This window comes from Planococcus dechangensis, assembly GCF_042654465.1.
Lineage (GTDB): Bacteria > Bacillota > Bacilli > Bacillales_A > Planococcaceae > Planococcus > Planococcus dechangensis.
In genome coordinates this window covers 1,092,085-1,207,427 of the sequence record NZ_JBHSGL010000005.1, presented here as the reverse complement: position 1 = coordinate 1,207,427, position 115,343 = coordinate 1,092,085, and the positions used below count along the sequence as shown (strand labels likewise).

Genomic DNA, 115,343 nt, shown 5'->3' with positions numbered 1-115,343 from the left:
GGAAGTGACGGGGCAGGAACTTTTGGATGCGCTAGAGCATAGCGTGCGCCTATTCCCGTCTGAAAATGGCGGATTCCTTCACGTCTCTGGTATGTTCTTCAATTATGACGGAAAAGCGCCAGCGGGCGACCGCGTTCTTTCCGCTTTTGTTGACAACGGTGAAGAATATGTAGAAATTGATCTAGAAGAAACGTATACAGTTGCGACAAACTCATTCACAGCTAAAGGCGGCGACGGCTACGATATGTTCGGTGCAGCTTATGAAGATGGGCGCGTCTCAGAACCAGGATTTACAGACTGGGAAATGTTTGTAGAGCATGCAGAAAAATTCGCTGACGAAGGCATCGAGCCTTACGAAGAGCGCCGCATCAATCAAGTGCGCTTGTCCGGTGCGAACCGTTACGAAACAGCGATCGCTGTTTCGAAACAAGGCTGGGAGTCTGCTGACACGGTTGTCATCGCTCGCGGCGACCAATACGCAGATGCTTTGACAGCTGCACCTCTTGCAGACCAAAACGATGCTCCGATCCTCTTGACACGTTCTGGCGGCCTTGCTGCTGGAGTAGCAGAAGAAATCGAGCGCCTTGGCGCTGAAAACGCAATTGTTCTCGGCGGAACATTGGCTGTATCGAACGATGTTGTTGCACAACTTGAAACTTTAGGCCTTGATGTCGAACGTATCGGTGGGCAGACGCGCTATGACACGTCAGTTGCCATCGCCGCTGAACTTGAAACAGATGCAACGGATGCAGTGGTCGTAAGCGGCTTGAACTTCCCGGATGCTTTGTCTGCTGGATCTTACGCAGCAGTCAACGACAAGCCGATCCTCTTGACTCGCCCAGACCGCATTCCTGCTGTTGTTGCCAATGAATTAGAGTCGTATACATCGACAACGATCATCGGCGGAACACAAGCCGTATCGAATAATGTAGCATCAGACTTGCCGAACGCAACACGCGTAAGCGGCGCTGACCGTTACTTGACTTCAGCTGCAGTTGCTGAACTACTCTTTGAAGACGCTGTCGAAGGCTTGGCTTCAAACGGCCAGAACTTCCCGGATGCTTTGACAGGAAACGTTCTCGCAGCAGCTTATGAAGCACCGATGCTTCTTGTTAGACAAAACAGCGTGAACCCAACCGTCAAAACGCGTGCCAACTACTATGGCACAGTGTTTACAACTGGTGGTACACTCGCCGTTTCTCCTGAAGTTGTAAAAGCATTGCACGAATAAGAAAAAAGAAACCAACTGCTTTGGCGGTTGGTTTCTTTTTTATGATTTTGTACAGAATTTTACTATTTTTTTGGTAAAGTTTATAAGGAAATGGTTAAAGTTTGGTTAAGAATCTATGAGAACGCTCACTATTCTGCTGTTTTATAGTAGACTAATGATGAAGATTCTTATAGAAATGGACGTGACACGGATGAAAAAAGTACTAATCCCCTTCACTACACTTTTGATTGCCTTGGCAGCCTTTCTTGTATGGCCGGACAATGATGAAAGTGCGGGGTTTGGAGATGCGGAAGCACCGGACGAAACCGAATCCGCAGCCTCTAATAATCAAGAAGCAGATGAAAGTGCAGTTAGCGATGCTGCAATTACAGAACCAGAACATTTCGAACTGACGTTGATTCATACAAACGACACACATACGGTATTGGACAATATTACACGCCGTGCGTCATTGATTGATAATATTCGCGAATCGACAGAAAACAATTTGTTATTGTCTGCGGGAGACGTTACTTCCTGGGACATCGGCAGAAAAGCGCAGGATTCACTCGCCAATGCCATTTTTATGAACCATCTTGGTTATGACGGCATGGTACTCGGCAACCATGAATTCGATATCGGTGAAGGCGTCGTCGATCACGGGCCGCTCAGTATTTATGTAGAAAATGCGGCGCATCCAGTACTCGGCTCAAACGTCGACTTTACCGGCAATGAACACTTAGAGCCGCTCGCGGATTACAGCTTTACGGATGAGCCGGTAGACGGCCGCATCAACAAAGGATTTGTGCAAACAGTCGGCGGCGAACAGATCGGCATATTTGGCATTACGCATTACAATGAAGTCGTCACAGTACCAGGGGATGTTACCTTCTCCGACTACACAGAATCCGCAAGAGAAGCTGTCGCGCATTTTGAAGCGCAAGGCATTAATAAAATCATTGCGTTGACGCATATCGGCATCGGACATGACCGCACACTTGCTGAAGAAGTGCCGGGCATCGATGTCATCATCGGTGGGCACTCTCACGTAACGACTGTGCCGACAAATGAGATCGGCGACACCTTAGTTGTCCAAACCGGTGAGTATGATACGTTTTTAGGTGAGCTGAATGTCGTGTTTGATGAAGACGGCCAAATTGTCGACCATACAGGCAAGTTGCATGCGACTGCAGAAGCCGATGTTAAACCCGAAACAGAACGAGTGCAAGAGCTGTTCACCGAAGCCCTGTCGCTCGGCATTATCAGTTATGAAGACTTCATCGGCCATGTAATTGAAGCCGGTGAATTGGAAACATACGAAGCGTTTATCGAGTAATGACAAACAAGCATGCATCCGCAAAGGGGCATGCTTGTTTTTGTGTTCGAGACTAGGTGAAAAGATATATTAGCTGACATATATTTTAAATGGAGGTTGCGCTTCAATCGGACGCTTTCCGGAGGGCTCGCATTGAGCCGCTTCGTCGCTACGCTCCTGCAGGGTCTCAATTGTCTCGCTATTCCTCTCGGAGTCGCCGATTTTCGCTCCACCTCTACATTTATTGTGGAAATAAATTGCTTCAATCTTTCAAACCATCAACAGAAAAGTAGATTATAGCTATCTCGAAATGCAATTTCACTGTACTAATACCATTTCATATTTGTGGATGAATCCTATAGAATTAGAAGCATTTCACATTCGGGAATATATGAAATCTAAAAGCGGCATCGCGCCCACGGGTGAAGCGTTGCCGCGGATTCATAGCAGATGCTAATTTCGAACAACTGAACAGTGTTACACACGAATCCCAGAGTTTTTTCTCTACTCCAAATAAGCTATTTCATCTGCGGTTGAATCAACACAAAGCAGATGCGTTTTACATTCAAGAAACAATGAAATCCAAAAGCGGCCTTGCGCTCACGGGTGAAGCGAAGCGGGGAGACAGGCGTTTTTCCTGGCTCATCGCGAAAGCTCAACCCCAAGCGAGGCTGCGATTACAAAATGTTGTCAACTTCAAACAACAAAACAACATCACAGGCAGAATCTAAATGTAAGCATTCATTAGCAACACCTACATCATTTAACAAGAAAAAAACATAAAAAACCCCTTCCGCTCAAAAGAAACGGAAGGGGCTTGCTATTAATAGGAATCAACATCCGACTGGGACAAATGCCAGTTGGTAAGCTGATCATAATCGCCGCTGCCGGTAAAGTCTTTAATAACAAACGGCATCGGGCTATTGATGTGGAAAAATCCAGCTTTCTTCAAAGCCCGGTAGCGTGCACTATCCGGCACTGCCCAGCAATTGAGCGCATCCGCTTGTGTAAAGCGGCGGATCGCTTTCAATTGGCTGACAATAGCCGCTTCATCATTTGCACCGAACAAATCGACAATCGTCGTGAACATCACGCCATTATCTTGTGTCTCATCATGCAGCACGCAATAAGCTTCTGCATATCCGTTAAGTTCGAGCGCATACACTCGGTAGTCTTTCGAAGGATGGGCTAAATACCGGCGGCGGACATACTCGCTGCCTCGCTTTGCATGGAGCGGATACTGCTTTTCAAAGCGGCTGTAAATCACATCAGCCAATTCAAGGCGCTCATTCATCTCGCGCAATTGATAAGGGCTTTTTTTCGGAATCGACACCGAGAACAAACGGTCAACCGGCATTTGAATAGCCTTTAATGGCCCAAGCTTGGAAGCGAGCAATGCACCGGGTTTATTGACAGCGAGAAAGCGCGGCACGTTGCCGAGTTCGCTGCCGCCTGCAACTTTCAAAAACACTTGCTTGGCGGTCTCAGCTGGAAATCCATAAAGAATATCAATTTGTTCAGCAACACATTCTTCCATCATGCGCTCAACGATTTGCTTGTAGATGCCGCGGCCTTGAGCGTCGGGGTCGACCATAATGTCGACCCGTTCGCCGAGTGCGATATCCTTGCCGTTATGACGTGCATGGATTTTCAAGAAAGCAGCATGGCCATTAATATATCCGTCTTCTTCAGAGACGACAATCACTGCGCTTTCCGGGAAAGTTTCAAACTTCCATTGCCATTCTTGCAAAGAGCGTTTTTTGCCGAATACTTTTTCATACAGAGTGTTAATGCCGATTTCATCGCCTGCTTGGTATATGCGGATCATAAGGCTTTACCGTCGTCGCTGAGGCCGAAATCTTCACGGCGTGACGCCGCAGCAAGCAAGGCGAAGAACGCCAAGCCGAAGATGTCGGATTCCCACAAATTATAAACAAGGCCCATGAAATATGCGCCGAGCAAGATACTCACAGTTAGGGAATAGAGATAGCTTTCTTTGTGCTTTTTCCCGAAACGCCACAGCATCGTGAGTAGGAACGTTGCAAAAGCGATAACGCCGAGAACGCCGGTTTGGACGATGATCTGGATGTATTGGTTGTCCGAATAGAAATTATGGCCAATGCCGTAGCGCTTATAAAGTGGCGAGCCGTTCGAAAGAGTCGTCGAGTCGCCGAAGGTTGCGAAGCCTGTGCCGATAATCGGGTGGTCTTTGAATACTTCAAAGCCGGTTTTAACAATGAACAAGCGGCCTGAACTTTGGCTGCCGGTGACGGTGTCTTCGCTGAATGTGCTGCCGATGCGGTCGCGGAATCCAGACTCGCCACCAACATCAAACTGCTGGATATTGGTGACCTTTTCAGATCCAATATCGGTTTTTTCAATGAAATTCGTCATCAAGTTGAGCGGAAGGACGACGAGTATCATCGCAAGAGCCGTATATTTAACGAAGTCGATCAAGATGCTGAGCTTGCGCGTCATGATCAAAAAGGCGATGGCAGCGACCAAAAAGCCGCCCCATGTGCCGCGGGAATATGTCAAGACGAGTATGCCGACAAGCAACACGTTCAAAATATCCATATAGCGCGGATTGAATTCAGGCAATTTGTTTTTCGCATAATAGAAGGCGATGAACGCAAACATCAAGAAAATACCGAGCACGTTCGGATTGCCGAGCATGCCGTAGATGCGCACGCGGTTTTTGGCTGACAAGGCCATTTGTTGCCACTCCAGCGGCAAGAAGAAGTTGCGGATCGATAGTTTTTCCGCCATTGCTTGGATGATGACCAAAATGGAAGTCCAAACGAAAATCCACACCAAGTTGATCAAGTCTTTGCGGGTGATACCTAGGCGGTAGACGATATAATACACCAAGTAAAACACCACGAACTGGCGCAATTGCATGGCGATCAAGATTGGGCTGATGCCCATAATGAGTGCTGAAATCGAACCGATTGCCAAAAACGCGAAATAGGCATATTCAAAATTCTTGAACTTGAATAGTTTGCCAATCGAGCTACGGTTTGCCCATACAACGTGGAACAATGCACCGAACACCAGCGCTTCAGTCAGATAGCTGAGCCCTGGGTTGTAGGCCGTCACAAATTCCCGTATCGGAATATAGACGAATAACAGCAAGATGGCGTATTTTGGATTAAATAATGCATAGGCGAACAGTGCAGCCGTCAAGACATAGGCGATGATCGGCAATTGTGAATAGCCGATCAGCATAAGGATGATCAAGGCGATAAGCCAAAACCATTTTTCATTGTTGTCTCTAAAGAAATTCATAATACCCTCCAAGTGCATTTATATTAGCGGCTTTTGTAAATAGCCTTTTTCAATTTCAAGTTTTTAAAGATGGCCCACCATAACGTAACGGTCCGGTTCGCTTGTTTGAAATGCTGCTCATAATGGCGGTCACCTTGTGCGAGTTGTTGTGCCGCTTGGATAAAGCCTGGAGCTGTGTTTTCAATGAAAGTCTCTACGTAACGAACATTCGGTTGTTTTGTCTGTGATGATTTAATCTCAGCGAGTGCTAAAAATCCATCGAATGCGATGACTTGGCTTTTGAACGCTTCGGTTGCTTGTTTCTTCACCAAAAATTGGTCGGTAATGTCTATAATACAATTAATGTAAGCCGGAGGTACAGGGCAATTAATCTCATATTCACGGACAATGTTCGGCTGATACGCTGACTGCTTCAAAGCAGATGCCACTAAATGTGCACTGTAGACATGATCTGGATGTGCATCGATCAAACTTGTCACATACACCGTGTCGGGGCGGACGTCTTCGATCAATTGCTGGAACCGCTCGCTCGATTCGACTTCGTTGATTTGGCTGTCTGGATAATCGAGATAGCGGACGTCGGTGAATCCGAGCAATGGCTGGATCGACCGGAGCTCTTGTTTGCGCGTTTCCGCAAGTTTGTCGGCGTCAACCGGTGCGGCATTGCTGTTTTTGCCGTCGGTGATGATGGCGATCGTGACCTGTGCCCCCATATCGGCATAGCGGCGGATCGTTCCGCCAAGACCGATCGTTTCGTCATCGATATGCGGTGCGAACACCAGCACACGCTCTGCCGTTTCAAGCGCAGTGACGGGCTTGTCCGCCGAGTAAAAGCGTTTCAAGGAAGCTTTGATCGCCGGCTTCAAGAGCGGCGTCACGTTTTTCATTAATGCTTGTTTCATAGTATGAAAAAACTCCTTATGATTTTCTAAGTTTGCTGATGAGGAAGCGGGCGATTTCGGTTTTCAATGCGAGTGCAGCTAAAACATAGACAATCGCGCCGATTACAGCGGTCAAGCCAAAGCGTATATACAAGTTCAAGTTCTCAAGGAGACCCGATGCAGCCCATAATGACAGCAGCATAAGCGCGGTCGCTGCAAGAATTTTCGCCCCGTCTTTAACGATAAAGCGTGTATCGAGCTTGCCCTGCGTGCGGTTGAAAACGACCCAGTTGAGCGCAAAGTAAACAAGCGCCATGACAGATGAAGCGAGTGGTATCGCCAAATACGAATCGAGCAATGCAATGAACAGGAAGTTCAATGCGACATTGAGCGCGATCGAGAACAAGGAAATACGCAAAATGACATGGCCTTTCTTTTTCGCATAGAACGCTTTGTTTAAGATGTTCTGCAAACTAAAGAACAACACCGAACCCATATAGAGATAACCGACAGTCGCTGTCGCTGCGGTCGCGTCTGCCGTAAAGGCGCCGCGTTCATAGACAATCTTGATAAGATCTTCCATCAGCCACATCATTCCCGCCACGGCAGGCAGCAAAACCAATAGCGTCAGCATCAAGCCGTACTCAATGCCTTGCTTGAAGCTTTTTTCATTCGTATTCGCGATCGCTTTCGACAAGATCGGGAAAATGATCGTCCCGATCGTTACACCGATGATAGCCTGCGGAAAGTGAACGATATTCTTTGCGTAGTTGAGGTAGTTGATCGCTGAGTCGCTGAACGAGCCGGCAAAAATATTGTCGATCGTCAAATTGACTTGGCCGACCATGACCGTGATGGCTACTGGAACGAAAATGATCGAAAACGGTTTGATTTCTTGCCAGTCGAGCTTCCCGATCACTTTATGGCTGCTTTTCGGAACAAACCATAGACGCTTGATGATGTAAGACAACACAGCACCGATCAGATATCCAAATGCTAGCGAGTAAGCGCCAATTTGGTCCGCGAACAACACGGCACCAAGGATGGTGCTGCCGATGACGATAATCTGCGAGATGACGGACAATGAGAATTTGCTTTCTGCGTCAAGATAGGCTTCATAAACCGAATTCAACGACACGATGAACACGGCGATAAAGAAGATGACTGCTAAGGCAACGCTCAGTTCAATCGCCTCAGCTTGAACATCGGGCTGAAGGTTGGGGAACCGGAACATCAGCGGCAATAGCAGAGGCGAAGCCAGTACACCAACGACAGAGACAATCAATCCGAGCACCATTGTGCCGCGAATGATTTGCGAGAAGTGGTGATGGCCGTTTCCATCTGCCTGTGCATGGATGAAACTTGGCACGAAAGCATTCTTCATGCCGGTGGCGAAAAATAAAATGAACATATTCGGCAAAGTAAATGCCGCAAAATATGCGGCTGCCTGGTAGGAATCCCCGAACTGAAATGCAATGACCATGTCCCGGAGTAGTCCTGAAACTTTCAAAAACAGTGAAGCGATGACAAACAAAATACCGGTAATAGCGAGTTTTCTGCCCAAAACAAAATCCTACTTTCTGCAAGTTTCCACTAAAACAAAAGTGGAACACATTCTTTCCTTATATAAGAAACTAAAAGCTTCAAATTCCATTTCCCTATCTTATCACGAAACTATAGTAATGGACGCCTCTCGGGCCAATATGTTGCGGAAAAGTTCACAACTGTTAAGGGTTTAGGTCTAATAGATTACATTTATATAAAAAATAGATAATGCTGTTTCGTAAATCCTGTTTTGCAGGATAAAAAAGGGAATATTATAAATAAATTGGGTAAAAATAAATGAAATTTACAAATATTTAATAAAGCGCTTACAAATTTTTAGTATACTAAGTTAGTATGACAATAATTTATCAGAGGAGTGAAGGTTTGTGACAAAAGGCGCGTTCAGCAAGGTCTTCTTAAGTCTCATTTTAGCTATATCAGCCGGGTTGCCATACATGGCAACAGCCGCCGCAGCTGAAACCATCTCGGTGGCAGAAGCCATCGAAAACAATACAGGAACGGCAACGGTAAAAGGATTTGTCGTCGGAACTGCTTCTAGCGGGACTAGCTATAACCAAACCCCGCCATTTAGTGTAGCGACAAATATCGGCATCGCAGATTCTCCGGATGAAACGAACCCGGCGAAGATTTTGCCGGTTCAATTGCCGACAGGCGCTCTCCGCGCAGGATTGAACCTTGTCGACAATCCTGGAAATTTCAAAGCGGAAGTGACCATTACTGGTTCGCTTTCAGCTTACTTCTCAGTCCCAGGTTTACGCTCACCGACTGCATTCACGATTGTCTCTGAAGGCGAAGCACCGCCAGAAGCGACTCCTGTAGCGAATGTACAGGAAGCACGCAACTCGGGCGGAGAATTGATTTCCGTTGAAGCGATCGTGACGACGGGCACTGGTTTCTGGGGCGGCAACGCCTTTTACGTGCAAGACGACACAGCAGGAATTTATGTCTACACGACAAACGCTGCAGTGTCACCAGGCGACCGCGTTCGCTTAGAAGGCAAGACTTCTACATTCGGCGGTGAACTTCAACTGCAGCCGAGCGGGATTGAAGTTCTGTCTTCAGGCAACGAATTGCCGGAAACACAAACCATCGAGCCATCTGGTGTTAATGAAGAGACTCAAGGAGAACGCATTACTTTAGAACGCGTCACAATCACCAACCTGAAATCCGTTAATTCGTTCGGAACGTTTGAATTTCAAGCAGTTGCGGAAAACGGCGAGCAAATCGCTATCCGCAACGATAACCGCAACGGCTTGACCTTCGATCAGTTCACGGCACAATACAAAGAAGGCGACCTGATCCACGTATCGGGCATCGCTTCGAAATTCAACTCGACATACCAAGTCAAAACACTCGGCTTTGAAAGCTTTGATCTCGTCAACAAGCCGGCTGTTTATGTAGACGTCTTCCCAGGCGTTGTTTCGGAAGGCACGGCCATCACGCTTGCGAGCGGAATGGACAATGCAACAATCTATTACACATTGGATGGTTCAACTCCTACAGCTAACAGTTCGGTGTACGCTGAGCCGATCGTCTTGACGAAAGACACTGTCATCAAAGCGATCGCAGTCAACGGCGAAACCTCTGAAGTGTTCACATTCGATTACACAGTATTGAAAACAACGGACCTGAGAATCCGTGATATTCAAGGACAAGATCATTATTCGGATTATGAAGGCGCAGTCGTCAAAGATGTAACGGGCGTCGTTACACATATCCATAATTCAGCAAACTTCGTCATCCAAGACACTGAAGATGACGGCGACTGGACGACTTCTGAAGCAATCATGGTCAACAGAGCGTCGAATGGCGTCAAAGTCGGCGATTTGGTGACGGTTGCCGGAACAGTCCAAGAACATTTCTATAGCGGCTATTCCGATATGCGCCAAAACGATTTGCCATTGACACGCATCGCCGCAACTGAAGTAGTAAAAGACGGCACAGCGGAACTTCCAGAGCCGATCATCATCGGTGAAGACGTATTCCCGCCGACACAAAACATCGATAACGACGGTTTGACTGTATTTGAGCCGGAAGAAGACGGCATTGATTTCTGGGAAGCGCTTGAATGGATGCGTGTCGGCGTAGCCGATGCACAAATCCTCGGGCCACAGAAATACGAGGAAGTCATTGTCGTCTCAAAAAATGCTACAAACAACGAGTTTCACAATCAAGGCGGAATTTTGCTCGCTGAAGATGATTTCAATCCGGAACGCATCACGATCAAAGTAGACGGTAAAACAATCGCCAAAGCAGGCGATACATTCGCTGATACTCCAGTGGGCGTCCTCGCTTACGGTTTTGGTAACTACCAAATCTGGACAGATACGGCAGCTGTGCCGGCAATCGTCGATGGTGGCACAGAACCTGAAACAACATGGATCGAAAATGCAGAAGACAAATTGACGGTTTCTACGTATAACGTTGAAAACTTCTCTGCAGACCCGAGCCACACATCCAACGAAAAAGCACAGCGTATCGCTGAGTCGTTCGTTAAAGACTTGAACTCACCAGACATCATCGCGATGGTCGAAGTGCAGGACAATGACGGCCCGATCGATTCAGGCAATTCGGATGCTTCCGCATCATATGAACGCATCATTGCAGACATCCAAACAGCAGGCGGACCTGTTTACGCATGGACGGACATCGCACCGGAATACAATAAAGATGGCGGACAGCCAGGCGGTAACATTCGCGTCGGTTATTTGTACAACCCGGAACGCGTCTCCTTGTCTGAAGGCGAAAAAGGAACAGCGACACAAGACAACTCCTGGACTGAATCCGGCGACCTCGCCTTGAACCCAGGACGCATCCAGCCGATCGCAATGCCAAGCACGCGCAAGCCGCTTGCAGCGCAATTTGAATTCCAAGGGGAAGAAGTCGTTGTCATCGCAGCGCATTTGAACTCTAAAGGCGGCGACCAAGGCCTCATGGGCCAACATCAACCACCAGTCTTTAGCTCTGAAGTACAGCGCAAAAACTTGGCAGATGCCATCAACGGTTTTATCGCGGACGGATTGGAGAAAAATCCGGACTTAAATGTCGTCGTTACTGGCGATATGAACGATTTCGAATTCACTCCAGCACTAGAAGCACTTAAAGGGGACATCTTAACGAACAAAGTTGAAGATGTACCGCTTGAAGACCGCTACTCTTATTTCTACCAAGGCAACTCACAAGTACTCGACCACTTACTCGTGACGAACAACTTGGCGGACCGCACGGAACTGGATATGGTTCACATCAACTCGATGTTCATGGAAGAGCATGGACGCGCATCTGACCATGATCCACTGCTAGCACAAATTTCATTCGATAAAGAAGAAGAGCCTGAAGAGCCAGTAGAAGAACCGCAAGTTCCTGGCAAACAGCAAGCAGATCCAGACCTATCTGGCGATCAAGCAACAATCGAAGCCGGTGAATTTGACGCCGATGGTACACTCGACATCATATTCACACAAGGCACAATCGATGAATTGCTCGAAAGCGGAAAAGATTTGACTGTAAACTTAGAATCAGCGAACTTCACGTTCACTGCAGGCAACTTGAAGCAATTGGCACAAGCAGCAGGCACAGAAATGACACTCGCTCTAGCTGTTGAGGATGCAGAACAAGTCGACAACCGCCCGGCACTATCGCAGCAGCTCAACATCGCTGTACTTGGTGCTGACGGCGCTGAACTCGACATCACATTCATCGAAGCATTGACCTTGAACTTCCTGACCAACCCGGACGTCAAAGTCCAGTTCGGTGCACGCCAGGACGATAAAGGCAAATGGAAAATCATCGAAGGTGACTTGAACGGCGAAACCTTCACGTTCGAAGTGAACGAACTCGGCAACTACACAGTGATCACGAACAAAGGGCAATTGAATAAGAGCAAGAAATAATGGGGAAACTGCCAGGGAGCGAACGACTGCTTCCCGGCAGTTTTTTGTGCATTTTACATCTAGAGAATATCAGTGATATGGGATTGAAAAGCTCGATGTAAAGCTTGTGTTAAGATTGTGAATAATTGTCAGAAAATGATACTCGAAAGGGTAAATATGCTAATATAGAAAGGGTGTTTTTTGATTAATTGGCAAGGAGCTGCAGGAAAAATGATGAAATCCGAAAGATGTATCCGCCCCGAATTGGAAGGCTTGCGAACAATCGCTGCCCTTTTGGTCGCAATTTATCATATATGGTTTAACCGGGTATCCGGAGGAGTGGATGTATTTTTTGTCGTATCGGGCTTTTTGATTACGACTTCACTATTGTCCATGTACCGGAAAAACGGCAAAATTTTGTATTTCTCTTATATCGTCAAGCTGCTCAAGCGCCTATTGCCGACCGCTTGGCTGATCGGCATCACGACTTTAGTCGTCAGCCTATACATATTGCCGGCGTTCACGAAAAGCCAAAACATCAATGAGTTTTTGGCGTCGGTGTTTTATTTCCAGAACTGGCGGCTCGCTGCGGATTCGGTCGATTATTTGGCGCAAAACAATAGCGCTTCGCCGTTCCAGCATTTTTGGGCACTTAGTATCCAGTTCCAGTTTTACTTGATCTGGCTCGTCGTGTTCTTTATCGCGATTACCATATTGCGCCTCATTTCAGGCAACCATATGAAGCGCATGCTGCTCGTGTTGATTTCCTTTATTGTCATCGTGTCGCTTGGCTATTCGATTTATTTGACGGCAGTTAACCAGCCAGTGGCCTATTACCACACCTTCACACGTGTGTGGGAATTCGGCATTGGCGGTATTTTAGCCTTGACCATCCACCAGCTGGTCGTCTCAAGCCGCGTCGCTTGGCTGTTCGGTTGGGTAGGTTTGATCGGTTTGATCAGCTGCGGCATTGTGCTGCAAGTGTCGCAATTATTCCCCGGCATCGCAGCGCTATGGCCTGTATTGTCAGCCGTGTTGATCATCATTGCCGGCAATTATTCCACCAACTGGAGCGCATTCCGTGTGCTCAGCTGGAAGCCGCTCGTCAAATTCGGCAGCATTTCCTACGCGTTCTATTTATGGCATTGGCCATTACTTATTTTTTATTACGCTTTGTTCGGTGTCGAAGCGGTATCATTTGCCGGCGGTTTGCTGATTATAGCGGTCTCTGCGGCATTTGCGTATTTCACGATTTACGGATTTGAACTGCCGATTCGCAACATCAATTTTCCGGTATGGAAAACAGCCACCATCATCGCGGTGTCCTCCGCTGCCATCTGGTTTTCGACGGTTGCCTATCAGGACACTTACCTAGCAGGCCCGGCCATCAGCTCGGAGTTGTTGAGCGATAATTTTGAAACGCATCCCGGTGCTATTACTTATGTAGAAGACGGCCAGTTGACGCCGCCGTCGGAATTCCCGGAACCTTATTTGCCGAATATGGACGTAGCGGTACAAGATAAATCGGAAGTATACGTCGACGGCTGCTTAGCCGGCACTGGAAATACAGAGGCGGAACTTTGTGAATACGGGGAACTCGAAAACTTCGAACGTACGATAGCACTGGTCGGGGGTTCGCATTCCGCCCATTGGCAGCCGATGCTTGTCGAGTTGGCCAAAGCACATGATTTGAAAATCATCACCTACTTGAAAGGCAATTGCCGCTTTACAGAAGAAAGCCGCGGTGCGTATTCGGAATGTGATGAATGGTTTGAGAACGTCAAACAAGAGTTGGTCGCAGATAAACCCGACCTGATTTTCACCGTTGCCAACGTCGGCAGCCCAAAAGAAGAATTCGACGAAATTACCGAGGGCTTCACCAATGCATGGAGATATTTCGAAGAGCAGGACATCCCATTGTTCCTTGTGCGTGATACGCCTTGGTACGGCGAAAATGTGTTAAGCTGCGTCAGCGAAAACGCAGATGCGCCGGAAAACTGCAAAGCGAAACAACAAGACATCATCCGTGATCCGAGCCCGTTAAGCACGGTCGACTATATCCCGGAAACGGCTACGACGATTGACTTGACAGAGTATTTCTGTGACGGTGAGTATTGCCATTACGTTATTGGAAACATCGTCACCCATTTCGACAGCAATCATCTGACGGCCACGTTCTCGAGAACATTTGCACCGATCTTTGAGAGGCCGATTCTAAAAGCTTTGGACCAATAATCAAAAACTGTCTTGCATATCCGTTATTGCGGTATCCAAGACAGTTTTTTTCGGTTTGGAATTTCATTAGGGAAAATCCGGAGAATTCTGTTTGAAACTGCCGTTACAGCGCTACAACGGTTAATGTAAGCGTTCCTTTTTCTGTTAGTAGTTGCTATAATGAACACACATTAACGGAAACGGGTTGAGTCTATGGAAAAATGGATGAAGCAGTGGTTCCTGGTCTTGTTGGCCGCATTGTTCCTCGCAGCTTGCGGAACGACGGTCACGGAGACGGAATCCGAGCAAGCCGAATCGCCTGTCGACACGGCAGCGCAGGAAAAAGCGGTCATGATCGCCAGTGCCAAAACCCATGTGTATACGATTTATACTGATTTTGAGCAGGGCTCAGGCTTTTTGTTCAACGACCAAGGGGACATTCTGACAAACGCCCATGTCGTGAAGGATGCCACATTTATCTCGCTCGTCAATAGCGATGGGCAAGAGTTCGCGGGCAAGGTCATCGGCATCTCGGTCGAAAAAGACCTCGCCCTTGTACGAGTGGAAGATCTTGCAGGTAAAGAGCCGCTCGAACAAGAACAGGGCCCGGTCGAGGCGGGTACGCCGGTCATCGCGATCGGCAGCCCGGAAAATGAGGCGAACACGGCGACCGAAGGGGAAATCACCCAGACCGGCGTCGATTTCTCGGAAGTGTTTGTTTATGAGGATCTGTATGAAATGAACGCACTTATCAAACGCGGATCAAGCGGTGGCCCATTGATTGATGCGACGACAGGCAAAGTGCTCGGTGTCAATTCGGTCATGCTCGAAGACAACCCCGAGATCGGATACGCCATTCCGTTGTATACAAAAATGGAACTATTGGAAGGCTGGGCGGCGAATCCACAGCCTTTCCCAGAAGAACAATTGGTCGAGCCTTCAGTGCGCGATGCGTATTTCGACGAGGCGCTGCTGTCGAGTTTCGTGGAAGCGTATTATGATTTGTTGCCGTATTCGATGAATGATCCGGAGCTCAATTATTATTCCTCATATTTGGTTCCAGAAAGCGATGCGGTCGGGGCGGTGGACAGCGTCATTGAGGAATATAGTGAAGTCGGCCGCGTCTTCGATTCAGTCGTGCCGGAGATCACCTCGGTGGAAATAGCGGGAGATGCAGCGTATGTCGAGGCAGGCGCCGTGTTTCATTATCATGAGGCAGACGGAGAGACCGGCACTTTCGACCATCGCCGCCGCTACACGATTATCATTGACGAGTACGGGGATTACCAGATCGAGGATGTGGAAGTACAGTAGAGGGCCTTCATTTATGGAGGTTCTTTTTTTGTGTGTTTTTTAAACCGGCTTGTGCTAATAGACTGTGCTGCAGAGGCATGCTTCTGTGGGGGATAGCTTTTTTCTACAGCTAATGAAATAAGCAAACAAGCAAAAACGTCTTAGTTTTTTTATCTTAAAATAGCTAGCGCTATTAGACTACGCTGCACGGGCACGCTTGCCGGGGGGCGGGTGTTGAGCCAATGTGCGGCAAAGAGCGCCGCACATTTGTCTCGCCAGTCCGCGCGGTCCCCCAGGCGTCGGCCACTTTCGCTCCGTCTCTAGGTTTAGACAGGTAAAGAATTTTTCTGTTCGCTGAAATTAGCATGTGTAGAAGCATCACCTCTCAGATCGGGAACGATCCGAAGAGTTTGCATGTGTCCTTTCTCTGCTTTTAAAAACGAAGTATCTTTAGGGAAGCGATTCCCCAATTAGCGGATGAAACTTACAAAGAAAGCTCAGCATTAACTGACTAGTGTCAAAGAAAAAGCAAAGCCGCCTAGCGCTCACGGGTGAGCCAATGCAATAAGACAGGCGCTCTTGCTGGCTTCCTGCAAGAGGCCATCCCAAAGCAAGGCGGCGAATCTCTATGCGATGCCGGAACGAACCATATTCAAATTTTTACATGTTAATTCCAGCTCATCAGACTTCGATAAGATTCCAAGGAAGTGATCCCCTGCGAAATGCAATCTCCAAGCACGGCGGCGGAACCAAATGTGATATCCGAAAAAACACCATCCAAAGATCCGAACGAAAGTTCTGACTCGTGGCATCGCGATTATGATCTTCGGAAAAGATTTCCCCATTATCAGATAGGTTTTATTTTAAAGGGGTTTTATGCGTTAAAGTATAACTAGTAATAGAGAAAGAATTTAGCTAACCAATCTCTTTTTCTAGCAAAGAGAAATAGAACTCAATATGGATGGAACAAAGACATTGAGTTAGTTGAAAGGAGTATGGAAATGCCAAAGACGAAATGGTTTCGTTTTCTTATGTATGTTCTTGTGATTTTTGCCATCATCAATCTGGCCGTACGTGTGCCATTTGTGTTTTATCCGATTGGCGTGGCTTTCTCCACACTTATGCCGATCATCATCATTGGCGGGATCTTGTTTTATATTTTCCGGCCATTGGTCAAGCTTTTATCCAGAAAAATGCCGCGGGTCGTCTCGATTCTCATCATTTTTGCAGCTTTCATCGGATTATTGGTCGGTTTTTCATTATGGATTGGCCCGCTGATTTTCCGCCAGATTCAAGCTTTAATAGAGAATTTCCCAACGATTGTTAGGGAAGTTCAGAACCAAGCAAATGCAGCGCTATCCAGTCAATGGTGGAGCTATATTCAGGAACAGGATTTTTTGCCTGACGTGAATCCGGACGTGATAGCTGGGAATTTCAGAAATACACTGACTGGCATCGGTTCTAACATCCTTAGCTTTACAGGTGTGCTGATCAGTGCGCTCACTTCATTGATCGTTGTCCCATTTGTGCTGTTCTTTTTACTGAAAGACGGCGACAGATTGCCAGCTAGCTTCCTCCGCCTGCTGCCGCAAGATTCAAGAGAAGAAGGAGCCAAAATCCTGCACGACATGGACGAGAACCTCAGCGCCTATATCCAAGGCCAAGCGATCGTCAGTTTGTTTGTCGGCGTGTTTTGTTTTATCGCTTATCTGATACTCGGCGTCGACTACGCCATCATCTTGGCACTTGTAGCGACCGTCACGAACGTCATCCCGTTCTTAGGCCCAGTGATCGGGGCAATTCCGGCTGTGGTTGTGGCGTTTTTCCAAGATCCGATTCTTGCCTTGTGGGTGCTGATCGCCATCGTGATCATCCAACAAGTGGAAAGCAATTTGATCTCGCCAAACGTCATGGGAAAGAAGCTCTCGGTTCATCCCGTCACCATCATTTTCCTATTGTATATAGGGGGCAATTTGGCCGGACTCGTCGGCATGATCCTGGTCATCCCAACATACGCAGTAGGCAAAGCCATCGTTCAAAACCTATACCGCCTAGTGCGCCTGCGTTATCCCGCGATGCGGTGAACAACGAAACAAAAGCCCTGTCAAAAGCAGGGCTTTTTTTGTGGCCATAATTAACACCCACACAACTTCTATAGGGAAGTGATTCCCCAATCAGTAGACGAAATCTACAAAGAAAGCACAGCTTTAACTATCTAGCATCAAAGAAAAAGAAAAGCCGCCTAGCGTAAACGGGTGAGCCGATGCCATAAGACAGGCGTATTTTCTGGCTTATGGCAAGAGGCCATCCCAAAGCCAGGCGGCGATACACTATGTGACACCATAAAAATCAGCAACACATATACACATGCAAGTTCTAACTCACTGCCTCCTGATCCTATTCTAGGGAAGCGATTCCCCAACCGGTGGACGAAACCTTTAAAGAAAGCTCGACCTTAACTGGCTAGTCTCAAAGAAAACGAAAAGCCGACTAGCGATAAGGGTGAGCCGAAGCAATGAGACAAGTGGTTTTCTTGGCTCATTGCGAAAGGCCATCCCAAAGCCAGGCGGCGACACTAAATATGACGTCAGTAAAACCAGCGACACATGTACACATACATCTTCTAACACATTGCATTCTAATCCTAGTCCAGAGAAGCGATTCCCCAACCAGTGCAAGAAAACTATAGAAGCATTACGTCCATCAAATTCACAAAGTTTTGAATTCGTCCGCCAGCTATGATATAGTAATCCCGACAACAACTAAATATCGCTACCACTAGGGGAGCCATTACTGGCTGAGACGAGCATCGCTCGGACCCTTTGAACCTGATCTGGATTATACCAGCGTAGGGAAGTGGGCGAGTCGTGAGCTTTCTCAAATTTCCAGCTGACCTCTACCGCCGCTTCCCTACCTAGGGAAGCGGTGTTTTATTTTGCCCCAAAAAGGAGAGAGCGACATGACATTTTGTGAAGAACTACGCTTGGAATGTGCAGATTTATGGAACGCAAGCTTTGAACACCCTTTCGTCAAAGGCATTGCCAAAGGGGACTTGCCGCTCGACGTTTTCAAATTTTACGTCATGCAAGACGCTTATTACCTGACCCATTTCGCCAAAGTGCAGGCGCTCGGCGCAGTCAAGGCGACAGACCTCGCCACGACCCAATCATTCGCGCACCACGCCGAACAAACCTGTGCTGCGGAGATGGCGCTTCACGAATCATTCATGGAATTGCTCGGCGTCACCGACGAAGACTGGGCAGTATTCGAACCATCTCCTCACGCTTATGCGTACGTCTCCCATATGTACCGCTCCGCTGAAGGCGATCTGGCTGACGTGCTCGCGGCGATACTGCCATGCTACTGGCTGTATTATGAAATCGGCGAACGCTTGAAAGACGCCACACCGGAAGAGCCGATTTTCCAGCGTTGGATCGGCACTTACGGCTCGGAATGGTTCGGCGAACTCGTGAATGAACAAATCGAGCGCATGAACCAATTGGCTGAAGGCTTGCCCGAAGCGCGCCGCAAAGAATTGAAGACGCGCTTTATGAGAAGCAGCTATTACGAATGGCAGTTCTGGCAACAAGCGTGGACGATGGAAAGCTGGGAGCTGCCATCAAGAGAGGAGAGTGTGCGCCATGCTTAGGGAATTACGCATCCAAAAACCGTTGATCCACTGCATCACCAATCACGTCGTCTCCAACTTTCAGGCAAACGGGCTGCTCGCATTCGGCGTGTCTCCCGTGATGGGCGACGAGGAACTGGAAGTCGCAGAACTGACCGGTCACGCGGATGCCTTGTCACTCAATATCGGCACGATCACGGAGCGCTCCTTGAAAAGCATGCTCATCGCTGGAAATGCCGCCATGGAAAAAGGTATTCCGATCGTTTTGGACCCGGTCGGCGCGGGCGCGACCAGCTACCGATTGGAAGCGGTGAAACATTTACTCGAACAATTGGACATTACTCTTTTACGTTGCAACGCTGGCGAACTGGCGGCCATAGCAGGAGCGGACTGGCAAGCGCGAGGCGTCGATGCTGGCGAGGGCGAAGGGGATATTGCAGAACTCGCTAAACATGTGGCGTTTACGTACAACACGCTCGTCGCCGTGACCGGAAGAGTCGATATCGTGACAGACGGCGAAAGGATGGAATGGATCACCGCTGGGCATTCCTTGATGGCGTCGGTCACCGGCATGGGTTGTCTGCTGAGTGCAGTGCTCGCGGCCTTTCTGACCGACCGTGAAGAACAGCCGGTGGAAGCTGTCGCCAAAGGCTTGCAGTATTACGGAAATGCAGGTGAACGCGCTGCGAAAATAGCCCTATCGCCTGGCACTTTTCAGATGACGTTTTTGGATGAACTGTCAAAACAACAGGAGGCGGCTTTACATGAACGCTAAACCACAAGTATTGACCATCGCCGGATCGGATTCTGGCGGCGGTGCCGGCATTCAGGCAGATTTGAAAACCTTCCAAGAGCTCGGTACATTCGGTTGTTCGGTCTTGACGGCGGTCACAGCGCAAAACACGACCGGCGTTCACGGCATTTACCCGATGGACCAGCAGGCAGTCAAACAACAAATCGATGCCATCGGAACTGATTTCGATATTCGTGCCGTAAAAACCGGCATGCTATTCGACGCAAATCTCATAGAAGAAGTGACACAAGGAATCAAGCGCTATCATTGGGGAAATCTCGTCATCGATCCCGTCATGATCGCCAAAGGCGGCGCTTCCTTGCTCCAACAAGAAGCGGTCGAGGCCATCAAACATTCGCTCATCCCGCTAGCCGCACTCATCACACCGAACATTCCGGAAGCGGAAGTCTTGAGCGGCATCCAAATCATAGACACGGAGTCACGCAAGCAGGCGGCCGAAGCGATTTTACAGCTCGGCGCGGGAGCGGTCATCATTAAAGGCGGCCATAGCACCGACCCTGACGTTGCAGAAGACTTTTATTTGGACCAAGACGGCATGATGCTGTTCCTGCGCTCGGAACGGCTGGCGACAAAAGAGACTCACGGCACAGGCTGTACGTTTTCCGCCGCACTGACTGCGGAACTCGGAAAAGGCCGGACGATGGAAGAGGCGCTATTTACCGCCAAGGAATTTATCCAAGCGGCGCTCGCCCATCCGCTCGGGATCGGCAGCGGCCACGGCCCGACCCATCATGCCGCTTATCGTGAATCTAAGGAAAAGGAGGTAGTTCACCTTGTTCGACAATCCAGCGATTTATTTTCTAATGGGTACGCCCAACGCCGGTACTAAAGATCCACTCGCGTTGCTTGAACAAGCACTCGAAGGCGGCATCACGCATTTTCAGCTGCGTGAAAAAGGCGAAGGCGCTTTATCCGGCTCAGCACTCGAAGATTTCGCGGCAGCGTGCAAAAAATTATGCAAAGCTTATGACGTGCCGTTTTTCGTCAACGATGATGTAGATCTCGCGTGCACCGTCGAGGCAGACGGCATTCATATCGGCCAGGAAGACATGGACTGCGGCGCGGTGAGAAAACGCATCGGCTATTCGATGGCACTCGGCGTGTCGGTTCATTCCGTCAAGGAAGCGAACCAGGCGCTCTCTTGCGGTGCGACTTACCTCGGCATGGGGCCGGTATACGGCACCCGTTCCAAAGCGGACGCCAAACCGGCAGCGGGCGTCAGTGAAATCCGCAAAGTAAAAGCGCAATATCCACATGTGCCGATCATCGGAATCGGCGGCATCGAACCGCATAATGCAGACGCCGTCTGGCAAGCTGGCGCATCCGGCATCGCGGTCATTTCGTCGATCGCGGAAGCGGATGATGTCATGGGGCAAATTCAACGTTTTCAAGGCTCAATCCCCGGGAGGCGTGTCGGATGAATACAAAAAAATTGGTCCTGATGGCGATGTTCGTCGCAATCGCTGTCGCCGGTTCCGCCTTTATTTGGTTTCCGGCGGGCATTGCCCGTGCGTATCCTGTACAGCACGCCATCAACGTCATCGCTGCCGTCGCGTTCGGCCCGGGCCCGGCAGTTGTCATCGCCATGTTGACCGGTTTGGTGCGCGTGCTGACCGGTACCGGTTCTTTGCTGGCATTTCCGGGAGGCATGATCGGAGCTTTGCTTGCTGGTTTGCTGTATCAATATAGCGGGCGCATCGGCTTCGCCGCAGCCGGTGAAATCATCGGCACCGGCATCATCGCTTCACTCGTCGCCGTCCCATATGCGCGCATTTTGATGGGCACGGAAGTCGGCGCATTGTTCTTCATGCCGCCGTTTCTCGTCTCGAGCATCAGCGGCGCGATACTGGGCGTCGTGTTGATGTACCGTTTGGAGAAAACTAGGGCAGGAAAACTAGTAGCATAGCGCAAAAAAAGTCCGGCTCATAGAGTCGGCTTTTTTTGTTTTGTATTTGGTGCATGAGACGGGGCAAGGAGAATAGTGTATCGGTCTAACCACTTATAACTTGAACCGAGAAAACTATTATAGTATTATTAGTTTTCGTAGAGGGGGTTTATTTATGAAATCGAGAATTATGCAAGCATTTATCGAAGAAACCCGAAATAACGGCATAAAATTTACAATGGATGACTTGGCAAGGCGGCTGGGCATCAGCAAGCGCACTTTATATGAAAACTTTTCCTCCAAATTGGAGATACTGGAATCGATCATCGATATGACTTTTCAGGAGCATAGCGAACGCTCGCGAGTGATTAGGGAAGATGAAACCTTAAACTTGCAAGAGAAAATCCGCCAAACGATATTAATCATTCCTAATCACAGCGAATTCTATGATTTACGTGTATTGGAGCAGTTGAAACGCTATTATCCGGAACAATGGGAGCGTGTTGACCGCGAGTTGAACCAATGGGATGAGCTAAAGCATTTGCTTGAAGAAGGTATGAAATCCGGCCTCATCAAAGAGCAAAACATCGACTTATTAGTCAAAATGATTTTAAGCGTCGTCAATATTTCACTGGATCAACAGTTTTTTGCAGAACAAAGCATTTCTGTTACAGAAGCTGTCGACTTGATGAGTGAATTAGTGATGAACGGTTTTATCAAAGGAGCATAAAGCAGTGCTGGCTGTCGCAAGCCAGTATTTTTTTGGGAGTTAGAAAACTTTTAAAACAAAAAAAGTTTTTAGTGTTTTTCGGAATAGAGGAGGATGATTCACCATGACACAACAGACCGTGCACCGGCTCGATACAGATTCGGTCAGCAAATCATTTATCCGTTATTTAGTGCCATCGACTATCGGCATGCTGCTGATGGCGGTCAATATAGTCGCCGATGGCATTATGGTCGGCAACCGGCTCGGCCCGATCGCACTCGGCGGGATAGGTATCGCGGTACCTGTCTATACTTTGTTTGTGGCGATGTCGCTGTGGATCGGAATCGGTGGCGCTACGCGCTTTTCGGCATTGATGGGCGCCAAGCGGGTAGATGAGGCGCGTGTCGTGTTCTCGCATGCCATCGTCTCGATTTTTGCGGTCACGCTGCTTATCGGCTTGCTGGCATTTCCGTTCCGGACCGAACTTGCCTATTTGCTTGGCGCCAACGCCGAGACTTATCCATACGTCGCGGATTATTTGTATTTGATGTTACTGTTCGGATTTGTCTTTACGCTGGAGAACGCGCTCAGCATATTGGTCCGCAATGACGGCAGCCCCAATTTAGCAATGGTGTCGCTTGTGACGACTTCCTTGCTGAACATCATGCTGAACTATATTTTCTTATTCATTTTGGATTTTGGCGTCATGGGAGCAGCCGCTGCCACTTTAATTGCTGCCTTTATCGGCATGCTCGTTCTCTGTACGCATTTCTTCAAAAAAACCAATAATTTGCGCTTTGTCCGTTTTAGAGTGAACCGTAAGCTAATGTTGTTGATTTTAGTGATCGGTTTCCCGAGCTTTCTCGCGGAAGTCGGCATGTCGGTGTTCACAATTGCACATAATAATGTGTTCGAGCGCCTAGCTGGCACATCCGGCGTATCTGCCTTTGCGATTCTCAACTATGTACACAGTGTCATGCTGCTCATGTTTCTCGGCATGGGCTCGGCGATCCAGCCGTTGGTCAGTTATTACAGCGGTGCGAAAGACCACGCAAAAATCAAAAAGACGCTTCAATTGGCCATCGGGACGGCCATCGCAGCAGGCACTTTATTCTTTGTCATCGGCCAGTTGTTTGCCGAGTCGATTGCCGGCGCTTTTGGAGATTTCCCAGACTCCGTTCTGGACTTGGCTGTTCCCGGCATTCAACTGTTCTTTATCGCCTATCTGTTCATGGGCACGAACTTCGTCATGATGACGTATTACCAGTCGACCGGGAAAATCCGCATGGCGACGTGGATTACTGCAGCACGCGAAATTGTGGTGCTACTCATTTTACTCAGCATTCTTCCGGTATTCTTCGGTGTCACAGGAGCATGGCTTGCGATTCCAATTTCGGAATTCATCGTGCTGCTGACGATTCTTTATTATCAGCGGAGATGGAAGGGGAAGTGAGTCAGTGATTCGGTAGTGTTAGGGTTCTCACTGCATTTCCGCCTATCTGTTATGCCCTTCTCGAAAAAGCCAGAATTCCTTTGCCGAAAGCGAGCAGTCTTGGACTAAAGAAGGCGGGCGACGGGTAAATAAAGGTAAGAGTTCTGCTGGAAATGAACATCAGCTTTTGAACACAAGAAAAGAGGTGCACGCGATGCCGGACATTCACCACGAAACGTTTATCGAAGCCCCGATCGAACGCATTTTTGATTTGGCGAGAAGCATCGATGTGCATAAAGAAACATTGGCTAAGACCAACGAACAGGCGATTGCCGGGACGACGAGCGGTTTAATGGAACTCGGCGATTGGGTGACGTGGAGGGCGACTCATCTCGGTGTCCGCCAGAAACTCACCTCGAAAATCACTGAGATGGAGCGGCCGCACCGTTTCAGCGATGAAATGGTCAAGGGCGCTTTCCATTCGTTCGTTCATACTCATGAGTTCATAGAGCTTGAAGGCGGGACCCTCATGAAAGAACGCTTTTCCTACCGCTCGCCTTTTGGCATCATCGGCAAGCTCGCCGACAAACTATTTCTTGAACGCTATATGACGCGTTTTGTCGTGAACCGTGCACACGAATTGAAACGGATTGCAGAAGCGCCGAGCGGGACAAACCAGTCTAGCTAATCTATATGCATAACAAAAAGAACACCCTTCAGCTGAAAGGTGTTCTTTTTGTTATGCTAGTCTAGTTTTTTGTGATGGTCAGGTTGGAGTATTTCAAGGCTTGTTCAAGCTTGTTGTAGACATCGATTTCGCCGAAGTTGACGCCTAACTGGATGGCGGTTTGGGCAATCTCTGGGCTGATGCCGGCGATAGCGGTACGGACGCCGATAATGTTCAAGCCGTCGATCAGCTGGAAGATTTGATGGGCGACCATCGTATCGATGATCGGGACGCCAGATAGATCGATGAACAAACGCTCAAGTGAATTTTCGTAACATTGCTGGAGCACTTTCTCGAAAACGATTTTGGCACGGTATGTATTGATTTCGCCGACCAATGGCAGCAAGCCGCTGTCTTTCGTCAGCATGATGACCGGTGCGCTCATTTCGACGATCATTTCCTGTTGAGCATTTAAGCGACGCTCAGCTGCTTTTGTGTTCTGATCGATAAACTCAAGGATGACATTGTTCAAGGTGTCGACAACTGCTTGATTCCACATGTTCAATTGTTCATGGGAGATATGCTCTTCTTGAATCGAAGCAAACTCTTCAATCAGCTGCAAATACTGCTTTTGTGTTCTGAAAAACTCTTTGATGACCGCATTGAAAGGCGTGGATAAATGGGCTTCGTCGTTGGCAACGCGCGATACCCATTCGCTGAACGCTTCGATGCCTTGTGCGTCGCTTTTGCTGAAGATAGAGCAGAAAATTTCATGGAACTCCTGATTCTGCCGGCGCAGCTTTTCAATCGCTTGCGGCTCGCTTTCGCCGTAGACACCGCCTACGCTTTTATCGAGTGTGGCGTACCATTCATCGGTCAATTGGCTTGATTTTTCACATAAAAAGTCTTGTAATTCCTTATCCTTAAACATATTTTATCTCCTCGGTGTGTAAATAGTCATAAGCTAAAGTCAGTTCGTGAAACTAGTGTGTGGAAATAACATTATACATTCATAATCTATGAGATGAAACAATTATGCACGAACAGTTACAAGAACATACTATTCAAGTATGTCGCAAACAATGCCGAGTGTCCGTAATACAAACCGTAAAACGAAACCCCGGACACAGTCAGCGCTTAAGAACTGAATGTGTCCAGGGACAAGATAGAGACAGTAGGCTTACTAAACTAAGCTTAAAGGTTTTTACTTAGACGATTTCAACAGCGAGTTCTTGGCTTTCGAAAAAGTGCATTACCGCTTTTGTCGAAACGAATGACGGGATTGTAAATTTGCGCTTCGTGCCATCTTCGAGGTGAAGCACCAATGTGCCGCGGTCTGTGCCATTTGTATGGAACGTTGATTTCGTGTTCATTTCGATTTTTTGAATGGCAGTCAAGTCGAGGTTGAAGTTGTTTTTCTTGCTTAACAATTCCTGGGGATTTTCACTCACTAGGCGATCGACACTGGCTTCATGCTGTTCTTTGCGTTTATTGAAAAACAGTTTGCGTAACACCATCATCGCGATGCCAAGGACAAAGGGTGCTTCGTCGTCGGTTTTCTCGTCATAAAACTGTCCCCCGATTTTAACGAAAAGCAAGGAAGGGTCTGTCGAGTACACCTTATAGTATTTGTCTGGTGTCAATTTGCCGGGCGCTAGTAAGTGGATTGCTGATTGCATGTTGTTTATTCTCCTTTTCAGACCCTCGATAATATTGAGAATCTGATGATTTTTCTTTTATTATGATTCAAAAGGGAAGGAAAATAAAGGTTTATTTTGTAAAAAATCAACAATTATCATAAATTTCCTCAAACCTCATCTACTGCCTCATCAGTCGGGCCATTAACTGCCCAAAACATTCCTTTCAGCAGGTAGTCAAGAACTTTTTTGTGCAGCGTCAGCTAGTTTCACAAAACGCTTGTGTTCCAGCGCCGGCCCTAGCTGAAACAACAGGACGCCGCCGCTAATCAATAACACACCGAAAAGAGACTGCCACGTGAACGGCACTTGCTCAAGCCCGAACCAGCCGGCCGTATCCCACATCAAGCCGAAGAAAATTTGCGACACCATGACGATGGAAATCGCGCGACTTGGCCCGAGCGTCTGTACGCCTTGCGTGACGCACACGACAACTCCAACACCGATCACGCCGCTAAACCAAAACCACGGCTCTGCCTGAAAAGAGAATAACCCTGTCCCTTCAAATGCGAGGCCGGCTGCGAAAGAGCCGAAAAACCCGAGAAACAATACCAGTGCAGTCGTTGTCCAGACACTGACATGCTGTTTGACATTGGCATTGAATATATTTTGCAGGCAGACAAAAACGCCGCCCGCAATCGCCAGCATGATGCCGATCGCCATAGCCATTCCTCCTATTCGTAAATATTATGCCCTGCCAGTTCGAGCAAGGATTCCCGCTCCAATAAATCAATTTTGCCATTATTTCGTTTGATCCAGCCGGCTTGTTCAAACTGCTGAAGCACACGGTTTAAGTGCCGGTAGCTCGTGCCGATCAAATCCGCCATATCCACAAGCGACGGCGAATCGAGCATCGGCTTGTCCGGTGTCATCGCCAGCAAATAACTTGCCACCCGCACATCGACCGCATACAGCAAATTAAAATTCATCGCTTGTGCTTTCGTAACAAACTTATGGGTGATCGTCTCCAGCAAAAACTGGAGAAAAGCCATGTTATTGGCCATTTCAGTTTCTAAAACAGCATGCGGAATACGCAGCAGCACCAAGTCCGTGACAGCTTCCACCGTATTGATGAACGGGCATTTCTGCACGTATTCAACATCGCCGACCATATCGAACGGGGTCTTGAATGCGATGATCAAGCGCTTGCCTTCAGGGGTGAGCATAGAAATCTTCAATTTTCCTTCAACAAGCAAATACAGCGTATCCGCCTCATCCCCTTGTGAAAACAGACGGCTTCCGCCCGCGCGACGTTCGATTTTCATCGATTCGATCACAGTTGGTGTAAACAAATCCGTCAACCCATAATGCTCGAGATAGTGTTTAATCGTCTGCACCGGTTTTCCTCCTCACCATTTCAACACAAGTATGCCCGTGATCATCAACAGCACGCCTAGGATCTGCGTTTTTCCGACATGTTTCTTCGTCATATCGAGCCAGCCTTTGCCATCGATGACGATCGCTGCGATTAGCTGTGCAATCAGGAAAACACTGATCGTCAAGGTGACTCCCATGCGGTGAACCGCTGTAATATTGCTGAATAGAATAAAAGCGGCTAACAAGCCACCGGATGCATAGAGCGGCGTAACTTGCGTTAATTGCTTATAGGAACGGTCTCTAAGTGCGAAGACGAGGAAAATCGCCAGCACAAAGCCGGTCCATTGCGTCATCGCCGCCGCTTGCCACGTGCCGATCTGGCTGCTGATCGTCGCATTCGCTACACTTTGGAAGGTCAGAAAAAATCCGCCCGCAAGCGCAAACAACATTCCCTTCATCATCTCCACCACCTTTTCTTAGTTATACATTAAAAGGAAGTGGTGGAGAATGGAAGGACATATGTCCTTATGTTTGAAATGATCACCATTTTATTTGGTTGGTTTGAAAGGTTGACTTGAATACGTATGCTGTTATAATTTCCAAAATTATGTAGATATTCGATTCCCTACTTAGTATATTAAAGTTAACGATTGACGAAACAGGATTACTTGAGGAGGGTTATCGAATGAAAATTCATAATACGGCAACCTATTTTCTGGATCACTACATTCCGGTAGAAGCATTTTTAAGAAGCTACTATGAAAAGCTTCCTGATAGTTTTAAAGAGTACTTCTTATACCATTGCCGCAACCTCGATCAAAAAATCCCAACAGCGATTAAAAAATATCCAGTGAAATTCGAGGACATGAGACAATCCAGTCAAAATATCGAGCGGTTGATCCATCAAACGGTTGATGCCTATCGCCAAAAATACGGCATCACATTTACTGAGGATGTACATATTATCATAGGGGCTTTCGGATCGAACGCCTTTACACATCGGCAAATCATTCCTGAAATTACGTTTTGTCTAGAACAGCTTTCATCGAAAGAAGCGAACCTTCAAGTCATTATTGCTCATGAGTTTGGCCATGCGCTTCATAATGCAATATCTGCTCAAAAGGGAATGGACTGGGAAAAGCTTGATTGGGGCCATCCTTATACATGGTTATTGCAAGAAGGATGCGCGACCTATTTCTCCCGGCAAATTGTAAAGACTGATGAAGCTGTTTACTTTTCCTATGATGAAAACGGTGAGAATTGGCTACAGTTTGTAAAAGACAATAAACAGGCTGTGTTGTCTGCTTTTATTCAAGACATGGAAATGAGTTCGGACATAGAGATCTTTCATGAATGGTTTTCTATTAACGGTGGGCAAAGGTTTGGTTATACACGCCTAGCTTATTTTATTGCTTATGTAGTCTTCGAAAACCTCGCGAGGAAATATGGAGATGTAAAAGCAGTCACCTTATGGAACAGGGGGGACTTTCATGCTTGCGTAGAGCATGAGCTTTTAGAACTTCAGCACGCCAATCTAGATTGAGTAGGAGCAGAATATATGGACTATATTCATTTTAATGTAAAACAATCCTTACTAGAGCAAGTGCCCGATTATCATTCGGCGGCGTTTCTCTTGCATCCGTTCGTTCAAATGCCGACAGGCTGGGAAAATAATAAGATAAGAACAAATCCTTATGCACACGTATATCCGAGTGATGAAGAAATATTGGCTCTAGGAAAGCCGGTTAGTTGGGAACAAGTGCGAATTGCATGTGGTTTTGGAAGCTTAAAAGATGTCTCAATTGCACTAGCAACAAATAGCCTGGTAGAAAAATATCAGCGACGAGACTTGGTAGATAAACTATCGAATGCTTATCCAACCGATTTCTTTTGGCCGATGGAAGACCGCGTTTCAGTTTTTCTCTGCGAAGGGGTATTGAAAAACTTTTCCTCGAATGGTTCTCGGAGCTTTTATTTTTCCGAGCCAGTGGATGACACCGCTGGACACATCAATATTGAAACTTGCAGCTTAGCCACTATTCCGGAATTGGCGCCAGCTGAAATAATGCTAGCTGACGACAGTCTGCAATCGGTCTTTTTAAGCCAGTACGATCTTTGTTTTACCGTCTTTCTTTCTAAAGAACAGGACATCCGCAAGCTCATAGCGAATTTTAAATGGGAAGCGATCGTTTGCGAAGCGGAGACTAAAAGCTATTGGTTCATGGAAGAGGAGGAATAAGCATGAAGAAAGTATGGGTTTCATGTTTGTTGGTGCTATCTCTATTGCTGACGGCGGGGTGTTCGAACTTCATTTTGTATGAAGATTCACCGGAGCCTGTGGATTCGTTTGACGGAACGAGTATGGTACAGGAACCTCCCGCTTTAACGATTGTGGTTGAAGAAAAAACGATCGACAGGGCACCGGTCAATTACGATTGGTGTTATTCGGAGAGTCCGGGGGAGAAGATGTGTGTCGAAACAGAATCGCTTCCGCCAAATGAATTGGCCAATACGGAATACGGCGATATAGCGACAAGCCAGGAAGCGACAATTGAATTGTCCTTTGAAGAAGAACCCGACAGCTATATCATCAATGTATGGGATGCCCAAAACGAGCTTATTGAAAGTTTTAATGACATTCACCTGAGTATGAAACCTGGACTTCACATTTATGAAATCAATGCTGATTGGGAACAAGGGGAAGCAAGCTACTTTTTTTCTGTGAATATACAAGAGCAGTAAGTCTGCTTGAATCGTCGATGTGCTTACAGAATAGAAATTGCTAATCCAGTTAAAGACTATCGGTTTGATGCTTTAATTTAGAGAAAAAGGACAGTTAGAAATCCCGTTTCATCACGAAAGGAGAATGGCATGAACTTCAAAAACATCATCTATTTGATTGGCGCGTTCATGTTGCTGGCTTTTTCCACATTAGCGAGCTGGTATGAAGGGGCGCAATTGCGCGACATCCCGTGGGAATGGAAATACACGGCCGTTTTCTCCAACTGGATCAACGGCGGAGTTGGAAGTGAAAACGACATACTGGCAATCGATCATTTCGTGTACGCAGCAAAATTTGAGCCCTTGTATCCGCTATTGATGACAATCTCGTTGCTGTTCATTGTGCTGCAAGTGGCGGCCGTGCTATTGAAAAACCGAACAACCGCACACACCGTATTTCTGATCGCAGCGGCTCTTATGTTATTCGTGCTCAGCGGCGTATTGATGAATTCACCAACGACGGGGCTTGCTCTATTTTCTATTTTCTTTGGAGTGGCGGGGATTGCGATCGTTGCGGGAGTCTTCTTTCTGCATAGCACTATGTGGAAGCAAAGAATCTCTATACACAAGATGAGTGGTTGATTGTTGCAGTGCCAGGGGCTGCAGTCGCAGTGTGGTGTCCGGAAGAATTTCAGTAAACGAAAAGAGGGAATATCATGAAAGAACTCATTGAACTATTCGAGACGCATCAACAAGGTGTAGGCGAACCTGCCATCAGGCAAGCCGAGCAAAACCTGAATGCCCGTTTTCCGCAACAATACGTCGAGCTGTTTCAATTGGCAAATGGCCCTCAAATCGGGGAGTGGCAATTGTTTCCCGTCAAAGACCCAGACAATGAGAAAAAAACATGGGACGATGTAGTGCGGCAAAATAGTGAAGCTGCGGAACTGCCGGAAGAACTCCTGATCATCGGCCATGACGGAACCGGAGATTATGTCTGTTTCACAGTAGAAGATGGCCAAGCACAAGGGGCAGTTTTCTTGTGGGATCATGAAACCCGACAAGTGGAAAAGCTGGCGCCGTCCTTGAAGCAGTTTATTCTTTACACGACCGAAGAGGAAGATGAAGAATAATTGAACCAGTTTGCCGATTAAAATGGGGAAATTTCGGAAATGAAAGCGTGTCTGATTAAGCCTACCTAAACCGCTTTTTAAAAGCATTCCTTTTGGAACATATCAACTAATGTCCCTTCATAGGTTAAAGTATCTATTTTGTAATTATTGAAAAAATTGTTAATTAACTTCCTTATATTTCCGATATAATTAAGAGAATTATTATGCGTAGATGGCATAAGCCTCTTAAAAAACCGGGATAGGTGAAGCAATGAAATCAAACCGTTCAAGAAAAAAAGACAATCAAAAACTTTATATGTATTATACGATATTCTTTATCGTATTTTGGCTGTTTGCCTATCTCAATATTTTCCCAGGAGCGGTCAGTTTTGAGCATGTGGATGAAGGGGTTGCCATCACCCAAGGAAGCATCGAGAAAAACACAATGACAGTGAACGTTGGAGAGTACGAAACGAGTGATTGGCAGCGCTTGATTCTCATGGAGACCGATATCAACAAGCTCCAGCAATACTTGGCTTTCATTTCTTTGCTCATCCCAATCAGCTTATTTTTTCTTATCGAACATAAGCGCATCGAGATATTTCAGCTAAGTGCGAAAGCCAAATTGGTCAGCTTCTCCTTGATGTTCTTACTATTATATTTGGGAATAGCCTTCGGATACATCGAGTTGCTGAAACGAATTGATGAAAATCTGGCGTTCATTTTAATGGACAAGTAGGAGAGCTGTTTTGTGAAGAAGTATCAAACAGGAATCATCATCTCTATCGCGATTTTGGCACTGTTATTATTCATCAACTCGCAGATTTACAGCAATGTCATGCCGCTTTCTGTCGTCATTCCCTTACTAACTGTGCATGTGTTTTTCTTCTACGCGCTGCAAGAAAAACAGCGCTACAAAACATATGCTGCGTTTGTAGTGGTGTTTGCGGTCGCGCTGTTTGTCTCTTTGCCGAACTATACACAGCAGCAAGCACTCGAGCTGGCGACAGCCGAATACCCGATGGACGTCTCGGAAATGTCGAATGTCTCGGTGACAGGAAGCAGCGAGTGGAATCCATTAAGCCTGAATTGGACGTATGTATTCAGAGGGGATTTAGACGGTGAAGTCATTTCTGTCATGGTCGTCGCCGATTCCGGAAAAGTGTTCAAAATACAAGAGTAAGAACGAATATGAATAGACATAATAAAGGGGAGAATCAGACTTGCCGCTATGGGCTTCTGCCGCAATCACGATCCTGCTCGCGAGTGTCGTGGTTCAAAATTTGTATATAGCATTCAAACCAATTAAAAATGACGAAGAGCGTGAGTTGGAAGAAGTCTTCTCATATGGAGACGGCCCTTTAGCTGTGTTCGGCTTGTTTTTCGCCTTTGCGTTTTGGTTCAGCGGGAAACTTTTCTCGGACAAATACCAGTTGGTTTCTTTTCGCGTGATTACTCTGTTGATGGCGGCTTTGATGGTCGGGTTGATTGGGGTGGTGTGGAACCTTGACGCTGTGGCAAATTTTATAATGAATGAATAACAAAGACTTTTCAAATTCTCTTAGGAATTTGAAAGAATATGCAAAATAGACAAACAGCGGAGTTTCCAACACGCTGTTTTTTTGTCTTGATTGGCATTTGCATGTTAAAAACGATATCATGAAGTCAACTGATCCAAACCACATGAGGCAGTTCGTTTTCATGGGAAGCAGTCAGCTAGTCAGTTTAAAAAATCAAATGTGCTGAAAGGGGAGCTGAAACATGCCTTATCAATTAAGAAAAAACTTCAAGCTTTTTTCGTTGAATTCCAACCCGGAATTGGCCGAGGAAATCGCCAGTATACTCGGCTGTCAACTAGGTAAGAATTCCATTACCCACTTTAGCGATGGGGAAATTCAAATCAACATCGAAGAAAGCGTACGAGGTGCAGAAGTGTACGTCATTCAGTCGACATCCCAACCGGGGACTGAACATGTCATGGAATTATTGATCATGATCGATGCCTTGAAGCGCGCATCCGCCGACAGCATCACGGTCGTCATGCCTTATTACGGCTATGCACGCCAAGACAGAAAAGCAAGTTCCCGTGAACCGATCACGGCCAAACTGGTGGCGAATATGCTCGTAAAAGCAGGCGCTAACCACATCATCACGATGGATTTCCACGCTCCCCAAGTGCAAGGTTTCTTCAATATCCCGGTTGATCAACTCCTCGGCATCACCGTCTTATCCGAGCACTTCACAAACAAGAAATTGGAAGATGCGATCGTCGTAGCGCCGGATAACGGCGGCTTGAGCAGGGCGCGGAGACTCGCGGACTACTTGGACGTACCAATCGGCTTTATCGACAAACGCCGCATGCAGCCAGGCGAGCCGGAAACGGTCAATATCGTCGGCGACATTCAAGGCAAGAACGCCATCATCATCGTCGATATCGTCGATACGGCAACGACAATCTCGGCTGCGGCCAATGAATTGGTAGAAAACGGCGCGAAGGCAGTTTATGCTTGCTGCACACACGCCGTCCTCTCAGGAGATGCCATCCAACGAATCGAAAATTCCGCATTGACGGAACTCGTCGTCACCAACACCATCCGCGTCCCTCAAGAAAAGCGCAGTCCGAAAATCACCATTCTTTCCGTCGCGCCTTTGTTGGCGGAAGCAATTGAACATGTTCACAACGAAAAACCGGTCAGCCCATTATTTGAATAATTACCATAGGCTTTAGACGAGGTATGGATCACTCTCCAATTGAAAGTTAATCTTGTGTAAGGAAAGAAGGCATCGCTTATCAGCGATGCTTTTTTTGTTATAAATATTCTTGAAACAATGAAACGCTTTCCAGTTTTTGGCGTATATACTAATAATAATTAAATCAAATATTCGAATCAGAGGGGGAGAGGGCATGAAAAGATTTTTGTATTATCTTGCGTGGAGTATCGGCATTGGGGTGATCGTCTATGCCGGATTGCAGTTTCAACAAAGCTTGGTCGTCAGGTCACAGGAGACATTTAATCCGGTTCCGCTATGGGTTTACATCGCCATTTTCCCAATCGCAATCGGCTTGCTCATGAGACTGCCGAAGTTTCTTCAAGAAAGAAGAGAGCGGCGCATCATTGGTTTTGACTGGAGCAAGTTTTTGGCTATTGGACTGCCGTCTTTTATCATACTAATATTGGCGGTTTCGCCGTTTCTGCAGCTTGGCGATATGGGGATGCCGCAATTGCTGAGCTCCTTGCACCTCATTCTTTTCAGCGGCACCACTGCCCAGACCATTGCAGGGCTTGTGTTTGGCTATGTGCTATTGGATAGCTTCAAGCGAGAAGACGCCGGAGGCTCCGGCAGCCATTACTACCGAGCTTCGTAAAAAACGGACGATCAAACTGCCAAAAGGGGTGTGTAGATGAAGATCAGGAAAGCTCTTCCCTCAGATGCAAAAGCGATCGCCAAGGTGCATGTGGACAGCTGGATGACGACGTACCGCAATATCGTTCCGGATAGCTATCTGGATGGGCTCACATATGGGGCCAGAGAGCAGCTCTGGAACGAGAACTTGAAGCAATGCACGGTCTTTGTCGCAGAAACTGAGGCTGGGGAAGTAATCGGTTTCGCAGACTGCGGCAACGAACGATCCGGCGCTTACCCAGGTATAGAGGGGGAACTCTATGCCATCTATATACTCGAAAGCTACCAAGGGCAAAACATCGGTAAAAGGCTGATGCAGGCAGTAAGCAAAGAGCTGTTGGATAAGGGTATTCAGTCCATGCTCGTGTGGGTGTTGAAAGACAATTCATTCAGCGGCTTTTATGAAAAATTAGGCGGCAAAGTCATCAATGAAAAATACATAACAATAGCCGGCAAACAAATACCAGAACTCGCTTATGAATGGCGAGATGTCAGACGGATACTGAAATAGCGACGAACCAGATTATTCATCGCCGTCATGAAACTCGCACGGAGATATTCTATAAGCAACTTCAAAATAAGTGTTTCTCCTAAATACCCCTACAAAGCGTTCGAAAAAGTATGAGGAGTTTCGTGGACGTTCGTAAAGTCTTTTGACACCTTTACGAACGTTCTTTTTTGCATATCTTGCTCTTTTGAGACCGTTCGAAAACGTGTACTTTTACGAACACTTTCTATACTTATAGAATCTATTTATTTCGAGCTATAAAATGTAATTTTTTAGTACAATGATTCTAATACAGTGTTGGATAGTGGTAATATTTTCAAGGAGTTGAATGTATCAAAAGTGTAGTTAAGTTACATTCAGGAATATTTATTATTCCAAAGCTAGAAGTCTAAAAGTGCAGTAAGTAAAAAAAAGAAGGGGTGAATTACATGGAAAGTACTTTTGCTTTTATTGGTGTATACCTCGTCCCAATTTTCAGCATTATTTTTTGCCTTAACCTTGTTACTATAATCAAAAAGGCGAAAAGGGATGAAAAAACAATAGTTAATACAATTTGGCTCACAACATCATTTGTACTAATGACATGGAGTATCGCCATTATGGCTTCTGTAGGAGTCTAATAAAATAACTAGAACTGAATGTAACTTATTGTGAATTAAGTTAGATTCAAAAGATTGCAAAAGCCAATTATGTATCGAATTGTTGAGAAACCATTAGGAGGCAAAAGCTTGGACATATTAACTGTTCTAGGATTCGTTTGGATTTCATTTTTTGTTTATAAATGGTATTTCAAGCCTGTGGAAACATTTGGAGATGTTATTTCCCGAGGATTCTATCTGAGTCTGATCGGAATGAAAAAAAAGGAAAGGGATCTCTATCTGCGGTCTTTAAATGAAATGGAATTGACTCCAGGAGAAAAAACGGACCTCCGTTTCATTTTAGGGATATCGTTTGTCAAAAATGGGGAATGTGTTAAAGCCATTTCGTTTTTTGACCTGGCTTTTCGTAATTATGAAGAAGTCTTTTATTACAAAAAAGAGTTTAATCTCGTGCTAGATTCCTATTTGACGTGCAAGAAAACAGACGAAGCAAGAGAGTTGTTTTACTTTTTTTTAGAACGAAAAAAGTTTGATCAGAAATTTGCAAAACTTGAAAAGAAGTACTCCTTTTTACTTTAAAAATGTCCTTCATTTCAGTTTGCCCAAAGGAAAGTATCGTATTGTAAAATATTTTCGTACTTAAATTTGAATGTAACTTATTAGCAATTAAGTTACATTCAAAAATGATGAAAATGAGAGTGAAGCTATGGGACGTTTTAAAAAAAATTTTCACAAACTGTTCTTTGAAAAATATGATCAATTCGCAGAGGAATTAGGTTACTCGGATTGGAACATTGCTTCGGAAAATACTTGTGGCATTTATGAAATGGAAGGCGACACTTGGTACCATACTACTCAGCTTCCTGATAAAAAATGGGCTGTCTGGAATGATGACGAGGAAGAACCACCATACGTTTTTGAAGTATTTTCAACTTGGGATGAAGCCATTAGAAAGTTACGGAAATTGTTTGAGGAGAGTGGATTGCCGGAAGATCATTGGAGGCCTGAAGGTTTTGATGAAGGTGAAGATGCTTTTTTGAAAGAACCTGATAGAGAGAAAATGTTGTAACCGACCGAGATTTTGAATGTAACTTAATGCTAATTAAGTTACATTCAGTTTCCCTATTTCATGCGCTTTGTTAAAAAATCCATCAAAACCAATTTCAAAAGAAATATGATGTATTTAAAAGTCGGCGCCATGAAGTTTGAAAGATCGAATTTTAATAGGATTGGGGTTTAGCTATCAAGCATTATGGAAAGAAAAAAGCTTGTAAATTCGGTATTAGAATTATTTAAATCTTTATTAACCAGCTTCGTATTTGCAGCGAAACGATTGCTGCATATGAGGTGATTCAACTGACACTACATGGTTGAGGCAGGATTGTGATACTAGATATCACTCATGGCCATAAGGAGGAAATTATTGAATGTTATTTAGAGGCTTTAATTTTCAAGATCGTTCACCACAACACCACAAACCCAAACAAGGTCAATTTTATTTTGAAACCAACTGCATTGTTTATCTCTTTGAACAGTTTTTACCTAAACTTCATTTTGATGATGTCAGTAGTGTCCAATTTGAATGTTATCCAAATGCAGAATTTGCTTGTCAACCTGTCATCATGGATGGGTTATTACCTGTAACGATCCCCTATGATGTAAGTGATTTTTACCATCTATCTGATTTAGAGAAAAAGAAAAAGACACTTGACCTGATGATGGATGGACTGCAGGTTATTTGTAAAGACAAGGGTTGGGATGAAGAGCCATTTTTATATGCGTATCAAAAGGTAGTCGAAAAAAATTATACATTCAAAAAAACGTATAAAAACCCAAAATCAAGTCCCAATCGTAAATTGAAAGCAAAAATTGAAATAGAGATTGGGTTATACGATTGTACGGCTTTATTAGTAGTTGAAGATAAAGAACAAAAGCACATCTATTCAGAAGTCCTTTATCAAGAAAAGCCAAGATTCGACTTGCTCTATCCATTATTGGGAGATATTAAATGGATTGGTAATGATGAAGTCAGGGTTCATGAAAGAAAACCAAGCGAACATCAGTTTAAAACAGTTTTTTTACAGTGAAGTAAAAATAAAGGGGCAATCCATATGTCGGAACTTCGAGAACAATAGTTTACCGATGACCGATAGAGTACTTAATCGCCCAAAGGCAAAGTGTACTTTTACGAACGGTTCTTACCCCAAAGTGACACAACCTTCTCCACGCAGTTGGTAAGACTTTTTAAAAAGTAGCTGAGGCTGCTCTATTTAAATACCTTTATCAATTATTACCTTGGTTGTTGTGTACGAAACTTAATGCTGCAAATAATATCGGGGAAACAGAGGTATATCTTTCATTTATATCGAGATTTATTTGTGGACTGCCTATACTTATGTTTCTTTTACCAATTCCGATTTGTATTTCTTGATCTGCATCTATTTGAAAGAACTTGATTTCCCTAAGTGCTGTAATTTCCGATGTAGCTTTAATTTGCTCATTCAAGAGATCAATGATTAAAGTTCTTCCTACACCTTTTTCTTTGATAGAACCAATTAACTGATCATTTTTCTCAATAGTCCACTCTGCCGTTGAAACAAATGCCTTAAACTGATTTTTTAATTGAATCGTATAGACAACATTTGAAGTTGAATCTCGTGCTCTTACATTTGAGACAAAAGTAGAGGATAGATGACGTACTACTTTTTCTGACATTTGGTTATGACTAAAGCGCTGGAGTGTTCCGATACCAACTTGTTCATTATCGTAAACAATAATCTCGCTTATATTTGATTGGTATTTAGGTAACTGATAGTAAATTTCCATTTTCACACTCCTTTTATAATTCAATAAGCTATTTCCCTTAAAATTGGAAGTTTAACCTTTTATAAACTTGTTTAAATAAACGATACTCTCTCCAGCTCTTCATTCAAAGAGAAGTGACTGTTTCTCGTTTATCAAATAAATTTTTGGCTAGTAGGATTGAGAAGATGCTTCCAAGAAATGATTAGAGATATTTTGCGTTTTGGATTAGTTAACATATCATGAGGTTATCGGAAGAAGCTCAAGCTTCTTCTTTTTTTATTCTATAAAGTTTACTTTTACGAATGTTCTATTTTCCAAAATTAGCTAGCTATCTTTTTGTTGAATAAGTATATTTGAAGAAACAATTATTAGATTCCTAATTTTTAAATTGAAGAACTTATACAGCAACTTGTATACAGAACAAAAGGAGACGACCGAGTGATTGATAAGATAAAGCAAGCTATTGAATGCGGTAAATATAGAACGGATGTTTATTTGCAATTCACTCAATTTCAGCAACAAGAAAACTGTTTGACTCTTACGTGTTCAATTTATGTAGACGAAGATGACAAAGAAAAGTTAATGGATCAATGGCTAATCAAGTGCCTTGATTGGGAAGAATATAGAGTCGAGTCTTTCCTGTCTTACGAGCATCAGGAGTTTGAGGTTACAGATGAGCATCCTTATCTGTGGGATTATCAAAAACCGTTGACTGAGTTGTATTTTAGAGGAAAAGCCATGAATGTAAAAGCGCTTATAGGAGCTTTATATTTAAAGCATCACAGCCTTACTAATGATTTAATTCCCTTTAATCAATATTTAAATACACATATCGGAACTGGTGATTTGGAATGGTTGCTAAGTAGCAGCCAAGGATTGTTCTCAACAGCACCGAAGATTTTAACCGAATCTTATCAAGAGATACTAGAGGAATATGGATTTTCGACTTCTCAACTGCTGCCAAGAGAAATTTTTACTTGTAAGGACTTCCATCTTTTGCGATTAGGACCAAGCTATATTATTGCGAAAGAGTTTAGAGCCTTCAGGGTTGATAAAGAAAACTGGCTTTTATAAAAAGGAAAGCAATCAACTTTCTAGTATTTTGTTTTATTCTTTCATTTTGAATATAAAATATAAGTGAAATAAATTCTCATGTAAAATCGTATATTCCGTAGAAAAGTAAAGCACAAGCGACCACTGAGGCGATTTTATATGTCCTGGAAATGCTGCACGTCGAATGTACGGAAGTTGGAAATCGTAGTAAACAGAGGCTTATAGGCCGCTAAGGTGAGGAGGTACAAGAGTGAGGTTTCTTATAGAATTTAAGGATTTTAAAACCAGAGAAACAGAGGATAGGTCCCTGGATGTACTGCAGACCTTTCTGAATGAACACTTAATCGGTCAAAACCACGGGAATCGGTTTGAGTGTATCATCATTCGTTTTATCTCCAATCCATCGGCATCCAGGAAATTGCAGCTAAAAACCTTGTACCACACGTATGCAGTCATAGAGGTTGACCTCACAATCGAAGCCAGCCGTAAGGTTCAGTTGGCCAATTTCATGCATGGTCTCATGCTAGTGGAAAGTGCAATCAGAAAGGCTGCGTTCATTGAAACAAGAGGCGATAATATGGAATATCAGGAAGAGGAATTAGTGAAAGAGTATCGGAAGGCGTTGGCGTTTGCGCCAAAAACGATAGAAGACCTAAAACGTTATGCCAAGAGCCAAAAAGAAGTAGAATTTGAAAACCAAGTGAAACGAACGGATTGCGCTATCCGCACACGATTGATGAATCCATCACCTTTAAATAAGAGATTTAATGACATTGTGGTATCGCAATATTTTGACGAGCCTATCGTTACATCCTATGCGTACCGGTTTACAGAGGTGCTCAGTAATCTTCTCTTCCGTGCTGAAGTCATGCTCCCAGGATACGATCGTATTGTAATTAAAGTTGACCAAACGATGGAAGAGGTGAAACAAGAGGTGGCGCTAGAGGACTGGTATAGTCTAACTTTCACTGCACTGGATATTAATAAATTCCTGGCGGGAACAGATGCTGAGAAGTTTCAGATGTTATTTGAAAGCATCAAAGAAGGCATGAGGCTAATCGCAGATTTTGATCATTTAGAAAAGGAAAAGATTGAAGAAGTGATGAACGAAGTGGCAAAGAAGGGCCTCGATATGGAATTGGTTTATGTATCAAAAGAAAATGAAAAGTACTTAGCCCAACTCATCTACCAAGTGCCTAAGACACCTGCAGAAAAAGCTGACTTTAAATTAAAGCTAACAGACCTTGTATCTGGTCAAACAGGTACGGTGACAGTCTCTTCCGCCGGTACGTTTCAGACTGCACATTGTTTTAACAGCATCTCCATCAAGAAAAAGGAAATCGTCATAAAGGGAGGGCAGAGCCACCAAGCAGAGTATACGAGGAAAATGGAGAAGTTGCCTGAAAAGTTTACTTTCGAAATAGCAGAAGTACTTAAATAAAAGAGGGGATACAGCAACGGTATTTGATATCAATGTAATTTTACATACCTTGAATCAGCGATAGTCTGATGTTTCCAGCGATCTCAATAAATAAAGTACCCTAATTTAACCGAAAAGAATGCGACTTATGTGCAGGTAATTTACATTCAGTTAGAACAATTGGAAGTGACTATATAGGGCATTTTAAAAAGGGGTTAGCAGATTGGATGAATATTTATATGATCTAACGAATCAATTAAAGGACAAAAATATTAACTTTACAATAGTACCAAACACAGGAAATGAGCTAGAGCAGAAATGGGAAGAAGCTTTCACCAAGGATATCAGCCAATCCCAAAAGAGAAAGATGACTTTTAAGCAGTGCATGTGGAATGTCTTTAGTTGGGAGAAAATCTTGTGTTTAAAAGAGCAAAAGGCAATAGCAGCATTTGATTTGCAGAAAAAAGAAGGGTGTTATCTTATTTGCACGCCTGGCGAAGAATCCATATACATTCCAAAGGCTACTCGGCTCAAAGCGAAAGATATCATTCATGTAGACAATGATCTCTATATCGTCGATGAACATTTCACCTGGACTTATGTTCTAACTCATGAAGAAGACTGTGGTCCTTATTTTTATAACCCTCAAGATTCCCCTGTTCTTTAGTTAAGTTAGAGAACAGGAATGAGGTAAATGAACGTCCTGAAAGATAGGAAGCTATAAGGTTATTTTTCAATATCTGAATGTAACTGAAGTGCAGTTAAGTTATATTCACAATTTAAAAGGGGGATAACTATGAAGTACTTGGACAAAGACCCGCAATATCTATTTAGGATCGATGCACGACCTGCCGAGATTGAAGATCTTAACGACATAGATCAGGATTCTGAAGAAATATGGATTTATGGAAAAACAAAAGGAATAGAATTGTTGGCTTCTTTTTCAAACTTAAAAAAGTTGTGGATTTATTCCGTTAATCAGCAAGAATTTGATCAGATTTTGAGCCAAGTCAACCCAGAGATGTTGTATATCTACAATATGCGAGTTGAAAATCTGTCTCTTCTCAGCAATTTAACGAATCTGCAAACGCTGAGTCTAGAATGGAACACGAAAGCCTTGAGTTTATGGAATATATCGAAAAACACACGCCTCAACGCATTATCCATTGAAGGGTTCTCTAAAATAAGAGATATTGAGCCTCTGATGCAAGCTAAGAAAGTGGAATATCTGAATTTACAAGGAGACCACAATAACAAACTTAGAATAAAAACACTTGAGCCGTTAAAACACTTGGATAAGCTAAGATATTTGGGATTATCATTTATAAGGGTGGAAGATGAGTCATTAAAACCAATCTCAAATTTAAAGGGACTCAAAGTACTTGCTATTTCAAATCAGTTTCCAACCGAAGAGTATGCAAAACTGTCAGTGGATTTGCCTGAGACAAAGTGTAGTAAATTCTTTGCTTACGAGCGATTGTATCAGGCTATAAGTGGCATGAATATAATGGTAGTAGGAAAACGAAAGCCTTACTTAAACTTACAGAAAGACGCTGAAAAAGTTAAGAAGTATGAAAATCAATTCAAAGAGATGCAAGAAGCTTACAAAAAAGCGAATAAGGTTTGATAGTCAAGTCTGTGTGTTTTTGTTTACTATAAGTAATTCTTTCAAAGAAGTGAATGTAACATAATGTGAATTTAGATACATTCAAACCTGCAATGATCCTAGCTTGTCAAACTATTCACATGGGGGTCTTATCGCAAGTCATATTAGTATAATTTCTTCCTGCTAAAATGGGCTTTTAAGAATGGTCTACTCAAAAATTAAGATTTTTTTATATTCTTTTTATCGCTGTTCAATTGGATAACTTTTTTACAATCTCTCTAGGCCATATACAAAGTCTTAGACACTATGTAACTAAAAACAAGAGCATCTTTAACAGAGGTTCTGCTGAGATTTGAACGACGTGGAACGCTAAAAGTGTCTATTCAATTTGAAAAGAATGTTATGCACCTTGGGCAGTTAGAAAATCATTACTAAAATTGATGCATAATAAATTAATATGACAGTTAAAGCAGGTGAAAGAAAAATTGATGGAACTACTCGGTGCATTTTTATTAACGATTGTATGTTTTATATTATGTGTGATAGGTTTTCTGCATATGAGAAAGACCCAAAAAAAGAAACCTTTACCGCCTATTAAATACTATGGATTCCAGCTTATTCTCATGTTACTTGGTCTGTTATTTCTCAACGTGTTTTGGGATGCCCTAACAGTGATGCCTAAGGTTATAAAGGGAGATCACGACACAGTAATCGGTTCCTGCTCAGTTGAATATTGGACCACTCCAAAAGATTCTTTTTTGGATATTCATTTTTCAGAAGATGTATTTTTTAGTGTAGCTCCAAATTATTGGGACAAAGGTTCATTGGCAAAGGCGTATTGCGAAGTTACCTATTATGAAGGTTCTGATTTTGGTATACATTATAAAATTTATGATCAAAAGAAGGGTACATTATTACAGCAACATTAGTCATTTTCGTTAAATGTGTCGTTAAAACATTAAGAGCCGACCTATGACAGGAAACGATGCCTGTTATCAAAGAGAGAGCTGTTTTTATACCAATACTATTTACCATCAGTCTTCTAACATCTAAAGAATTAACTTCAGAGTTTACCAACGACAAAAATAGTGAATGCTTTGTAAAGAATTCGAACTTAGCTATGGTAAAGGGTTGTGGCGTGGAAAAACGTTACAATCCTTTAATATATTCCTTAAAGAATACCTGCATATCTTTCGTGGATTTTACACTTTTTCAATCTCGAAGAAGGTCAAAACGCTTAAATTTAGTTATTTTATGGAAAAGATCTCTGCATTAATCTGACCATTTATTTCTATTCGCTTATGTACCATTGCTCAACTTACTTTTCAGTAGCAGGAAGCTTTGAAGCGAAAGTACTCAATTAATTGAACGGGCTATTGCAGTTATTCTGTTCCTTCAAAATCAACGTACCAAGCATCCTCTAGAAAATCATTCCACTCTACTGTAAAACCTTTGGACCGAATAATTAATCCGCAAAACTCATGCGTTTTCCAATCTATTCCTTGAAGGTTGAATACGTTTTCTTTCTCAATTCGATTCAACACGAATGTTTCAATCTCCATTTTGTTTAAATATTCAGGTTGAACTAGTTTTGTTTCCAGCTTTGTCTCATGTTCTGAAGCTGTATGATCAGCAATGTTTTGAGGGGTAATATCTACGTAAAGTTCTGCTTTGACTGAAGAGACATCTTTAAAAATCAATTGGCATGGATCCGTTGATTTTGCAGCAGCATTCGGATTTAGTGGATGTTTTTCCGAAATGTAAATGTATTCGAGTTCAACAATCAAGTCATTTGAGGCCTCCTGGACAGACTTAACGTGGCAATCATGAAAGTTAAGGTCTTCAAAGTGTTGATCTGTTGTTAAAAAACGGAAGCTATCCATGGTTGATTCTCCTTTACTTTTTAAACACATATTACTTCATGAGGCGATTCATCCTTCAATTATTTAGCAATACATCTTTTCTTCACAAAAGGTGAAATCCAATTACATTTAAACATCCTTCTTGCTTAACTTTAAAATTGTCCAAAAGAAGATGTGGAATTTAACCGTAATAGATTTATATGGTTCACATATGACTGCTTATCGGAAGAGTAGAAACTTCTCGCAAAGTTTCTACTCTTTTTTTTCAGTAAAGCGTAATTTTACGAAAACTTTACTTTTCATAAAAACGTTCGCTGAGTATCTATTTCTTCTATATGAGAAGTCTCTTGCTACTGGATATATATGTTAAAGTGAAAAAAGAAGTATATAACTAAAAGGAGAGTCCATAGAAAAAATTAGAAAGGGGGTATAAAGTGAACTTCAATTCTAAAAAAGGTGATTATGTTGATTTGGAACAATTGATAAATAGTATGAGCTCGCTACCAAGAAAACAAAAGACTTTACTGGTTGGAATAGATGGATGTGGAGGTTCTGGCAAAAGCACCTTAGCCAATAAATTGAAAATGGGCTGTTCCGATGTAACCATCGTCCATATGGATGATTTTTATTTGCCCTCTTCACAACGTATAAACGCTCCTCCTGAAGAGAAACCGATCGGCGCTGATTTTGATTGGGAGCGTTTGTTAGAAGAAGTTATTGAACCCCTCAGTCAAAATAAAGAACGGTGTTACCAACGGTACGATTGGGAGAAGGACGATTCATCGGAGTGGCATACGGTGTCTATTGGAGGAATTGTTGTAATAGAAGGCGTTTACTCTCTTCGTAACGAGTTAGTGGATAAGTATGATTCCACAATATGGGTTGAGTGTCCACGAGATGTAAGGCTTTCACGCGGCCTTGTGCGAGATGGAGAAGGGGCTCGCGAGATGTGGGTAAATAATTGGATGGTCTCAGAAGACTTGTATGTTGAAAAACATAAACCGCTAGAAAGAGCGCACTTTATAGTTAGCGGAATAAAATAACCTTTCAATTTCACCATCTTAAATCACTAAGGGGCATATCCTGAAGTGTCGATCGTCTAACAGAGTTAGAACCTTGTACAAATAAAAGGAGCTAAGTTGGGGGGACTGAATGTAACTTAAGTGCAGTTAAGTCACATTCAAAAGAATTTTTTTCAAAGGACAATACATATTTGAAAAAACTAGGAGGTAATTAGATGAACAACAAAAAACTGGCAGAATTTACTTTACTAGATGTTATGGAAAGGCAAATCAACTTCATTAAGACAAATACTATATTCGATAGAAAAGACTTTGAGACTTACAATGAGGGTTCTTTGTTGGCTTTGAACGAGATGTTGGCAGATGTTAGGGAAATGGCTGAAGATGAATTTACAAATAAGTACCTTAATATTATGCGAAAACTGGATGATCAATTTGAAGGATTAGAAGAAGAAGAATTTAATGATAAAGGAGAAGTCGATAAACTGTCAGGTTATAACAATACTATTGTATCCATCATGAAGTGCATTAACCCTCAATATGAATATGCTTCAGAAGATTAGGTTCATAATTATTTAGATACAAGGAACTGAATGTGAATTAAGTTACATTCAATCCGCGTTCTTTACAATCGATGTTCCGTTAGGGAAATGGTTAGCCAGCTTTTCAATTGTTGAAAAATGGGGTTCGGTGGTATAGAGATTAAATCCATCCCCGTCGTTCCAAATCTCTAAAACTGTTGAAGCACCGTTCATGTCAAAGTGGGGCCATATCCAGGTCTTCTCACGTCCAAACATGCTCTGTCCTACGACGGATTTATACACAATATTATCCGAGAAAGAAAATGCGTAGAAGCAATTACATATTGCCGCTAAAAAATTTTCTTGCAATACAAAGGTTAGTGAAGAAGGCGATTTGATTGTGAGTTTAAAAACAGGAAAGCGTTTGTTTTTCAGATCCTCCAATCTTAATGAGTATTCAATGTTTTTGCTTTGAAAAAGGCGTTCCAAACCCTTTTCCATCCCAGGTAACGGTTCAAAGGTAAGATAGATGGGAAACAGGGCTTTCGTACAAATGAAATCAACTAGTATTTCACACGTCGAGTCAGGATCGTTAACGGATTCAGAGGGGGCCTATATAAACCTTCACAACGGTTTGAACGTCTTCACATAAGAGCATTTCTCCATCCGAACCAATAGTTTCGTGCGTGATGTAGACCTTACTCATAAGTTTTACCTCCTTTGCAATGAACAATTGGTTCACCGTCTAATAGATTCTTTGACTATAAAAAATAGTGATAATAAAGGGGCGAAATAAATTGACTGAGGCTCAAGGTTTGGAGGTAGTTGGTTTCACAGAGATAATAGTTTTGCTAGGTTTTACAATTTTCATGATAGCATTCATCTTTTTTATAATCCGTAAAATAATAGGGCGAATCAAGAAGAGAGAAGAAAGAAGACTATCAATCGAACGAGAAAACAAAGTGTTATTACAGAAGCGAATTGATGATTTAAGTGACCGTGTAGTCGTGATTGAGAAAATGTTAAGAGAAGGAAAATAGAAGTGGCGCTAAATACCTGCACTTAAGGTTTTTTATTTTTGCTGGAGTTATTTTCAGAAGTTTTTGGGGTGAAAGAAAGTTTATCATTTAAGTAGAAAAGTCGAGGGAGAATAGTATGAAACAAAAATATCCATTTAAAGTAAAATGGTGTAAAATATGTGACCAAGGTTGGGTGGAGATTGTCAGATACTCCGGAAATGACAATCTATTCGTTAAATGTCGGGAATGTGACTCTAAATGGGATACGCCTTTGGATAGTAATGATGTCAATAAAGCATCTCTTCCATTAGATCAACGGATCAAGAGGCCCACCATTCAAGAGGTTCAAGAACTTGGGTGGGATAAATATATTCAAATTTTTTAATGCAAACTGAATATAGCATAATGTGAGTTAAGTTATTTTCACATCATTAGAAAACGAGGGGTCATGCATTAATTAATCAAGCTCCTAAGGAGGATGGCAGGTAGTGAATTGGAATAAGTTTAATAACTCTACAGACATTGGAAAATTCATGGATCTCTTCGGAGGATTTCACGACAGTTGTTTGAAAGAACTTTACATGTCGACGGAGACTTTCGTTGACGAAGAACTATCCATGAGTATGTCGGTCAATCTAGATACATGCGTCCGCATTTTATTCCAAAGACAAGACCGAGATCCCTCGGCCATCGAATTGCTCTTTAAAGGGGTCACTCACTTTCATATATATCCACGTGCAGAAAATCAGGACTCAATCATCTATGGAGCAAAACTATTGCTGATAGAAGGGCAATTCTATTGGGCAGAGGATGAAGAATGGCAAATTGATCAACCGTTTCTTCAGCCCATAAGCTGGATTTCCGCTAAGGAGATTTACTGGCGTGATGTTAGTCCATGGATGGGCAAAAAATGACGATATGGCGTACTAGGCGAGGAAGAAAATCTATAAGCGAAGTGAATTCTGAATGTAACTCAACTCTGATTAAGTTACCATTTACAGAATTAAGGATAGAGCTAAAAACTAATCCCATCCTTGCAAATTCAAACTATGTTCTAACTAAATGATTTTGTCCCACTTGATCGTTTCAGTTTCTTCGTTATTTTCATCCAGGGATTTATAGGCCTCCATGTGAAAAATATGCTATTTCTAATCCGAAAAAATCAGTGCAGTGACAAAGTCCTCAAAGTTTTTTTCTCAATTTGTATGTAACTTATTAACAACTAAGTTCCATTCAATCACTAGTACTCTTCACTTAAAAATTCTTCGATGTATTCCTGTAGTTCCTCTTTTAGTTCTTTAAGAGATTCATCCACAAGTTCTCCAGTAATTTTGCTTCCAGGTATGTTTTTTGAAACAGGTAAACCAAACAAACTTCGCTGGCATTCCCAGATAGTAATGACATGCAAGTTAAGCAGTTCGCCAGTTGGATTGATCTGATCTGTTATGCTTATGGAAAAAGTGGAGCAATAGCCTGGTTGGAAATGATCGGAACCCTCTATATCAAAGCCAGCATCAAATTCTATGTTTCTATTGTCAAAGACGGATTTGTTTTCTCTTAATAGAGTTACACTATGTTCTTTTAAGGCGTATTCGAGCTGCTGAATTTTCGTCTTTAGCTCCTGCGTAAAATCCTTCTGCTGATACTTCATTGTAAGATCACTGCCTTTTGAAATTAGGATAAATTGGTTGTTCTTTAAACGAGAAGTAAATTCCTTTTAAAAGACTTGGCTAGAAGGGATTCTTATATTTTTTTATCAGTATTAATTTCAGCCGATAAATATAGAGGATAAAGGATACATTGAAAACTTACTGAAAGGAGACTTTTATGAAAAGCTTAGCATTAGGAGCGACAATTTTTGTTTTAATACTCGGTTTTTTTATTGTTCAAAATAACACTGAACTTGCTATGAACGTTACTGGCATAATAGGAATTGGAGGCATCTTAATCGGGGGCTTTTTAAAAACGGGATTCATTAGCCCAACTGCCCCTGTGATTGGGAATCTGGCAATTATAAAATTAGATGGCAAGATGGATTTATCAAACACGGTCTTGTTAATAGCTTTACCTAATATTATCGGATCTCTGGTCTTGTATTTTTTGAATTGATGAATTATAAAATTTTGACGTTGAATTGTTTTCATATTGCCTGATTTTTGAAAGAAACTTATGCTTCTTCTTTTTCTATAGTCGGTAACAACATACTTTAGCTAATTGAATATATTGATACAAAATATTACTTGAGTATTATGATGTATCCAATGATGAAGGAATGAAATTTGTGCATAAATATATAAAATTTATAATAATTTATATCATAGCAATATCTTTTATTATGTATCTAATGTTACTGCAAGCAGAACCGGAAAATTTATTTGAGTCCGTCTGGAGAGTTGTGATTACTTTATTTTTCCTTTTAGGTCTTTATAAATTTCATGATCAAGAGAAAGAAATCCCTGCAAAAATTAAAAATATTGTATTCGTAGCAAGTGTTTTTATTGGATATCTTTTTATTCGATCCATTTGAATTCGATGGGAAATTTACACATATACCAGTTTGATAGAGTTATGGCTATATTTAGAGAATGTAGGTGTATTTTAGAAAGATGGGATATTCAAAAGGTTCCTCAGTACGAATTTTAAGTAGCAATTTCGAGTGGTGACGAGTTCGCATATCGCCAATTTATCATAAGCTCCTTGAATAAAAAGGAGAAGAAGAAAATCTATATGTTGAATTCGAAACGGAAGGCGAAATAATCTTATTCCTATTCTTAAGCCATTTTTAGAAATGGGCTAGTTCCCTATGTTTTTTTCTATTCTTTTGATGAAATGATTGCCACTAGTGGAATCAAATTCAATGATAACCTTAGTATAATTCAGAGAAATCGCCAAATAGTATAATAGATACAATTAAATAACAGAAAATCACAAAAATAGCTATACATACATAATGTAACGAGCTATACTATTTTTAGTTTTATATCCAAGAGGATGGAGGAACTACATATGAAATGGTTCATCGAAACAATGAAGAAAGCGTTCAACTTTAGCGATCGTTCAAGACGTAAAGAATATTGGATGTTTATGCTGATTGCATTCTTGATAACTTTCGTCCTGACGATAGTTGATGCAGTTGCTGGATTGGAATTAGCCCCAGAGGTTGGCATATTAAGCACTTTATTTTCACTTCTTATTCTCATACCAAGTCTTTCGGTCACTTTCCGTCGCTTGCATGATACGGGTAAAAGCGGCTGGTGGATTCTGATTGCACTTGTTCCTGTCATCGGCTGGATTGTCCTGTTGATTTTTACGGTTCAAGACAGCGAAACGGGAAGCAATCGTTTTGGCACCAATCCAAAGGCTGCAGTCTAGTCAATGGCACAGTGCTTGAAAAAAATCCTGTTTTATCGGCAAGTAACTTAATATCTGCATAAACGATTAAAGAGGACAGATAAACTGTCCTCTTTTTTGGTCTTTAAAGATTAATTTATTTCAAAGGAGCTTTTTGTCTTTAGTTTTAATACGGAGGAGATAGTAGTGAGATTAAATAGCTGAGATATTGAAGAGAAATTAAAGGCGACAAATTATATTGATACAGAACTAGAGGAATTATACTATGATCACGGCAAGCATTTAGTCACAATGAAATACATGGGTTTAAAAGACGATGATGTAAAAGATAAGGAGTATACAGTTCTGTTTAAAGAATGTTTTTCAACCAATTTCAATAACTTGTTGGAGGGGGCAGAAGGAGATATTCCACAATCGCCCAATGACCTAGCTTTTTATTTTCATGACATCTCGATCAAAGATATTTGTATAGAAGGTGTTCATCTTTACCAAGTTAAAATGGTTATCCCTATGATGGATGTTCAGATTAATTGTAAATCGATTGAGATAGATAGAAGCGAAGAATGAAAGCAACTTAATATAAAATTAGTTACATTACATTCATAACTAATGATTGTAACCAGAAAATAGATAACAAATATTGAAACTGAGCTGCTCAATTCCTGAATTGAAGGGACATGATCTTGATGCACTTGAAAGAAGAAACGCTTTTTAGAAGTACGCAGTGGCTGATTATTGATGCGGATTGCAAAAGCAATTTGATGATTGTTCTGTTGAAAGGCAAGGGCGAAAATATAGTCCAGTTAAACGGTAAAACAATTTTTACTGGCCCAACTGGATTTTCTAAGATCCGTTTCACAGCTGAACATTTTTGTCTCTTGAACCACACGACTTTATCTTTTTATACCCTTTCAGGAGAATTTGTTTTTGAATGTGAGGTCGGAAACGATATCTTTGAATTATTTACCTATCGACAAGGTGTGATGTGCAGCTATGGCGATGAAGGAGTGTTCGGTAAGAAACTCGGTAAAAACAGATTAAATTACGCTGCACCCTTTCAGAAGCCTGAATCTTATTATGATCTCGCTATCCAGAATCAGCTTTTATATGAACCTCTTTTTGCTCGTTATAAACCGTATGCCTGTCTTGGGTTTAGCATGGAAACCAATGAGCTGTTCTTCTTAGACGCGCAGCTAAAAAGAGAAGGAACAATGAACGTACCATTTGATACAGGCAATATCATTGCGTTTGCCCTTACCTATAAATACGGGCTGTTTCTTGAAGAAAACAAGATGTTATTATGGGAATTTGAAACAACGGGACAGGTTTTGGAATATCCTGGAGAGTTTACCTATAGCACCAGAGCGATCTTTTCTCGCCATGAGTATTTATTTCTGACCATTTCAGAAGAGGAAGTACGGGTTTTTAAACCTATCATGAACCGGTATTTATAAGATTGAATAACCGAAAGAGCCGGAAGTAATAGAACTCATAATTCATATCTCGAATGTAACTTATTTTTATTTTAACTTCATTGAGAAAGATAAATGTGAATTAATGGGCATCAATTTCAAAAGAAGGTGCAGTTTTCCAATACAAATGAATGGAATAGAGGTGAACAGATGGAAGAAGAATTTGGGTGCCAAGATTTGCTTGCTTTTGCCGATTTGTTTTTAGTTCAGTGCCCAAAATGCAAGAATTGCGCTAGAGTTTTTACTCCCCAAAACGCGCTTGGTGTTAATGAGTCAATCATAGTTCCTGGACATGAAACTAAGAGGGTCTCTTGTAACCAATGTGGATTTTCAAAAGATAAGCATCCCTCAAAAAAATCAAATCATTATGAATTCGACTTTAACTTATTTGAGCAAAATCCAGAAGCTGATTGGTATTTCGGATTACCGTTGTATCTGCAAATACCATGTTGTGGGCGTCAGCTATGGTTCTTAAATGAAAGGCATTTAGATTATATAGAAGCCTATCTGAAGAAAGGTGTTCGTCCTTCTAATACTTATTATATGAGTATTGAAAGTCGATTGCCTAAGTGGATGAAGAGCTCAAAAAATCGAGTGCAGGTCTTAAGAGCAATTCAAAAACTCAAGGAGAATATCTAATTATTAATCCTCATTTAGAGATACTTGAAGCTGCAGTGCAATAATAGGCTTACCAACCCATTGCCACGCTAATTACCTGTAAAAGAATACTTTTGAGCACCCCTATACTATTAAAATTGATCAAAGATCTACTTTCATAATTGACAATAAGATTTGTGTGGGCTAAAGAATAACTTTTAGTTTCTTTAAATGCTAAATATGGTGAATGAGCTTGATAATGTGTTTGCTTAAAACATGATCATATTTGAAAAGAGGCGACATGAGTGCCTAAGAAAAGAAAGATTGAAAGAACACAAGATCAAATAGAATTGTTAGAAGCGAAAGATATTCTAGTGGATCGTTTAGAAGCAGGAGAAGTTGAAGAACTCCGGGGGAATTGGGAGCGTACATTTGCAGAGAATCTAACTCGACTTGAAAAAAATCAAGTGCATTTTAGTGAGATGTTCTGGCATATATTCAGTTATGAAAAAGTCGACTCCTTAAATGGCAAAGAAGCTAAAGATGCTTTTAACCAGCAAAGAAAACAAAAATGTTTTCTCTTTTATCAAGAAGAAAAGAGCGCTTTCGTTCTTGATAATGCTGCTGCTTTGAAGGACAGAGATATTATGAATAAGCTTAAAGGATTTGTCGATGTGTATGTTGTAAGTGCTGATTTTAAATGGACTTACGTTGTGACACACGAGATCGATTTAGGTCCATACTTTCATAGAAAGAAGATTTAAAGTTTTCAAATAGACGATTTCATTTTTCTTGAATGCTGAGTTCTGAAGGAGTATTTATATAAGAACCAAGTTTACATACCATCAGATAAAAGATCATTAAGGAGTGCCTATGGATAAACGTGAAGTTCGTTTAAGAAATAGTAAAAATGGAATCACAGTATTAATCGGCAAGCATAATGTACAAGAATCTATTCATTATATCCAAACACATCAGATTAAAAATATTGAAATTACTTATCGCTATGGCAAATCACAAATAGACTTTTTGAGTGAATGTCCGGGTATTGAACATTTAATGATAGAAGGGCCTAGTGTGGAGCATTTTAACGGAGCCTATCGCTTAAAGAACCTGAAAACCTTAGTGATCAACGAACCCTCCCCTACATTGGAAATTGACTTTAGCCAATTGACTTCCTTGGAAGAGATTTTCGGTAAGCTGCCTTCTAAGGCCTTAGGAATTGCCAGCCTGATCAATTTAAAGAAAATGATGATCTGGGGTTACCAACCGGAAGAGAAAAACTTGAAAGAAATTACAGCTCTCCAAGATCTTGTACATCTCGAGCTCATCAGCCCTCAACTTATTTCTTTAGAAGGTATTCAAGAATTGAAAAAGCTGAGTTTTCTAGGACTATACAGAACGAAGACTTTAACAGATATTGGAGCAATACAATATTTATCGGAAAACCTGAGAAAACTCCAAATAGACTTGGTGAAGAATATTCAAGACTTTTCTCCAATCGGAAAGATTCAATCGCTTGAGTTTTTGAGTTTAAATGCCTGTGGGGATATTCTATCCATTCGGTTTACAAAGCAGCTTCCAAACCTGAAAACTTTGATTTTTGCAGATTCCGTTGTTGTTGATGGAGATATTTCTCCTTGTATAGGCTTGGAGACCGTGTCTTTTACAGAGAATGAGCATTATTCCCATCGGCTAGAAGAGGTGACTTCTATCTCTGGCCATTCCTCCCATAGACAGAGCCTAATCAAGGATGAGAATGGACCGGTTCCGCAAAACAAAAAGCGGAAGAAACAGCTATTGCTTACACAAAAGTGGAGAAAACGAATGGGCGCTGGAGATGACCAGTTTACCGAAGAAAATATAGCTGAAACGGAAATAGTTCTCCGAAGTTATGTGGATGAGATTTCGCATCTTCAAGAACCATCGTATGAGAAAATATTTGAAAAAGTGAAGCAAACAGTCCTCTATTTAAATGCGCTAAATGAAAAACATGACTTTTTTATTGAGACATTGGAGCGGGAAGAATTATGTGCTTTCATTATAGAAAAAGCACAGCAAGCCGGATTGGATACGAAAGAAGATATTACGGAAGAATGGCGCGAATGGTAGGGGAGAATTCACATGATTTTTCTATAAGAAGTGCCCTTTTTCAAATAGTTTTTATTTTAAGTATCGCGAATGTTGCAGCTTATTGATCTTTGGGAGGGATGGCTATGAAATTGAAAAACGATAGAGTGTATCTGCGTTCAATTGAGGAATCGGATGCGCAAAAGCTTCTAGATGCTACTGAAGACCATGAAATTCGATACATGACTGGAACAAAAGCTTCGTTTACTATAGAACAAATTCAACAACATATTAGACGATCAAAAGAAAATTCGTCACGCTATGACTTTGCCATATGTTTAAACGAAAACGACCAAATGGTTGGAGAGTTATCGGTTACTGATATTGACGAGGATAATCGCAAAGCAGGGTTTAGAATATCGATGAATGCTATTGAGCATACGGGCAAAGGTTTAGGTACAGAAGCGACGAGACTTATCTTAAAATTTGTTTTTAAAGAGCTTGAACTGAATCGTTTACAGTTAGAAGTTTTCAGTCATAATAAACGAGGAATTGGAGCTTACGAGAAAGTGGGGTTTAGGAAAGAAGGTGTTTTGCGAGACTCACTATCTTATGACGAAAGCTATTCAGATGAAATTATCATGGCTATAATCAGAAAAGAATACGAAGAACTGGAAAATTAAGAGGATTCGAAAATTTCTTCACATAGTAAGGATTATCAGAAGATGCTTCAGTTTTTTCTTTTCTCAGTATCTGGCAAAGCTTGTCTTAATGTCATCACCAGATTTGATAATAGATGCCTTGTCCATCGTTGGTAGGTAAATCATATTCTTCACTAAGAGGACGTTCATTTTTTTTCATAAAACTAACATACTGATTTATACTCTCAATGAATCCTTGTATATCTTCTTTTAGAACCTGATAAAAAGTGTTATTCCACAATGCAATGGAATAATCGTCGAGCGCTTCTAACGTGCTTTTACCTGTATCACATAGAAGGACGCTGTTTTTATCCTGAACCACATCGACGGTTTGAATAGAAAGATTACACCAATAGACTTCCATAATTCCTTCGTCACTTAAATGAAAAGTACTGATTGCTAATTCTTCGATGTGATTAAGTTGCTGAATGATAACAGGTAATTGTTTTATGTCTTCTAATGAAAAATAAACATCCTCAAACCAAATATGTCCGCACCCCAACTTTACCAGCTCAAGAGAACATTGTTCTGCAAATTTCATCGTCACACCTCCAAAGACTATGGTACCTTTTGACACTTTGTCTAGTCTGACCCGTTATTAGAGAAAAATTATAACTTTTCGGGAACTAGGGTAAGCTAAGTTTATTATAACTTTAGTTAATTGATTACGAATACATACCAATTACTTTTAATTGGCGAGATGGATGCTGTTGGGTGATCCACTAAATCTCAGTTGATGCGAATGCAACTTAATCTAAATTGAGTTGCATTCAAAATGACATAAACTAAAACCTTAAGGAGAAATAGAGGATGAGCTTAGAACATGAATTTTTCTTAGTACCAAATACAGTTTCCTATCAAGAGTTGATGGGGAGCAATAAGAAAACAACTGATATTATAGACTCCATAACTCTCTCCGATGATTTGATTCAATATATAGCCGATTCATTAAACTGGATACCATGTAAAAACCCAGCGGTATCAATGACAAAAGAAGTAAAAGGAATCAATTATGAGGGTGTCACTCTTTTTGATCGAACATCAGCAGCTACAATGAAAAGTATTTTTAAAGCTTGGTACGCTTTATTTTTGAACGCTCCTGAAAAGCTGGAGCTGACTGGAGAATTTGTGTATTCTTCCAACAAAAAAGTGCTAGGCGGGCGTGAAGGGCTAGTATTTTATAAAAAAGATGCACTCGAATTGTTGGACAGGCTGCTGTCCATGATTGAGAGATTGGAAGAAGAGAACCTTTATCTTTACCATTTAGGAATATGACTAGAAATGGTAGCTTAAGTATTTACTAAAACGATTGCCCAAGCATGTGTTTTGATGTGCGTTGGAAAAGGGGGACAGTGCATTGAACAATGAAATGCAAAATAAAGGATATAAAGTAATCGAAGGGAAGGGAGAGTACTCGCATTCTTTTGGAGGAAATTCTATTGAGACACTTTCATGCCCGACTTGTGGACTTCTAGTTCAGACGCTGTTTGTGTTTGATTTAACAGATCCAATTTTTAAAGACATAGGACAAGGTCAGTCGAAATTACCATTAGCCAGTTGTTTAAATTGTTCGGGTTGTTGGGACACTCAGTATTATGAAGTGGAAAGTGACCGCATTTTAAATTTGCAGCAGTTCGACGAGCAAAAATGGCTTATGGAGGAAGAAGATAGCTTGCCTTCACCACTCCCAGAAACCCCGGTTCGACTGCTGTCATTAGATAAGCAAGAAGTTCTTTCCAGTGAATCCAGTGATGAAGACATGTATGACGTTTTCGATCAATTAGGGTCAAATTACATCGCGCGTATTTTTGGTGGGCGATTAAGCGATGGCGTGGAGACGGAGAGGATAACTTGCATGTCATGCGCTAAAGAGATGGACTATGTGGCATCGATTGGAGAAGATTCTACTGAAGGAAGATTAATCTCCGTACTGCCATTTCTATTTGGAGAAATGGTCCTTAATTTTTTCTATTGCTGCCAATGCAAGCTAGTCAGGGTTGAACCGATTCATTCATGACCTCTTGCGATAGAAATATGTGGCTGCCAAGGTGAAATAACGTTTAAAAAGTAACCAAAGCGCAATGAAAAGGGGGCGGTTATCTTGAAGAAGTTCCGCGGGAAAAGACGTTATTTTCGTAACTTGCACAAAGAGGCTGCAACGGAACATCTCCGGTTGGACTTTGCAAAGGATAGTTGGTTTGACCTTTGGCATACCCATCTTGATTTTTGGGGACATGGAAACAGGAGTATAAAAATCAGAAGAGAGCATATAAAAGCACATATAGCTTTATATGAAAGTTTATTAAAGAGGTTGGAAACCTTCGAAAAACCCTTCCAATCCTGGATTGTAATAGATGACCAGGATGCCGGTTCAGATGCTGTGTATATTCATAGCCCCAATCCGAATGAAGATAATTTCCCACTAAAAATAACAAATATAAATTGGCTGATTGAACTTCCCTTGTATTTCAAGGATTTAATCGATCCAAAGAAATTTGAGGTTGGGCAATATCGATGGGAGTCAGGAACGTATTTTTTAATTCAATCCAAAAGCTTAAGAAATAAGTTGTAGGATCAAGGAATATAAAAGTTCAAAAAGCTAAGGAAATATCTGAACTGAAAAAGAAGTATTGGGAAGTTTAAAGGAGGCAGACATGAGAGAGGCTATTATAAATGAAACAGAGAAGCTCAAAGGGCTAAAGTTGAGAGATGTGACAAGAGCCGCCAATCTGATTTCATTTGGTTTGGGCGAAACGATCTCTATTACCCGAAGAGGTCAAACTGAAGAATCCCCTGAGTTTGCTTTGCATATACAGTGTACATGGCGCCTGAGTAACGACTCTAAGATTGTCGTAGCCTCACAGGACCTTTTTGTTCCCCGTGCTGACTGGCCGGAAGAAGATGAAGACTTTGAGTGGCATGTCGCTGGGAATAATCGCTTCGATGAACGGATAACAGAATTTCTTAAGGCTGTTGATGGAAACCTGGTCATCGAAGAGGTGCAAGTGGACGGCTTGGGTGGATTAAAAATATTGATGTCAAATAGCTTTGTGCTGGAAGTGTTTCCAGATTCATCGGATGAAAGCGAAGACTGGGAGTTCTGGCGATTTTTTAACCGCCGAAAGAACAGCCCGCACTTTGTGGTTTCCGGTAAAGGGGTAGACTACGTCTAGTCTATGGGGTGAGGGTAAAAGGTGATGAAAGAACTTAAAACTGAATGTAAATCTATATGAATTAAATTACATTCACTTTATTACTGTCACCTTTAAAGTGTATTTCATTTTTCACATGGAAATGAATCGTTATGGACAAGTAAGCCTGTTTCATTCGCTATCCACGAAAAAAATTAGGGGTGGAAAATCAATAATTACTTTTTTAAAAGTTTTAAGTACGATTCTAATGTGTTTACTTGAGATTCTGATCTACATAGAAACGAAGAGCATATTGATTGCTGTACTTCCATTTATTATGGGAGCGTTACTTTAAACGAATACCTTAAGCAGAAAGTATAATCAAAGTCATCAATATTAAATTACATACGCGTCACTAAAGTCAGCTGATTGGAAGCGGCTTGTAAACACAATTCATATAAAAAGACCAAAACGAAGAATGGCGTTCGTTATGGCCTGTTATCGTTCGTTTCATCTGTTCGTGGAAATAGGTAAGATCAAATCCAAAAAAAAAAAGACCCTACATCTACATGTAGGGTCTTTTTTAGCTATTATTAAGCTTTTTGGACGTTTGTAGCTTGTAGGCCACGTTGTCCTTCTTCGATATCAAATGTTACAGCTTGACCTTCGTCTAAAGATTTGAAACCGTCGCTTTGGATAGCTGAGAAATGTACGAAAACGTCATCCCCTGCTTCGCGCTCGATAAAACCAAAACCTTTTTCTGCATTAAACCATTTCACTGTACCTTGTTCCATAATTGTTGCCTCCTAGTGTGGATCTCCACACAATGTGTTACTATCCTTGCTCAAATACCTTAGACGAAAAACAAAATGTATTCTCAATCTGAACCGAACAAAAATAACTCTACCTAAGAGTAACAGATATAAGATAAAAAAGATAGCAAATGGTTTTGTTCTTAATTATGGGGGGATATTCCTACTTGCCTCGTCAACGAAATCGACCTGTATCCTTAGTTATAAGTAATGAAATAATCCATCCGTAAATATCAATTCAATTAGTTGAAGGGTTTGTATAACGTCTAGAAAAAAGCCATTCATAAGTGGCTCAAATTTAAGTTACGAAGTGGCTCAATTTTCAGTTGCGAAATGCATTTAGTGTTGGGGATGTATGGAAAAAGAAAAAAGCAGCTGAAAATTTATTAATGAAAAGGCCCCCCCTTGAAAAAGGTGGTTCTTTAGTTAATTCGAATGTAAATTAGTAGCCATTAAGATACCTTCAGACAGTTGATTTCGCAACAATATTCAGGGTTTCGAGATGGGCATAAAAAATTAAAAGAAGATTCCTTTTATACAAAGGAAGCTTCTTTAGGTCTTTCTAAATGAATAAAAAGCTATGCTTGATTTTTAGTCACTTCTTTTTTTTTTCAAAAAACTTTAAGATTGAAAATGAAGTGACTAACAGTACAGGTATAGCAATCAAAAGGTATAATCCGTTTTTAGGGACTATCATATTGTAAAAATACATAAATAAAGTTACCCATACCAATACTGCAATGTATTTCACCATTTATATACCACCTTTACTTTTAATAGATGTTTATCCATCCATTATTCGGTACTTTATCTCTTTTATCCAGTTGTTTTGCGATTTGAGTTCCAACATCTAGGTAATTTAAAGCGACAGCTACACAAACACCAACACTTATCGCCAATTTTTTAGCTCCCCATGCTTTTAAACGACTTGTTACTGTTCTATTAAATAATTTTTGCGCCTCATATTTCCCTTTTTTAATAATAAAGGCTTGGATAGCACCTACGCCACCACCAACAGCAAAACCTATAGCTGTATTAAAGACGGCTCCAGCAAACTTCACTCCTACTTTTACAGTGATAGCTGCTTGTGCTTCTTTCACTCCAAGAGTTTCATTAAAGACTTGTTTCATAAGTGACACTTGCGTTTCGTCTTCAATTGCCTCTTCCAACTCTATCTGTCCGCTGTTTAAATCATTGTATGTATCCGAATTTTCATCAAAAAAGTTATTGAGCGCTTCTTCAAAAACTTCCGTTTCTTCAATACCTGCTAAAGCAACTTGTTCAGCAACGATTTCGTCAAATAATTCCTTTTGCTCAGGGGTCATTTCATCGATCGTCGGCATATTGGCTACTTCTTCTTCTAAGTCAAAGTCTTCTGATAGAACTTCTTCATCCAAAACCACTTCAGTTGAAATCATGTCGATTGTCTCCGAAGCTAATACGTCATCTAGAGGAGATTGTGGCATAGGAGACGAATAGTCAGCTGAACTCGCTAAAGGGCCTACTGAACTTACAAACAAGGCGACTACAGTTAATCCACAAACTTTTTTCACAAAATCATTTTTTACATTCATTGGAATCTTCCTCCTTTTTATTAATTACAATTATATAGTAAGATATGTTAATTAATAACAATTATATAAATAAGGATATAAAAAATACAATTAATCTATTTTTTTGATTTACTAAGGAAGTTACTTTGAAACTGAATTAAACTAAGAGTAATTTTCAATCATATATGGATGTAACTTAATGCTAATTGAGCCCTATTCAGATTGCTGATTTCAAAGAATTTCGAAGAGCAAGAAGAAAAAGAGAATACTTATTAAAAAAGAACGAAATGAAATAGAGAAAGGGCTGGTAAAATTGAAATAGTCATTATTATAGGGTATGTAATTGCATTTATAGGTGCGTTTGTAGCTGCTCTGATAAGTATAAACAAATCGAAGAAGAATAAATTAAAGGTATGGGGCATTGCTCTCATGGCACCCATTTCCCCAGCTTTAGCTTTTGTGATCGGGAGACACTACGCTGTCATGGTAGAAAATGGTTGGGCTGCGTTGATAATGTTTTATATTTTCCCCTTTATTTTCATAATTGGACTCGTTATGCTATTGGTCGGTATTTTCAAGAAAGAAGAAGAGGAAATCGTTTAGGCAGTTGAAATAACGCGGATGTTTTCCGGCCTCATTGAGTTATTTAATCATCGCACATACGACGGTCATTATTACATTGCGAAACTTTTTAAGCAGCTGAGGGCTTAGTAGTCGACTTCGAGCATAGCAGACACACTTTTGTCTTTAATTAGCAGAAAAATCTGACTATATAAACGTGAAGCGTTGATAATAGATCTTGAAAATAATATAATTCAGTTAAGAAAACGCTTTCATTTCAATTGGGAAGGGACCGATGAATAAGGGCTTTCGTTAGAGAGAAGGAGTTCTTTACAAGATACTTTTTAGAGCATGGGGCAAGGCAAAATTCTGCTTTCTAAAAAGGAGAAGGAGAAAAATGAGAAAGATGGAATTACCGCGGGGGAAAAGTTACATTCGGCTCGATCAGATCAGCCAAGAAGATATTGACAACTTGATTTTAAGGGTCAACAGCTGTACGTGGCGGCAAACCTTTCATATCCAACCGGTTTCTGGGCTTCTCAATGATCCGAACGGCTTCTGTTTTTACAACGGTGAATTTCATTTGTATTATCAATGGCATCCGTTAGGGCCTTTTCATGGCTTGAAGTATTGGTACCATACCAAATCGACAGACCTTGTCAACTGGGAGAATGTCGGGATCGCCATTAAGCCGGACGAGTATTTTGATAGCCACGGCGCCTATTCAGGAAGTGCGGTGGAACATGACGGAAAATTGTATTTGCTGTATACCGGCAATACACGGGATGAGAATCTCGTGAGACACCCCTATCTATGCATAGCGTTGATGGATGATGAGGGAAATATCATCAAATCGAAAAAATCCGTTCTCGATAAAGTGCCAGATGGCTATACTGAGCATTTCCGCGATCCGAAATTATGGAAAGTGGAAGACCGTTATTATGCGGTCATCGGTGCGCAAAGAACCGATGAAACAGGGGCTGTCTGTTTATTGAGTTCGAGTGATTTATTGGAATGGAAGTTTGAAGGCGAACTGGCCACCAATTTGGATAACTTCGGGTTTATGTGGGAATGCCCGGATTATTTTGAAATGGAAGATAAGGGCATCTTGATTTTCTCTCCGCAAGGATTGGAAACCGAGGGAGATTTGTATCAAAACATTTACCAGGCAGGTTATGTGTTGGGCGAGAAAATCGATTTGGAACGACGGAAACTGACCCATGGAGAGTTTGTCGAACTAGACCGCGGTTTTGATTTTTACGCCCCGCATACGATGAAGGACCCGAACGGCAGACGGCTGATGGTCGCCTGGATGGGTCTGCCTGAAATCGAGTATCCGACCGATATCAATGGATGGGCAAACTGCTTGACCATCCTTCGGGAATTATCGCTTCGAGACGGGAAAATCATTCAGAAGCCGATTCCGGAATTGGAGTCACTGCGCAAAGAGAAGGCCGAAGCACAAGGTGAACTTTCGGATGAAAAGAAAGTGATGGAAGGATTCTCCGGGGTTACGTATGAGCTTGTCTGTGAGTTTGAACGAGGAGACGCCTTGGAATATGGCATCGAATTCCGCGCGAGCGATACTGAAAAAACGGTGATCAAATTTGATGCTGTCCAAGAGAAAGTGATCATGGACCGCGCATCATCGGGCAAAGTGATCGGCAGCAAACATGGAACCGAACGCAAATGCCGGATCGATGGGGATGTGTACAAGTTCCATTTGTTTGTCGATTCTTCATCCGTGGAGATTTTTGTCAACGACGGTGAAGAAGTGTTTACCGCCCGGATTTTCCCGGATATCAGAAGCCAGGAAATCCGATTTTTTGCAACAGGCGGCCGAGCTGCGTTTAAAGCAGTCAAATGGGACTATTAACAATTGGGAGTCAGAAGAGGGAGCTGTGCTGAATGGGAAATTTATTCTCTATTGGTGAAATACTGATCGATTTTATCCCCCACGAAAGAGGAGTCGCCTTAAAAGACGTCGTTTCATTTACGCGCGTGCCTGGCGGGGCGCCTGCTAACGTGGCAGCGGCGGTTGCCAAGTTTGGCGGCACGGCTTCACTGATCACCAAAGTGGGGCAGGATGCCTTTGGCGATTTTCTGTTGGAACAACTAACAAAGTCCGGCGTGAAGACCGATAAAATTGCAAGGACAAAAGAGGCGAATACCGGACTTGCTTTCGTTTCTTTGCGCGAAGACGGGGAACGCGACTTTTCATTTTATCGCAATCCCTCTGCGGATTTACTTCTTAAAGCCTCAGAGGTAAATGTTGACTGGTTCGGGCAAGGTGATGTGCTGCATTTTGGTTCGGTGGATTTAGTCGACAGCCCGATGAAAAGAGCCCATGTGAAAGCGATCGGGGCCGCTAAGATGCTTGGTGCAATCATCAGTTTTGATCCCAATGTACGCCTGCCGCTTTGGGACAATCCGAAGCAATGCCGGGAGACCATTCAGGAATTCATTCCAACGGCGCATATCATCAAAGTTTCCGACGACGAACTGGAGTTTATCACCGGCATAGCGGACGAGTCCATAGCTATTGGCTCTTTGTTCACAGGGGATGTATTGGCAGTGGTATTGACGAAAGGCGCTAAGGGAGCAGATCTGTACGTGCAAAATGAAAAATATTCATCTCCTGGATATTCGGTGAAAGTCGAAGATACGACAGGAGCAGGAGATGCATTCACTGGCGCTTTCTTATACCAATTATTGAATTTGGGTGCGGGACAAGACAATCTGCAGACCTTACTAAAAGAACATCACCATGAGCTGATGGCTTTTTCAAACGCCAGTGGGGCACTGGTCACTACTGGAAAAGGGGCTATTTCTTCACTTCCGACGAAAAACGAAGTCTTGGCGTTAATGAATTAAAACCGCAAAATGTTCAAGCGCTTCGAAAAAAACGATGAACAAGGCATGCGATTTAAAGCCTGAATACCAAAAGCCATTCCAAAATCAGCTGATTTTTGGAATGGCTTTTATCGTTATCATGTAAATTAGGCGAATCCTAAAAATTTCATGATGCTCAAAATCAAGATGCCGATCACGCCAAAGTCTGAGTCGCCAAAGGTCGTTCCGGTGAATCCGATATCGCCCATCAATACCAATAGGATGGCCGGGATAAAGCTGATGATCAATCCATTGGCAAATGCGCCCGCCATGGCACCGCGCCTTCCGCCTGTGATGTTTCCGAAGACACCAGCCGCAGCTCCCGTGAAGAAATGCGGGACCAGCCCGGGGACGATCACACTTAAACCGAGAACGGGCATGATGAACATCGCCAACAATCCAGCAAAAAAGCTGAACAAGAAACCGATGATGACGGCATTTGGCGCAAACGGGAAGACCGTTGGAACATCCAATGCCGGCTTGGTATTAGGCACCAATTTATCAGCAATCCCTTGGAATGCAGGGACGATTTCAGCAATGAGCATTCTAACACCCGCGAGGATGATAAAGACGCCTGCTGCAAAAGTGATCGCTTGGATGAATGAGAAGACTAAGAAATTCGAACCGCCTGATAGAGTCGTTTCAATATAGTCCTGTCCGGCAAACAAAGCGACAACGAGGAAGAACAGCACCATCGTCAACGAAACGGCCACAGAAGTATCTCTTAGAAAGCCAAGCGACTTAGGAACTTTGATCTCTTCAGTGGACTTTTCTTTATTGCCCACCCATTTTCCGACATTGGCAGAAACAAAATAGCCAATCGAGCCGAAATGTCCTACAGCAAAATCGTCACTGCCGGTAATTTGGCGAACATACGGCTGCAACAGCGCTGGAAACAGCACCATACAAAGCCCGAGAATAATCGATCCGACAATGATCAATGGCGCGCCTGCGAGACCGCCGACTGACAAGGTGACGGCCAGTAAACATGCCATAAACAAAGTATGGTGTCCGGTAAGGAAGATGAACTTAAACGGCGTGATACGTGCCAAAACAATATTGAAGATCATCCCGAATACCATGATTAAAGCAGTCGAGGTTCCGAACTCGCTTTGTGCAGCAGCGACGATCGCTTCATTGTTCGGAATGACGCCCTGCACGTTGAAGGCATAATCGAACATTCTTCCGAAGATGTCCAGCGAGCCGATCAATACGGTCGCGCCGGCTCCGATAATTAAAAAGCCCATCACTGTTTTTAATGTTCCTGATACGACGTCTGCACTGCTTTTGCGCTGCAGCAATAATCCTACCAGCGCAAACAAGCCGATGAGAATGGCTGGTTCACCCAAGATGTCGTTCATGATTACCTGTAACATAGCATTTCCCCCTTCACGCCAGACTTATGCTAAATGAGGCTCTAGTTTGGATTTGATTTCCGGAATGCTCATCATGTTTTCTAGATTGATGATGGTTCTGTTTCCATCTTCCAGTTGGCTCATGATATCTGCAGCGCCGATAAAGATGTCCGCTTGCACCGATTTGGCTGAAGTCAGGTCGGTATGATCCACTTCGGCTGTTTTCCCCAATTCTTTTAGCGCCTTCTTGACATTCAATTCCATAATAAAGCTGCTTCCTAATCCGTTTCCGCACACTACCATGATTTTCATTCTGTTTCCTCCTTAGAATATGTTTGGATGATTTCCAATAATTGTTCTTTGTCCGTGGCTTCGAGCATTTTTTCAATATTGGCTGGCTCGTTCAGTAAAGTTGTTAGTTGAATCAAGGCGCGCAGATGCGAATCGCTGTCCGCTGCCGCCAGCACGATAATCAATTGAACGGGTTTATCCGGGGCAAAATCCACCGTCTCGTCGAGCTTCAATAAGCTCATGGATAAGGAAAGCACTCCTTCTTCAGGACGTGCATGGGGAATCGCGACCAGTGGGGTGATGACCACATACGGGCCGTTCTTCTCGATGGATTCGATCATCGCCGTTACATATTGTTCTTTCACTGTGCCTAATTCCACAAGGGGGCTGGCAGCGATTTCAATCGCTTCCTGCCAAGTGTCGACCTGTTGTTTGAGTTGAAGTGTTTGAGTCGTCAGTAGTTCTCCTAGCACGGGTTTTTCTGCCTCCTTTACTGCATATGTGTGTGTTCCGGCTGTTTGCGTATACAAAGCGGCTTGTAATTCCTTTTCCAATTGGTTCGCGTCGTGAATCGTCGCATATTTGGAAATGAGCTTCATCAATCCGTCGACATCCGAGTCCGGAACAGCGTAACCGTAGAGTTCCTGCATCACTTGCTTATTCAATTTCTGCTTATCCCGCTCTTCTAGAATGGGTGGGACGACAAACAAGGTGGCCTCGGTATTCAAGAAGACCGATGAAAAGACCAGATCATAGTCCAGCGGATACTCCGCTGTGTCCCGGACAGACAGCACATCCAAAAACAAGATGGTCGGAAACAATTCCCGCAGCGTATAGTTGAGGATATTGCTGACGCCGATGCCATGAGGGCAAACGACAATCGCTTTTTTCCTATCGTCCAAACGGGTGCCTTGCCGTTGCAGCCAGCCGCCGAAATAGATGGTGAAATAGGCGGCTTCATCTTCGGGCAGTTGAAAGCCTAGTTCCTGCTCCAGAATCTTCAAGGATTTACGGGTTAAATGGTGAAGTTCCGGGTAAATCTTGTTGACCCGCTCCATCATCGGATTCACGTGAGGAAACCCGTATTTGATGCGATAAAAAGCCGGTTTAAAATGCACATACAATTGCTCGCACAGTTGGTCTTTGTCTTGAAGATGAACAAATGTCAACCGTTCAAACTCGTCTGTGACTTGCAGCAACAGCTCTCGGAACATCTGGTCATCTCGCAGGGGCGACCGGTCTTTTGTCCGGTTCATGCTGACGAGATGCAAGGTAGCGTAGAGTTTTTCCGTCTGGCTCCAGCGGGATTGGAAAGCTGCGGTGTTGATCATTGCCTCAATCAGCGCAAATTCTTTGGTTTCTGCAAATGGCAGCCAGCTCGGGTCTTGATCCAACTCTTCTCCTTTGCCGATCAATTGATCGGTTGAGAAGAACAAGTAGGCCAGTTCGTGGAGCCGTTCATCAGTGAAGGTGATGCCCAATTGCTTTTCAATGTGTTCCAGCTTCTCATGCACAGCTGCGATGCGTTCTTCAAATCCACTCCAGATGCACTGTGTGATCATTTGTCTGTTTGGGCTGTTCAACACTTCATGAAGCAGCTGCTCGATGACGAATCGTTTGACCCGGCTGTCGCCTGTAATGATGTAACCGAATTGTTTGGAATACTGGATGGTCAATCCCATCTCGCTAGCCACTTCTTTCAAACGCTGGAGATTACTCAGTACAGTATTTCTTGAAACGCCCGTGGCCGATTGAAAATGAAAAACGGATAGTGGTTCTTGGCTCAATAGGATCATTAAATAAACGACTTGCTCGCGGTCCTTTTCTGAAAAAACGTAACTCTGTTTGGTCAGCTTGACGCTGATTTCATCTTCTGGAATTTTATCGGGCAAAAAATATCCGAGTTCACGCTTGTACTGAACGGGGGCGTAATTATTAAATTGGAGCCAATCATTGACCTTACCCAAACTGTATTGAATCTGTCTGCGTGTCAGCCCTGTTTGATTTTCAATTTCACCCATCGAGGGAATCGATGAATGCTGCAGGAGCTTTAGTAAACTTGCACTTCTTTCGTCTAAAAACATCCTTCAGGCCTCCCTTGTCTCTACAATATTCGATATATTTGATGAAATCTATCTTTTCTAAGTCCCAATAGTGTGGTGGTTACTGCACAACACTGTACTGTAGTTTGGTAAATACGGCTAGAGGATTTTTTCGCCAATTTAAAAAAGCTATATTAAATGAATTTATGAAGTAAGCTTCCGTAAAGTGCTCAGACTAAAACAAAGACCAATATCATGAACTTACAAACGCCAGCGAAATTGCGACAGTGCCAGTAATTAATCGCACAAAAGAGAAATGTAGAAGTGTAGAGGTTTTCTCACCAAATTCTAATCTCTTACTCACTTCGCACTCATTTCGGCTAGTTATTATTATTTTGTAATAACAAAAAGGAGGAATCGTTTTGAAGAATTCATGGATGAGAGTCATTGCAGGAACTGTCATCGTGGGTGGCATTGGCGGAGCGTCTGTTGTAGGAGCATCTGCATTGAACACTGCGAAAGCCCCAAAAGTAAGTGCCGAGAAAGCTTTACAGGAAGTATTTGCTAAAGTAGAGGGAACGGTACAGGAAGTAGAGTTATCGTTTGAAGAAGGCCGTTATTATGAAGTGGAAGTGGAAAGTTCAACGCATGAATATGAGTTCACGATCGATGCCGCTTCCGGTGAATTTTTGGAACAAGCATCTGACCAAGAAACTGCCCCTGATAGTGGATTCAGCCGGCCGGTAGATGCCGCAAACTACGCAGAATTCGCGATGATCGAAAAGAACGTAAACACCGATTCACTTACTTATCATTTAGCTACGGATAATCCAGGGAACCGCATTCTTTTTCTATTGAATGAAAACGGTCAAAAACAGTTTAAGACAATTTATCTGAAGCACAGTCGAGAATTGGAAATCATCGACTTGCACAACGGCAAGCGCGTATATCAAGGCAAAATCTAAACTTGTAACGAATCCGGAACAAGGGGAGGATCTCCATTAATTTCCTTGTTTAGCTATGTTGAATCACGGAGAAAAGAAGTACAAAACACAAAACCCCGCATTTCCATGTGTTTATTGACACAAGGAAATGCGGGGTTTCATCTCTCACTCTTTCAAAAAATCCTTATCCAAATAGCGCGGGTTCGGGTAATCATAGAATCCTTTGCCATTCTGGATGCCCATCCGGCCTTTATCGAGGAATTCCGTTTTCAAATAATCCGCGACTTTTGCCGCTTCCGCATCGCCAGCGTTAGCTTTGGCGACCGACAGATGATACGGCGTGTTGATGCCGATGACGTCGAGTATGGCAAATGGTCCTCTCGGGGCGCCTGTGGCAATCATCCACGTTTTGTCGACCGTATGCGGGTCCGAGATGCCGTTGACGACCAAATACTGTGCCGAATTCAAAAAAGGCACGAGCAGCGTATTTAAAATATAGCCCGGTTGTTCTTTGTGGAGCGGCAAGGCGACCATGCCAATCGCTTTGGAAAACTCAACGACATCATTGAAGACTGTTTCATCCGTGCCGCCATGGCCCATGATTTCTGCGGTATTGCTGCGCCAGATGTCGTTAGCGAAATGCAATGCCAGGAACTTCTCCGGGCGTCCCGTGTATTCCGCAAACGTGCTTGGCAGCATCGTCGAGGTATTGGTCGCAAAGACTGTCGACTCCGGTGCGACTTTCGCTAAGTTGGTGTAAAATTCTTTTTTGATGTCGAGCACTTCGGGCACCGCTTCGATCATCAAATCCGCGTCTTTTACGGATTCCCCTAAATCCGTGTAGAAAGACAAGCGGTTGATCGCTGCGTCCAGATCTTCCTCGGTCGCCTTTAAGTCTTTTTTGAAATGCCCCTTCAAAACTTCGAAACGTTCTTTCGCACGCGTCAGCGCTTCATCGCTAATGTCATACACCGCGACGTCGAATCCGTGATACGCCGATTGAAACGCGATTTGGCTGCCCAATACGCCGCTTCCTGCGACTGTGATGTTCTTAAAATCCATTCCGATCCCACTCCCTTTGAAAGAATGATGCGAGTCTCGTTGTGTTGGCAGAAAAGGATTTTCCTGCCAAGTATCTCTATTATTCATAGTAGGGGAAGAGAGGGGATTTCGCCAATATAATTACGAGATGAGCTTCAAGCCGACCGCAGACCCGAGCACCATCGCGATAAACAAGATGCGCCGCCAGTCTTTGGATTCGTTGTAAAACAGCATGCCGATGATCGCACCGCCGGATGCACCGATGCCGGTCCAGATGGCGTACGCTGTGCCCATTGGCAATGTTTCCATCGCGTAGGCGAGAAACAGAAAGCTTGCCGCAAACCCGCCGATGAGCAAGGCGAGCGACTGCCATTTGCGGTCGTGGTGCCATTTATTGATCATTGCCACACCGACCATTTCAAAAATCCCTGCAAATATCAGTGAAATCCATGCCATTACGCTTCGCCTCTTTCTGGTTTACTATCCGGTGTCACCAATTTCAAGCCGATCACGCCGGCCAATAGAATGCCGACCATTGCCAGTTTCGCGACACTGACTGGTTCATTGAAAAACGCAATTTCCGACAGGACTGTGCCCGCCGTACCAAGTCCGACAAACACCGCATAGACCGTGCCGACCGGCAATTTATTCCCCGCATCGATCAGCAAGGTGAAACTGATGATGATCGCAACGGCCGTCATCAACCAATCGCCCAGTGAATCCGAATGCTTTAACCCGACAACCCACGCCACCTCAAACAGCGCAGCGATAAACACTTTTCCCCATTGAAGATTCATTGGATTTCCTCCTAATAATATATAAAGTAAAAAAAACTAAAAAGTAGATGCAACTACTGAAATCGCTGCGGGCGGACGCTTTCGGGCCCACAGGATGTGGGTCATGCAGCTGGAGCGACAGGACGTCGCGGTGCCAGCTGCCAGGGCCATAGCTTCAGCCGCTTCTTGTTCGCTAATGGATCAATTCAAAGCGCAGCTGCTCCCACATCTGCAAGGCAGATGCGTCGCAAATGAGCAAGCTCAAGTACCTTTCGCTTGCTCATTAGTCGCCGCCCTCCGCTTGTTCTTGCGGGTTAATTAAGTCGCAAGAACAAAATTAACATGACTCAAGATAGTTGCTCACAGTGGCTTTGTAAAACATCTGCTGGTGAAACTTATAGTTACATTTAATACTTTTCAAAATAAAAAGCCCAGGAGAACTGTAAAAACAGTTTCTCCCAGGCTTTTGTCCCTCCGTGTCACAGCCGGAGCTGTGTGTTTTCTCTCGGACCAGTCCAGCTGTGCTGCGGAACCCTAGAAAACCTTTTTTGTAATTCAATTAACTCTAGTTATATAAGAAACGGACGTTCACTTCAAGCGAAAAGGGTTCGCAAGCTACGGACGCCTCTTGTCCATGACATCGGCTAGTGCACACGAAGCGGGATGATCTTCAGTTCTCAGCCCGTCAATGACGTTCTGGTAATCCTGCGGTGTGCGATTTTGGCTCAATTTATACGCGGCTTGAATCTCGGTGATTTTCATCTTGAACCCGACGATGCCTTTAATTTCCTGTTCCAGCATTTCTTTCGGCAAGGTATCCCACAACACCGGCTCGTCGCGGTGCTGTTCATACGTTTCCAATAGCGTCACCAAATCCTGGCGCAATTCCTCTTCCGACACTAAGCGCCCAGTGCCGTACACATGTGCCGCCTGGTAATTCCATGTCGGCACATTTTTCTGTTCATACCACGAAGAGGAAACATAGGCATGAGGCCCTTGAAAAGTCACGAGAATTTCATCGGTTTCTTCAATCGTGCGCCATTGCGGGTTGCCATAAGCGAAATGCCCCGTCAGGAAATAGTGCTCGCCTTCTTTTTTTAGCTGCAAGGGAAGATGCGTCGCAATCGGCCGGCCTTTTCGCGTCGTGATGAGCGTGCCGAACGCATTCGCCTGAATAAACTCCCGAACTTCTTCTGGATCATTCACTTGATAATATTTTGGAATGTACATGGTAGACCGCCTTCCAGATTAAAGTGTTTTCGTCAAAATCAAATCGGTTTGCTCGTCGTCGCCCATAAAGAACGAATGGCTGCCGGTTTCGACAAAGCCTTTTTTCTCGTAAAACGCTCTCGCGTTGTCGTTATGCTCCCACACGCCGAGCCAAATTTTCTCTTTGCCAAGTTGTTCCGCCATCTCAAGCGCTTTATCCATCAACGCTTTCCCGACGCCGTTTTTCTGGAAACGTTTCAAGATATAAATGCGCTCCAATTCCATTGATTTACCGTCCATCGGTTCGGTTTGCGCGGCATCCGTGTTCAGTTTCAAATAGCCGGCTACTTCAGTGTCGACGAGTGCGAAATAAAAGTATGAATTCGGATTCGCCAGTTCTTTTTCCAGTTTCGGTAAATTATAAGCAACTTCTAGATAAGCATTCATGTTTTCTACGCTATTATGCTCATCGAATGTTTCTTTGTAGGTCAGGATGCTGATGTCTTGCAGTTGCTGGGCGTCGCTTGCGGTGCATTGTTTAATTACAGCCATGAAAATTCGCTCCTTTGATGATTAATATTCGCGCTTATTGCCTTTTTTGACGGACTCCCAATCGGTTTCGATATTTTTGCGGATGCGCTGCAAGTAGATTAGAACATGCACCGTTTCTTCATCGGAAAATCCTTTGAGTGCCACATTGTTCGAGTAGTTGTTTTCCAGGATGATGAGGGGATAGACCTGTCGTGCTTTTTCAGTCGGGTAGATCCGTTTGATTTTCTTATTGTCAGGGTCGTTGTGCTTTTCAACAAAGCCATGCTGTTCGAGCTTTTGTATTGCACGCGTCGCGGTGGAGCGGTCGACTTTGATGAGGTCGAGCAATTGTTCCTGGATGATGCCGGGGTTTTCGCAAATGCGCACGACGTATAAATACTGCCCCTTTGTCAGCTCGAGTTCCTTGAATTCGATATTGCTGATGGAATCCAAGGCACGGGCGATCATGCCGATTTCGCGGAGAATTTCTGCCATCGGATAACTCCTTAATTTTATTGCATATGCAATAAAAAAGATTTAGTATGAGTGTACAGAAAGAGATCGGAACTTGCAATAAGGAGGAGTGGAAAAATGAAATATCTTTTCTATGTGCTAGGGCTGGTGCTGTTGTCGATGGGTATTGCGTTGATGATTCTCTCCAAGCTCGGCACCTCACCATTCGATGCCTTATTGGTCGGGCTCGCCGTCAATGTCGGTCTGACAGTCGGCAGCTGGGAAGTCATTGTTGCTGCGGTCTTAATCGGCTGCAACGCAATGCTCAAAAGACAAAGGCCTGAAGTGCTCGGCATCGTGACGGCGATTATTGTCGGCATCGGCATCGATTCATGGCTCTTTTTATTGAGCGGAAGCATCACGCCGATTGAATATTACAGCCAAACGCTGTTTTTCGGAGCGGGGCTGCTAGTGATGGGCCTAGGCACAGCGATTTACCTGCATACCAATTTCGCGCCGATACCGGTCGACCACTTGACGCTGATCTTGAAGGAACTGACCAAAACCAATCTATTCGTCTCGAGAACCATTATTTATGTGGGGTTTTTAATGTTGGCGATTGTGTTCAGCGGCCCGATCGGCGTCGGGACGGTGCTGACAGTTTGTCTCGGCGGGCTCATTTTGAATGCGTTCATGCCGGTGACCGCGAGAACATTGGATCGTGTGTTGTTGCCGAAAAGCTCAGTGGTTCCTTGATAGGTCTTGCAACAAATTGATTTGTAAATTAAAAAAGTTAACGCTCTCTTTATTTTTATCTTGAATATGGATTTTTCTGGTATATTTAATTCAGATAAAAGATTTTAAAGAAAATGGGGGAGTAGTTAATGGAGGGGTTTCTTGAAGGTTTTACGGAAGGGTTGCTGATCGGAATTGGTATGCTTTGGAATATCGCAATGGCGGAGCCACTTTTGATTGGGATTGTTGGATTATTTGTAGTCGGTTCATACGTACTGGCATTAACTGTGAATGTTATAAGAAAACAGAAACTAAAAAAATCTGGAATACTTGAAGTGGATAAAATGAAAGGAAAAGAATTCGAAGAGTATCTCCGTGTTTTATTCATAGAGAGAGGCTACCAAGTTCGATTAACACCTGCTACAGGTGATTATGGAGCAGATCTGGTACTCTCTCAAAACGGCCGAAAAACGATCGTACAAGCGAAACGCTATAAAAAGAATGTCGGGATAAAAGCTGTACAAGAAATTGCTTCGGCTAAACAACATTATAGAGCAGATGAATGTTGGGTCGTGACAAATAGCGGTTATACGGAACCGGCAAGAAAGCTTGCTCAATCCAATCAAGTCCAATTAGTGGACCGGACCTTGCTAATGAAGTGGATGTTAGAAATGAAAAAACAAGACGAGAAGACTTCTGATCAAGCAATGTCAATACATGAAAATAATGATGTAAAGAAAAGATAATTACCTTTAACATTTGCATTAAGGATTTTTGGTGAATTGACAATAAGAAAGTCCATTGCATATTCAAGAAACTGTTAAGAGCTAATGAATCGAGTGTGTCAGAGGGAGGAAACCAAGTGAGAGAATACTTACAAGAAAACAAAGCGTATCACTTATCCTTCTTGATTGGCGTTGTCATCGCATTAGTCATAGCAGGGGTTTTTGCAGACGGCGCGGGATACAGCTTGGTGCCTTGGGTGCTCGGTGCGTTTTTTGTCGGTGAGATTGTCAGGTTCATCGCTTGGCGGGTGGAGCAAAAAGAAGAATGATGAGGGCAAAAGGGGGATACTTGAAATGAAAAAGGTCTTTTTACTATTTGCGATTCTTTTCTTATTAAGCGGCTGTATCAGCGGAGAAAAACACCAGTATTCAGGAAGCAGTGATAACTGGAGCATGGATTACGAAGTGGTCGTTGCAAATAGCGGCAGCCAGCAAGTAAGGGGCTCAATCACCTATACGGGAGCGGATCCGTCTCCGAAGATGATCGATTATTCGATGGGCACGATATTAAGAAGCCAATCCGCTACTGGCATTCCGGTGACAGACGGTGTCGTGTCACTCGACAGAGATGGATGCTTGAATTGCGGGACTATCCAAGAGTACACGCCGATACAAGTCGAGATCATATGGGATGGGCAGACCGAGACATTCACTTTAAAAGAGGAATAATAAATATGCATAAAAAAAGCGCAACCCCAGTGGGAACGGCGCTTTTTCCATATAGGTCGTATAGAATTTATGGCATATCAACCTCTTCAAATAATGAAATGCCAAAATAGCTATATTTGATGTGGACGGTATGAATGTCTTCGTCATGATTGATGCTGATGCCATAGATTTCGTCTGCTTCTGTAGCCGTTCCGTTATCTTGCTTTGCAAATATCAAAGACGGCTCAGTGCCTGTTTTGATGACGGCCTCGTCAATGTCCACAACACCATATTGTTCTGCCAATTGTCCTTGAAAATCATCGAGTAAGGTAAAGCCTTGCGGGGCATTGCTCATTTGAACCTTTGCTTCAGTAGGCGTTTCATGGTCATTCACCGCAACGTCCAGTAACTGGATATCGGTCCAACCTTTATTGCCGATACTGACAATGACAGAAGGCCGCTCATCATTGGACACCAGTGTACTGATTACTAATGGGGGATTGAACTTCAAAAAGACAAATGTTGCTGCGACTAAGGCGGCTAGAATCACCATTAAAACAAGCAACTTCTTCAATTCGGATCACTCCTTTTCCTCCTGCACACTCAGCCGAAAAACACTTGGTACAAACTATAAACAACGAGAATAATCAGCAATAACAAAATAACGCCGCCGATTTCCTTCAAGCCCATACCTTTTGTATTCGGCATGCCGCTCTGCGTGTGGTTGATCGAGTCGTTGACATTGCCTGAAGGATTGCGTTTTTGTTCTTCATTCGACAACCGTTCACGCTGCTCTTGCGGTTTCTGCTTGGACATAGGAACGCCTCCAATTCATGATTTTCGTGACAAGCGATTTTTTCTATTCAAGCACCGGTTCGATTTCTTCGCCTGCTTCATCAAAAAAAGTGAAATCGGCAGGAAAGGCGGAGTTCACACTATCCGGCAATTTCTCGTATACCAGGAAGACATACTCTTGCGGCAGCTCGGAGGTAAAGCGAAAGTCTGCGTCCGTCGATTCGACAGTGACATGGTCGAGCCGGAGACCGGGATTAGTGCCGATTAACATGCCGTATATGCCGTGATTTGTCTGGATGCCGTGATACGAAACATTCTGTCCCCATCCTGATTCGGTGATTTTGAACTGGCCGTTCCAGCCTTTGATCATTCGGGCGTAGCCGATTACATTAGAGGTGGTTTCATATAAAATGATATGAGATGAAGATTCGCCGAGTTGGGTTGTGCTGATCACATTAAAGACTTCAGGTGTAGCAGCAGTATCTCTGTGCCATTCGTTGAGCCCCAATTGAACTGCCGATTCGTCGTCACGGATCGGGTATTGCCAGTTCGTATACCAGACAGCACAAGCCCCTAAAAATAAAATCAACACTGCTCTGGCAAGCCACTTCCTCCTCATAACACCATCCCTTTCAATCTTCCTGAAATTACCTTTACTAGAGTATACCGATTAAATTCAAAAAGGTTTCATCGCCGTCGAAATATTTCCAATCATCACACATTCCTGGTGATTTTCACCGAAAATTACTATTTACCAAATTCAACCTTTTGTGATAATCTAATAAAAATCAAAATCCAGCGCGATGAAGAGAACAGTAGGCGGCGTATCTTTTTCACAGAGAGCTCCGGGGTGGTGGAACGGGGCAAAAGGGCGCAGCTGAAACAAATCTCTGAGCTTCACACAGGAACCGGTTGGGGATGGTGTGACGGGAGCTCCCGTTATAGAGCTCAGGTATAGAAAGATTGTACCGAATGAGGTGCATATGGTGACATATGCGCGAACAGGGGTGGCACCACGATTGAAAAATCTCGTCCCCAAGACAAACGTCTTGGGAACGGGATTTTTTGTTTACCCAAAAATACAGGGGAGAGTGGTGGTGGCTATGATGGCAAGAGGAAGAAACAATGAATGGCGCGAGCCGCTATGGTTGCTGACGGGTATTGGTATCGCAAATTTCGGCGGCTGGGTGTATTTGATCGCCTTGAATTTGATCGTGTTGGATATGACAGGATCGCCGCTTGCTGTGGCGGGGCTGTACATCGTTAAACCGGTCGCGACTTTATTGACGAATTTTTGGGCAGGCAGCGTCATCGATCGTGTGGGCCAGCGCAATTTGATGATCGCACTCGACGTGTTCCGGGCATTGCTCATCGCGTGTCTGCCGTTCGCCACGTCATTATGGCTCATTTACGGGTTCGTGCTCGTTATCCATATGGCAAGTTCGATGTTTGAGCCGGCGTCGATGACCTATATCACCAAGCTCATTCCGAAACACAAGCGCCAGCGCTTTAATGCGTTCCGCAGCCTGATCGATTCCGGTGCATTTTTGATCGGTCCGGCTGTCGCGGGCGTGCTGTTCATGATGGGCACGCCGGTGACAGCGATTTATGTCAATGCGGCCGCGTTGCTCGGATCTGCTGTCATTCTCGGCTTTATGCCGAAGTTGGAGAATCAAGGTGCGCTCACTGAATCGAGCGAGCGCATGTCCTGGAAAATGATCCGGGAAGATTTATACGGCGTCTTGAGCTTCAGCCGAAAATCAGCTAGTGTCATGCTGATCTTTTTCTTGTTCAGCTGCAGCATGATGGTCATGACGAGCGCTATCGACTCACAGGAAGCGACATTTGCCAAAACGGTGCTCGGTCTCACAGACAGCGACTATGGGTTTCTTGTGAGCGTTGCAGGAGCGGGGATTATTGTGGGTGCCATCGTCAATGCCGTGTTCACGAAAAAATTAAACACCACGACGCTGATCGGCGGCGGGGCGGTAATGGTGTCACTCGGCTATATCGTCTATGCTTTATCGGGTTCGTTTGCCGTCGCTGCGATCGGCTTTTTCCTCCTGGCGTTTGCCCTTGCATTCGCCAATACCGGCTTTCACACCTTCACGCAAAATAATATCCCAGTCGACGTCATGGGCAGAACCGTCAGCGTCTATAGCCTGCTCGAAGCGCTGTTGATCATCATCATGACCGCCATCATCGGCATCAGCGCCGAATGGCTTTCCGTCCAGCCGGTTGTCATCGCCTCGACCGCGGTCATGTTCGCCATCTCCGCTGTGCTGTGGGGGATCAGTTACAAGCATTCTCCAGAACAAAGCGCCGCCTTAACTCCAGCACAAAATAGCTAGCAACGAAAACAAGGCAGAGAGCGACTTTCTACTCTCTGCCTTGTTCCTATTCAATACACTTCCACTTGCCCCATCATGCCATTGTCTTCATGTTCTAGAATGTGGCAATGAAAAACGAAAATGCCTTTTTCAGGGAACGTGACGAGCAATTTCACCCGTTCATCGGGTTCGACCAGCACGCTGTCTTTCAAGCCTTGCTCGTTCGGTGCCGTTTCTTTGCCGTCACGGGAAATGATCTTGAACTGGGTGCCGTGGATATGGAAAGGGTGGATCATGCCGCCCATCATATCCGGCTTGTTGTACACTTCCCACACTTCCGTTACGCCGCGCTCTTGACGCAAATCGATGCGGTCCATATCGAATGTTTTTCCGTTAATCGTCACCATCTCTGCCATGCCGAACAACTCGATTTTCTTGGTGACAGGCATCGCCCGTTCCTGTTCGCTTAAAAAAGGTTCATCGGCGGTTCGCAGCTCCGCCGAATCGACAGGAGAATCACCAAGCTCTACATCAAAGGGCAGCAATTCCGCGCCTTCGTCATCAATGAGCGCTAGTGATTGCTCCTCAGTCATCGTTGAGAAATCGACGAGAATCTCCGCGCGTTCAGATGCCGCCAAGGTCAGCGTATCGGTTTCGACAGGCTCTTTCAACATGCCGCCGTCAGAGGCGATTTGCGTAAAGCTGGCGCCATTGCTCAACCGGAACGTGTAGTTTCTGGCATTAGCGCCGTTTAATAGCCGAAAACGCATTACGGGTTCGGTGATGGTCAGTTTCGGGTCGAGCGTGCCGTTGACCATGGAAATATCGCCCATCGTCCCGTCGATATCCATCAGCCGTTTATAATTCAGCTGCAGATTTTCATCAAATAGCCGGTCCTGAAAAATGAGCGGGATGTCGTCAATGCCGTAGTCATTCGGAAGCCCCGAATCCGTCGGCTCATCAATGAGCAGCATGCCCGACAAGCCTTTGAACACTTGCTCGGCCGTTGCTTCGTGGACATGCGGATGATACCACAACGTAGCGGCAGGCTGGTCGGCTTCTAAAGTGATGATCTGGCTTGCGCCAGGCTCAATCTCGCCGTGTGGGCCGCCGTCTATATCGCCGGGAACTTCGAGGCCATGCCAATGGAATGTCGTCGGTTCATCCAAATCGTTGGTGATTTTGACGTCGACGCTTTCGCCTTGTTGCAAACGAATGATCGGGCCCAGCAAATCGCCGTTATAGCCATACGTGTCCGTTGGAATTCCTTCGAAAAACTCAGTGCTGCCTTGTTGAGCGGTGACTTCGTAATCAAACTCTTCGCCTTGTTGCTTTTCAAGTACTGGGGGGATGCTCAGCTCATTGATGCCTTGTGATGAATCGAGGAGAGGAGCAATGCCATGATTCATCATGCCGCCCATCCCACGATTGTTCATGCCCCCCGGGCCGCGATTATCGGCGTCTTCGCCGCGCATATGGCCGTCGTTCATCGGTGAATCCCGCATGGGTCGATCATCTTCCAGAGCGCTGCAGCCAAATAACGCCAAGCTGCATACCAATGAGGTCAATATAGCTTTTTTCATTTTTCGTCGCTTCCTTCAATTGCAGTATTTTCGTCAATTCGAAAATGAAAACCAAGAAAGTTGGCAGCAATCTATTGATAACAGAAGGAACTTTGGACGCCAGTGGACAATAGATGCTGACTTAGCGATTATTCGACTGGAGACAATTCATCTTCCGTCACCCATTTATGGTTCATGACGCGGTCGCCGCCGCCCATCATGTCGAAATCAACCATATAGACCGTCGTCTGTTCTGCTGAATCGACCGTTGCTGTGGCGCCTTTCATGCCTTGCATATGATCTGTGTCGAGCACGACTTCATCACCGACAGCATAAGGTTCACCCGGTGCATCTTCTAGTTCTTCATGGATCACCCATTTATGGTTTTCTACAGGTTGACCGCCGCCCTCAGGCGTATAGCTGACCGCATACACAGTCGTATCGTAAGCACCGGAAATCGTTGCCTCCGCACCCATCATGCCTTGCATATGATCCGTCTCGATAATAACTTGGCTGCCGACTTCATACAGCGGGTCTTGTGCTTCTACCAAATCGTCCGGCACTTCACCAGAACCCGAGTGGTCCATGCCCATGTGGCTATCATCATCCATGTTTTCTTCCATCTGCTCGTTCATGTCCTCTGAATCCTGACCCATATTCTCTTCCATTTGTTCGTTCATGTCCGTCTGCGTGTCGTCTGTATTGCAAGCGCTCAAACCTACAACCGCCACCACCGATAAAGCCGACATCATCAATTTATTTTTCGCCATCTTCAATCCCTCTTTCCTGTAAATATATTATAGAGCTTTTGGGTGTTTGGTTTTATACTCCGCAAAGTAGTTTCTCGATAAATGAGTACCCACCATGTTAGCTTTGAGTATATTTATAAAGATACTATATAAGTTGAACCAAAGATTTATCAGTGAACTGATGATCAAAGATATAGAGCAAAACCACGGAGACTCCCGCGGGAAAGCGAGACAGCCGAGACCCCACAGGAAGCGCAGCTTCTGAGGAGGCTTGGCGCTCGCCCGCAGGAAAGCGGAGTGGTTTTGCGGAATATCATTAAAATTTATACACCCAAAAGCTCAGCCTACTCTTTAAACTACCCACAACTAATGCAAAATGTATGCAGGAAGCGTGACAGTTTGAAAAGAATGCGTTCACATGACGCATTCACCTGAAAATCACCACAACTGCACAAAAAATCCAAACTTTTCCGCTACACTAAGAAGAAATGCTCTTTCCTGAAAAAGGCAGGACATCGCCAACACCAGCAAGAACATAACAAGAAGACGGAACCGGCTGCACCACACTGGCCTATACATCGAAAGAGGGAGCCTATGTTAAACAAACTGGCATTGAAAATCGGCTTATTGTTTTTTGTCTTTATTGTCAGCATCGAAATCTTTTTGTTTGCGACGCTTTATGTCACTTACGTCAATGAACGCGTTGACGAAGTGATGTCGAACTTGCTCGCGCGCGGCAACACCCATAGCGAAGTGCTCGAAGACAGCTTTGACGCTTCGACCTTGTCGCACGTCGCCATGATGGAGTCTGCTTCTGATTTCATCGTCATCATCACCGATGCGGCCGGCAATGAATTGACCCATTCGGACACGGTAGAACCGGAAATGCTCGACGTGCTGCAACATACCGACTACGACGACATCCCACAAGGTGGCGTAGTACTTGAGGATCGCTGGAATGAAAAACGCTTTATCGCCACCGACAGTCCGATTACCGTCGGGGAAGAGCATATGGGGCACGTCTTCATGTTTGCCGAATCGAGCCAAATCAAGCAGATGGTCGATCGGCTGCGCAATCAATTTCTCATCAGCGGGCTCATTACGCTCGCATTGACTGTTATCACCATTTTCTTCTTGTCGCGTTTTATCACAGCACCGCTTATCCGCATGAAACGAGCAACCGAACAATTGGGCACCGGCAAGAGCGACGTGACGCTCAATATCGAGCGCAACGACGAACTCGGAGGACTGGCCAATGCCATCACCAGGCTGTCGACAGACCTCGACCGCTTGAAGCATGAGCGCAATGACTTTTTAGCGAGCATTTCACACGAACTGCGCACACCGCTGACTTATATTAAAGGCTATGCCGATATCGCCAGCCGTCCCGGCATTTCCGAGCAGGAAAAACAACAGTATTTGGGCATTATCCAGGAAGAAACCGCCAACCTGACGAAACTGATTCAGCAATTATTCGAACTTGCGCAGCTCGACCAGAACCAATTTTCCATCCATAAAGAAAAGGTGCCGCTCGACGCCTTGTTCCACTCGGTCATCGGGCTCGTGCACCCGGCATTCGACGACAAACAAATCTCCATTTCGGTGTTGTGCGACCCGGACATCCATGCGTATATTGATCCGGCACGCTTCCAGCAAGTGCTGCTCAATATCCTCGATAATGCGCGCAAGCATTCACAGCCGCACAGCATAGTATTGTTGCAAGCTGCACAAGACGACGATTCGACCACTATCCGCATCAGCGACCAGGGCGAAGGCATCCCGGCGGATGATTTACCGTTCGTTTTTGAACGGCTGTACCGGGTCGATAAATCGCGCTCCCGCCAATTCGGAGGCAGCGGATTGGGTCTCGCGATCGCCAAAGAAATCGTCGAGTCGCACGGCGGCGCCATTGCGCTGGACAGTGCACCGGGAAGAGGGACGACAGTCACCATTACACTAGGAAGGAGGGACGCGCATGCACAAAATCCTGTTAGTTGAGGACGAGCAACGCATGCTCGATCTGCTCGCCTTGTATTTGACGCCGCACAATTACCATTGCACAAAAGCGCAAGGCGCCAGCGAAGCACTTTACCAGCTGAACCAAAATCCGTTTGACCTCGTGCTGCTCGATATTATGATGCCGGACGTCAGCGGCTGGGAGCTATGCGCCAAAATTCGCAGTTTTTCCGATGTGCCAATCATTATGCTGACGGCGCGCGAACAGCAAGAAGACATCGTCAAAGGCTTGAAGCTCGGAGCGGATGATTACATCACTAAGCCGTTCAATGAAGCCGAACTGCTCGCCCGCATCGAAGCATTGCTCAGGCGCACCTCGAAAAAACTCATTGAAGTGAACGGCTTGAAATGGGACGAAGAACGCTTTGAACTGAGCTATCACGACACGCCGATCAAGTTGACACCGAAAGAATTCTTCATGGTCGGCCAACTATTGAAGCATCCGAAAAAAGTGTTCACACGTGACCAGCTGATCGAGCTCATTTGGGGCTACAACTCAGAAACGGAAGGGCGCACGATCGATTCCCACGTGCGCAACGTCCGAGAAAAAATCCGCCAATCCGGCTTTCCCGTAGACAAACACTTCCTGACGGTATGGGGACTCGGCTATAAATGGATCAACGAAGCCGATTAAACAAACGAACCCGCCATCCGGAACAATTCTAGATGGCGGGTTTGTTTTACGATTTCTCGACAATTTCTCGATAGTTAGTTTCTATAATGGAGTTAAATGTACAGAGAATTTGACGAAGAGGTGAGTCGCAATGGAAAAGCACGACAATACCAAAAGCCATCCGCATGGCGATACTGACGATCACATGGACTCGCATGCACATGATCCGGGCACATTAACCACCTCAGGACACGATGGCCACGATCACGGACCCGGCGGCCACGAAGACATGGTACAAGATTTCAAAAAACGATTTTTCATCTCGCTGGTGTTGACCATTCCGATTTTGGCGCTGTCGCCGATGATCCAACACTTTCTCGGCGTCGACTGGCGTTTTGACAACGATCTATATATCCTGTTCGCACTATCGACCGTGGTCTTTTTCTACGGCGGCTGGCCGTTTCTTATAGGGGGTATCCAGGAGCTGAAAGACAAAACACCGGGCATGATGACATTGATCGCACTGGCGATTTCCATCGCCTACGGCTATAGCACCGTCGTCGTGTTCGGCTGGAACGGCAATCAGCTGTACTGGGAACTGGCGACTTTGGTGGTCATCATGCTGCTCGGGCATTGGATCGAAATGCGCTCGATCATGGGGGCTTCGAACGCGCTCGAGCAATTGGTCAAATTGATGCCGAACGAAGCCCACCGGATTGGCGACAACAATGAAATCCATGACGTGCCGCTGTCGGACATCCGCCACAAAGACTGGGTATTGGTCAAGCCAGGCGAAAAAATCCCTGTGGATGGCATCATTGTCGATGGCAGGTCGGCAGTCGATGAATCCATGTTGACCGGTGAGTCGATACCAGTGGAGAAAGAAGACGGGGACAAGGTCATTGGCGGGTCGGTCAATACACAAGGCTCGCTCGTCGTGGAAGTCGAGAAAACTGGGGAAGCTTCGTATTTGTTTCAAGTGATCACCATGGTCAAAGAAGCGCAGGAATCGAAATCCAAAACGTAGGATTTGACCAACCGCGCAGCGAAATGACTGTTTTACTTGGCTCTCGTCGCCGGATTCGCGACTTTAATTGCGTGGCTTGCACTCGGCTATTCATTCGATATCGCTATCGAGCGCATGGTGACGGTCATGGTCATCACCTGTCCGCACGCGCTTGGGCTCGCCGCGCCGCTCGTTGTCGCGGTATCGACTTCGATTTCAGCAAAACAAGGCTTGCTGATCCGCAACCGCGCTAACTTTGAAGGTGCACGCCATCTTGATGCGGTCGTTTTCGACAAGACCGGGACGTTGACGAAAGGTGAATTCGGTGTCACCAACATCATCGCAAGCGAAGGCTTTACAGAAGATGAAGTATTGCAATTGGCCGCAGCGGTCGAACAAAATTCCGAGCACCCGATTGCAACAGGCATCGTCCAATCCGCCCAACAGCAAAACTTACCGATCGACAGCGTCACGGATTTCCAATCGATTACCGGCAAAGGCATTGAAGGGCGCGTAAACGGCCGGAAAATCAATGCCGTCAGTCCAGGCTTCGTCAAAGCTACAAACTTGCCGTATGATAAAGAGCTGTTCAATGAACTGTCCGCTCATGGCAAAACCGTTATTTTCGTGTTGGTCGATGATAAACTCGCCGGCATGATCGCACTTGCCGACATGGTGCGCGATACGGCGAAACAAGCAGTCGCGGCATTAAAGGCAAAAGGGATCCAGTCGATCATGTTGACAGGGGACAACCAAAAAGTCGCCAATTGGGTCGCCGAACAGCTCGGCATCGATGAAGTATACGCAGAAGTGCTGCCGGATGACAAAGCGAACCAAATCAGGAAAATCAAAGACAAAGGGTGGCGTGTTGCCATGACCGGAGACGGCGTCAACGATGCACCGGCACTCGCAACCGCTGACCTCGGCATCGCGATCGGCGCCGGCACCGATGTGGCGATGGAAACGGCAGACGTCATTCTCATCAAGAGCAATCCCAATGATGTCGTGTCGCTCATCGATTTATCGAAGAAAACCTATCGTAAATTGGTCCAAAACCTATGGTGGGCGACGGGCTATAATATTTTCGCTATCCCGCTCGCTGCTGGTGTTTTGGCACCGTGGGGCATCATCGTCAGTCCGGCGATCGGCGCGGTATTCATGAGCCTGAGCACCGTCATCGTCGCCATTAATGCCAAACTGCTGAAAGCATAAATCAGTTATTATAGAAGACAGGCATAACAAAAGCGTCAACTCCATAACGGGTTGGCGCTTTTTTTTGCATAAAGCAATGAATAATCGTATGAAATATCTCGAAAACAGGATATAGTTAACTTATTGAAGTTAGTGTGCACCGATGGTTGACGCTTAACAAGAAAGAGAGGATCCCGAGTGAACAGTTTGCCCCAAAGACTATTAAGCGTATTAATCGCAGTGCCCATGACGATCGTATTCTTCTTATTTTTGGATGCATTCGGTCCGGTGTTGACAGAACAAACCGGAGCGGTCACTTTTTCCTCGCAATTCTTTGAATCCACCGCGCTGCTCATCTTATTCGCGACCTTGGTCTTCGTCCTGATCGGCATTCCGGTGTCTTACGGCGTCGATTATGTCGCCAAACGCATGCACAGCCGCTCACACGTCCAGTCCTATCTCATCAAACTCTGTTTGTACTTGATGTTTGCGGTCGGCATCATTATGCTGACGTTCGAGCGGGGCAGTGCCCTCGACATCATCCCGATCAGCGGCATCATCGGCCCAGTATTGATCGGCTATCACGCACTGTTTTTGATCCGCAAAGAATACCGCGGAAATAACGCATCACGTTCTTAAAGAACAATCCATTCAATAAGTAAATAAACGAAAAGAGGACAAAGCGTTTTTCGCTTTGTCCTCTTTTTCCGTTCGATGGCATCATCTGGATTTGAGCCATTCAAGCGGTTCTTTCTACCACCGGCTCGGTCACTCCATACTGCGGCTCCTTGTCGTCATCACCACAGCCAAACAGCACGAATACGGCTGCTGCGAGCACTAGAATTAGCTTGCTGGCTTTCATCAGAACCCCTCCTCGTGAGTTTATGTATAGTAAAAAATGGTGAGAGAGGGGGCATCAGCCAACCAAATTCAGCAAGCTGAGAATGAAATGACTATATGATAATTTATTGACTCAATTATAACATATTTGACTAACAAAAAACTGCCATTTTCTACTGATTATTTTGGCTAACTAAGTTACACTGATAATAACCATATTTTTCAATATTATCTAATAATTATTAAAAATGTATGAAACTCTTTGCGGCTCGCAACGAAACGATCCGTCATTTCATTTGGAGAGAGGAGCCAAATTCATGAAGAAACTGGCATTGCTAGGGGTATTGCTACTTGTGCTGAGCGGTTGCGTCGAAGGAGACCGCTATCAATTTAAAGGAAGCGGCGACAATTGGGACGTGAATTATGTCGTCGACATCTCGCAGCAAAACAGCGAAGAAGCGACCGGCACGATTCGGTACACCGGAGAAGGCCCAGCGCCTGAAACGATCATCTATACCATTTCCTCCAATTCGAGCGAAGTGAGCGGAAATGTCATGACCACTGACGGCACCGTCAACATCGGCAGAAGTGCATGCGACGGCTGTTCAGTTGTCCAAAGAGGCGACGACATCCAAGTGGAAATCAAATGGGACGGGCAAGTCGAGACATTTGAATTGTCGACAAACAACTAAAAGAGAGAACTGCCTAAGTGGCAATTCTCTCATGTAACCTTGTCATTTCAAAAGTTTACGCCATCTCCCTGACCGCGAAATAATTGTCTTCCGGGTCCGCAAAATTAAAGGTCCGGCCGGTCGGCATTTCGACGATCTCGCCGACGGTTACGCCTTGCTCAATCAATTCGTGATGAAGCGGCTCAAAATTATCCGTATAAAACAATAGCGACGGGGTGTCCAAATTCAAGCCCGTATCCAGTTTGGCGATGAAATCTTTGTCGTGGAGCACAATACTCGTTTCAGCATCTTTGTGCGGCGCGATTTCAATCCAGCGCATGCCGTCCTGTTGTTCATCCGCCATGACCGTAAAGCCTAATTTCTCGGTCCAAAATTCAAGTACGGCGTCTTGGTCGTGCACATACACCATCACTTGGCCGACTTTCGAAATCATCTGTCATCATCTCCCATTCCGAAGATATAATTTCCGTGACCAGGTCCTTGTTTGCCGCCTGTTTATAAGTTCGGGATTGCCCGTGACTGGATGGCAGTCCAAATAAACACCCAGCGCATTCACAGGATGTTAGAACGGCACTTGCTTTTCCCAACACTTTTCAAGAAAATCCTTCGTCTTATGCGTGGAACACATGGCGAGCGGCTCCTGCAATTCCCGGACGCTTTCAATCATAAGGTGCCCGAGACCTTCGTTGCGGAAAGAAGGGCTGATCGCCGCATGATGGACAGTGAAGGTTTGCTCGTTTAGCTTAATGCCGATCAAGCCAATGCAATCCTCATCCCGTTTCCATAGATAAAGCTGCCAATCCGGATCTTCCTCATAGGTTTTGATCGTCTGCTGCAGCTGCTTGAAATCCCGTTCGCTCGGCATAAACGACAACAAGCCCATGGCGATCTTGCGGTAACTGTTCTTGTATTTTATCAACATCTCCTAGCCTCCCGGTTGTTAAGCTGGTTGATACGACCCTAACATCCACAATGAAAGAGGGCTGAACGTTTTATCTCTACCTTGCTGCAGTCGTTTTTACACATGAAAATAACGCCACAAGAATCTTTGATTCTTATGGCGTTATCATCAGCACTATCGTCTGCAATACACTACCATAACACTATTTATAGCTACAGAATACCTAAAAACAAAGCCAATGTAAAGTAGGTAGGTCGTAATTTTCTAAACTTTCTGTATATAAAAGTAGATCTTATTCAATTCAACATAAAGGAGACCTCACCCATGACTAGAAAACCGAAACTAGCGCTTTACTTTATCCTTGGAATGGTGACCTATTTTATTATTTCCTTTTTCATTCGATAAAAGTGAAAAACATCCAGTCATCATCACCTAAGGGAGGTGCAGTCAAATGGGCTCAAGCAGGGTCATGTGGGAAAACCGGGACACATTCGGCTGTGAGCTGTTGAAGCTGTCAATGGCGGAACAAGCGATCCATATCAACAGCACAGTCATGACAATCGGCGAAAGCGGTCCTATCGAAATGCACTATCAGCTGGAGTTGGACCTCAAGTGGAAAATAAAACACGTCCATATGCAAAGCGAAGGCACAGCATTACATCTGATTTCGACAAGGCAAAGCGAATGGATAGATGAAAACGGCAAGCGGATGGACGCTTTGACAGGAGCGATCGACATCGATATTTCCGCCACGCCGTTCACCAACTCCTTGCCGATCAACCGCTATGATTGGAAGTTAGGTCAGGCACGAGACTTCGAGATGGTCTACATACAAGTGCCATTGATGGCCGTGCGAAAAGTCCGGCAAACCTACATATTGCTAGACGGCAAAGAAACCCGCACATTCCAATACCGGTCGGGCGACTTTCAGTCCGTGATCACGGTGGATGAATACGGACTGGTGACCAACTATCCGGGTCTGTTCACAAGACGATATTAGCTTGTACAGAAGAGAACTAGCGAAACCCCTCAGCGGCATAAACTGAGGGGTTTTATTTTGCTTCGATCGATATCGCAATCGTTTTTCTAATGAAGAGTTTCTTCATATAGTATAGGTCTCACTGATAACCGGGCCGAGCAGCGCCATCTTCAGTTAAAAAAATCCAAAAAAAGAGCACCCGAGATTTCGGATACTCCCTGAATCATAAGTTTGGTTTTAGAAACGCTTGAAGCTGTGGAATTTCTTGCCCCAGTATGGGTCGTTCAAGCTTTTCACTTCAGCACGTGCGCCGCCAGAGTGAACGAACTGGTTGTTCCCGATGAAGATCCCAACGTGTGAAATTCCTGGACGGTACGTGTTCGCGAAGAAGACCAAGTCTCCTGGGCGCGGGTTAGAAACAGTTGTAGACTGTGCAAACTGAGAAAGCGTTGTGCGTGAAACGTTTTTACCAGCTTGTTTGAACGCGTACTGGATGAATCCAGAGCAGTCAAAGCCTGCAGGAGTTGTGCCGCCGAAACGGTATGGAACGCCTTTAAGTGCAAGTGCTTTTGAAACAACAGCTGAAGAAGAAACGCTTGATGATGATGTTGATGCGGATGCCTGGACAACGCCAGAGCCAGATGATTTCACTAATAGTGAAGAGTGTACCCAACCGTGTGTACCGGAAGTACGGACTTTGTGCCAAGTGCCGCTGCCGATTCTAGCTGTATTTGTTACAGTTGCTGATGCGCCTTTAGGAGCGACTTTGATGACGCTATGGCTTGTGCCAGCATCTCTGCGTACGTTTGTTGCATATTTGAAAGAGTAAGCGCTGCTAGATACCTGAACAATAGCAGGTTCTGAAGCTTCCTGGGCTACTTGCGTCTGTGGCTGTGCTTGCACGGCGTTCTGGGCGTCAGTAGCTGAGTTGGCAAATACGAGTGATCCTGCGGCGAATAAAGTGAAGAAAACTTTTTTCATTGTGTTAGTACCTCCGATTGGTTTTTTGAAAAATTTATGTTATCCAGATATAAAGAATAATGTTATTTTGCTCTGCCACTTACTATATAGACTGCTACTATCAAAAACAATGTCTATCCAATTTCAATTAGGTTACAGGAATATTACAAATGAATAACGATTCATGAAACCAGTCATAGCAAGGGTTTAAAAGGTGGATATAATTTACATCTTATGTTTATTTCTTTTAAAAACGGGAATTAGCCTGCATTTTCTTCTAGTAGAGTCGTCTAATTATTACAAAGTGAACATCCATTCACTAAAATATAAAACCTTTTATTTCCAAATCGGGTCAAAGAGTACTTTAACGGCGCATTTTACACTGAAATTATCATATAATTATTAGATAAATCAAAAATTATACCGATAAAACTTTGTTACACAACTGTAACAATCCATTCATTGCATGAAAGACACGGGTTTAGGGTATATGGACTACTACATATGCAAGATCTTAGGGAATGGCTAGTTTTCAAGTACAGTATTTGGTTGTACATGGCTGCCTTTGCCCCAATTTCACTAACAACAGACTCTTCCTATAACAAATAAATCATTTAACAATGACCCACCCCAGGCAAGTCCAAGCACCATCCACCCGATCTCAATGAGTTCTTTCTTATAGAAGAAAGTCTGTTTACCCGCATTTTCGACAATCTGAGAAAGCTGCATGTACCAGATCCCAACAGCTATGGAGATTTCCTCAAAGTAAACAAACACCGCGACTCCGTGCAAAGCGCTGGGAGCAAACTAACACGCATCATTACCACAAATCCGAATCAACAATGAAATCACATGTACACATCCGCCTAACAATGAACCATCCAATCGCAGGCGCGCCCAAGGGCCAGGCGAAGCAATGAGACGGACGGTTTCCTCGGCTCATTGCCAGAGCCATGCCCAAAGCGCCAAGCGGAATCCACCAAATATGAATCGCTTCATATAGAAGAAACGACACCAGACGCAAAGCTAACTAGCCTCGATAAACGGCGACACCGCGACTCAGCGCAAAGCGCTGGGAGCATTCTCACATGCAACATTCCAATACAAGCTATCCAACAACGAAATCACATGTACACATCCGCCTAACGATGAACCATCCAAGCGCCGGCGCGTCCAAGGGCTAGGCGGAGCAATGCCCAAAGCGCCAAGCGATATCCACCAAACACAAACCATTTCCAATACGGAATCATCTTCAAACTCACCTCAACGATTTTCATTTATATAGAAAGAAGGCGTTCAACATGAAGAAAATCCTGTCGATCGACGGTGGAGGCATAAGAGGAATCTTGCCCGCTATGATGCTCTGTGAATTGGAACGGCGTACCGGCAAACCCGTCGCCGAACAATTCGACATCTTTGTCGGCACATCCACAGGCGCCATTCTCGCGCTCGGTTTGCTTGTTCCCAATGGCAAAAAGCCGCGCTACTCGGCCAACGACATCCTCAAGCTCTACGAAAAAGAAGCTGAAAGCATGTTCCGCAAATCATTCCTTCACCGCGCATTCGGGCTTGCCGGACGGTTCCTCCATACGCAATACAACCACCGCGAATTCGAACACGTATTAAACATCTATTTCGAACAACTCAAACTGTCCGACTTACTTAAGCCGGCCGTCATCCCAAGCTACGACATCCACGGACGCCGTGCGCATTTCTTCAAAAGCACATTTTCCAAGCTCGACGAACGGCCGCCCGACAGTGAAATCCGCCACATCATCCGTGCCGCTACCGCTGCGCCGAGCTATTTTGCGCCGGCAACCATCCCGGATTACCCGAAAGCCGCATTCATCGACGGCGGCGTCTTCGCCAATGATCCGGGCATGTGCGCCTATACAGAAGGGCTTGATATGTACAGCGAAAGCGATGACTTCCTGCTCGTCTCGCTCGGCACCGGACAAGCGCAGCGTGAAATTGATGTCACGGGGCTGCAAGCGTGGTTTCATTACGGCTGGGCACGTTCGATCCTAAAAGTCATGATGGACGGCAGTTCTGATTCAGTCGACCACCAGCTGAGGCATGTACTCGCTAGCGACGGAGAACTTCAACGTTACTACCGCTTCCAGGAAATGCTGCCGGCGAACGACTCTGGCATCGAACAGCTCGACAACGTGACGGCAGAAAACTTGGCCCGTCTCAGACAACTTGGTGCCAAAATGATTGACCAACAAAGCACTGAACTCGACCAGCTATGCCGTCTGTTATAAATTGTTAACAAGATGTAATGGGATTGTCGTGGTAACACATGCAAGCCTCGGGTAAGATAAGCGAGGAATCATCATAATAGAAGAGAGGTCAACCCAATGGCACGAAGATACGGCTATATGGACTGGATGCGCGTCGTCGCAATTATTACGGTCGTCGGCGTCCACGTCGTTTCGAAAATCATCAACTCTACGACTACAGCCGATTGGGAATGGCATTACGCTAACGCGATCGATAGCGCACTACGCTGGTGCGTGCCGATCTTTTTCATGCTGAGCGGCGCGCTTTTGCTGACGCGCGACAGCAACGAACGGATCGGCGAATTCCTCAGAAAGCGCCTCGGCAAAGTCCTTTTGCCGCTGCTGTTCTGGAGTGCGGTGTACTTAACTTACAATATCTATCAACTCGGTGAGGAATACACGATCGGTCAAATGGCCGGCTTGTTCTTATCCGACGGCATTTATTATCATCTTTGGTTTTTATACGTTATCACGGGCCTTTACTTGATGGCGCCTTTTTTGCGGCTGCTCGTCAAGCATATGGACAAGACGATGTTCCATTACTTTTTCGCCTTTTGGTTTTTGTTCTCGGCCGCAGCGCCGATCTTCACGCGGGCGACCGGTTATGAGTTCGCCTTTGCCGGGCAAATGTTTGCGCCGTATATCGGCTATTTCCTGCTCGGTGCCTATTTGGTCATGTTCCCATTGCCAAAGCGTTGGCTGCCGACACTCGGCATACTCGCCGCTATTGGCTATGCGGTGACGCTATGGGGGACGGTCATAGCGAATACCGGGCGGGAAGCGGGCGATTTTGACGCCTTCTACTACGAGCATTATTACCCGCACGCGATCTTCATTTCGCTTTTTGTCTTCGTGGCGTTCCAGCAGCTCGGCACGAAGCTTAAGTCGACACCGCTTGTCACGCGCATCAGTACCGCGACATTCGGCATCTACATTATCCACCCGCTAATCCAGACCTATTTGAATCGCTTATTTGATTTCAATGAAACGACCATCAACGTATGGATCGGCGTACCGCTGTCATGGATCGTCATTTTTATCCTGTCGTATGCAGTCATCCGGGTCATGCAGAAGACACCATTTGTACGACGTCTTGTCCCGTAGGTGAGAGATAAGCTACGGCATCGATCAATTATTTACAGAAACGAAAGAAAAATATAAACCCGGCCTTTCAGCGTCTGGGTCAATGTGAAATTAAAGAAGAAAAAAATGAATTATCTGGAAATATAGACCCAACTCAGATTTAAACTATGGTAAAATGGGTTTATATGGAATACTCGATGGGTTTTTGGGAAATAGGAGGGGTAGCATCAAAAAATCGATTTGGCTTGTAATTGTTGTAATGATGGCGGTACTGCTTTCGGCGTGTTCGAACAACCAAGTGATCAGTGTAGGAGTGCCGTTCGCAGATGGTTCGACAGAAGGGATTCATTATAAGAAAGAATTGACGGACGCCTCGTCCATCAACCGGCTGCGTGTCATCTTGCATAACGAACAGCAAGTGGATTCGCTCGATAGCTTGACGATGGAACCCCAAGCATTTTTCAAGCTCGACGACCCCGATGACAACGAGTCGGAAGTGCGCCGCTATGTCTGGTACAACGAAAGCGGCCATGCGTTTCTTTCCAACGAACGAGGCGTCATGTCTTTGAAAGACAATCAAGAATTTTTCAGGCTGACAACAAAACAGACAGATGATTTGAAAAGCATTTTGCATTAACTCCGTTTGATCGTAGCTATAAAGTCGAAAAGCCCTGCCGTGTGCAGGGTTTTTTTATGTGGAATTTAACTGAGAGGCTTGAGTTGCGAATCTCCCTTAGGTTGGGCTCCGTTTTTTTTGGGGGTCATCAAACAAGTTCCCTAATACCCTTCTAAGGAAGCGATTCCCCATCCGGCGGACGAAAGCTAAAGAAGTAGATGCCACTCCACATACGACACTCAATGAAATCTAACAGCTGCCCAGCGCATACGGGTGAAGCGAAGCAGTGAGACAAGTGCTTTTCTTGGCTCACTGCGAAAGCTCAACCCCAAGCAGGGCAGCGACTTTTCAGATGATGTTAAAATACCAAGCCTCCCATTTCCACATATTAAACCTTATTCGCTGCCTCGCATCTATTTAAGAAACCAATTACCGTCCATCTCACCTAAACTAATCACATCCTCACGCCCCAAAGGTGACTTTTCAACCGCCTGTAAATTGTGTAAACTCTCATTGTTTATATAGATCATTACAATAGTTTCAATTTTTTGTAAACGCATTCTCTTTCGGGTGCCGAAGCAGTATAATAGGTATGCTTCACCAAATAGAACAAAGAGGAGATGGACAGATGAGCAAGAAACTATCCATGACGCTTGCAGCTTCCGTGCTGGCGCTCAGCAGTTTGACAGCAGGCGCACCGGCACTTGCCGCAGCGGACCAGAACCCGAATGCAAAGGGTAATGGCAAAGGTCAAAGCATTCCGGAAAAAATCTACGACTGGAAAAACAGCGGCAAAAAAGGCAAGCTCAAGCAAGTGGAACTGCAGATCTTAGGTACCTCGGATTTACATACAAACTTCGTCAATTACGATTATTACCAGGACAAAGTGACCAACTCTCAATCACTCGCCAAAACTGGCGTCTTGATTGAAGAAGCGCGCGAAGACAACCCGAACTCGTTATTGTTCGATAACGGCGATTTGATCCAAGGCACGCCGTTCGGCAGCTATAAAGTCCACGTTGACCCGCTTGAAGACAACGAGTTGCACCCGGCATTCGCGGCACTCGAGTCGCTCGACTTCGACGCCACGACGCTTGGCAACCACGAATTCAACTTCGGTCTCGAATACTTGGATAACGCATTAGAAGAAGCCCCATTCCCGGTACTCAACGCCAACGTCTATGACGCCGAAACGGGCGACAACCGCTATACGCCGTATACGATCATCGACAAGCAAGTCGTTGACCGTAGAGGCAAAGAGCACACGATTCAAGTCGGCGTGATCGGTGTCGTGGCACCAGGCATCATGAAATGGGACCGCGCGCATCTCGAAGGCGAAGTCGTCGCTGAAGATGCGTTTGAGACAGTCGAGAAATTCCTGCCAGAAGTCGAACAAGCAGGAGCGGATGTCGTCGTCGTTCTGGCTCACTCCGGAATGGGTGATGAAGTGCACACAGTCGGTGAAGACGACATCACGTATCAGCTGACACAACTAGATGGCGTCGATGCCATCATCACAGGCCATAACCATGACGTATTCCCAGGGGCGTTCAGCGACTTGCCGAACGTCGATCAGGAACAAGGCACAATCAATGGCACACCGGTCGTCATGCCGGGTAAATTCGGCAGCCATCTAGGCGTCATTGATTTGACTTTGGAACCGAAAGGCAAAAACTGGCGCATCGTCGACGAAGGAGCAGAAGTGCGTGAAATCGACTCCAGTAATGACGTCGTCGCTCAGCAAGTGATGGACGCAGTAAAAGAAGCCCATGAAGGCACAGTGGAATACATCCGCAGCCCAGTGGGCGAAACGACGGCACCGATCACCAGCTATTTCTCGCTCGTTCAAGATGATCCATCCGTGCAGATCGTCAACAATGCGCAGCTTTGGTACGCGGAGCAGCAATTTGCAGGAACGGAATATGCGGACTTGCCATTATTGTCCGCAGCCGCACCATTTAAAGCAGGCGGCCGCAACGGCGGCGATTACTACACGAATATCCAAACCGGCGAAATCGCCATTAAGAATGTCGCCGATCTGTATGTCTTTGATAACACCGTCTTTGTCTTGAAGATGACGGGTGCTGACGTGAAAGAGTGGCTCGAGATGTCAGCCGGCCAGTTCAAACAAATCGACCCGAATGCAACAGCTGAACAGTCATTTATCAATGAAGAATTTCGGACATATAACTTCGACATCATTGACGGCTTGACGTACGACATCGATATTACAGAAGCAGCGAAATACAATGGTTCCGGCAATGTCGTCAATGCCGATGCCGAGCGCATCGAGAACTTGCAGTATGAAGGCGCAGCGATTGACCCGAATCAGGAGTTCCTAGTCGTCACGAACAATTACCGGGCGAGCGGCAACTTCCCAGGCGTTCGCAATGCGAGCGAATCGATCGACTTTGCCTACGAGAACCGCCAAGCGATCCAAGACTATATTTTGGAACTCGGCACAATCGACCCGTCCGCTGACGGCAATTGGCAGTTCGCCGCAGTAGAAGGCAATCCGAACCTGGTGTTTGAAACATCGAACGCCGCACGCAGCCTCGCTGAACGCGAGCCGGCCATCCAATACATCGAAGTCACGCAAAACGGCTTCGCGAAATACGGTTACACGATCCAATAACATGCAAAAAGCAGGCCCGAGAATTTCTCGGGCCTGCTTTTCTATGTACATAAAACTCACTTAAATAATTTGTTCAAGCCTTTATTGGTGATCCTTCCTGCACCGCGGCGCAAAATGCGTTGGCCGATTCTACCTGTACGCACTGCTTGGATATCACCGAGAACTCTCGCGATGGTGTATAAAATGCTGCGAACTTTATTGATGCTTGGCATATTGACGTCCCCCTATCGAGTGAAAGCTCTTCAATTAGATAATTATGGTTACCCTTTTTCTCATGGAATTAAAGGATTCTATGGATGAGTACAAATTATCAAATAGTATGAATGTTGATTTTCTTGAACCGCCTCAAAATTAGCAAAAAGAAAGCCGGAGTGAAAATGCCGGCTTAAATTGTTATTATCTTTCGCAAGCAAAGTTATCGTTGTCTCGATCCATTTTTGATTGGTATGCGGGGTGAGTGCTTGGTACGCCGTTTGGATAAACTTTTGTGAGTTCAGTGCAATTTTGAAAGTGTTCAGTTGGAGCGGATTGAGCGGCAACTTTTTCTTGTGCAGCCTTATCGGCAGCAGCTTTCTCGGCAATCGCTTTCTCTTGAGCGGCATTTTCAGCTGCAATTTTCTCTTGAGCAGCCTTCTCAGCGGCCGCTTTTTCGTTAGCAAGTTTTTCAGCAGCGGCTTTTTCTTCGGCAACTCTTTCGGCTTCAGCTTTCTCTTGTGCCTTTTTCTCAGCAGCAACCTTCTCTGCTTCTGCTTTCTTAATAGCAGCTGCTTCGGCTTTTTCTTTTTCTTCAGCCTCTTTTTCAGCAGCTATGCGTGCCTCTTCTTTTTCTTCGGTTGCCTTTTGCTTTTCAGCTTCTTCAGTGGCTTGTCGTTCTTCTTCGGCAAGAGCTTCTTGTTGTTCTTGGAGTTTAGCTTCCTCGTCAGCTTCTTCTGTGCTAGCAGCTTCGGCTTGGGCTGGACTTGCTACCTCTGATTCTTCACTCGAACTAAAAGGCAATGACAGAGCGAACAAGGCGATAGCTGAACCTAAAAAAATGGCAGCACGCTTTGTTTTGGCGGGGTTTTTATACTTGAAAAATACAAATGTCAGCCAAAGGATGAGGAGTGGAATACACAAAATACTAAGAATTAATAGGGAGCTGAAGATCACTTCCGAAAAGCTGTTCCCAGTCATGCTCGAAACTCCTAAGGCCGTAAACACAAGAAAAAGCGCAAATGAACCCCCGAAGTACTTTAAGTTTTTAACCGTCTTGCCATGGTCCTTAAATTTGAAATAGCTGTATATAAGATTTATAAAAAGAATGAATGTTACAGCGGCAAACGCCAACATTAACAGTACAGAAATGATTTGTAGAAACAACATCCTACTTTCCCTCCTAGTGTAAAATACTTTAATTTTCTTTGCTTTATCAATAGTATCAAAAATTTTACAAATAAGGTTGAAACTATAAAACTAAAATTAGTTAAATTAAGAAGTTTAGTATTTGGAGACAATTCGCTATTATTTTCAGGATTCTAAAAACTTCGTATGTATTGTCAACAAAACAAAGAATAAAGCACTAAAAGTTCTACTTATTTTAAATTTGGTTCTGCAGGATCCACTTTAATTCTCGCCTATTACAGGCTTCACTTTCAGCCTCCGATAAGCTGCAAAGCCGAAGAACAAATAAACGACAAGAGCTATTGTGCCAAGTGACAGCGACAAGCCGAACAAAATGTATAACTGATAAGTAACACTGAACAAAGCGACTACGCCAAAGAAGTTAGCAGTGCGCTTGTTTTTGCGGTACAAGTTGATGAAAATGATAGCGGTCAATGCGCCCATGATGAGCGGCATGACCGCTAGCATGATGAACATGATGATTGGAATATCGATACGCTTCACGGCTCCTTTCTGATTCTTTACGATAACATACTCATTTCCGGCTTCCTTCTATAAGAAAAGACACCTCGTCCTTCCTATCTAGATTCCACTACAAAATTAAAATGGAATAACATTCAAAAGCAAAAATTAAAGATTTATCAAGGTTTCTTACTAGAATGTCCATAAAAATGGATAATATCTTACAATAGTTATAACTAAAGTCATATTTATTTTTAATAATTTGTTCCATATTACCTAAAAATTATGTATACTAAAACCATTATTTTAAATATAAGTTTTAACTTGTTTTTAACTTCATGCCGCTACACTACAGAAAATGGCAGAAGAGGTGGGGCAGTATGAGAACAGTTACAGGGTTCGAGACGGCAGGCAGAAAGGAGCGTTCGGACATGACAACGATCTTAGTAACGGGAGGCCATGGTTTTTTGGGCTCGCATTATATCCATGAACTTTTGAACAAGTATCCAGCGTATCGAGTGGTATCGATTGATGTGCAAGCAGAACCGGTCCCGGAACTGATCCGGCCGCTCTATGCTTGCGATCGCTATGCGTTTCATCAGGTGGACATCCGCAATAACGATGCGGTCGAAGCGATTTTCAGCCATTACGCCATTAGCCAGGTCGTGCATTTTGCGGCGAAAACGCATGTTGGGGAATCAATGGAAAATCCAGGGGTTTTTGCAGAGACCAATGTGCTCGGCACGTTTCACGTGTTGGAAGCGGCGCGCAAGCAATGGATGAACGGACCATTCGAAACAAAGCCTCAATACGCGGGCTCACGCTTTTTACATATTTCCACAGACCAAGTATATGGGCCGCGAGATGAAGGCTGGGCCGATGAAAACACCAAGCGTAGTCCTATCAATCCGTATGCATCGAGTAAAGCGAGTTCCGAATTGATGGTGAAAAACTTCCATGAAAGCTATGGCATGGATGCGCTCGTACTGCAAGCGTCCAATGTCTACGGACCTCACCAGCAAGCGGATAAACTGATTCCGATTGTTTTGCGAAAAGCGCTGTCTGGCGGCATCATTCCGGTTTACGGAAACGGACAAGACGTCCACGACTGGCTGTTTGTAGAGGATTTCTGGCGCGCAGTGGATACAGTATTCCATTTAGGTGACGCGGGCCATACATACTTGGCAGGAGGCGAGCAGTCACTGAAGACGCTCGACATCGTCGTCTCGATCTGTACAGCATTAGACCTTCATTTCCCGGGTAATACTAGTTTTAATGAGCAAATCCGCTTTGTCGAACCAGCAAATGGAACTAAAGTGCCGCATCGGTTTGCAGTATCTACGGAAAAATTAAAGCGCGAACTGGATTTTGAAGTGCAAACCGCTTTCGAAAAAGGGCTCGCCCAGACGATTGATTGGACACTTTCCAAAAATCGACTATGGGAAGTCGTGTAAAGAATACAAATGACAAGTGCCACGAGGTGTCCTATGATTCCATTTGAGCAATTTGACGAAACTTCAAAACCAATACCACAAGGGCGCATCCGCAAAATCGCCCTTGTGCACAAGCATATGAAAGCGGGCGGCATCGAAGCGCTGATTGTGCGCATGGCGCGCTGGCTGGCAACGAATGGCTATAGCGTGACCATCTATTTGTACAGCAACGGCGGGCCGATGCTGCGCCACCTGCAGCAAATCGACGGCCTCAAGGTCATCGTCCGCGATAACGGAAAAGAACCGCCGGTCGATTTATCGGTTTTGAACCAACTCATGCGAGCGGAGAAATACGATTTGGTTTATTCATTCAGTCCGTCGGGATTATTGCTGTCATATGCCATCCCGGCGCATGTACGCTTGTCCGGTGTCTATCAGCCGGAGACCTATAAACTCGAGCGCAATCGAAAAATGGTCCGCGCCATCCGAGCGTTCGACAAAAACTTTCATCACAAGCTGGTGTTCATGAACCCGACCGTCAGGCGCTACACGGCGCGCGCATTGTCTGCCGAGATGCCGGAGCAGTTCATGCCGCCGCCGATCGAACAAGGCCCTGAAGACTTGCAGCTTGGCAGCCCGCATTCCCGACGCATTGTATCGGTCGGTGCCATCCAGCAGTTTTCAATGCATTACGCGCAAGTGATCGAATTGATGGAAGAATTGGTCCAAATCGACCCGGCATTTACCTATCATATTTTCGGTGAAGGCCCAGACGAAGCGCGGCTATTGAAAAGCATCAACGAATCCGAAGCAAAAGATCATATCTTTATTCACCCAATGCCGAGGAGCGGCGTAATCAAAGATGTATTGGCCGATAGCTTCTGTTTTATCGGCTCCGGTGCCATTATGATTCAAGCGTGCGGCGGCGGTATTCCGGGAATCACCTCCCGAACGAACGATGCCGATGCATTATCGGAAGGCTATTTCTATCAATTGCCTCCGCATGAAATCGGTGAATCGTTTTGGGAATCGGCAGAGACGTATGAAATCGGCGAATTGGTGAAAAACTTGCTTGTTTCAGAGAACGTCTACCGGAAAGCGGCAGAGCGCTGCAAGCAAAAGGCGCGTAAGTTCGAAATCGACCGAGTGATGTGGGACTTTTTGCAGTTGGCGGAAAGTAAACTGAACAACGGTGCATTCACTAAATAACTGAATAATTGAATATTTTATTTTAGATTCGCTTCGGACCAGGGTATACAGGAAGAAAAAGATAATATTACAAATTGCTTGTATCATTTGGTCTAGATTTTGAAAAAGAAATGCTGTACACTGAGCTTAACAAGAAACGGGAAGGGACTTGAGTCATTCCTGAATCGAGCAGAAAGCAGGTGGAGCAGAATGGATTGTGCTGACTACCAACGCCGCTTAGAAAACGAACACGGGGCGCCGATCGAACAGATTATCCGCAAAGTATACATCGACGAAGATCAGGGACCCGCTACTGGTGCTCAAGCACTCGGCATTCCGAGGCAAGTGTTCATGCACTTTGTCCACGAGTGCGATTTAAAGAAAGAAAAACTCCAACGCCTATAGTTATACGAAGCCGCCGATACTAGTTTCGGTGGCTTTTTCATGTCGTAATCTTAGTGAACGACACATAAAGTGAAAGGTAAAGGCGATTACACCAGGGTCCAAAGTCCTTTTATAGGAGATATTTAACTTTTTAAATTCAAACTGGGTAAAAATACTCAATAATGAATAGTTAAATGTACTTAAATAAGATATAATGGACGTATTCTTATATAAGCGAACGATAGGTACGGAATTTGCAGAAGGAGTGTCCGGGGACATGACAGACTAAGAGCTAGTATAGAAGCAATTAGAGAAAGAGCATAAGCAAGCAATCGAGAGCATTATGTATGATGTGTATGTTCAGAAGGATCTGGGACCGTCAGTAGGAGCGAAAAAGCTAGGAATTCCGCGCCGTGCGTTTGTCCATTTTGTGCAGCAGTTGGGATTGCAGGTGGATAAGTTCGAACTCATTAAAAAAAAGTGCTGAATACCGATGAATTGATGGCCGCCCTTTGAGGGTGGCTATTTTTTGCTTCAAAATAAGATTAAGTAGTTAGTAGAAACGGATGCAGTGGAGATTTCGCTGCAGCAGCTGCTTTCCGTGGGGCGGGAATCGAGCCTCCTCGTCGCCAAATTCAGGCTCTTGCGGGGTCTCTCAAACCCGCTATACCCACAGGAGTCAGCAGCTTCCGCTACATCTCTTAGTTTTTGTAGTGTTGAAAGGTGGTTGAGATGTCGCTGCAGGTGGACGCTTTGGGCCTGTAGGATGCAGGTCATGCAGCTGACGCGACAGGACGTCGCGCTTTCAGCTGCCAGAGGGGGCCGGCTTCAGCCGCTTCGTCGCTGTCGCTCCTGCAGGGTCTTCAGCTCGTCCTGATCCCTCCGGAGTCGCGGCTTTTCACTGCATCTCTATTTTTATAGTGGATATTAATAATGAAGATACATTTCGTTGTAAAATACTAAAGAATATCAGGTGTTATAGGTAACATTTCTCCAGTGTAGCAAGTGACTTAATCAAATGACTCGACCAAATAAGTGTAGATATAGTCATATGAAAACAATAGAGAGATCCCATCTCACTATCCCACGCCAATAAAATAACTAAGCAGTTCCGCGCCAAGGGTGAAGTGAAGCAGTGAGTGAGAAATTACATTCAAGCATTCTATGAAAAACCTTGCTCCCACATCTGCTACGTAAATGCGTCGCAAATGAATCGGCTCAACTTCCTTTCGCCAATTCATTGGCTCACTGCGAAAGCTCAACCCCAAAGGGCGGCTGTGACTCTACTAACGCCTAGCTTATGAAAGAAGAGCTCGCTAAACTAACTAAATCTGCAAATAGCAAATCAGTAATATATAATGCCCCTGAGCGCAATAAGCTAAAAAAACAGCTGCACCAGCCTGGTAAAGGCATTGGTGCAGCTGTTTTTGTTATTCCTGTGCTTCTTCTAGCTCTAAATGTTCTTTCAATGTAGCAGTGATTTCAGCAAGTTCAGCGTCGTTCATCATGTAATACCAGATGCCGTTGATTGTTTCGCCGGTGCCGTCTTCAACGATCATTTGCTCAACGTTAGTGACGGCGCTTTGATAATTGCGCTGAACATCCACCATTTCATCGAATGTCATATTCGTGCGGACATTTTGGCCGAGTGCGTCAAAGATGTCTTTGTAGTTCCATAGGCTGTTAATGGACGCCCCTTTTCTCATAACGCCCTGGATCACTTGCTTTTGGCGGTCTTGGCGACCAAAGTCACCACGCGGGTCTTGCTTGCGCATTTGGACGTAATCGAGAGCTTGTTCGCCGTTCAATTCGATTTCGCCTTCTGGGAAGTTGTCGAACGCGAGTGTGTTATTGACGGTAACGCCGTCCACTGCATCGACGATGTCTTCGAAGCCTTCCATATTCACTTGAACGACGTAATCAATTGGAATATCAAGCAAGTTTTCGGTGGTATCCATCGACATTTCGATGCCGCCAAATGCGTATGCGTGGTTGATTTTGTCCATTGTGCCGCGGCCGATAATTTCGGTATACGTATCACGCGGGATGGAAACCATTTTTGAAGAGTCAAGCTCCGGGTTGACGGTCATAACGACCATCGTGTCCGAACGCCCACGATCGTCTTCACGCTCATCAACACCTAGCAGCAATACAGAGAATGGATCCTGTTCTTCGAAATTCACAATGTCCGTTCTTTCAACGGAAGGCGTTTCGCGTTCGACAGGTTCATGCATCGTGTCGATAGCTTTCGTGAAATCCGAGTAAACGCTATAAGCATAGATGCCGCCTACAACGAGTAAAAGCAAAAATCCAATTAATAAATACTTGGGCCATTTTCTCTTTTTTTTCATAATAATCCCCCATTAGTTCGCGATAAAGTATTCGATCAGTTCGGATGCCCAAGCTTCTGCGCCCTTGCTATTTGGGACGGCGTCTTCGGTTAAATGTTCCAAAAGAGCCTGATCGTCCGTAGCGGGCCATGCTTCCCAGTGATTGATGTATGGATAGCCATATAGTGTTGCGAATTGGCCGAGTGCTTGCACTTGTGCCAAATAATAGCCGGCGCCGAAAATCGGCTGTGGCGGATGTAAGATGACGATGGCATCGGTGTTCGTTTCTTGAAGGCGGGCAGTAAAGTCGCGGACATCTTCGCGTTCGTCTTCGATCGAGATGCGGTCGTTGTTCATCAGTGTCATCGGCTCTAGAAGAACCAAATCGTAATCGGTTTCTAAGTCGACGGATTTGAGAGCGTCGGATGTGCCGGTGACTGTTTCAATCGTGACATCGACAAGTTCACCATAAGCTTCTTCAAGTTCAGTTTTCAAACGGTCTGCATATCCGGGCTCCCCGGACTCGAGTGCAGCAGATCCGGCAATGAGCATTTGGACAGCTTGACCATCAGAATTTTTTTGAAGGAATAATTGCTGGACTTGTTCGTCCATATTGGCAAGTTGTTCACGATTGTTCACAAATTCGTCAACGTTTGATTCGGTTTGGGTGGTTTCAGTTTCTGTTTCTGTGGTTTCGGGTTTGGCGCTTGCTTCGGCAGCTTGTTGCAGTTTGTCCTGCCAGGATAAGTAAGAAAATACAAGGATTCCAACACAAGTAAGGGCGGCGATAATGCCTCCTAATTTATACAAGTTCATACTTTACTCCTTTCAAAAAAAGCCATTTATATAAATTAAAGATAGCACAAATCCTTCCTTGTTCCTATATAACTTTTTAAAATTGGAAGTCCAAATGGTATATTCCTGTGATATACTTTCTTATGTTGTTTAAATCTGTCATTTATTAATATGAAATAAAAGGAGCCTTTTACTGCATGGAAGAAACTATCAGCTTACAGGACTTATTCAAGACCTTGAAAAAGAACCTTGGGATTATCGCATTAACGACGATTCTGGCCATTACAATTGCAGGAGCGGTATCGTTCATGTTCCTTACGCCAATCTATGAGAACTCAACGCAGATTTTGGTCAACCAAGAACAAACCGAAACAAATCAGATGGTAAACCAAAACATTCAGGCCGACTTACAGCTTATCAACACGTACTCGGTCATCATTAAAAGCCCGGCAATCCTCGACCAAGTTATTGAACAATTAAACTTGGAGATCAACTCTGAGCAATTAAACCAAAAAATTACGGTCAATACAGCCGAAAACTCACAAGTTGTTAACGTCACTGTACGTGATGAAGACCCAGCGCAAGCAGTCGCCATCGCTAACACGACGGCTGAAGTATTTGAAAGCGAGATTCAAGAATTGATGAACGTCAATAACGTGTCGATTTTGTCTCCTGCAGTATTGAAAGAAAACCCAAGTCCTGTAGAGCCAAACCCGATCCTGAATATGGCGATCGCTGCTGTCGTCGGTTTGATGCTAGGTGTCGGTATCGCATTCTTGCGTGAATACCTCGATACATCGATGAAAACAGAGCAAGACATTGAGGATATTCTTGGAGTGCCATTGCTCGGTGTCATCTCGCCAATTAAAGAAGAAGCGAAGCTAGAAGCCACAACAAGCAATAGAAGAAAGGCGGCGGAATTGAATGGGTAAGAAAAAACAGAACTTACAAGCAACAGCAAGGAAAGTCATTACGCATACGACACCCCGCTCGGTTGTGTCTGAGCAATTCCGTACCTTGCGTACAAACGTCAACTTTGCATCTCCTGATGTTGATTTGCGTTCGATAGTTGTGACTTCTGCTGCACCAGGTGAAGGCAAGTCGACAACATCAGCCAACCTTGCGACCGTTTTTGCACAAGAAGGCAAGAAGGTCTTATTGGTAGACGGTGATATGCGCAAACCGACGACTCATTACACATTCCATATGCCGAATACAATCGGACTATCCAACGTACTAACACGCCAAGCGTCTGTCGAAGATGCGATTCGTCCAACGACGATCGAGCGTCTTGATTTGATGACGTGTGGACCAATTCCGCCGAACCCGGCAGAACTTTTGGCATCCAATGCAATGACAATGCTCATCTCGGATTTGAAGCAGCGCTATGATGTCGTTATCTTCGACGCGCCGCCAGTATTATCTGTAACGGATGGACAAGTATTGGCGAATAAATGCGACGGTGCGATTTTAGTCGTTAGTTCTGGCAGCACCGAAAAAGAAATGGCATCAAAAGCGAAAGAAGCAATCGAAGCGTCTAATAGCAAATTGATCGGCGCAGTATTGAATAATTTCGAATTGCCGAAAGACAGCTATTATTACCAATACTACGGCAATGCCGCTGAGTAAAAGGGCGCTATGCCCTTTTGCTTTTTCTTTTAAATGGAACATCCAATATTTACAATAAACAGATTTTTGACTAAATATATTTGGCAATAGACGGACGTAAGATCCGATACATAAAGAGAACTCTAAAGAGATAATGTCATGGGACCTGAGAAGCGATTGCTGAAGCAACAGGAGGGAACGAACATGATCGATACGCACGCACACATTTTGCCTGGTCTAGATGATGGGGCAGAAACAATGGAACACACCAAGCGTTTACTGGATATGGCAGTAGATGAACAATTGACAGGAATCATCGCAACACCGCACGGTCATCATCCGAATTTCCGGACGGACGTGGCGGCTCTTCGTATGCAGTTAAAAACGGTTAAGGACTATGTAAAGGAAGCAAAACTTCCTTTAGAGATTTACAGCGGACAAGAATGCCGTTTATCGGATAAACTTCCTGAACGTCTTGCTAATGGTGAAGCCTTAACTTTAGCTGAATCACGCTATGTGTTATTGGAACTGCCTTCTTCAGGAATTCCAGCATATTCGGTGCCAGTCATCCAGCAAATGATCACCAACGGCTATATCCCGATCATCGCACATGCAGAACGTAACCAAGGCATTATCCAAAAACCAGAACGTTTGAAAAAACTATTGATACACGGAGCGATGGCGCAAGTGACGGCTGGGTCAGTCGCCGGCAGCTTCGGCAAAAGTATCCAAAAGACGGCGCTACAGCTAATTGATGCCAATATGATTCATGTATATGGGTCAGATGTGCATAATGTAGACGTACGACCATTTCATTTTAATGCAGGTCTTGATGTGCTAGAAAAGAAGAAACGCCATCAGATAATAGATATTTTACTGGAAAATAACGACCGTATTATCTTGGACCAGGACTTATACGTTCTTGAGCCCCAAGACATAGATAAAAGTAAATGGTGGAATATCTTTGCATAAATACTAATGATTTAGTATGAATTTTACATTTATAGCCTATCTTTACTGGTAACTACATGTTAGTATTAGCAACAGATTTCCAGCACTTGTGAAAATAGTAGTGCCTCGTGAAAGGGTGGACGTGCATGTCACTAAAAAACAGAATGACTTTACTTATTACTGTCGACTCATTGATTGTTTTCTTCTCGATATTCGTCGGTTACTTCCTTCTTTATCCTTATGTTGATATTTTTCAAAATCAATTCCTCCTCGCGAGCGCATTGACGATTTTCATCGCTCACCATGCGTTCGCTATGTATTACGGCTTGTATCGGAAAGTATGGGAATACGCCTCGATCGGCGAGCTTTCTTCCATCGTCAAAGCCGTAACATTATCTATCCTCGCTATTGCACTCGTTCAGTATCTCTACCGTGGCGATGTTCTCATCCGCGCACTTGCCATCACATGGATGTTACACGTGCTGTTAATCGGGGGATCCCGCCTATCATGGAGAGTTTTGCGAGACAACCAGTTCAAACCAAAAAGAGAAGAGCAGAAACGCACGATGATTGTAGGTGCTGGAAAAGCCGGCACACTCGTCGCCAGGCAACTTCTCAACAACCCTGAAAACGGCCTTCTGCCGGTCTTGTACGTCGACGACGATAAGAACAAGCATGGCCTTGATATTTACAATATAAGAGTCGCAGAAAGCGAAACCAAGAACATTAGTGAAATTGCAAAAGACAACGGCATTGAGCGCATCATCATAGCTATTCCTTCTCTAAGTAAGTCAGATTCAGCGACATTGATTAAACGTTGCATGGACACTGGTATCAAGACTCAGACAATTCCGCTTATCGAAGACATCATGACAGGTAAAGTATCTGTCACCGATATCCAAGATGTAAAAATTGAAGATCTTCTCGGGCGTGAAGAAGTGAAATTGGATATGAATAAAATTGCCGAACAATTAACAGGAAGGACAATTCTTGTAACGGGAGCTGGCGGATCAATTGGATCTGAAATTTGTCGGCAGATTGCACGTTTCGGACCTGAAAAACTTCTATTGCTTGGACATGGTGAAAACTCAATCTACTTAATTGATATGGAGCTTCGCAAAGCAATTGCTAATGATACAGAAATCGTTCCGTTAATTGCCGATATTCAAGACCGCGAACGCATTATGGCGATTATGAGTGAGTATAAACCAGATGTCGTTTATCACGCTGCAGCCCATAAGCATGTTCCTTTAATGGAAGGAAATCCAATGGAAGCTGTGAAGAATAATATTTATGGTACAAAAAATGTAGCTGAAGCATCTCATATGGCCGGAGTGAAAAACTTTGTGATGGTATCGACTGATAAAGCGGTAAATCCACCGAATGTGATGGGAGCTTCGAAGCGTTTTGCGGAGATGATTGTTCAAAACTTGGCGAAAAGAAGTGAAACAACTTTTGTGGCAGTAAGGTTCGGCAACGTGCTTGGGTCTCGTGGATCAGTGATTCCGCTTTTCAAGAAACAAATCGCAGCAGGTGGTCCAGTCACTGTTACTCATCCGGACATGACCCGATATTTTATGACGATTCCGGAAGCTTCCAGACTAGTAATTCAAGCTGGAACATTGGCTCGTGGTGGTGAAGTTTTTGTTTTAGATATGGGAGAACCAGTAAGAATTGTCGACCTAGCAAAAAACCTCATTCGTCTATCTGGTTACTCTGAAGAGGATATCAAAATTAAATTCTCTGGAATCCGTCCTGGTGAGAAAATGTATGAGGAATTACTCGATTCTGATGAAATCCAAGATAAACAAGTTTTTCCGAAAATCTTCATCGGAAAAGCAAATGCTATTCCTGAACTTGAAATAAAATTTGTTATAGAAAAATTACCATCCATGGATAAATATGAAGCGAAAGAGTTGCTTATAAGCTTAGCTAATCGTAAAAATGTAAAACAAATCGATATGAAATTAAGTGTTAAATGATTTTAATGATAATTCAATATTTTCAAAGCAGTATTTTTAGAAATTTTATATATAGTACTCAAATAGATTATATGGGAAAAGCGGGTTATAAATGCAAAAAAATACAAAGAAATATGTTAGCATACTACCAATAATGTTTCTTCCACTCTATATAACTACTTCAGGAATTTTTATTGCCGAAGTAAGTGTGACAGGTTTACATTTAGGCAAGACCGGATTTGTATTGCCTTTAGTTTTTTTTATTGGAATTTTGTTATTTTTTAATATATTAGTAAAGACTTTAAAGACTCATAGAATAAACAAGGACATTCTAGAAAATCCAATTATAAAGATATTTATTATTTTTGTAGTGTATTTTATTTTGTTAGTAGCTATTGGCTCTTTATTTTCAGGTAACTATAGAGGCCTAATTAAATTGGTGCAGTTTTTAACTGGCGGAGTAGGAATTGTGATTTCTGTGTATCTTTTTTCGATAAAGAGAATTTCTCCTCCACAATTCTTTGGTTATTTAACATTATTTTTTGTAGTGATTATATTTATCCAAAGCGTTACTTCAATAGTTATGTTTGGAGTTAACCCGCTATCAGGAGCTATGTATCCGTCGATTTTAGGAGCAGGAATTTATCAAAGTAGAGTTTACTTTCCTTATTTAGTAACTTTAATCTTCTTTTGTGGACTTCCATATTTGATTAAAAGATTTGGAAGTTGGACAATTATTCTTTTTCTAGTTTTCTTATTTTATATATTTACTCTACAAGTAAGAGGTGCAATGGTTTCCTTTGTAGTAATGTCAGTCTTTTATTTAATTTTTGTTTCAAATATAAAATTCAAATATTTGGCATTGTTTCCGGCGTTAGCTATGCCGTTCTTGTTTGAGTTTATTTCAAGTAATAAAGAAGTTTTAGGAAGAATAGGAGAAGTTGAAAAAGTACAAGATCTTAATGGTAGGACAGACTTATGGATAAATATACTTAAAGAGATGGGAACTTCAAATTTTCTATTCGGCTCTTATTTAAATGATATAGATAATATTTCTGCTCATAATCAATACTTTGAATTCCTTACGCTTAGTGGGTTCTTTCCACTAATGATACTAACAGTTCTTGTAGTTTTTAGCTTAAAAATGTTTAAAGATTCTTTCAAATACAACAATCATACTTTAAGAATATTTAGTTTGATAATGATAACTACCCTGTTAGTAGATTTAAATGTTAATGTCCCTTTAACAAACACTAATCCTGCAATTCATTACTGGTTTTTTTGGAGTGGAATTTATTTTTATTATATGGAAGTAGTAAAGGGAAAGGGGAAAATACATAATGTTTAAAAGAATACTTGTTGTTACAGTTGAAAGTTCAATGGAAATTATATTTCTACTACCTAGGTACCGGATTTTTAACAGTTTTAAGAAGCTCATATTAGTTCTATTAAAAAATAAGATTGGAAAAAATCCTGTATTTTACAGTGGAGTCTGGATAATGCCACCTATGAACATGGTGGTTGGAGATGATGTTGACTTTGCAAAAGGGGTACTTATAACGACAAGTGGAGGAGTAGAAATAGGAGATAGAACGCTTATAGGATACGGTACAAAAATATTAACAGCAAACCATAACATACCAAAGGGAAAAGGAAGAATTTTTGGAAGTGGTCACACATATAAAAAGGTACATATTGAAAAAGATGTTTGGATAGGGGCTAATTGCGTTATTCTTCCTGGTGTTAGAGTTGGAGAAGGAGCTATTATAGCTGCAGGATCAGTTGTCACTAAAAATGTCCCACCTTTTCACATTGTTGGGGGAGTACCTGCAAAAAGTATTAAGGTAAGAGAATAATGAAGAATAAAATAGTCCATTATATTTTAATACTTTTATTTTCTACCTTTATTATAAGGATACTAAATTTTTTTAAAGAAATTCAAATTTCATACTTTTATGGAACCAATAGCGAAGTTGATCATTACAATATAATGTTAATTATTCCTAACATTATGTTAAATAGTATAGGACCAGCATTGGGGCTATTAATAATATCTTTAATATCGACAGAAAAAAAATTGATTTCTTTACAAAGAAAAGACGTATATTTTCTTGTAGGATTAGCGACACTTTTAATTTCGCTAGGTTATTTTTCAACATTTAGTATAGAAACAACGAATTTTTACTATCCCCTAATGACTATATTAATTACTTTTCTATATTTTATGCAAGTTAGTCTCGTTTATTATCTTCAAGCTTATAATGAGTTTAAAATCGGATCTATAAGCTCATTTCTTCAAGTAATAATAAACATATGTATTTTGTTTATATCATTTTATGTACTACATTCATTTATTTTAATAATCTCACTCGCTTTAGGGTTAGTAGTGCAAATCATATTTTTACTGATCATTATTAATAAAAAACAATATTTTCATCAAGTACGTATAGTAAGTTTAAAAGAGAATGAATTTATTCACCCAGTAATGTCTATGATTCTAGGATTTGGGTTGATTGAAATTTTATTATCAGTTCAAAAAATAATATTGAGTCGAACTAATACTGATGGAATCATATCTGCTTTGAATTATGCATACAAAATAATGAATTTGCCAATTTCAATATTTCTCTTTGCTGTATTAACAGGATTATTTCCTACACTAATAAAAATAAAGGATCAGATTGAATTTCAATTTTACTTCAGAAAAACTCTAAATACTATACTATTATTAATGGTCCCTATTTCAGTATTCTTTTTTATTTATTCTAGCGAAATAGTTTCAATTCTATTTGAGCGTGGAGAGTTTGACGAACAAAGTACTAATATCACTTCGAGTCAATTGCAGATTTTGAGTTTACTGATAGTTCCAGTTTCGATTTTAACTATTTTTTTGAGATTTTTATATGTCGAAAAAAAATGGAGTGTGATTTATAAAACAACTAGCTTGATTATAATCACGCATATAGTTTTGAATATAATAATTATAAGTAATAAGGTTTTAGAATATTCTGTAATTAGCATTCCCTTGTCAATACTATTTGGTTTAATGTATTGCTACCGTAAATTGAAAACTCCTTTATTTAATTTTGATCAGCTAAAAATTTTATTAGGTTCTTTTCTGCTAGGTTTAAGTGGCATACTTTTGGAAAACGAAGTAACTGGTTTGCTTTCATTTATTTTAATCTCAATTCTTATATTTTTAGTTTATATATTCAGTCAATTGATCTTAAGAAATAGGACATTACTATCTTTGAAAGGAAGTTGGAAATGAATTATATTCAACAAAGTTTAAAAAATGGAGAAACAACGTTGGCAGAGGCTCCCTTGCCAAACTTGGCTCCAAATAATCTATTGATTAAAGTGGAGAATGGTGTAGTGTCAGCTGGCACCGAAAGAATGTTAGTTGAATTTGGGAATTCCAATTATATTCAAAAAGCTAAACAACAGCCTGAGAAAGTTAAACAAGTAATGGATAAGGTGAAAACAGATGGCTTAAAACCGACAATTAATGCTGTACAAAGTAAATTAGAACAACCAATAACTTTGGGTTATAGTAATGCCGGAACTGTCATAGCAGTTGGAAAAAATGTAACGTACTTTAAAGTAGGAGATCGAGTAATATCAAATGGTCCTCATGCAGAAGTAGTATCTGTGTCATCAAATCTTTGTGCGAAAATTCCGGACTCTGTTTCATTTGAAGCAGCTGCTTTTACAGTTATTTCCTCTATTGGTTTACAGGGTATTAGGCTTTCCAAGCCCACTTTAGGAGAAACTATTGTCGTTACTGGATTAGGGTTAATTGGGCTTATAACAGTTCAATTACTTAGAGCACATGGCTGTAAAGTTATTGCTTCGGATTTTGATCAACAAAAAGTGGATTTAGCTAAGAGTTATGGAGTAGATGCAATAAATGTTGGAAACGGAACTAGTATTGTAGACTATGTTATGTCACAAACTAATGGGCGTGGGGCAGATGGAGTTATTGTGACAGCTTCAACTAAAAGTAATGATCCAATTTCTCAAGCAGCTCAAATGAGCAGAAAAAGAGGCCGTATTATTTTAGTTGGTGTAACGGGTCTCGAATTAAATCGAACAGAATTCTATGAGAAGGAATTGTCTTTCCAAGTTTCTTGTTCTTACGGTCCTGGTAGATACGATTCAAATTATGAAGTGAAGGGTAATGATTATCCATTAGGGTTTGTTCGATGGACAGAGCAAAGGAATTTCGAAGCAGTTTTGGATATGATTAAAGAAGGGAAATTGGATGTTACCTCTTTAATCACGCATACTTTTAAATTCCAAGATGCAGTTAAGGCATATCAAACGTTAAGCGTTGACCGCTCAGCCATTGGTATTATGTTGAAATATGAACCTAAAAACTATAACTTAAATAGTGAAAGAACTATCAATTTAAAGACTAAGATTATTGAAGCTAATAGTAAACCGTCGATAGGTATAATTGGAGCAGGAAATTATACTAACCAAACATTATTGCCGGCTATGCAAAAATTGGAAGTTTTAAAACATACAATAGTGAGTAATGGTGGAATCAGTGGAGTGAATGTAGGTCAAAAATTTGGATTTTTAAGAGCCTCAACTGATGTAAACCATGTTATTGATGATAATGAAATTAATACAATTTTAATTACAACTCGTCATGACACTCATGCGGAATTAGTTAAAAAAAGTCTTATAAATAATAAACATGTATTTGTTGAGAAGCCATTGTGCCTTAATCGTGAAGAGCTTGATGAGATTAAGCAGATTCCTCATGAAAAACTACTAATGGTAGGTTTTAATAGAAGATTCTCACCGCATGTGGTAAAGATGAAACAGCTACTTTCTACAATTCACCAACCAAAGGCAATCATAATAACAGTTAATGCAGGATCAATTCCTACAGATCACTGGACTCAGGATATAGAAATTGGTGGAGGCCGTATTATTGGTGAAGGATGTCATTTTATAGATCTTGCTAGACACATAGCAGATTCTGAAATTGCTAAAGTCCAATCAATAAAAATGAATGTTCCAGGTGAAGAACAGCTTGAAGAAAATGTATTAATTAATATAGCATTTAAAGATGGATCGATAGCGAATATCCAATATTTAGCAAATGGCAATAAGTCTTATCCAAAAGAACGAATAGAAGTATTTACTAGTGGTAAAGTATTATCATTGGATAATTTTAAATCATTAACAGGGTATGGTTGGAAAGATTTCAGTAAGCTCAAAACTCGTAGTCAAGACAAAGGACACGCGGAAGGTATAAAGAGGTTTATTGAAGGGGTTGAAAATGGAACTTCTCCAATTCCTTTAAATGAAATATATGAAGTAACAGAAGCGACTTTTGATGTTATAGATCAATTGCGAGGAAAAGAAATTGAAAAATAAGATAGAAATTGTAAAGAATATGGGTCTTTCTTGGACATTGTATCGTACAAAGTATGAAATAGAAAAAAAGCTCGGTCTATTAAAGAAAAATTATCAGTCGTTTTTATATGAAGACGTGGATCTCTCAAATATAATGGATCGGCCTAACACCTTAAAAGAGCTAATTAAAAGTAGCTTAGTAAATTCTTTTTTTTCGCCGGATTTTGATAAACTACATCGAATGAGAAGTGAATTGAGATTAGAAGAGTCGATAAAACTTGCGGATGACATTTTAAAAAATAAATTTGTTTACTTTTCAAAGCACATAGTGAAACTTGATAGTTTGGAGTGGCACTATAGTCCATTTACTAAGAAATTTTCCCCTAACGACATGCACTGGACAGAAATTGGAGATTTATCAAGTGACTTTGGGGACATTAAATGGATATGGGAATTATCAAGATTCTCATTTGTATATCCCTTGTCTCGAGCTTATGCAATTACTAAAGATGAAAAATATGCAATCGCTTATTGGGAAATGTTTGAGGATTTTATCGAACATAACCCGCCAGAACTTGGTGCGAACTATAAATGTGGTCAAGAGATGTCTTTGAGAATTATGGCTTGGACCTTTGGATTAAATATATTTATAGATTCTCCACAAACTACAGAGGAACGTCTTGAACTTCTAACAAAAGCAATACATCACCACGCTAATCATGTGGAAAAACATTTCGATTTTGCTTTGAAATCTGTGAAAAATAATCACTCTCTCTCAGAGGCTGCTGGAATGTACACAGCCGGAGTGATTTTTCAATTCTTAAATTCTTCAGCGCA

118 protein-coding genes, 1 pseudogene, 2 riboswitches and 1 other annotated feature (2 of these 122 only partly in view) are annotated in these 115,343 nt (G+C 43.5%); of the genes and pseudogenes, 80 read left to right on the top strand and 39 right to left on the bottom strand.

Going from position 1 to position 115,343, the window contains the following annotated elements; translation table 11 throughout:
* On the top strand, positions 1 to 1,231 hold the 3' end of the coding sequence (locus ACFO5U_RS09195) for a cell wall-binding repeat-containing protein (RefSeq protein ID WP_377278622.1). 1,232 nt of this gene lie to the left of the window's left edge; only the last 1,231 of its 2,463 coding nucleotides appear in the window; its start codon lies beyond the left edge, outside the window; it ends in the stop codon at positions 1,229 to 1,231.
* Between the two features lie 190 nt (positions 1,232 to 1,421).
* The gene (locus ACFO5U_RS09190; RefSeq protein WP_377278620.1) at positions 1,422 to 2,546 is read left to right on the top strand and encodes a metallophosphoesterase; all 1,125 of its coding nucleotides are present in this window, start codon (positions 1,422 to 1,424) and stop codon (positions 2,544 to 2,546) included.
* 802 nt (positions 2,547 to 3,348) lie between these two features.
* Here the strand turns inward: ACFO5U_RS09190 and ACFO5U_RS09185 are convergent.
* Genes ACFO5U_RS09185 through murJ form a run of 4 tightly spaced genes read right to left on the bottom strand, consistent with a single transcriptional unit; the run spans position 3,349 to position 8,258 of the window.
* Positions 3,349 to 4,353, bottom strand: coding sequence for a GNAT family N-acetyltransferase (locus ACFO5U_RS09185; protein ID WP_377278618.1), 1,005 nt, complete (start codon positions 4,351 to 4,353; stop codon positions 3,349 to 3,351).
* Positions 4,350 to 5,813, bottom strand: coding sequence for an O-antigen ligase family protein (locus ACFO5U_RS09180; protein ID WP_377278617.1), 1,464 nt, complete (start codon positions 5,811 to 5,813; stop codon positions 4,350 to 4,352). Before ACFO5U_RS09180 ends, ACFO5U_RS09185 begins: the two co-directional genes overlap by 4 nt.
* A 23-nt stretch (positions 5,814 to 5,836) precedes the next feature.
* A complete protein-coding gene (locus tag ACFO5U_RS09175; protein WP_377278615.1) occupies positions 5,837 to 6,715 on the bottom strand; it encodes a PIG-L deacetylase family protein in 879 nt (292 codons plus the stop codon).
* Positions 6,716 to 6,731: 16 nt separating this feature from the next.
* Positions 6,732 to 8,258 carry a murein biosynthesis integral membrane protein MurJ gene (gene murJ, locus ACFO5U_RS09170; protein WP_377278613.1) on the bottom strand — a complete coding sequence of 509 codons (1,527 nt, stop codon included), beginning with the start codon at positions 8,256 to 8,258 and terminating at the stop codon, positions 6,732 to 6,734.
* 367 nt (positions 8,259 to 8,625) lie between these two features.
* On the opposite strand from murJ, the gene ACFO5U_RS09165 reads away from it, so the two are divergent.
* The 12 genes from ACFO5U_RS09165 (at position 8,626) to ACFO5U_RS09110 (ending at position 24,795) form a co-directional block, all read left to right on the top strand.
* A complete protein-coding gene (locus ACFO5U_RS09165; protein ID WP_377278612.1) occupies positions 8,626 to 12,153 on the top strand; it encodes a DUF6359 domain-containing protein in 3,528 nt (1,175 codons plus the stop codon).
* Positions 12,154 to 12,363: 210 nt separating this feature from the next.
* Complete coding sequence (locus ACFO5U_RS09160; RefSeq protein ID WP_377278610.1) at positions 12,364 to 14,367, top strand: acyltransferase family protein; 2,004 nt, start codon at positions 12,364 to 12,366, stop codon at positions 14,365 to 14,367.
* A gap of 192 nt (positions 14,368 to 14,559) precedes the next feature.
* Positions 14,560 to 15,660 carry a S1C family serine protease gene (locus tag ACFO5U_RS09155; RefSeq protein ID WP_377278608.1) on the top strand — a complete coding sequence of 367 codons (1,101 nt, stop codon included), beginning with the start codon at positions 14,560 to 14,562 and terminating at the stop codon, positions 15,658 to 15,660.
* A gap of 980 nt (positions 15,661 to 16,640) precedes the next feature.
* Positions 16,641 to 17,723: an AI-2E family transporter gene (locus ACFO5U_RS09150; protein ID WP_377278606.1), complete on the top strand. Its 1,083-nt coding sequence runs from the start codon at positions 16,641 to 16,643 to the stop codon at positions 17,721 to 17,723.
* A gap of 686 nt (positions 17,724 to 18,409) precedes the next feature.
* A riboswitch (TPP riboswitch) is annotated at positions 18,410 to 18,511 on the top strand.
* An 87-nt stretch (positions 18,512 to 18,598) separates the two neighbouring features.
* Positions 18,599 to 19,288 (top strand): thiaminase II, encoded by a 690-nt coding sequence (gene tenA / locus ACFO5U_RS09145; protein WP_377278604.1) that lies wholly within the window; start codon positions 18,599 to 18,601, stop codon positions 19,286 to 19,288.
* The gene (gene thiM, locus ACFO5U_RS09140; protein WP_377278602.1) at positions 19,281 to 20,042 is read left to right on the top strand and encodes a hydroxyethylthiazole kinase; all 762 of its coding nucleotides are present in this window, start codon (positions 19,281 to 19,283) and stop codon (positions 20,040 to 20,042) included. The genes tenA and thiM overlap by 8 nt, the downstream gene beginning before the upstream one ends.
* On the top strand, positions 20,032 to 20,910 hold the full coding sequence (gene thiD, locus ACFO5U_RS09135; RefSeq protein WP_377278600.1) for a bifunctional hydroxymethylpyrimidine kinase/phosphomethylpyrimidine kinase: 879 nt from the start codon (positions 20,032 to 20,034) through the stop codon (positions 20,908 to 20,910). Before thiM ends, thiD begins: the two co-directional genes overlap by 11 nt.
* A complete protein-coding gene (gene thiE / locus ACFO5U_RS09130; protein ID WP_377278598.1) occupies positions 20,855 to 21,502 on the top strand; it encodes a thiamine phosphate synthase in 648 nt (215 codons plus the stop codon). The genes thiD and thiE overlap by 56 nt, the downstream gene beginning before the upstream one ends.
* Positions 21,499 to 21,987, top strand: coding sequence for an energy coupling factor transporter S component ThiW (gene thiW, locus ACFO5U_RS09125; protein WP_377278596.1), 489 nt, complete (start codon positions 21,499 to 21,501; stop codon positions 21,985 to 21,987). The genes thiE and thiW overlap by 4 nt, the downstream gene beginning before the upstream one ends.
* A 154-nt stretch (positions 21,988 to 22,141) precedes the next feature.
* Positions 22,142 to 22,696, top strand: coding sequence for a TetR/AcrR family transcriptional regulator (locus ACFO5U_RS09120; RefSeq protein ID WP_377278595.1), 555 nt, complete (start codon positions 22,142 to 22,144; stop codon positions 22,694 to 22,696).
* 103 nt (positions 22,697 to 22,799) lie between these two features.
* On the top strand, positions 22,800 to 24,128 hold the full coding sequence (locus ACFO5U_RS09115) for an MATE family efflux transporter (RefSeq protein WP_377278593.1): 1,329 nt from the start codon (positions 22,800 to 22,802) through the stop codon (positions 24,126 to 24,128).
* Between the two features lie 193 nt (positions 24,129 to 24,321).
* Positions 24,322 to 24,795, top strand: a complete 474-nt coding sequence (locus ACFO5U_RS09110; protein ID WP_377278592.1) for an SRPBCC family protein — start codon at positions 24,322 to 24,324, stop codon at positions 24,793 to 24,795.
* A 61-nt stretch (positions 24,796 to 24,856) separates the two neighbouring features.
* On the opposite strand, the gene ACFO5U_RS09105 is transcribed toward ACFO5U_RS09110, so the two are convergent.
* The 5 genes from ACFO5U_RS09105 to ACFO5U_RS09085 all read right to left on the bottom strand — a co-directional run bounded on the left by ACFO5U_RS09105 (position 24,857) and on the right by ACFO5U_RS09085 (position 28,246).
* Entirely contained in the window at positions 24,857 to 25,705 is an 849-nt protein-coding gene (locus tag ACFO5U_RS09105; protein WP_377278590.1) for an STAS domain-containing protein, read from the bottom strand.
* 277 nt (positions 25,706 to 25,982) lie between these two features.
* Complete coding sequence (locus ACFO5U_RS09100; protein WP_377278589.1) at positions 25,983 to 26,453, bottom strand: hypothetical protein; 471 nt, start codon at positions 26,451 to 26,453, stop codon at positions 25,983 to 25,985.
* Positions 26,454 to 26,648: 195 nt separating this feature from the next.
* Entirely contained in the window at positions 26,649 to 27,134 is a 486-nt protein-coding gene (locus tag ACFO5U_RS09095; RefSeq protein ID WP_377278588.1) for a DMT family transporter, read from the bottom strand.
* A gap of 11 nt (positions 27,135 to 27,145) precedes the next feature.
* Positions 27,146 to 27,808, bottom strand: a complete 663-nt coding sequence (locus tag ACFO5U_RS09090) for a Crp/Fnr family transcriptional regulator (RefSeq protein WP_377278586.1) — start codon at positions 27,806 to 27,808, stop codon at positions 27,146 to 27,148.
* Positions 27,809 to 27,820: 12 nt separating this feature from the next.
* Positions 27,821 to 28,246 (bottom strand): DMT family transporter, encoded by a 426-nt coding sequence (locus ACFO5U_RS09085; RefSeq protein ID WP_377279486.1) that lies wholly within the window; start codon positions 28,244 to 28,246, stop codon positions 27,821 to 27,823.
* Positions 28,247 to 28,473: 227 nt separating this feature from the next.
* On the opposite strand from ACFO5U_RS09085, the gene ACFO5U_RS09080 reads away from it, so the two are divergent.
* From ACFO5U_RS09080 to ACFO5U_RS09015, 14 genes are all read left to right on the top strand, one after another.
* Positions 28,474 to 29,331, top strand: a complete 858-nt coding sequence (locus tag ACFO5U_RS09080; protein ID WP_377278584.1) for a DUF5700 domain-containing putative Zn-dependent protease — start codon at positions 28,474 to 28,476, stop codon at positions 29,329 to 29,331.
* A gap of 15 nt (positions 29,332 to 29,346) precedes the next feature.
* A complete protein-coding gene (locus tag ACFO5U_RS09075) occupies positions 29,347 to 30,027 on the top strand; it encodes a DUF2711 family protein (protein WP_377278582.1) in 681 nt (226 codons plus the stop codon).
* A 2-nt stretch (positions 30,028 to 30,029) separates the two neighbouring features.
* Positions 30,030 to 30,530 (top strand): hypothetical protein, encoded by a 501-nt coding sequence (locus ACFO5U_RS09070; RefSeq protein ID WP_377278581.1) that lies wholly within the window; start codon positions 30,030 to 30,032, stop codon positions 30,528 to 30,530.
* 129 nt (positions 30,531 to 30,659) lie between these two features.
* Complete coding sequence (locus ACFO5U_RS09065) at positions 30,660 to 31,151, top strand: DUF4306 domain-containing protein (protein WP_377278579.1); 492 nt, start codon at positions 30,660 to 30,662, stop codon at positions 31,149 to 31,151.
* A gap of 74 nt (positions 31,152 to 31,225) precedes the next feature.
* Positions 31,226 to 31,642: an SMI1/KNR4 family protein gene (locus ACFO5U_RS09060; RefSeq protein WP_377278578.1), complete on the top strand. Its 417-nt coding sequence runs from the start codon at positions 31,226 to 31,228 to the stop codon at positions 31,640 to 31,642.
* A gap of 250 nt (positions 31,643 to 31,892) precedes the next feature.
* Positions 31,893 to 32,360 (top strand): hypothetical protein, encoded by a 468-nt coding sequence (locus tag ACFO5U_RS09055; protein ID WP_377278576.1) that lies wholly within the window; start codon positions 31,893 to 31,895, stop codon positions 32,358 to 32,360.
* Positions 32,361 to 32,372: 12 nt separating this feature from the next.
* On the top strand, positions 32,373 to 32,804 hold the full coding sequence (locus tag ACFO5U_RS09050; RefSeq protein WP_377278575.1) for a hypothetical protein: 432 nt from the start codon (positions 32,373 to 32,375) through the stop codon (positions 32,802 to 32,804).
* Between the two features lie 40 nt (positions 32,805 to 32,844).
* Positions 32,845 to 33,162, top strand: coding sequence for a hypothetical protein (locus tag ACFO5U_RS09045; RefSeq protein WP_377278573.1), 318 nt, complete (start codon positions 32,845 to 32,847; stop codon positions 33,160 to 33,162).
* Between the two features lie 220 nt (positions 33,163 to 33,382).
* Entirely contained in the window at positions 33,383 to 34,333 is a 951-nt protein-coding gene (locus ACFO5U_RS09040; protein WP_377278572.1) for a ribose-phosphate diphosphokinase, read from the top strand.
* 193 nt (positions 34,334 to 34,526) lie between these two features.
* Positions 34,527 to 34,988 (top strand): hypothetical protein, encoded by a 462-nt coding sequence (locus ACFO5U_RS09035; protein WP_377278570.1) that lies wholly within the window; start codon positions 34,527 to 34,529, stop codon positions 34,986 to 34,988.
* A 36-nt stretch (positions 34,989 to 35,024) separates the two neighbouring features.
* Positions 35,025 to 35,537, top strand: coding sequence for a GNAT family N-acetyltransferase (locus ACFO5U_RS09030; RefSeq protein WP_377278568.1), 513 nt, complete (start codon positions 35,025 to 35,027; stop codon positions 35,535 to 35,537).
* A 725-nt stretch (positions 35,538 to 36,262) separates the two neighbouring features.
* Entirely contained in the window at positions 36,263 to 36,712 is a 450-nt protein-coding gene (locus ACFO5U_RS09025; RefSeq protein WP_377278566.1) for a hypothetical protein, read from the top strand.
* A gap of 127 nt (positions 36,713 to 36,839) precedes the next feature.
* Positions 36,840 to 37,202, top strand: coding sequence for a hypothetical protein (locus tag ACFO5U_RS09020; protein WP_377278565.1), 363 nt, complete (start codon positions 36,840 to 36,842; stop codon positions 37,200 to 37,202).
* A gap of 358 nt (positions 37,203 to 37,560) precedes the next feature.
* Positions 37,561 to 38,220 carry a hypothetical protein gene (locus ACFO5U_RS09015; protein ID WP_377278563.1) on the top strand — a complete coding sequence of 220 codons (660 nt, stop codon included), beginning with the start codon at positions 37,561 to 37,563 and terminating at the stop codon, positions 38,218 to 38,220.
* Between the two features lie 196 nt (positions 38,221 to 38,416).
* On the opposite strand, the gene ACFO5U_RS09010 is transcribed toward ACFO5U_RS09015, so the two are convergent.
* Entirely contained in the window at positions 38,417 to 38,959 is a 543-nt protein-coding gene (locus ACFO5U_RS09010; protein WP_377278562.1) for a tubby C-terminal domain-like protein, read from the bottom strand.
* 417 nt (positions 38,960 to 39,376) lie between these two features.
* Here ACFO5U_RS09010 and ACFO5U_RS09005 point away from each other — a divergent pair, with 417 nt between their 5' ends.
* The 5 genes from ACFO5U_RS09005 to ACFO5U_RS08985 all read left to right on the top strand — a co-directional run bounded on the left by ACFO5U_RS09005 (position 39,377) and on the right by ACFO5U_RS08985 (position 43,946).
* Positions 39,377 to 40,012: a hypothetical protein gene (locus ACFO5U_RS09005; RefSeq protein ID WP_377278560.1), complete on the top strand. Its 636-nt coding sequence runs from the start codon at positions 39,377 to 39,379 to the stop codon at positions 40,010 to 40,012.
* Positions 40,013 to 40,241: 229 nt separating this feature from the next.
* Positions 40,242 to 41,432 carry a hypothetical protein gene (locus ACFO5U_RS09000; RefSeq protein ID WP_377278558.1) on the top strand — a complete coding sequence of 397 codons (1,191 nt, stop codon included), beginning with the start codon at positions 40,242 to 40,244 and terminating at the stop codon, positions 41,430 to 41,432.
* Between the two features lie 202 nt (positions 41,433 to 41,634).
* Positions 41,635 to 42,078 (top strand): DUF4275 family protein, encoded by a 444-nt coding sequence (locus tag ACFO5U_RS08995; protein WP_377278557.1) that lies wholly within the window; start codon positions 41,635 to 41,637, stop codon positions 42,076 to 42,078.
* A 129-nt stretch (positions 42,079 to 42,207) separates the two neighbouring features.
* A complete protein-coding gene (locus ACFO5U_RS08990; protein ID WP_377278555.1) occupies positions 42,208 to 43,038 on the top strand; it encodes a leucine-rich repeat domain-containing protein in 831 nt (276 codons plus the stop codon).
* Between the two features lie 467 nt (positions 43,039 to 43,505).
* A complete protein-coding gene (locus ACFO5U_RS08985) occupies positions 43,506 to 43,946 on the top strand; it encodes a flavoprotein (protein WP_377279485.1) in 441 nt (146 codons plus the stop codon).
* A 453-nt stretch (positions 43,947 to 44,399) separates the two neighbouring features.
* On the opposite strand, the gene ACFO5U_RS08980 is transcribed toward ACFO5U_RS08985, so the two are convergent.
* Positions 44,400 to 44,900: a hypothetical protein gene (locus ACFO5U_RS08980; RefSeq protein WP_377278553.1), complete on the bottom strand. Its 501-nt coding sequence runs from the start codon at positions 44,898 to 44,900 to the stop codon at positions 44,400 to 44,402.
* A 470-nt stretch (positions 44,901 to 45,370) separates the two neighbouring features.
* Here ACFO5U_RS08980 and ACFO5U_RS08975 point away from each other — a divergent pair, with 470 nt between their 5' ends.
* Both ACFO5U_RS08975 and ACFO5U_RS08970 read left to right on the top strand, forming a co-directional pair.
* On the top strand, positions 45,371 to 45,922 hold the full coding sequence (locus ACFO5U_RS08975; protein ID WP_377279484.1) for a uridine kinase family protein: 552 nt from the start codon (positions 45,371 to 45,373) through the stop codon (positions 45,920 to 45,922).
* Between the two features lie 194 nt (positions 45,923 to 46,116).
* A complete protein-coding gene (locus ACFO5U_RS08970; protein WP_377278551.1) occupies positions 46,117 to 46,464 on the top strand; it encodes a hypothetical protein in 348 nt (115 codons plus the stop codon).
* Between the two features lie 48 nt (positions 46,465 to 46,512).
* Here ACFO5U_RS08970 and ACFO5U_RS08965 read toward each other — a convergent pair whose 3' ends face one another.
* On the bottom strand, positions 46,513 to 46,911 hold the full coding sequence (locus ACFO5U_RS08965; protein ID WP_377278550.1) for a hypothetical protein: 399 nt from the start codon (positions 46,909 to 46,911) through the stop codon (positions 46,513 to 46,515).
* A 308-nt stretch (positions 46,912 to 47,219) separates the two neighbouring features.
* Between ACFO5U_RS08965 and ACFO5U_RS08960 the strand changes: the two genes are divergently transcribed.
* From ACFO5U_RS08960 to ACFO5U_RS08950, 3 genes are all read left to right on the top strand, one after another.
* On the top strand, positions 47,220 to 47,462 hold the full coding sequence (locus ACFO5U_RS08960) for a hypothetical protein (protein WP_377278548.1): 243 nt from the start codon (positions 47,220 to 47,222) through the stop codon (positions 47,460 to 47,462).
* Positions 47,463 to 47,577: 115 nt separating this feature from the next.
* Positions 47,578 to 47,826, top strand: a complete 249-nt coding sequence (locus ACFO5U_RS08955) for a hypothetical protein (protein WP_377278546.1) — start codon at positions 47,578 to 47,580, stop codon at positions 47,824 to 47,826.
* Positions 47,827 to 47,929: 103 nt separating this feature from the next.
* Positions 47,930 to 48,355 (top strand): hypothetical protein, encoded by a 426-nt coding sequence (locus ACFO5U_RS08950; RefSeq protein ID WP_377278544.1) that lies wholly within the window; start codon positions 47,930 to 47,932, stop codon positions 48,353 to 48,355.
* 326 nt (positions 48,356 to 48,681) lie between these two features.
* On the opposite strand, the gene ACFO5U_RS08945 is transcribed toward ACFO5U_RS08950, so the two are convergent.
* Complete coding sequence (locus tag ACFO5U_RS08945; RefSeq protein WP_377278542.1) at positions 48,682 to 49,092, bottom strand: hypothetical protein; 411 nt, start codon at positions 49,090 to 49,092, stop codon at positions 48,682 to 48,684.
* A 176-nt stretch (positions 49,093 to 49,268) separates the two neighbouring features.
* On the opposite strand from ACFO5U_RS08945, the gene ACFO5U_RS08940 reads away from it, so the two are divergent.
* The 8 genes from ACFO5U_RS08940 to ACFO5U_RS08905 all read left to right on the top strand — a co-directional run bounded on the left by ACFO5U_RS08940 (position 49,269) and on the right by ACFO5U_RS08905 (position 55,614).
* Positions 49,269 to 49,550: a hypothetical protein gene (locus tag ACFO5U_RS08940; protein ID WP_377278541.1), complete on the top strand. Its 282-nt coding sequence runs from the start codon at positions 49,269 to 49,271 to the stop codon at positions 49,548 to 49,550.
* Between the two features lie 897 nt (positions 49,551 to 50,447).
* Positions 50,448 to 50,813, top strand: a complete 366-nt coding sequence (locus tag ACFO5U_RS08935; protein ID WP_377278539.1) for a DUF805 domain-containing protein — start codon at positions 50,448 to 50,450, stop codon at positions 50,811 to 50,813.
* A 270-nt stretch (positions 50,814 to 51,083) separates the two neighbouring features.
* The gene (locus tag ACFO5U_RS08930; RefSeq protein ID WP_377278537.1) at positions 51,084 to 51,359 is read left to right on the top strand and encodes a hypothetical protein; all 276 of its coding nucleotides are present in this window, start codon (positions 51,084 to 51,086) and stop codon (positions 51,357 to 51,359) included.
* Positions 51,360 to 51,475: 116 nt separating this feature from the next.
* A complete protein-coding gene (locus ACFO5U_RS08925) occupies positions 51,476 to 52,246 on the top strand; it encodes a hypothetical protein (RefSeq protein ID WP_377278536.1) in 771 nt (256 codons plus the stop codon).
* Between the two features lie 168 nt (positions 52,247 to 52,414).
* The gene (locus ACFO5U_RS08920; protein ID WP_377278535.1) at positions 52,415 to 52,903 is read left to right on the top strand and encodes a hypothetical protein; all 489 of its coding nucleotides are present in this window, start codon (positions 52,415 to 52,417) and stop codon (positions 52,901 to 52,903) included.
* Between the two features lie 263 nt (positions 52,904 to 53,166).
* Positions 53,167 to 53,625 carry a DUF4275 family protein gene (locus ACFO5U_RS08915; protein ID WP_377278534.1) on the top strand — a complete coding sequence of 153 codons (459 nt, stop codon included), beginning with the start codon at positions 53,167 to 53,169 and terminating at the stop codon, positions 53,623 to 53,625.
* 109 nt (positions 53,626 to 53,734) lie between these two features.
* Positions 53,735 to 54,973 (top strand): hypothetical protein, encoded by a 1,239-nt coding sequence (locus ACFO5U_RS08910; protein WP_377278533.1) that lies wholly within the window; start codon positions 53,735 to 53,737, stop codon positions 54,971 to 54,973.
* A gap of 104 nt (positions 54,974 to 55,077) precedes the next feature.
* Complete coding sequence (locus ACFO5U_RS08905) at positions 55,078 to 55,614, top strand: GNAT family N-acetyltransferase (RefSeq protein ID WP_377278531.1); 537 nt, start codon at positions 55,078 to 55,080, stop codon at positions 55,612 to 55,614.
* Between the two features lie 94 nt (positions 55,615 to 55,708).
* Here the strand turns inward: ACFO5U_RS08905 and ACFO5U_RS08900 are convergent, their stop codons facing one another.
* Complete coding sequence (locus ACFO5U_RS08900) at positions 55,709 to 56,173, bottom strand: hypothetical protein (protein ID WP_377278529.1); 465 nt, start codon at positions 56,171 to 56,173, stop codon at positions 55,709 to 55,711.
* A gap of 269 nt (positions 56,174 to 56,442) precedes the next feature.
* On the opposite strand from ACFO5U_RS08900, the gene ACFO5U_RS08895 reads away from it, so the two are divergent.
* The 4 genes from ACFO5U_RS08895 to ACFO5U_RS08880 all read left to right on the top strand — a co-directional run bounded on the left by ACFO5U_RS08895 (position 56,443) and on the right by ACFO5U_RS08880 (position 58,805).
* Entirely contained in the window at positions 56,443 to 56,907 is a 465-nt protein-coding gene (locus ACFO5U_RS08895; RefSeq protein ID WP_377278528.1) for a hypothetical protein, read from the top strand.
* 82 nt (positions 56,908 to 56,989) lie between these two features.
* On the top strand, positions 56,990 to 57,649 hold the full coding sequence (locus ACFO5U_RS08890) for a hypothetical protein (RefSeq protein WP_377278526.1): 660 nt from the start codon (positions 56,990 to 56,992) through the stop codon (positions 57,647 to 57,649).
* Between the two features lie 84 nt (positions 57,650 to 57,733).
* On the top strand, positions 57,734 to 58,204 hold the full coding sequence (locus ACFO5U_RS08885) for a hypothetical protein (protein ID WP_377278524.1): 471 nt from the start codon (positions 57,734 to 57,736) through the stop codon (positions 58,202 to 58,204).
* 82 nt (positions 58,205 to 58,286) lie between these two features.
* Positions 58,287 to 58,805 (top strand): hypothetical protein, encoded by a 519-nt coding sequence (locus ACFO5U_RS08880; RefSeq protein WP_377278522.1) that lies wholly within the window; start codon positions 58,287 to 58,289, stop codon positions 58,803 to 58,805.
* A 551-nt stretch (positions 58,806 to 59,356) separates the two neighbouring features.
* On the opposite strand, the gene ACFO5U_RS08875 is transcribed toward ACFO5U_RS08880, so the two are convergent.
* Positions 59,357 to 59,557, bottom strand: a complete 201-nt coding sequence (locus ACFO5U_RS08875) for a cold-shock protein (protein ID WP_377278520.1) — start codon at positions 59,555 to 59,557, stop codon at positions 59,357 to 59,359.
* Between the two features lie 791 nt (positions 59,558 to 60,348).
* The gene (locus tag ACFO5U_RS08870; RefSeq protein WP_377278519.1) at positions 60,349 to 61,149 is read right to left on the bottom strand and encodes a hypothetical protein; all 801 of its coding nucleotides are present in this window, start codon (positions 61,147 to 61,149) and stop codon (positions 60,349 to 60,351) included.
* Between the two features lie 946 nt (positions 61,150 to 62,095).
* Between ACFO5U_RS08870 and ACFO5U_RS08865 the strand changes: the two genes are divergently transcribed.
* Positions 62,096 to 63,565, top strand: coding sequence for a glycoside hydrolase family 32 protein (locus ACFO5U_RS08865; protein ID WP_377279483.1), 1,470 nt, complete (start codon positions 62,096 to 62,098; stop codon positions 63,563 to 63,565).
* Between the two features lie 32 nt (positions 63,566 to 63,597).
* The gene (locus ACFO5U_RS08860) at positions 63,598 to 64,563 is read left to right on the top strand and encodes a carbohydrate kinase family protein (RefSeq protein ID WP_377278517.1); all 966 of its coding nucleotides are present in this window, start codon (positions 63,598 to 63,600) and stop codon (positions 64,561 to 64,563) included.
* 125 nt (positions 64,564 to 64,688) lie between these two features.
* Here the strand turns inward: ACFO5U_RS08860 and ACFO5U_RS08855 are convergent, their stop codons facing one another.
* From ACFO5U_RS08855 to ACFO5U_RS08845, 3 genes are read right to left on the bottom strand one after another with little or no spacing between them, the layout of a single operon-like run.
* On the bottom strand, positions 64,689 to 65,957 hold the full coding sequence (locus ACFO5U_RS08855; RefSeq protein ID WP_377278515.1) for a PTS ascorbate transporter subunit IIC: 1,269 nt from the start codon (positions 65,955 to 65,957) through the stop codon (positions 64,689 to 64,691).
* 24 nt (positions 65,958 to 65,981) lie between these two features.
* Entirely contained in the window at positions 65,982 to 66,248 is a 267-nt protein-coding gene (locus ACFO5U_RS08850) for a PTS sugar transporter subunit IIB (protein WP_274843433.1), read from the bottom strand.
* Positions 66,245 to 68,311 carry a BglG family transcription antiterminator gene (locus tag ACFO5U_RS08845; RefSeq protein ID WP_377278513.1) on the bottom strand — a complete coding sequence of 689 codons (2,067 nt, stop codon included), beginning with the start codon at positions 68,309 to 68,311 and terminating at the stop codon, positions 66,245 to 66,247. Before ACFO5U_RS08845 ends, ACFO5U_RS08850 begins: the two co-directional genes overlap by 4 nt.
* 380 nt (positions 68,312 to 68,691) lie before the next feature.
* Between ACFO5U_RS08845 and ACFO5U_RS08840 the strand changes: the two genes are divergently transcribed.
* Positions 68,692 to 69,234 (top strand): PepSY domain-containing protein, encoded by a 543-nt coding sequence (locus ACFO5U_RS08840; RefSeq protein ID WP_377278512.1) that lies wholly within the window; start codon positions 68,692 to 68,694, stop codon positions 69,232 to 69,234.
* Positions 69,235 to 69,378: 144 nt separating this feature from the next.
* Here the strand turns inward: ACFO5U_RS08840 and ACFO5U_RS08835 are convergent, their stop codons facing one another.
* The 6 genes from ACFO5U_RS08835 to ACFO5U_RS08810 all read right to left on the bottom strand — a co-directional run bounded on the left by ACFO5U_RS08835 (position 69,379) and on the right by ACFO5U_RS08810 (position 73,265).
* Positions 69,379 to 70,275 carry a 3-hydroxyacyl-CoA dehydrogenase gene (locus ACFO5U_RS08835; protein WP_377278510.1) on the bottom strand — a complete coding sequence of 299 codons (897 nt, stop codon included), beginning with the start codon at positions 70,273 to 70,275 and terminating at the stop codon, positions 69,379 to 69,381.
* Between the two features lie 120 nt (positions 70,276 to 70,395).
* Positions 70,396 to 70,710, bottom strand: coding sequence for a DMT family transporter (locus tag ACFO5U_RS08830; RefSeq protein WP_377278508.1), 315 nt, complete (start codon positions 70,708 to 70,710; stop codon positions 70,396 to 70,398).
* Complete coding sequence (locus ACFO5U_RS08825) at positions 70,710 to 71,051, bottom strand: DMT family transporter (protein ID WP_377278506.1); 342 nt, start codon at positions 71,049 to 71,051, stop codon at positions 70,710 to 70,712. Before ACFO5U_RS08825 ends, ACFO5U_RS08830 begins: the two co-directional genes overlap by 1 nt.
* 432 nt (positions 71,052 to 71,483) lie before the next feature.
* A riboswitch (guanidine-I (ykkC/yxkD leader) is annotated at positions 71,484 to 71,579 on the bottom strand.
* 66 nt (positions 71,580 to 71,645) lie between these two features.
* A complete protein-coding gene (locus ACFO5U_RS08820; RefSeq protein WP_377278505.1) occupies positions 71,646 to 72,260 on the bottom strand; it encodes an FMN-binding negative transcriptional regulator in 615 nt (204 codons plus the stop codon).
* Positions 72,261 to 72,278: 18 nt separating this feature from the next.
* On the bottom strand, positions 72,279 to 72,791 hold the full coding sequence (gene paiA / locus ACFO5U_RS08815; RefSeq protein ID WP_377278503.1) for a spermidine/spermine N(1)-acetyltransferase: 513 nt from the start codon (positions 72,789 to 72,791) through the stop codon (positions 72,279 to 72,281).
* 21 nt (positions 72,792 to 72,812) lie between these two features.
* Positions 72,813 to 73,265: a MarR family winged helix-turn-helix transcriptional regulator gene (locus ACFO5U_RS08810; RefSeq protein WP_377278501.1), complete on the bottom strand. Its 453-nt coding sequence runs from the start codon at positions 73,263 to 73,265 to the stop codon at positions 72,813 to 72,815.
* A 96-nt stretch (positions 73,266 to 73,361) separates the two neighbouring features.
* Here ACFO5U_RS08810 and ACFO5U_RS08805 point away from each other — a divergent pair, with 96 nt between their 5' ends.
* From ACFO5U_RS08805 to ACFO5U_RS08790, 4 genes are all read left to right on the top strand, one after another.
* Positions 73,362 to 73,979 (top strand): YczE/YyaS/YitT family protein, encoded by a 618-nt coding sequence (locus tag ACFO5U_RS08805; protein ID WP_377278500.1) that lies wholly within the window; start codon positions 73,362 to 73,364, stop codon positions 73,977 to 73,979.
* 128 nt (positions 73,980 to 74,107) lie between these two features.
* Complete coding sequence (locus tag ACFO5U_RS08800; RefSeq protein WP_377278498.1) at positions 74,108 to 74,704, top strand: restriction endonuclease; 597 nt, start codon at positions 74,108 to 74,110, stop codon at positions 74,702 to 74,704.
* Between the two features lie 116 nt (positions 74,705 to 74,820).
* Positions 74,821 to 75,012: a hypothetical protein gene (locus ACFO5U_RS08795; protein WP_377278496.1), complete on the top strand. Its 192-nt coding sequence runs from the start codon at positions 74,821 to 74,823 to the stop codon at positions 75,010 to 75,012.
* A gap of 25 nt (positions 75,013 to 75,037) precedes the next feature.
* Positions 75,038 to 75,412 carry a hypothetical protein gene (locus tag ACFO5U_RS08790; protein WP_377278494.1) on the top strand — a complete coding sequence of 125 codons (375 nt, stop codon included), beginning with the start codon at positions 75,038 to 75,040 and terminating at the stop codon, positions 75,410 to 75,412.
* Positions 75,413 to 75,479: 67 nt separating this feature from the next.
* Here ACFO5U_RS08790 and ACFO5U_RS08785 read toward each other — a convergent pair whose 3' ends face one another.
* Genes ACFO5U_RS08785 through ACFO5U_RS08775 form a run of 3 tightly spaced genes read right to left on the bottom strand, consistent with a single transcriptional unit; the run spans position 75,480 to position 76,805 of the window.
* Positions 75,480 to 75,965, bottom strand: a complete 486-nt coding sequence (locus tag ACFO5U_RS08785) for a hypothetical protein (protein WP_377278492.1) — start codon at positions 75,963 to 75,965, stop codon at positions 75,480 to 75,482.
* Between the two features lie 29 nt (positions 75,966 to 75,994).
* Positions 75,995 to 76,207, bottom strand: coding sequence for a DUF6366 family protein (locus tag ACFO5U_RS08780; protein ID WP_377278490.1), 213 nt, complete (start codon positions 76,205 to 76,207; stop codon positions 75,995 to 75,997).
* A 43-nt stretch (positions 76,208 to 76,250) separates the two neighbouring features.
* Positions 76,251 to 76,805 carry a hypothetical protein gene (locus ACFO5U_RS08775; RefSeq protein WP_377278488.1) on the bottom strand — a complete coding sequence of 185 codons (555 nt, stop codon included), beginning with the start codon at positions 76,803 to 76,805 and terminating at the stop codon, positions 76,251 to 76,253.
* A gap of 175 nt (positions 76,806 to 76,980) precedes the next feature.
* Positions 76,981 to 77,226, top strand: a binding site (T-box leader).
* Between the two features lie 66 nt (positions 77,227 to 77,292).
* Between ACFO5U_RS08775 and ACFO5U_RS08770 the strand changes: the two genes are divergently transcribed.
* Entirely contained in the window at positions 77,293 to 78,537 is a 1,245-nt protein-coding gene (locus ACFO5U_RS08770; protein ID WP_377278486.1) for an MFS transporter, read from the top strand.
* Positions 78,538 to 78,587: 50 nt separating this feature from the next.
* Here the strand turns inward: ACFO5U_RS08770 and ACFO5U_RS08765 are convergent, their stop codons facing one another.
* Complete coding sequence (locus ACFO5U_RS08765) at positions 78,588 to 80,099, bottom strand: multicopper oxidase family protein (protein WP_377278484.1); 1,512 nt, start codon at positions 80,097 to 80,099, stop codon at positions 78,588 to 78,590.
* Between the two features lie 128 nt (positions 80,100 to 80,227).
* The gene (locus ACFO5U_RS08760) at positions 80,228 to 80,848 is read right to left on the bottom strand and encodes a YdhK family protein (RefSeq protein ID WP_377278483.1); all 621 of its coding nucleotides are present in this window, start codon (positions 80,846 to 80,848) and stop codon (positions 80,228 to 80,230) included.
* Positions 80,849 to 81,421: 573 nt separating this feature from the next.
* On the opposite strand from ACFO5U_RS08760, the gene ACFO5U_RS08755 reads away from it, so the two are divergent.
* The 4 genes and pseudogenes from ACFO5U_RS08755 to ACFO5U_RS08740 all read left to right on the top strand — a co-directional run bounded on the left by ACFO5U_RS08755 (position 81,422) and on the right by ACFO5U_RS08740 (position 86,292).
* On the top strand, positions 81,422 to 82,825 hold the full coding sequence (locus ACFO5U_RS08755) for a sensor histidine kinase (RefSeq protein WP_377278481.1): 1,404 nt from the start codon (positions 81,422 to 81,424) through the stop codon (positions 82,823 to 82,825).
* Positions 82,803 to 83,477, top strand: a complete 675-nt coding sequence (locus ACFO5U_RS08750; RefSeq protein ID WP_377278480.1) for a response regulator transcription factor — start codon at positions 82,803 to 82,805, stop codon at positions 83,475 to 83,477. Before ACFO5U_RS08755 ends, ACFO5U_RS08750 begins: the two co-directional genes overlap by 23 nt.
* 184 nt (positions 83,478 to 83,661) lie before the next feature.
* A pseudogene (locus tag ACFO5U_RS08745) lies at positions 83,662 to 85,674 on the top strand (copper-translocating P-type ATPase).
* A gap of 177 nt (positions 85,675 to 85,851) precedes the next feature.
* Complete coding sequence (locus tag ACFO5U_RS08740) at positions 85,852 to 86,292, top strand: hypothetical protein (RefSeq protein ID WP_377278478.1); 441 nt, start codon at positions 85,852 to 85,854, stop codon at positions 86,290 to 86,292.
* A gap of 100 nt (positions 86,293 to 86,392) precedes the next feature.
* Here ACFO5U_RS08740 and ACFO5U_RS08735 read toward each other — a convergent pair whose 3' ends face one another.
* Positions 86,393 to 86,515, bottom strand: a complete 123-nt coding sequence (locus ACFO5U_RS08735) for a hypothetical protein (protein WP_377278477.1) — start codon at positions 86,513 to 86,515, stop codon at positions 86,393 to 86,395.
* A 295-nt stretch (positions 86,516 to 86,810) separates the two neighbouring features.
* Between ACFO5U_RS08735 and ACFO5U_RS08730 the strand changes: the two genes are divergently transcribed.
* The gene (locus ACFO5U_RS08730) at positions 86,811 to 87,185 is read left to right on the top strand and encodes a hypothetical protein (RefSeq protein WP_377278475.1); all 375 of its coding nucleotides are present in this window, start codon (positions 86,811 to 86,813) and stop codon (positions 87,183 to 87,185) included.
* A gap of 55 nt (positions 87,186 to 87,240) precedes the next feature.
* Here ACFO5U_RS08730 and ACFO5U_RS08725 read toward each other — a convergent pair whose 3' ends face one another.
* Together ACFO5U_RS08725 and ACFO5U_RS08720 are read right to left on the bottom strand one after the other, a co-directional pair.
* Entirely contained in the window at positions 87,241 to 87,618 is a 378-nt protein-coding gene (locus ACFO5U_RS08725; RefSeq protein WP_377278474.1) for a VOC family protein, read from the bottom strand.
* A 129-nt stretch (positions 87,619 to 87,747) separates the two neighbouring features.
* Positions 87,748 to 88,107 carry a GNAT family N-acetyltransferase gene (locus tag ACFO5U_RS08720; protein ID WP_377278472.1) on the bottom strand — a complete coding sequence of 120 codons (360 nt, stop codon included), beginning with the start codon at positions 88,105 to 88,107 and terminating at the stop codon, positions 87,748 to 87,750.
* A 430-nt stretch (positions 88,108 to 88,537) separates the two neighbouring features.
* Between ACFO5U_RS08720 and ACFO5U_RS08715 the strand changes: the two genes are divergently transcribed.
* Positions 88,538 to 89,086 carry a putative glycolipid-binding domain-containing protein gene (locus ACFO5U_RS08715; protein WP_377278470.1) on the top strand — a complete coding sequence of 183 codons (549 nt, stop codon included), beginning with the start codon at positions 88,538 to 88,540 and terminating at the stop codon, positions 89,084 to 89,086.
* Positions 89,087 to 89,302: 216 nt separating this feature from the next.
* Here the strand turns inward: ACFO5U_RS08715 and ACFO5U_RS08710 are convergent, their stop codons facing one another.
* Entirely contained in the window at positions 89,303 to 90,046 is a 744-nt protein-coding gene (locus ACFO5U_RS08710) for a C40 family peptidase (protein ID WP_377278469.1), read from the bottom strand.
* Between the two features lie 1,280 nt (positions 90,047 to 91,326).
* Here ACFO5U_RS08710 and ACFO5U_RS08705 point away from each other — a divergent pair.
* From ACFO5U_RS08705 to ACFO5U_RS08690, 4 genes are all read left to right on the top strand, one after another.
* A complete protein-coding gene (locus tag ACFO5U_RS08705) occupies positions 91,327 to 92,289 on the top strand; it encodes a patatin-like phospholipase family protein (RefSeq protein WP_377278467.1) in 963 nt (320 codons plus the stop codon).
* Positions 92,290 to 92,385: 96 nt separating this feature from the next.
* Positions 92,386 to 93,411, top strand: coding sequence for an acyltransferase (locus ACFO5U_RS08700; RefSeq protein ID WP_377278465.1), 1,026 nt, complete (start codon positions 92,386 to 92,388; stop codon positions 93,409 to 93,411).
* A gap of 238 nt (positions 93,412 to 93,649) precedes the next feature.
* Positions 93,650 to 94,027 (top strand): hypothetical protein, encoded by a 378-nt coding sequence (locus tag ACFO5U_RS08695; RefSeq protein WP_377278463.1) that lies wholly within the window; start codon positions 93,650 to 93,652, stop codon positions 94,025 to 94,027.
* Positions 94,028 to 94,634: 607 nt separating this feature from the next.
* Positions 94,635 to 96,641 (top strand): bifunctional 2',3'-cyclic-nucleotide 2'-phosphodiesterase/3'-nucleotidase, encoded by a 2,007-nt coding sequence (locus ACFO5U_RS08690; protein ID WP_377278461.1) that lies wholly within the window; start codon positions 94,635 to 94,637, stop codon positions 96,639 to 96,641.
* 56 nt (positions 96,642 to 96,697) lie between these two features.
* Here ACFO5U_RS08690 and ACFO5U_RS08685 read toward each other — a convergent pair whose 3' ends face one another.
* From ACFO5U_RS08685 to ACFO5U_RS08675, 3 genes are all read right to left on the bottom strand, one after another.
* Complete coding sequence (locus ACFO5U_RS08685; RefSeq protein ID WP_377278460.1) at positions 96,698 to 96,853, bottom strand: hypothetical protein; 156 nt, start codon at positions 96,851 to 96,853, stop codon at positions 96,698 to 96,700.
* Positions 96,854 to 97,037: 184 nt separating this feature from the next.
* On the bottom strand, positions 97,038 to 98,003 hold the full coding sequence (locus tag ACFO5U_RS08680; RefSeq protein WP_377278459.1) for an excalibur calcium-binding domain-containing protein: 966 nt from the start codon (positions 98,001 to 98,003) through the stop codon (positions 97,038 to 97,040).
* Between the two features lie 240 nt (positions 98,004 to 98,243).
* The gene (locus ACFO5U_RS08675) at positions 98,244 to 98,525 is read right to left on the bottom strand and encodes a hypothetical protein (RefSeq protein ID WP_377278457.1); all 282 of its coding nucleotides are present in this window, start codon (positions 98,523 to 98,525) and stop codon (positions 98,244 to 98,246) included.
* Positions 98,526 to 98,863: 338 nt separating this feature from the next.
* Here ACFO5U_RS08675 and ACFO5U_RS08670 point away from each other — a divergent pair, with 338 nt between their 5' ends.
* The 3 genes from ACFO5U_RS08670 (at position 98,864) to ACFO5U_RS08660 (ending at position 101,509) form a co-directional block, all read left to right on the top strand.
* Positions 98,864 to 99,937 carry a dTDP-glucose 4,6-dehydratase gene (locus ACFO5U_RS08670; protein ID WP_377278455.1) on the top strand — a complete coding sequence of 358 codons (1,074 nt, stop codon included), beginning with the start codon at positions 98,864 to 98,866 and terminating at the stop codon, positions 99,935 to 99,937.
* 33 nt (positions 99,938 to 99,970) lie between these two features.
* Positions 99,971 to 101,125, top strand: a complete 1,155-nt coding sequence (locus tag ACFO5U_RS08665; protein ID WP_377278454.1) for a glycosyltransferase — start codon at positions 99,971 to 99,973, stop codon at positions 101,123 to 101,125.
* A gap of 189 nt (positions 101,126 to 101,314) precedes the next feature.
* Positions 101,315 to 101,509 (top strand): hypothetical protein, encoded by a 195-nt coding sequence (locus ACFO5U_RS08660; RefSeq protein ID WP_377278452.1) that lies wholly within the window; start codon positions 101,315 to 101,317, stop codon positions 101,507 to 101,509.
* 1,409 nt (positions 101,510 to 102,918) lie between these two features.
* On the opposite strand, the gene ACFO5U_RS08655 is transcribed toward ACFO5U_RS08660, so the two are convergent.
* Together ACFO5U_RS08655 and ACFO5U_RS08650 are read right to left on the bottom strand one after the other, a co-directional pair.
* Positions 102,919 to 103,839, bottom strand: a complete 921-nt coding sequence (locus ACFO5U_RS08655; protein WP_377278450.1) for an LCP family glycopolymer transferase — start codon at positions 103,837 to 103,839, stop codon at positions 102,919 to 102,921.
* Positions 103,840 to 103,851: 12 nt separating this feature from the next.
* Positions 103,852 to 104,634 (bottom strand): SGNH/GDSL hydrolase family protein, encoded by a 783-nt coding sequence (locus ACFO5U_RS08650; RefSeq protein ID WP_377278448.1) that lies wholly within the window; start codon positions 104,632 to 104,634, stop codon positions 103,852 to 103,854.
* 176 nt (positions 104,635 to 104,810) lie between these two features.
* Between ACFO5U_RS08650 and ACFO5U_RS08645 the strand changes: the two genes are divergently transcribed.
* The 9 genes from ACFO5U_RS08645 to ACFO5U_RS08605 all read left to right on the top strand — a co-directional run.
* Positions 104,811 to 105,545: a YveK family protein gene (locus ACFO5U_RS08645; protein WP_377278446.1), complete on the top strand. Its 735-nt coding sequence runs from the start codon at positions 104,811 to 104,813 to the stop codon at positions 105,543 to 105,545.
* Positions 105,538 to 106,242 (top strand): CpsD/CapB family tyrosine-protein kinase, encoded by a 705-nt coding sequence (locus ACFO5U_RS08640; protein WP_377278444.1) that lies wholly within the window; start codon positions 105,538 to 105,540, stop codon positions 106,240 to 106,242. The genes ACFO5U_RS08645 and ACFO5U_RS08640 overlap by 8 nt, the downstream gene beginning before the upstream one ends.
* 138 nt (positions 106,243 to 106,380) lie before the next feature.
* Positions 106,381 to 107,193 carry a tyrosine-protein phosphatase gene (locus ACFO5U_RS08635; protein WP_377278443.1) on the top strand — a complete coding sequence of 271 codons (813 nt, stop codon included), beginning with the start codon at positions 106,381 to 106,383 and terminating at the stop codon, positions 107,191 to 107,193.
* A gap of 125 nt (positions 107,194 to 107,318) precedes the next feature.
* Positions 107,319 to 109,154, top strand: coding sequence for a polysaccharide biosynthesis protein (locus tag ACFO5U_RS08630; RefSeq protein ID WP_377278441.1), 1,836 nt, complete (start codon positions 107,319 to 107,321; stop codon positions 109,152 to 109,154).
* A 91-nt stretch (positions 109,155 to 109,245) separates the two neighbouring features.
* Complete coding sequence (locus ACFO5U_RS08625; protein WP_377278440.1) at positions 109,246 to 110,481, top strand: O-antigen ligase family protein; 1,236 nt, start codon at positions 109,246 to 109,248, stop codon at positions 110,479 to 110,481.
* Positions 110,474 to 110,989, top strand: coding sequence for an acyltransferase (locus ACFO5U_RS08620; protein ID WP_377278438.1), 516 nt, complete (start codon positions 110,474 to 110,476; stop codon positions 110,987 to 110,989). Before ACFO5U_RS08625 ends, ACFO5U_RS08620 begins: the two co-directional genes overlap by 8 nt.
* Entirely contained in the window at positions 110,989 to 112,404 is a 1,416-nt protein-coding gene (locus ACFO5U_RS08615; protein WP_377278437.1) for a lipid II flippase MurJ, read from the top strand. The genes ACFO5U_RS08620 and ACFO5U_RS08615 overlap by 1 nt, the downstream gene beginning before the upstream one ends.
* Positions 112,401 to 114,527 (top strand): bi-domain-containing oxidoreductase, encoded by a 2,127-nt coding sequence (locus tag ACFO5U_RS08610; RefSeq protein ID WP_377278435.1) that lies wholly within the window; start codon positions 112,401 to 112,403, stop codon positions 114,525 to 114,527. Before ACFO5U_RS08615 ends, ACFO5U_RS08610 begins: the two co-directional genes overlap by 4 nt.
* Positions 114,517 to 115,343: the start of an alginate lyase family protein gene (locus ACFO5U_RS08605; RefSeq protein WP_377278434.1), read on the top strand. It continues 1,252 nt past the right edge of the window; the window shows 827 of its 2,079 coding nt (coding positions 1-827); it begins with the start codon at positions 114,517 to 114,519; its stop codon lies beyond the right edge, outside the window. The genes ACFO5U_RS08610 and ACFO5U_RS08605 overlap by 11 nt, the downstream gene beginning before the upstream one ends.

Coding starts and splice junctions, on each gene's coding strand:
- ACFO5U_RS09190 (WP_377278620.1), top strand. CDS start 1,422: ATGAAAAAAGTACTAATCCCCTTCACTACACTTTTGATTGCCTTGGCA.
- ACFO5U_RS09185 (WP_377278618.1), bottom strand. CDS start 4,353: ATGATCCGCATATACCAAGCAGGCGATGAAATCGGCATTAACACTCTG.
- ACFO5U_RS09180 (WP_377278617.1), bottom strand. CDS start 5,813: ATGAATTTCTTTAGAGACAACAATGAAAAATGGTTTTGGCTTATCGCC.
- ACFO5U_RS09175 (WP_377278615.1), bottom strand. CDS start 6,715: ATGAAACAAGCATTAATGAAAAACGTGACGCCGCTCTTGAAGCCGGCG.
- ACFO5U_RS09160 (WP_377278610.1), top strand. CDS start 12,364: ATGATGAAATCCGAAAGATGTATCCGCCCCGAATTGGAAGGCTTGCGA.
- ACFO5U_RS09155 (WP_377278608.1), top strand. CDS start 14,560: ATGGAAAAATGGATGAAGCAGTGGTTCCTGGTCTTGTTGGCCGCATTG.
- ACFO5U_RS09150 (WP_377278606.1), top strand. CDS start 16,641: ATGCCAAAGACGAAATGGTTTCGTTTTCTTATGTATGTTCTTGTGATT.
- tenA (WP_377278604.1), top strand. CDS start 18,599: ATGACATTTTGTGAAGAACTACGCTTGGAATGTGCAGATTTATGGAAC.
- thiM (WP_377278602.1), top strand. CDS start 19,281: ATGCTTAGGGAATTACGCATCCAAAAACCGTTGATCCACTGCATCACC.
- thiD (WP_377278600.1), top strand. CDS start 20,032: ATGAACGCTAAACCACAAGTATTGACCATCGCCGGATCGGATTCTGGC.
- thiW (WP_377278596.1), top strand. CDS start 21,499: ATGAATACAAAAAAATTGGTCCTGATGGCGATGTTCGTCGCAATCGCT.
- ACFO5U_RS09120 (WP_377278595.1), top strand. CDS start 22,142: ATGAAATCGAGAATTATGCAAGCATTTATCGAAGAAACCCGAAATAAC.
- ACFO5U_RS09115 (WP_377278593.1), top strand. CDS start 22,800: ATGACACAACAGACCGTGCACCGGCTCGATACAGATTCGGTCAGCAAA.
- ACFO5U_RS09110 (WP_377278592.1), top strand. CDS start 24,322: ATGCCGGACATTCACCACGAAACGTTTATCGAAGCCCCGATCGAACGC.
- ACFO5U_RS09105 (WP_377278590.1), bottom strand. CDS start 25,705: ATGTTTAAGGATAAGGAATTACAAGACTTTTTATGTGAAAAATCAAGC.
- ACFO5U_RS09100 (WP_377278589.1), bottom strand. CDS start 26,453: ATGCAATCAGCAATCCACTTACTAGCGCCCGGCAAATTGACACCAGAC.
- ACFO5U_RS09095 (WP_377278588.1), bottom strand. CDS start 27,134: ATGGCGATCGGCATCATGCTGGCGATTGCGGGCGGCGTTTTTGTCTGC.
- ACFO5U_RS09085 (WP_377279486.1), bottom strand. CDS start 28,246: ATGAAGGGAATGTTGTTTGCGCTTGCGGGCGGATTTTTTCTGACCTTC.
- ACFO5U_RS09080 (WP_377278584.1), top strand. CDS start 28,474: ATGAAAATTCATAATACGGCAACCTATTTTCTGGATCACTACATTCCG.
- ACFO5U_RS09075 (WP_377278582.1), top strand. CDS start 29,347: ATGGACTATATTCATTTTAATGTAAAACAATCCTTACTAGAGCAAGTG.
- ACFO5U_RS09070 (WP_377278581.1), top strand. CDS start 30,030: ATGAAGAAAGTATGGGTTTCATGTTTGTTGGTGCTATCTCTATTGCTG.
- ACFO5U_RS09065 (WP_377278579.1), top strand. CDS start 30,660: ATGAACTTCAAAAACATCATCTATTTGATTGGCGCGTTCATGTTGCTG.
- ACFO5U_RS09060 (WP_377278578.1), top strand. CDS start 31,226: ATGAAAGAACTCATTGAACTATTCGAGACGCATCAACAAGGTGTAGGC.
- ACFO5U_RS09055 (WP_377278576.1), top strand. CDS start 31,893: ATGAAATCAAACCGTTCAAGAAAAAAAGACAATCAAAAACTTTATATG.
- ACFO5U_RS09040 (WP_377278572.1), top strand. CDS start 33,383: ATGCCTTATCAATTAAGAAAAAACTTCAAGCTTTTTTCGTTGAATTCC.
- ACFO5U_RS09035 (WP_377278570.1), top strand. CDS start 34,527: ATGAAAAGATTTTTGTATTATCTTGCGTGGAGTATCGGCATTGGGGTG.
- ACFO5U_RS09030 (WP_377278568.1), top strand. CDS start 35,025: ATGAAGATCAGGAAAGCTCTTCCCTCAGATGCAAAAGCGATCGCCAAG.
- ACFO5U_RS09020 (WP_377278565.1), top strand. CDS start 36,840: ATGGGACGTTTTAAAAAAAATTTTCACAAACTGTTCTTTGAAAAATAT.
- ACFO5U_RS09015 (WP_377278563.1), top strand. CDS start 37,561: ATGTTATTTAGAGGCTTTAATTTTCAAGATCGTTCACCACAACACCAC.
- ACFO5U_RS09010 (WP_377278562.1), bottom strand. CDS start 38,959: ATGGAAATTTACTATCAGTTACCTAAATACCAATCAAATATAAGCGAG.
- ACFO5U_RS08990 (WP_377278555.1), top strand. CDS start 42,208: ATGAAGTACTTGGACAAAGACCCGCAATATCTATTTAGGATCGATGCA.
- ACFO5U_RS08985 (WP_377279485.1), top strand. CDS start 43,506: ATGGAACTACTCGGTGCATTTTTATTAACGATTGTATGTTTTATATTA.
- ACFO5U_RS08980 (WP_377278553.1), bottom strand. CDS start 44,900: ATGGATAGCTTCCGTTTTTTAACAACAGATCAACACTTTGAAGACCTT.
- ACFO5U_RS08975 (WP_377279484.1), top strand. CDS start 45,371: ATGAGCTCGCTACCAAGAAAACAAAAGACTTTACTGGTTGGAATAGAT.
- ACFO5U_RS08970 (WP_377278551.1), top strand. CDS start 46,117: ATGAACAACAAAAAACTGGCAGAATTTACTTTACTAGATGTTATGGAA.
- ACFO5U_RS08955 (WP_377278546.1), top strand. CDS start 47,578: ATGAAACAAAAATATCCATTTAAAGTAAAATGGTGTAAAATATGTGAC.
- ACFO5U_RS08945 (WP_377278542.1), bottom strand. CDS start 49,092: ATGAAGTATCAGCAGAAGGATTTTACGCAGGAGCTAAAGACGAAAATT.
- ACFO5U_RS08940 (WP_377278541.1), top strand. CDS start 49,269: ATGAAAAGCTTAGCATTAGGAGCGACAATTTTTGTTTTAATACTCGGT.
- ACFO5U_RS08935 (WP_377278539.1), top strand. CDS start 50,448: ATGAAATGGTTCATCGAAACAATGAAGAAAGCGTTCAACTTTAGCGAT.
- ACFO5U_RS08930 (WP_377278537.1), top strand. CDS start 51,084: ATGAAATACATGGGTTTAAAAGACGATGATGTAAAAGATAAGGAGTAT.
- ACFO5U_RS08920 (WP_377278535.1), top strand. CDS start 52,415: ATGGAAGAAGAATTTGGGTGCCAAGATTTGCTTGCTTTTGCCGATTTG.
- ACFO5U_RS08910 (WP_377278533.1), top strand. CDS start 53,735: ATGGATAAACGTGAAGTTCGTTTAAGAAATAGTAAAAATGGAATCACA.
- ACFO5U_RS08905 (WP_377278531.1), top strand. CDS start 55,078: ATGAAATTGAAAAACGATAGAGTGTATCTGCGTTCAATTGAGGAATCG.
- ACFO5U_RS08900 (WP_377278529.1), bottom strand. CDS start 56,173: ATGAAATTTGCAGAACAATGTTCTCTTGAGCTGGTAAAGTTGGGGTGC.
- ACFO5U_RS08895 (WP_377278528.1), top strand. CDS start 56,443: ATGAGCTTAGAACATGAATTTTTCTTAGTACCAAATACAGTTTCCTAT.
- ACFO5U_RS08880 (WP_377278522.1), top strand. CDS start 58,287: ATGAGAGAGGCTATTATAAATGAAACAGAGAAGCTCAAAGGGCTAAAG.
- ACFO5U_RS08875 (WP_377278520.1), bottom strand. CDS start 59,557: ATGGAACAAGGTACAGTGAAATGGTTTAATGCAGAAAAAGGTTTTGGT.
- ACFO5U_RS08870 (WP_377278519.1), bottom strand. CDS start 61,149: ATGAATGTAAAAAATGATTTTGTGAAAAAAGTTTGTGGATTAACTGTA.
- ACFO5U_RS08865 (WP_377279483.1), top strand. CDS start 62,096: ATGGAATTACCGCGGGGGAAAAGTTACATTCGGCTCGATCAGATCAGC.
- ACFO5U_RS08860 (WP_377278517.1), top strand. CDS start 63,598: ATGGGAAATTTATTCTCTATTGGTGAAATACTGATCGATTTTATCCCC.
- ACFO5U_RS08855 (WP_377278515.1), bottom strand. CDS start 65,957: ATGTTACAGGTAATCATGAACGACATCTTGGGTGAACCAGCCATTCTC.
- ACFO5U_RS08850 (WP_274843433.1), bottom strand. CDS start 66,248: ATGAAAATCATGGTAGTGTGCGGAAACGGATTAGGAAGCAGCTTTATT.
- ACFO5U_RS08845 (WP_377278513.1), bottom strand. CDS start 68,311: ATGTTTTTAGACGAAAGAAGTGCAAGTTTACTAAAGCTCCTGCAGCAT.
- ACFO5U_RS08835 (WP_377278510.1), bottom strand. CDS start 70,275: ATGGATTTTAAGAACATCACAGTCGCAGGAAGCGGCGTATTGGGCAGC.
- ACFO5U_RS08830 (WP_377278508.1), bottom strand. CDS start 70,710: ATGGCATGGATTTCACTGATATTTGCAGGGATTTTTGAAATGGTCGGT.
- ACFO5U_RS08825 (WP_377278506.1), bottom strand. CDS start 71,051: ATGAATCTTCAATGGGGAAAAGTGTTTATCGCTGCGCTGTTTGAGGTG.
- ACFO5U_RS08820 (WP_377278505.1), bottom strand. CDS start 72,260: ATGTACATTCCAAAATATTATCAAGTGAATGATCCAGAAGAAGTTCGG.
- paiA (WP_377278503.1), bottom strand. CDS start 72,791: ATGGCTGTAATTAAACAATGCACCGCAAGCGACGCCCAGCAACTGCAA.
- ACFO5U_RS08810 (WP_377278501.1), bottom strand. CDS start 73,265: ATGGCAGAAATTCTCCGCGAAATCGGCATGATCGCCCGTGCCTTGGAT.
- ACFO5U_RS08805 (WP_377278500.1), top strand. CDS start 73,362: ATGAAATATCTTTTCTATGTGCTAGGGCTGGTGCTGTTGTCGATGGGT.
- ACFO5U_RS08800 (WP_377278498.1), top strand. CDS start 74,108: ATGGAGGGGTTTCTTGAAGGTTTTACGGAAGGGTTGCTGATCGGAATT.
- ACFO5U_RS08790 (WP_377278494.1), top strand. CDS start 75,038: ATGAAAAAGGTCTTTTTACTATTTGCGATTCTTTTCTTATTAAGCGGC.
- ACFO5U_RS08780 (WP_377278490.1), bottom strand. CDS start 76,207: ATGTCCAAGCAGAAACCGCAAGAGCAGCGTGAACGGTTGTCGAATGAA.
- ACFO5U_RS08775 (WP_377278488.1), bottom strand. CDS start 76,805: ATGAGGAGGAAGTGGCTTGCCAGAGCAGTGTTGATTTTATTTTTAGGG.
- ACFO5U_RS08770 (WP_377278486.1), top strand. CDS start 77,293: ATGGCAAGAGGAAGAAACAATGAATGGCGCGAGCCGCTATGGTTGCTG.
- ACFO5U_RS08765 (WP_377278484.1), bottom strand. CDS start 80,099: ATGAAAAAAGCTATATTGACCTCATTGGTATGCAGCTTGGCGTTATTT.
- ACFO5U_RS08760 (WP_377278483.1), bottom strand. CDS start 80,848: ATGGCGAAAAATAAATTGATGATGTCGGCTTTATCGGTGGTGGCGGTT.
- ACFO5U_RS08755 (WP_377278481.1), top strand. CDS start 81,422: ATGTTAAACAAACTGGCATTGAAAATCGGCTTATTGTTTTTTGTCTTT.
- ACFO5U_RS08750 (WP_377278480.1), top strand. CDS start 82,803: ATGCACAAAATCCTGTTAGTTGAGGACGAGCAACGCATGCTCGATCTG.
- ACFO5U_RS08735 (WP_377278477.1), bottom strand. CDS start 86,515: ATGAAAGCCAGCAAGCTAATTCTAGTGCTCGCAGCAGCCGTATTCGTG.
- ACFO5U_RS08730 (WP_377278475.1), top strand. CDS start 86,811: ATGAAGAAACTGGCATTGCTAGGGGTATTGCTACTTGTGCTGAGCGGT.
- ACFO5U_RS08725 (WP_377278474.1), bottom strand. CDS start 87,618: ATGATTTCGAAAGTCGGCCAAGTGATGGTGTATGTGCACGACCAAGAC.
- ACFO5U_RS08720 (WP_377278472.1), bottom strand. CDS start 88,107: ATGTTGATAAAATACAAGAACAGTTACCGCAAGATCGCCATGGGCTTG.
- ACFO5U_RS08715 (WP_377278470.1), top strand. CDS start 88,538: ATGGGCTCAAGCAGGGTCATGTGGGAAAACCGGGACACATTCGGCTGT.
- ACFO5U_RS08710 (WP_377278469.1), bottom strand. CDS start 90,046: ATGAAAAAAGTTTTCTTCACTTTATTCGCCGCAGGATCACTCGTATTT.
- ACFO5U_RS08705 (WP_377278467.1), top strand. CDS start 91,327: ATGAAGAAAATCCTGTCGATCGACGGTGGAGGCATAAGAGGAATCTTG.
- ACFO5U_RS08700 (WP_377278465.1), top strand. CDS start 92,386: ATGGCACGAAGATACGGCTATATGGACTGGATGCGCGTCGTCGCAATT.
- ACFO5U_RS08695 (WP_377278463.1), top strand. CDS start 93,650: ATGATGGCGGTACTGCTTTCGGCGTGTTCGAACAACCAAGTGATCAGT.
- ACFO5U_RS08690 (WP_377278461.1), top strand. CDS start 94,635: ATGAGCAAGAAACTATCCATGACGCTTGCAGCTTCCGTGCTGGCGCTC.
- ACFO5U_RS08685 (WP_377278460.1), bottom strand. CDS start 96,853: ATGCCAAGCATCAATAAAGTTCGCAGCATTTTATACACCATCGCGAGA.
- ACFO5U_RS08680 (WP_377278459.1), bottom strand. CDS start 98,003: ATGTTGTTTCTACAAATCATTTCTGTACTGTTAATGTTGGCGTTTGCC.
- ACFO5U_RS08670 (WP_377278455.1), top strand. CDS start 98,864: ATGAGAACAGTTACAGGGTTCGAGACGGCAGGCAGAAAGGAGCGTTCG.
- ACFO5U_RS08665 (WP_377278454.1), top strand. CDS start 99,971: ATGATTCCATTTGAGCAATTTGACGAAACTTCAAAACCAATACCACAA.
- ACFO5U_RS08660 (WP_377278452.1), top strand. CDS start 101,315: ATGGATTGTGCTGACTACCAACGCCGCTTAGAAAACGAACACGGGGCG.
- ACFO5U_RS08655 (WP_377278450.1), bottom strand. CDS start 103,839: ATGAAAAAAAAGAGAAAATGGCCCAAGTATTTATTAATTGGATTTTTG.
- ACFO5U_RS08650 (WP_377278448.1), bottom strand. CDS start 104,634: ATGAACTTGTATAAATTAGGAGGCATTATCGCCGCCCTTACTTGTGTT.
- ACFO5U_RS08645 (WP_377278446.1), top strand. CDS start 104,811: ATGGAAGAAACTATCAGCTTACAGGACTTATTCAAGACCTTGAAAAAG.
- ACFO5U_RS08640 (WP_377278444.1), top strand. CDS start 105,538: ATGGGTAAGAAAAAACAGAACTTACAAGCAACAGCAAGGAAAGTCATT.
- ACFO5U_RS08635 (WP_377278443.1), top strand. CDS start 106,381: ATGGGACCTGAGAAGCGATTGCTGAAGCAACAGGAGGGAACGAACATG.
- ACFO5U_RS08630 (WP_377278441.1), top strand. CDS start 107,319: ATGTCACTAAAAAACAGAATGACTTTACTTATTACTGTCGACTCATTG.
- ACFO5U_RS08625 (WP_377278440.1), top strand. CDS start 109,246: ATGCAAAAAAATACAAAGAAATATGTTAGCATACTACCAATAATGTTT.
- ACFO5U_RS08620 (WP_377278438.1), top strand. CDS start 110,474: ATGTTTAAAAGAATACTTGTTGTTACAGTTGAAAGTTCAATGGAAATT.
- ACFO5U_RS08615 (WP_377278437.1), top strand. CDS start 110,989: ATGAAGAATAAAATAGTCCATTATATTTTAATACTTTTATTTTCTACC.
- ACFO5U_RS08610 (WP_377278435.1), top strand. CDS start 112,401: ATGAATTATATTCAACAAAGTTTAAAAAATGGAGAAACAACGTTGGCA.